The following is a 115,343-nucleotide window of genomic DNA, read 5'->3' as shown; positions in this document are numbered from 1 at the left end:
GCATTAAAAAAATGTCCTTGTTAATCAATTTGTCAGAAGACAAATTAAATGATTGATTATAATGATAAATAGGATTTTTTTCAATGACAAACGAGTAATTTGAGTTTAAATTAAAATGAAAAGCTGTATTGCCAGAAAGCTGACTTAAAGGTATTTGTAAAAGAAATGTTGTTCGGAAAACAACGTTGTTGTCTTTTGACGAAATGTGATGGCAAGAAAAAAGATTATAAAAAGATTTATTTTACAGAAGGCTTTATTTGTTTAAATTTAAAGAAAAGTACCTCATGCCGAGTTCTGCTATTGTGAAGATTTTGAATAAAATTTTTAAAATTAGTAGAACGTCGGGAGCAGCTTCGGCTTCTGTTGGGATGGTTAAAGTTTAATTATCATTAACGGAAATGATTACAAAAGACACCCCTTTAAAAGACATAATTTCTCAAAACAGACTTCTGCAAAGTGTAGTGGAGAGATTCAATTTTAAGCTGCCTTCATGGAATGTGAGTGTACAACAAGCTTGTCTTTTAAATGGAGAGAATCCGGACTTTGTAATTGGGATTCTGAAAGCTTTTGATGAGAATACAGATTTTCCTACTCAGGAACTGATGTCATTTAGTCTCACATCTATACTCAATTATCTGAAAAAGACCCATGAGTATTATCTGAGTAAAAAACTTCCTGAAATTGAGCTTTCTATAGAAAACCTCATCAGAGAATATGCCCCTGGCTATCCTTCTCTGGTGCATTCGGGTTCGCTTTTTCTTACTTATAAAGAAGACCTTATCAAGCATATCTGGGAAGAAGAGCTTGAACTTTTCCCTTATATAGAATATCTGCAATCCATTAAACTTCACGGGTTTAAATTTGACGTGCATAGCAAGCTGAGCAAATACTCTATTTCAACCTTCATTCATAGTCATGATGACCATGAAAAAGGTCTTGAAAGTATAAAAGAAATCATACTTGCAGCAGCAGACCAACGAGAGCCGGTAATGGCGTATAGAATATTTTTGATTCAACTTGAGATTTTTTCAAAAGATCTTCAGAAACACTCAATGGTTGAAGATGAGATCCTTATTCCGCTTGCTTTGAAACTGGAGAAAGAGCTGAATAATATTTTAAGAAATTGATTTAATTAGAATTTTAGTAAAACTTTCCATTCCTAGCATTTTTAGATGTTACCAATTTCACCTAAACTCTTATTAAGGAGTTAAAATACTCCTAATAAATGGTTCGTTTGATAATAATGAAATCAAAACACCTGATTTTTTTTGTGATTCTTCATTTTGCTGTTGTAGCCCTTGCAAGTGAAGGTCAACCAACTTATTCTTTTAAATTCAAGGTTAACGGCCTTTCCAATACCTCTTGCTTCCTTGCATACCACTATGGTGACAAGAAATACCTTAAAGACACAGCTAAGGTCGATGCAGAGGGCAACTTTACTTTTGAAGGCAATAATCCTCTAGATGGTGGAGCCTATCTTGTAGTGCTTCCCGACAAAAGCTATTTTGAAATAATTGTAAATGAACAGAATTTTAAGATGGAAACTGATACTGCAGACTACGTGAAAAACATGAAGATCACTGGATCAGAAGAGAATACCATTTTTTATAATTACCTTAATTTTCTCATTTCCAAAAACAATGAATTCGTCAAACAACAAGAAAATTTTGCGTATGAAAGTAGTAAAGAAGGAGAATTGAAGGATATAAATGATTATAGATTGAATGTAATTAAAAACCATCCCAACACTTTTGTAGCGAAAATATTTCAGGCAATGATACCAATACAGGTTCTGCCATCAGAAAAAGCAATAAGCGACTCTATTTTCAGAAAGCAATTCCAAAGAGATCACTATTTCGACCAAATTGATTTTTCAGATGGAAGGATCGTAAGGACTCCCCTATATCATAAGAAACTAAAAGAATATTTTGAAACCATTGTCAGCAAAAATGCTGATTCAATCATTGCCTCCAGTGACAAGCTTTTAAAAAAGACGGAGCCCAACAAAGAAATTTTCAAATATACAGTCTGGTACATTACAACAAAGTACGAAACTTCTCCAACGCCTGGGGCTGAACTAGTATTTATACATATGGTAAAAAAATACTACGAAACAGGAAAAGCCTTTTGGGTTGACCCGCAAATTCTTGAGAAGATTATAAACAGGGCGAATTCACTTGTTTTAAAATCAAAAAAAACTTTTGATTTGGCAATAAAGGATTCAACAGGTACGTGCAGAAAGCTACAAGACCAAAAATCCAGATTTACATTTGTTTATTTCTGGTACCCTGATTCCCCCCAAAGCCAGCAAATGACTCTGGCGCTTAATAAAGTTTATCAAAAACATAAAGAAAACGACTTATCCGTATTTGCAATAAATATGGGCAACAATTCTTCTGACTGGCTAAATTTTATTCAAAAATATGACCTTACCTGGACCAATGTTTATGATTACAACCAAATATCTGCCCTGAGAATTAAATATGATATTTCTGCTACATCTGTTCTTTATATTCTGGATATAAATCAGAATATTATAGCCAAAAGAGTTACCCCTCAACAAGCAGATGAAATATTATCAAAACTGATCAAACAAAAAGAGAAAAATGCGAAAGCAGGCCCCAATAGGCCAAATAAATTTTAATAAAGAAAAAAATATTTCATAGAATTAAAATGTATTTATAATTACTCTCATCTGGCATAAAAAATGTCATTTCAAATCCAAAACAATTCATAAAGATAGCGTTTAGGGAATAAACCCTTTTTTCATAAAGCACTATTATTAATTTTGCGTTCATAAATACTGATTTATATTAACTATGCGAGTTAGAAACACACTACTTTTATTGTTCTCCCTGTTCGTAGTCAATGCGTTTGCAGGCGGAACTCCTCCGGCTTATTCTATTAAGGTAAAAGTGAAGGGCATTAAAGATACCACATGCCTCCTTGCTTACCATTTTGGTGACAAACAATATTTGAAAGACACGGCAAAAGTCGATTCAAAAGGAAATTTTACTTTTGAAGGTAAAACTCCCCTTGAGGGCGGTATTTACCTGGTGGTACTTCCTGATAAAAGATATTTTGAAGTGCTTATCAACGAGCAGAAATTCGGTATGGAAACGGATACCGCTGATTATGTAAAAAACATGAAAGTTATCGGCTCAGCGGAAAATACCCTCTTTTACGATTATCTGAAATTTCTTAACCCGAAAGGAGAAGAGATGAACAAGCTTCAGAAAAGCCTTGCGGATGCAAAATCTAAAAAAGATTCTACAGACGTCAAAGATAAAATGAAAGCTGTTAGCAAAGAGATAAATGATTACAGACTTAGCGTCATTAATAATAACCCTAAAACTTTTGTAGCAAAACTATTCAAAGCAATGATGCCGGTTGAGGTTCCTCCTGCAGATGAAGCAGCGGCAAAAGCAAAGGGCGATTCTCTCTTCACCTATAGATTTTATAAAGACCATTATTTTGATAACATTGATTTCTCTGATGATAGAATCACAAGAACCCCGGTTTATCATGAAAAACTAAAAGAATACTTCGAGAATCTTGTTTATCCAAATGTAGATTCTATCAATGCCGCAGCAGATAATCTTATTAAAAAGTCAGAAGCAAACAAAGAGGTATTCAAATACACTGTTTGGTATATCACGACCAAACATGAAACTTCTCAGCTAATGGGAGCCGATGCTGTATTTGTGCATATGGTAAAAAAATACTACAAAACAGGTAAAGCATACTGGGTAGACAAAGAAACACTGGCGAAAATTGTACAAAGAGCAGACATTTTAGAGCCTCTTCTATTAGGCAAAAAAGCACCTGATCTGATGCTTAAAGATTCTACAGGTACTTACCACAGACTCCGTGATCAGAAATCAAAATATACTTTTGTATACTTCTGGGATCCAAATTGTGGTCACTGTCAGAAGACCACTCCAAAACTTTATGAAGTTTATCTGAAATATAAGGACAAAGGTTTGTCAGTATTTGCAGTGGATATTGATAGAAAATACAAAGACTGGGTAAATTTCATCCAGAAAAATGATCTCACCTGGACCAACGTTTATGATCCGGATCATACTATAAGCTTTAGAGATAAATATGATATCTATGCAACGCCTGTTCTTTATATTCTTAACGACAAGCAGGAGATTATTGCGAAAAGAGTTTCTTATGAGCAGGCAGAGGAGATCATTGCCAACTCTATAAAGCATGATCAGGAGAAAAAGAAATAATTAAAAATAAATTTAACTCCAAAAAAGGGCTGCATTTGTGGCCCTTTTTTATTTTGAATTGCCCAAAATTTCAGGGAAACAACTTGTGCAAGGCATTTACCATAAACTGCACAGCAAGTGCTGCTTGAAGAATTGCAAAGATCCATCCTATTATTGAAAAAGCAGGGACACTTACCACTTTCATAATTTTCCTTGCGAAAAGCATTGAAAGAACATTTAAAAATACAATCAATAGTAAAGCTCCTACTACTGTCAGATCCGCCTCTATCCCGTTTTCTAATGCCAGACTTGCACCAGCAATAATAGCTGCAACGCCTATTGGAGAAATAATCAAAGGAATGGCGAGCGGAGAAAGAGCCATCATAGATAACTCCTTAGGCGAAAGACTGTGAGGTTTGTTTTCATCACTTTCTGCAGCATGTTTAGCACCAGCTCCGGGAGGTTTAAAGGCCAGAATCATCTTTAATGAAGAAATAAATAATAAGATACTTCCGGCAACAGTCACAGAAGGGATAGAAATTCTCCATGCTTTCAACATATGTGTGACGACAAGAGCCAGCAGAAGAATAATTATCAGCGAGAACCATGTACCTTTCATTGCCAGCTTCTTAAGGGATTTTTCATCAAGCTCTATTGTCATTCCATAGAATAAAGGAATGATTTTAAGAGGCCCAATCGTGATAAAAAAAATCGTAAATATATAGGAAAACTGCTCCATTGAAATTTCTATTTCACGGTAAAACAGGCCGTGAAAGAAAATGTTACCCTTCTGTCCCAATTCATTGACAGGTACAAAGCGAAATTCTACATAGCTGTTATTACTCTATAAAACATGAAAAACAAAATGGCAGAGCACACGAACAACCATCCTTATTAAAGGAACCCAAAGCTACACTTTTGATGAAAGTCAAAACCATGAAACTCCTTCCTCTTAAATAATCGCACAGTTATAAGGGAATTTCAATCTACTCTACCCTTACTTCTTTTACAATTTTTTTAAGTTGAGCATCAACATGGGTTTCTAACTCCTCAAAAGTCATCTGGCCCATTTCGTGTAATAGAATAGCATTCTCTAGGCTAAATGCACACGCTTCAATATAAAGTATTTTTGTATGCAACCTTCTTATAAAAAGCTCATTCGTTTGATTGCGTTTTAAATCCATAGCAAAAAGATTTAGAAAAAAGTTAAACAACAATTAAAAACACTAGACAACTTCCAGTAACCTATAATGTTAACGAAAAATTAAGTTTATTTATTTACCTGGAAATTGAAAATAATTTTCCACACTTTTGATTGTAAAAAATTCGATTAAAAATTTGTGCCTGAGTTTGATTCAAGCATGCGCAGTCGTTCTTCCAAGACTCTGATCCGATCCTGGAGTATTACCATTTCAGCTGAAAGTGAATCTGCCAAAATCATTAAATTTTCCCCATGATCCAAGTTGTCCATCTGGACATAAATCTTCCCGTCAACTTTTATAATCTCGACATTTTTTCTTGTAACAGCCTCCCCGTTATCACAAGTTTTAATATTAATTTCCATAGCTGTAACCATTTTTATAAAAATCTACTAGCCGTCCTTTTCCTTTTCTATTAACTTCTGATAAAAATCAAGTAATTCTTTAAGATCTTCATTGGTAGAAACCGCCATTTCCAAGGACTTCTTATAAACATTAAGAGTGAGCTCCTGGTAACTGATGAGGGACTTCAAATTTTCAATTTCCATTTTCAGATACTCGGGTTTATCTTTAATGTCCGAAGCCACATGGTCATTTTTGTACATTTCCCCTTCCTCAAACAATAACCAATAAAGATTAAGATCCGGCACCTCCCGCACGACACTGATAAATTTGTCAACTCCGTATTTCTTTCCCTTTATAATGTTATAAATTTGGGTTCCGGCTGTATCACTGGCTTTCCCTAACTCATTAATTTTCATCCTTTTCGTATCTAGAAATTGCTTTAGGCGTTTCCCAACGAGAGATAAATCAATCATTTTTTACTGGCGGTTAAATTATGATTAAAATATTTATTTACAACATGTTAAATCTATAAAAATAAAAGATATGAGTAAAGTTATATGTAAAAACTATTTTCTCCCTTAGAAAACAATAAAAACCTATGAAAAATATAAATCCATACTGACTGTCAAGTATTTGTGCGAAAAAATCTAAAAAATCTGAGCTACATCTTCTTTTTCAAAGCTTCAATCAAATCTTTTTGAAGGTTCATGATTTCTTTATCCTTTTCTTCAATTAGCTTTTTACAAATATTAGGAACAGCCGAAGAGCTGGAACCATACAAAAGAACTTCTACTACATCCATCCCATAAAAAGCAGCAAGTTTTTCAAGCTTGGAAAGTGTTATGTCTCCTAACCCCCTTTCCAATTTTGAATAGGTGGAAAGTGAAATCTCTATTTCAAAAGCTAGAGCGTCCTGGCTTATTCCCTTAGAGATTCTGAGTGATTTTAAAATGTTACCAAGATCTTTCATGATACAGGGTAAATCTAAAGGTAAAAATAACCACATGTAAAGTATATTTTAACACTATTTGTGTATTATAATACTTGAATTGTGTAATATTATACCTATATTTAAACTTTTTAAACTCAAACGCTATGGAAACAAACAAAGAAACAAACTACATCTATGTACGAAGACTACATACAAAAATCTTATATCTTGAGGCCTGCACTTTTAGTCTTGAAAATGCTATTTTATTATATGAAATGAATCAAATAGATTTTGATGAACTCAAACAGATAACGACTAGCCAATTTGAAAAAATAAAAAGGGAAATTGCTGATTTATAATAGATAGCTTTAAAAACCATAATTATTTATCGTTCAAAAAGTACTAAGTTAAAACGCTTACCCATTCGCAATTTTCCTTGAAATTTCTTATTTTTATATAGGATCTTTTTTAACTAACAATTAAAAATGGGAGAGTTTTCAACCAACACAGCATTATTATTTAGTGTTGTTATTATGTTTCTCACGGTATATTTCTCTTATCGTGGGTTTAAAGACAAAGTCTTTTTTGAAAAATACCTTTTTAGGGTAGACAATATTTTAGCTTCCAAGGACTATAAAAGATTACTTACTTCAGGTTTCCTTCATGCAAACTGGTTTCACCTGATTTTTAACCTTTACGCTTTCTTTTCTTTTTCAGAAGCACTAGAAAGTCAAATGGGGTCAGGACAATTCCTGATGATTTACTTTTTGAGTCTTTTGGGAGGAAGTTTGTTCGCACTATATATTCATAGAAATCATGGAAACTATAGTGCCATTGGTGCTTCTGGAGCAATTTGCGGGTTAATATTTGCCTCTGTTGCCCTATTTCCTGGAATCTCAATAGGTTTAATCTTAATTCCCGCACAAATCCCAGGTTGGTTATTTGCTTTGATATTTGTTGCAATTTCCATTTATGGAATAAAATCTAATGCAGGAAATATCGGGCATGATGCACATCTCGGAGGTGCTCTTACAGGTACGCTAGTGGCAATAGCAATGAACCCTGAAATAATTTTCTACAATTATATACCTATTCTTTGCCTTCTTACACCGACTATTATATTCCTATATTTTATCCTGGCAATGCCTGAAATTCTCTTGATTAATAATTCTTTTAGTTCAAGGAATGACTATATGAGTAAGGACGAAGAATATAATCTCAGGAAATTCAACAAGCAGAAAGATATAGACAGGATACTTGACAAAATCAATGAAAAAGGCTTAGATAGTCTCACCAGCAAAGAAAAGGAATTACTTGATGAATTTTAAACCTTTCATTTCATATCAATCTGTGTTTTTAACTTATTTCTTTATTCAATCTTGCCCAAACGTCCAAATTGGTTCTTTTATCAAAAACAGGTATTTTTAAAGAATTAAACCATAATCCATGAAAAAAAATATTTCATATTTATCCGTTTCCGCAATGGCATTTTTACTATGCTTTGCTTCTTGTAAGAAGGATAAAGATTCTGCTGTTGCTCCAGTTAACCCTTGCAAAGTAGCAGAGGTCAAAGGAGCTAATGATCAGGTATTGTCAACAAGTGAATATTCGTCAGATGGAAAAATCACTAAGGTAACTGACAATGCATCTGGTGAATATACTACATATGATTATGACAGCGCTTATGTCAGAACTTATACTAAAGGATTTGACGGAAAATTAAAAAGCACATCTAAAATCGAAGTAAATAAATACGGATTTGCAGCGAAGAGCTTTAATAAAACAATAGGTAGTGATTCTATTACTTATGACTCCGTCTATTACCAATATAATGGGGATGGCTACCTGACCAGAAAAATCATTTATACTTATATCTTTAATACATCTGGAGAGGTTCTTTCCAAAAATGCTTATATAACTACTTACGAGGTGAGTGGAGGAAATGTATTACAAAGCACTTATTATAAAATGGGAGAAGAAATGATGTTTCTTATAACGAAATACGAATATGATACAAGTGTAGAAAACAAATCTGGCATCTCTCTTACAGGATCTAATACAGATCCTATCCCAACAGGCAAAAGCACTAAAAATCCTATTACCAAAGTTACCTATCCATTTGGTTTAACCACAGATGAAATAAGCTATAGTTATGATGATAAAGGAAACGTAACAGAAGTCAAGACCAAACATAATACAGTTTCCGGATCTACTGAAACCGCTTCTAAAGTTTCTTATATCTGTCAATAAATACACAACGTTAATAACAAAAAAAAGAGGCTGTCCTTATGAGACGGCCTCTTTTTTTGCCCAAATTTTAGAAGGGTTTATCTTTTTATAAACCTCTTAGTTATTAAACCTTCTGCTGTGCTTAGTTTTAACAAGTACTGCCCACTGCTTAGATTTTCAATGTTAATCTCGATCGTCTCCTGATTTGAATACGTTGTGTAAACAATTTGTCCAAGAACATCAAGGACTTCGACCATTCTTGTTTCTGAAGCGGCATTTTCCAAATGAACAGTTATCTGATTATCCGCAGGTACTGGAAATACTTGCACAAGGGCTAAAGATAGCTTAGAACTTATTCCAGTAATTAGCACATCTGCAAGAACAGACATCTCTCCCTCACAGCCCTCAATTACTGTTTTAACACCATAAAAACCTGTCTTTGTAGCCAATAAGCTTTTGCTCACTTCTCCTTCAATTGGTTGATTATTAAAATACCATTGATTTCCTTCCTCATCACTAGAGTTTAACAATATTGTTCCGTCTTCAAATGCAGCTTGGGTTATTTCCGGTTGACCTGGCGCTACACAAAACGAACGTATTACAGGTATTGCAGGAGCAAATTCATCATTACCTTCCTGTTTGGCTTTAATTTTTGCCATTCCCGGCCCAATAATCTGCACTTTGTCTCCCTCTACTATAACATTAGATGATAAAGCTTCGAATGTTACTGGCAATTGCGCATTTGAATTTGCCACTATTGTAAAATCAGTACTGGTAATTGATTTATCAGGTATAGGATCAAATGTGATATATTGAATTTCCCTGTCTACATATACCTTAAATTCCTCCAAAGAATAGGCACCGTCAGTGTCCGTAGCTTTAATAAAAACATCTGCACTTCCTGAACCAAGACAGATTAAAGTTATAATGCTGCCATCAACTGATACATCGACAACACTTCTATCTGACGACTCGACATCAACCAAAAGCTCATTCAGAGGATCAACATCGTCAGTTAAAACTGTATCAAGATTAATTCGGTAAACAGTTCCGAATTTTCCCGAAAGTGCTTCAATAGCATTAAAGTCAGGTCTCAGGTTTGTTCTTTGAATTACAAAAAGCCCGAACGGATTTACCAAGCCATCATTTACTGATATTGTCGACTTTGTTCCATTTGCATTATATTGGAATAAACTTTTATTCCCCTGACTCACAACATAAAGTAGCTCCTGCTTTTGCTGAAAATCTATTCCGGCAGGCCAGTTAAGGTCACCTGCATCGGCAATCTGTTCTTTGGTTCCATCGGTAAGGTTTAGCTTATAAACGGCGTCAGTTCCTGAAGCAAGGCTACCCCCGTCGGCAACATAGATATTATTTTGATCCTTTAATGCGATATCAAGTGGAAGTAAAACATCATTACCACTGCTTATTGTCACAACAGAACTGTTAGGTGAAATTTTCAGTATTGAACTTGGCGCTCCAAAAAATACACCTCCGTTTCCTACAATCAAGTCTCCATTTCTTAATTGCAATATTCCACTAGCAAATTGGAGATCGCCACCTTGATAGACAGACTCAACGAATCCGGTTGCTGTATCTATTCTGACCACTCCATTCATGCCATCAGCCATAACCAGGTTACCATCTCTGTCCATAATCATGGCTGGGGCCAAAGGATCCGATGGAAGCATGCTAAAGCGAGTTACTTCAACCAACAGTGTCTGTAATCCTGTTTCAGGATTTATTTTTATTAGACCTGATTCTGCATCTAATACAAATAAACTTGTTCCATTTTTATAATAAATGTTCCTCGCATCTTTAATGTATTCTCCAGAAGCTATAATGCTGTCTTGAGATGTAACAGCATCTATAATTCTAATTTTATCAACATCTGCTATGAGCACATCTCCTTCGTCCAAAGATGGTTTTATGTGAACATAATAAGCAGTTGCTGGCGACTCATTTCCTGCATCATCAATTGCTTTGAAGAAAAATACATCTGTCCCAAACAGGTTGCCATCGGGCTTATAGATAAAATCTCCCTCGTCTGTGATTTCAACTTTGCCTTTATTGCCTTCAGCAACAATGCTAAAAGTTATATTGCCATTTTCTGCATCAGAAGCTGTAAGCTTACCTGATACATCAACATTTTCTTTGGTAGTAATATGTTCAGATTTAGCATACGGTGCGGCATTGATAAGATTCACAATAACACTTGCAAGATTACTAAATCCGAAACCATCATTAACTCTGAATGTGAAAAAGTCTGTTCCAGAACTTCCCGAATTCGAGGTGTATATAAAGCTGCCATCTTCCTTTACACTAACTGAGGCATGCAAAGGCTGATCAACAATCTCAAAAGTCAGGTTGTTTTCCTCAGGATCACTAGCTTTAAGCTGTCCGGAATAACTTCCTTTATAAGAAGCATAGATGGTATCAGACTTGGCCACAGGCAGATCATTTACAGGATCAATCTCAATTTTAAAAGTAAATAGTGAAGAACCAATTTCCGGGGAAATCGCATCCTTTCCATCTTTAACACTAAAGGCAAACTCGTCTTGAAAAAAAGCATCTCCTCCATTATGAACAAAACTTAAATTGCCGTCTTCAAGATCTTTAAGTGTAAACGAATCCGACTTCTTAAGAGTATCACCTTTCAGCACTAAATATCCTGTTTCATTTTTAACAGGATTGTCGCCTGTCAGAGTTGGGTCAAAATAAAAAGTTATGGATTCCGAAGAGCTTTCATCATAGATATTCAAAAGCTCAGAATTTATGATTTCTTTACCACCTTCATTTACCACGAGCCCAACATTATTTTCAACTGCTGGAGAAAGATTGTACCAATAGAAACCCTGCTTACCTATAAAGTAAGCCGAAGTCGGGTCTGCAGGAATTGCTTTTGTCTCATAAAATTCTTGATATGGCATGTAATCAGTATCCGGAGAGAATGAAGCTTCTACAAGAAGATTTGCTTCGAGCTTTTCACTGTCTGAAGAAAATTTTATCAAACCACCAATTTGAGCAGGCAAACCCAAAATAGCCGGACTTACTAAAGGAAAGGCTGCTCCACCACCTTTCGAAGTTCTCAATGTCGCTCTTGTATAAACTATAGGAGAGGTTCCATCAATGGCGTCAATTAGTATCGATTTTCCTTTCCAGACCAGAATGCCATTGTCCAAACTGCTTTCTTCTGGTGAAAATTTCATCACTTCATCATCAGATACCGCGAAGCCATCATAAGTAAGGCTCAGTGATAGTCGACCATCTGAATCTACAACCGGCCCCCAATAAGTGCCTGTCTTTCCAGAAATTTTTACATTTTCTATATTAACTGAAACACCTCCTGAATAACCTGCATCTCCAAAAGATTGTAGGTCCACTGTGCCAGGCCATTGATTCAACGAGGTATAAAGTAAACTACCAGGCCCTGCCAGATTCATAATAAAGGTTTCATTGTCCGGATCATTGGAAGAAATGAATATTCTGGCTGTATTCACATCACCCGAAGATGGGAAATAAGAAATTGAAAATACGGAAGAATCTCCCGGTTTTATTACTGAGGCAGATGGGTCTTCTGTTAGAAAGAAATCTATGACTTTGTTCAATCTTACCAAAGGCTCTCCGGTTAACTGAAGGTCTGAATCTCCTGCATTCTTAATTATAAAGCTCAGTGAAGGGGTTGTTTCGGCAGCAGGAGGAAAAGCTACTGTGCTGTTATAGGGTTGTTTAACTGCTCCTTGCCAAACTTCAATTTTCTGAGCCTGTGCATTGCCGGAAGAGAAGAAAAACGTTGTAGCAAAAAATATTCCGGAAGAAATTTTTGAGAGCAATGAATTTAAAGGGTAGTTATAGTGCATACCTCTATGATTTAACTTTACAAGACTAAATGTTCAATTGATTTTTTACAGAAATGCGTAATTGCAGTGTCCTGAACCGTCAGTGAAAACTTGTACTATTTTTACATTTTACGGAACAAAACAAAGTATGGTTTTGATAAACAGGTCGTAACAGCATTTTAACTTATTGATTAAATTAGACATGAAAACAATATCGTGCAAAGCCAATTTTACAAAAAGGCATAAAATACCTTACGAATCGTCTAATTTAAGCGATTTTTCAAAATAACTTTGAATATCGTTCCAAACTTCCGAGAACTTTCAGCTATAATCTCTCCCTGCAGCTTCTCAACAATAAGTTTAAGTATATACAATCCAAGCCCTGTTCCTGACGCGTCTGGATGGAATCTTTTAAAAGGTTTAAACAGGTCATCCCCATAAGTATCCAGATCCATTCCAGAGCCATTATCACGAACCTCCACAACAATATTATTTCCTTGTCTGTAAGTCCTGACAGATATTTCCAATTGATGATCTGGTTTTCTGAACTGAATTGCATTTGTTACCAACTCATTCAGCAAATAATAGATCTTTTCCTGCACTGAGTATATTTCCGGAGCATCCTTAAAGTCATCGGAAATCTTCACATTAAAATCTCTGATCCGAGGTCTTAGATGATTCATGACCTTTTCAAACTCTTCCCTAAAATACACGAGGTCTCTGGCTTGGTAGCTTTCCTGCTGAATATCTGCAATATTATTGAGATCATAAATAATATTATCCAGAGCAAGAACAGATTGTTCAAGCTTTTTAAGATACTCTTTGATATCAGAAGGAGATCTTGTTATTTCAATCAGATTTAGAAGACCGAGCACGCTTGCAACAGGACCACGAATCTTATGCGAAAGTGTATATGAGTACTCTAATAATTCCTGATTGTACCTAAAAAGTTCTTCTGTAACCTTTGAAAGATCTTTATCTCTTTCACTTATTAGCTTTTCAAGAATAAAGTTTTTGCTTTCAAGATCCACCTTCTGAGCTTGTACAGTTTCTGTTTTTCTCTTTAACGAATGGACCAGAAGCAGATTCTTTTTTTCAAATGATTCTATATTTTTCTTAAAAAAACCGAAGCTGCCAATCAGGAAGGAATAATAAAGAAAGAATACAACATTGGCGAAATAATACTTGTCATCCTGAAAACCCATCTGATAATAATCCACTCCAAATAAATAGTGAAAGGGGTCAAACAACACAAGTGTCAATAACCCAAAAAGCATACTGCTGAGTAATGCAACCTTTTCTTCTAACTGATAAACAGCAAGAGGAATAATACACAAAAGCAGCAAAGCAGTGCGGGGAAGGAAAAAATAAGCATCGTGAATAGCTATGCCTGATTTTTTATCGACTATAGTCATGATAAGCATACCAGAACAATTGGCAACAGTAAGTAAAAATTTGGAAGTCCTGATGTATCCATACTTTGACAAGAAAAGAGTGGAAACATTTAGCATAACTATTGAGACAAAAATTGCCACAACAGTTGGGCTAGACCTATACATAAAATAATCAAGTATTATGAAAATGCTCAAAAGTACAGCAATACACAAAGCTATATTATTTGCAATGATAATATTTCTGTTTTCCCAGGTCTTATAGCCAGGCGATGTTCCGTAAATACTTAACCTTTTAAAAAATTTAAACATAGTTATTATCGAGTAGCCTTTTATCCATATAAAACTTATTTACATTCTATGGTCAATCTTTCAATTACTATGGCTCAATAGCCACATATTCTGCCTTCCATCCAGAAGCGTGGTTTACATTATCAGTTACAAACCAGACAAGCATTTTATTTCCTGTAGAAGACACTTCTGGCGGCATCAACGGACCGCTGAAGACTCCAATAATTCTTGCCTGAGTTCCATCACCATCAAATATATAAACTTTATCTATATGCGCTTCAGTATTAAATTCAGGAAAGGCAATTCTGATACGCGAGCCTTCCTTTGCAGAGATAAGCCATTTGCAATCCTGACCACCGCAATAATTCTGGTCACCACTTCCGTCGGAAAATGTTCCGAAAGGCAAATTTAAAATTCTCTCAGAAGAGCAATATAACTTTGAAGAATCAACTGTCTCAACACTATAATAAAACAATAAGTCTTTATTTTCTTTAGCCGCAGGGAATTCCAGCCTTAGTGAATTTGCTGGAACAAAAACGGAATCTGGAAAATCATTTACACTAAACTTCTCAGTATATTTATTTGATGAATCAGAAATTATAATTTCACAACTTTTGCTATACATTTGAGAAGAAACTTTTTTAATCACTATACCCTTATACTTTCCCTCCGGCTTTACCATATAGAATACTGAGCTTTTCTTATTAAATTTGCCATTTATATATCCTTTGGCATTAGAAAATAATTTCTTCTCTTCTTTAGAACTTATACTCTGTATTGTGCGAATTATATCGGGCATACCTGCTCCTAGTTTTCCAGTGTATACTTTGTTAACACCTTCGAGAGGATTGGCGTATATTTGTAGATACATTAACAGCTGTTCAGAATTCAGGAGTGGATAATAAGCCAGAAGTAAAGCAGCCTTCCCAGACACTCGCGCTACAGCCACAGACGTGCCAGAAATGACAGTATCTTTGTCGTCTCCATACACACTAGCCGCTAATTCATTTTCCCCAACATCAGCCAGATCAACAGTTCTTCCATAATTAGAAACAGGAAGTTTAGTATTGTCTCTGCTCAGGGCAGCTACTGAAACCACCGAGTGATAAGAGGCCGGAAACTGTGAGAGCTCTGAATAAAAATTACCTGCAGAAGCAATGATCAAAATACCTCTCTTTTGCGCTTCGTCCATTAAATCCCGTTCATACTGAGAAAATGTACCGCCTCCCCATGAACAATTAATAATATCCGCACCAGCTTTAATTGCATACTCGATACCTTTATAACAATCTTTCAGATATGTGCTAGTAGCCTCATCAGACAAACACTTTACCGGGATGATTTCAATTCTGCATTGAGGTTTGGAATGATTTACAGAATCAGAGAACGTATTAAATGAAGTAATTATGGAAGCGATGTGAGTACCATGATAAAAATCTTTCAACCTACTCGCTGGTGGGTTTACATTGTTATCATGGTCTGAAACATCCCAACCATGAATGTCATCCACAAAGCCATTTCCATCATCATCAATTCTATTTCCTTTTATTTCTTTCTTATTGGTATAAATGAAAGGCTTAATGGCATCATGAGTCAGCCTGAACCCATCGTCCACTATTGCGACCTTTACAACTTTTCTATTTCCTGATCTGGGTGATTGGCTATTATGTGACAGACACTGATTTACTTTGTTTCTAAAAGCTCCCTGGAAAGTATAGCCATTCAGTTCAGCACATTCAATAAGCTTGTGAGAATAGAGATCGCCTCCAATTCTATGAGCAATATCTGCATGTTCAATTTCTGCAATAAACCATTTATTTATTTCACAATTTGCTTCAGGAAAACTATGACAGATTTTGAAGTCCACATTGTAATGCTTACAAATTTTCTCGAACTCACCAGACCTCTCTGTCAATGAAAAATCCTGACATACCTTTACCCTGAGATGCTGTAATTCCCTTGCGTGACAATGAAATCCTGTAAGGATAAGAATAAGCAAAAAAAATTGTCTTTTGTAATTAGGCATAGATACATTTAAATACAAATGCGGCAACTGGTTATCAATTGCCGCATTTATAGTAAATTCTAAATTAAACTTTAATCAAAAGAGCCTTGTGGCTATTATCTTACAATAGTTTCTGAACCTCCTGTCTGTCCTTCTGTATAGGTGCTTAGTCCAGGACCAGTTCCTGCAGAAATAGGTACTCTGCCTCTTAAATCAGGTAACGCGAAAGTAGTCTTGCCATCGCCACCATAGTTTGTCCCTAATAATGAAAAGAGGGCCTGATTCTGAGCAATAGACAGCAATCTTCCGTCGCATAAAGCAAAACCTTTAGGAGGAAAATTTCCAGCAAATAAAATTATTTCGGCTAAAAAAGGCTCGGAAGCATTACGACTTGGAAATATACCTGCAAGTGCAATACAATAATTGATTACTGTATATGGCTGCATGTTATTGAGTGTTTTAGTTTCTGGCTCTTTAGAAACCCAGTTAACACCATCCCAGGTCATCAGATCTCCAGGTTTAGTACCAGAATTTAGACCAATTACTTTGTTAGAGAAATTCAAAGGTGCTTTTGCTGAAATATTCGTGGAACCAGCATTTGCAGCATAAAGAGCATAAGGCACGCTAAGTAGCTGAGTCACTCCAAGAACTGTAAATTCTTTTGAATTAACATTCATTTCTATTTTAAGAAATCTATCACCATCACCCCATCCAATTTTGGTAAATACACCGGATAAAATAGCTCCCTTGCCTAAAGCCAGATTAAATAAGCCAGTCGGTGAAGTTGTAACAGAGTGCTGCTCAGAATACTCAACACTTTCTCCAACTGCGTCTTTGGTAATTGAAGCTCTGATAACTATAGCCTTGCTAAGTAATGGCTGGCCATCTGCACTGCGTGCAACTCCTTGATAGTTGATTGCTGAAGGCTGAGCAAAAGCAGCAAAGCAGATGCAAAACATCAATGAGAAAAGTAAAAAACATTTAGATTTCATATTGCTATTTAACAAGTTTAAAATAATTGATTGATTCCTTATGATCTTTGTAGAATACCAAATAAAGACCGTCGCTAAGCTGACGAAGGTTAATAAAAGTTGTATTAGCTGTACCGCAAACCTTATTTCCTTTAATATCAAACACTTCAATTGAGCTTATTTCTTCTGAAGAGATAATATACAGCTCTGAATTAGGTCTGTCAAAAATGTACTTTGGTCCAACGGCATCCAATTTAACTGGATTTGAGCTAACCACTGCGAACTCCGGCTGAAGGACACCTTCAGTTACAATGAAATTTCCATTACCAATTGTAGACACAGCAACCTCCCCTACAGAATACTCCAATGAAAAACCTCCTCCAGAAATGATATTTCCTGTGGAGTTTATAACAGAAGGAGAAATTGATTGACCATAACCAATGTAAGATATCAACGATAATGCTAATGCAGGTATAAATTTCATATTATAAATAAGTCTTTTCTTATTATAAATCAAACGTTCAATTAGCTGATAGAAAAGCATTTAAGCTGCAGGGCCCGGAAAATGCAACTTACAACAAAAACAATTAAGTAACTGACAATGATACAAATATAAAGCCCGAAAATTTAAAAACCAAAATATGGGTTACGTTGTAGCTCCAAAATCAACCAGCGGCAGCCGCTGTGAGATAATATAGAAATTCGATTCCCAATATAAAAACACAAATAATCAGAGGTAATTTTATAATAAAAATAGATACAATTTTAGCCTATTCAATAAGTTCGATCTTCAACATATTACCTAAATTGTGAATTATCTAAATTAAAGCATAAGCGAATGAAAACTTTTGTAGCTATATCCGGAAGCTTGAAATCAACCTCAACAAACACTTCCATTCTCAAGTTTATAATAAAGCTGGCAAGCCATACTGCCAACATTGAATTATATTTAGGACTAGATGATCTGCCTCATTTCAGTCCGGAAAGAGATTCTGAAAATCCTTCTGAGGCTGTAGAGAATCTTCGCAAAAAGATAAAAAATGCAGACGGAGTAATCTTCTGCACACCAGAATATGCATTCAATCTTCCAGGAGTTCTTAAAAATGCGTTGGATTGGTGTGTCTCATCTGGTGAATTCAATGAAAAACCAGTATTGGTTTTAAGTGCTTCACCATTAAATACGGGAGGTGAAAAGGCTTTGGCATCTCTCCAAATGACTCTAACTGCATTGGGAACCAAACAGGTCGCGGCATATAGCATAGCCAATGTAAATTCAAAAATGAACTCCCATAAGGAACTCACTGATTCGGAGACGATAGCTGTTCTGGAAGGTTTATTATCAAAGCTGGATAAATTTATTGAAAATTATACACCAGAATATTAAAAATCATTTGAGGAAGATTTTGAAGGTTGTACCCTCATCGATCTTGCTTTCAAGTTCTATTCTTCCTCCCGCATTTGTAACAATTCTTTTTACGATATATAACCCAACACCGGAACCTTCTACATGGTCATGAAGGCGCTTAAACATAGAAAACACCTTTTCCTTATTTGCATCGGAAATCCCAAGTCCATTATCTTTTACCGTTATTATTATTTCATCATCATATTTTTCCGTCTTAAGATCGATAACAGGATTTCTTTCAGGGTGTCTGTATTTTAAGCCATTGCTTATAAGATTATAAAAAATACTTCTCATACTCTTTTTCGAAAAGCTTATTGAAGGAACAGAAAAATCAAGGTTAAAACTTGCATGCGTTGCACTAACAAGATCATCTATAGAAGTTACTACATCTTCGAAAACTTTTACGAACTCCACATGCTCTTCATCCTCCTCCGCGCTCTTTTGAGCCCTTGTTATTTCAGTAAGATCATGAATGGTTCTTTTGAATCTGAGAATAGACTTATCCATCATCTCAAAGAGTTGAGTAATCTCTTGTCCTTTACAATACTCCGGATCAAGCGTATCATTAATTGTGTATAATAAGCCTTCTATATTTGAGATAGGAGCTTTAAGATCATGGGAAGCTGTGTATATGAAATTATCAAGGTCCAGATTAATCTTTAATAATTCCTCGTTTTTTATCCGAAGATTTTCCTCTATAAGCTTACGTTCATTGATATCTGTAAATGTTCCAAACCATTTCTTTATTTCACCATCATCTTTCAGAGGTAAAGCCCTGGCAAGATACCATTCATAGTTTCCATTATGTTTTCGAAGCCTGCATTCTATTTCAAACATCTCTCCAGACTTAACACAATCATTGAGTTTCGAAATACTAGGTTCTTTATCTTTATCAAACACTGCATTAATCCAGCTCCATTTTTGGTTCTTATCAAATCGCAAACCAGTGTAATTATACCAGTTTTGATTATAGTACTCCACATGTCCCTCATTATCTGCAGCCCAGAATAACTGGGGCACTGTTTCAGCAAGAAAGCGGTATTGTTCTTCGCTCGCTCTCATTTCCTTTTCAGCGATTTTTGCATTTGTTATGTCAATCTGAGTAGACCAAACCCTGACGAGCTTTCCTTTCTCAATAATTCCAAGTACATTACTTGAGTAATATTTTATATTGCCATTTGGATCCTTCCAACGCGTCAAAAGGTTTTCAAGCTTATAACCGGAATCAACAAATTTTCTGAAAATCTTAGTTACTCTCTCATCGCTTAAGTCGAATAGATCCTTAATATTATATCCCATTAGCTCTGAAGAAGAAGCATAACCATACATATTAGCCATCTTATCATTGCATTCTGCCACATAGCCATAATCAAAGATTTTCTGTACTTGTTCTTCCCCTGGGATTGAAATATCAATATCGTTGATAACATGAAGTTCATATCTCCATATTCCCTCCTGACTCTGGGCAACAAATGCTTTGTATTTTTCTTCACTTTCTTCCAGCTCTGCAGTTCTTTCTTTTACCCTCTCCTCTAATTCGCTATTGATATTTCTGAGTTTACTCTGAGCTCTTTCAAGCTTCTCATAAGCTGTTGTCAGCTCTTCATTTTTTACCTTCAACTCCTGCTCGGTTTCCTTTATCTTAGTCACATCCAGAACCGTCCCAACAATTCTACCACTCTCACCATTACCACCCTTATAAATTTTTGCCCTGGAAATAAGGTTTCTAAACCCATCATTTACTTTAATTCTGAAATCAACATCAATCATCTCATTATTGAGAATTGCCACTTCTAGCAGCTTAAATATTTTTTCAGCATCATCAGGGTGTATTATAGCTCGAATATCCTCCAGACTAACTGTACCATCATTTTCCTTTATTCCGAATATTTTAAAAAATTCCTGTGTCCCATGAACGATACTTGTTTTCATATCCCAGTCAAAGCTCCCAACATGCCCAATCTTTTGGGCTTCCACAAGTTGTGCTTCACTATACTTCAATGCATCTTCCGCTTCAATTCTGTCTGTGATATCCTGAGTCACTCCTAAAATTTGATACGGAACCCCTTCCTCATCCCTGGCAAAAACAGTATCCTGACTAATGAACCAACTCCACTTTCCTCTGGCATCTTTCATCCTATAGACTAGCTTTCTTATTTCACCCTCTTTAGCATCTACAAAACCATTGAAGTGATTGATTATTCTGGGTAGATCGTCCGGATGTAAAAAAGTAGCAAGTAAATTCGAGCCAAGATTCTTTAATTCTTCCGGAGAGTAACCCAATACATCTGCCACAGTCCTGTTCGCATAGGCATTCCTTTGTTCACGTATATCATAGATATAAAGGATATTTGGAGTAGTTTCAGCAATTTTTTGAATGAAGTTACTATTTTGCTTCAGCGTCTCTTCCGCACTCTTAAGGTCATCAATGTCTGAAGCAGTAAATAAAATTTGCGTAACATCTCCCTTTTCATTCTTTTTAAACACTATTGATCTTGAATAATACCAACGCCAGGTTCCTGTCTTATCCAATATTCTGAATTCCAATATACTTTCTTCATTGTCCTTAAGAGAAGTATAGCTTTTATTTCTATTAATAACTGCATTAAGATCATCAGGATGAACTATTTGTTTTATAAGCCCATAACCTTTCTTCTTTAAATCTTCCTCTTCTATAGCAACGTTTTCAAAAATATTCTCATTGTAATAAATAATGTCGTTCTGCGGCACTCCAATAACAAGAATTATTATTGGCGCCACCTTTGTTATCTGCGATACAAGTTCCTGACTTTGCCAAAGAAGCCTTTCCGTTTCTTTAAGTTGTGTAACATCTTGAGTAATTCCTTTCAGCAATGTTACTTTGCCTTCCTGATCTAGTTCCGGTACGCCATATGTGCGGATAATTTTACGTTGTCCATCTGGACGTGTAATTTCATACTCATGAGTATATGGAATTCCTAAGTCGATCGCATTATAAATATTTTTTAAAACTCTCTCTGAAGTTTCCTTTGTCATCAAAGCGCTGATATCATCTAACTTCATTGGGCTCTTATATGGCAACCCAAATATTCTGTATAGTTCCTCAGACCAAATATTGTTTCCGTTTTTAGGTTCCATTTCCCAATTGCCAAGGTCTGCCATTCTCTGCGACTCTTTAAGTCGCTTTTCATTTTCCAGCAGCTTTTGTTCTGTCTCCTTTTGAGATTTAATAATTCTTTCTGCTTCTTCCTTTTGGATATCAGTATATGCTTCGATTGCTTTTTTTTCTCTTACCGTATAATAGTCAACAATCTCATTAATAATTTTTAAAGCAAGATCAAGATCATCTGTGTAATTGGGAAGAAATTTTAATAAGGCTTTTTTTCTCGCGCCATAGTCAATAGCAATATCGGTAGCAGTTACATGCAATCTGGAAAGCTCAAGAAGTTGATCTGACTTCCAATCGGCAATCCCTTTTTCAATGTCTTCATTTCCCTTACCTTCCATCAAATGATTAAGGAACTCTACAAGACGTCTTTCTAAGATTTTCAAAAATTCCTCATCTGTCAGATGAGTCACATATTTTAACAATGGCTGTTCCAACTCCCTCTTACTGACCAATTCCTGTTTGGCAAGGTCGGTGAGATGATTCTGAAATAAAAAATGAGCGTAATCTTTAAGATAAAGAATTTCTACACCTGCCTTGTTCATTAAATCAATAATAATCAGTCCGGTTGAAAAGATTTATTCCCTCAAAAACCGGTTAATTTTGATTATGTTTAAAATAGATTAAAAGGTCATAACAAAGGAAAAATTCGTATAAAGGACAAGTATTCAGGTGTTCGATTTGTTATATATACTTTGACAAATCCTTCAAACCTCCTTTGGAGGATTGACTTGAAATTTTCATTTTTACTTCAAGATTTTATTCTTTTGATTAAAACGACCCCAGCCAGAATAATTCAGGTAATACTATCTGCGATAGTATTATTTACCGTATGGTTAATGTTTAAAATTACCATACCATATTTCTCTTTTCGTTATGATATAGGGTTTCTGCTGACCAAACAAGCTATTTTACACAAAGCTATCTGGAGATGGTCATTTTATATTCACATCGCTTCAAGCATTTTTGTTTTGCTTTTTGGTATATTTCAATTTATAAAACCTCTACTTGAGTCATTTCCCAAACTTCATAAGCTATTAGGAAAAGCTTATGTATTCATCATATTATTTCTGAGCGCTCCCAGTGGTCTTGTAATGGCTTTCTATGCAAATGGAGGCATCTATGCTAAAATCTCTTTTGTGTTAATCTCTTTATTGTGGTGGTTGTTTACTTTTGTGGCCTTTCTGAAAATAAGGGATAGAAAAATAAAAGGGCATATTGACTTCATGGTTAGAAGTTATGCCCTTACATTATCTGCAATTACTTTGCGTACTTATGTATTAATTCTGCCCATTTTCATCCACCTACATGCTAAAGAGATGTATACACTTGTTGCATGGCTAAGCTGGGTGCCTAACCTTATTATTGCAGAAGTAATTATTCATTTTAAAGTATTTAAATAGCCGAATCTGCTGCAACAGGAACTTGTTCTGCGACAGGAGTGCGATTATCCGGACCACTGGTGAAATTTTCAATTTTACCATCTGACCTCACTTTAAACTGACTCTCAGAAATCATTTCAGTTTTTATTACCTCATTATCAAAATCACTTTTATCATACGCTTTTCTCCACGAGCGTTTAAACTCCTTAATGTTGAATTTATCCTTTTCATACTTAAGAGTTTTTAACATCTCACCTGATTGAACGGCTACAATTTTTGAATCTATAATCTGTCTGTCTTTTCCATAAGTGGCAAGCCTGAAAGAGATATGTCTCATATCTTTGGGACAAGCCAATTCTGACGTATCGATTGAATATAACACCGCCCTTACAGAATCATTAATTTTAAATGTCTTAAGCAAATTGAAGTCAAACCAACTGTCTGGCTGTTCGATTTTTTCTTTAAGAAACAAAGAATAAAAAGAGGAGAAATGAACCCTTTCTTCATAGTTCTCATCTGAGCTATAGGAAAATTTTCGGACACCTTTCTCATCTATATCAAAAACATCCGCTGAATCCTTGATACTTGAGATGAAATCATTAAATACTTCATCGCTGTTTTTAAATGCTTCTATCTCATCATCATTCATAAAGGCCAGCATCATATCTTTGAAATCATGAGAATTATGGTCAAGGGTAACTCTTGTATCTTTAAGAAAACGATCTTTAATGTTATCTATATTAATACCATTTTCCCTACCTTCATAGATAATATATTCATTTAGGAATTTATTGTCTAAGTAACTTGAGATAAAATATGAATAAAACACTTCTTCATCAGGAGCTTCAAAAATGAAATCATTTATTGAACCTGCTGGCGTTGAAATGTATTTCTTCTGACATAGCATTCCAAGCGCTTCAGAGGCTTCGTGATACTGCTCCCTTTCCAAAAGGTACATTCCCAATCTTCTATATGCATCAGCTGTTGGGTATAAAGAAATAGCTCGCATGTAGTAGTGAATTGCTTTCTTTTCATTCACATCTCTCATGCTTTCTGCCTTTGCATAAAAAGAATTTGAAATCTCGCTATAATTATCCTTATACTTATTGATATAACTGAAAACAGAATCTTCATTAAAAATTTCGCTGGCCCTTAAAGACGGTACTTCTATTACTTCTGTTTCTACCTCTTTACTACATGACATTAAAAAAATACTGAGTAAAGCAATTGTATATATAAAATTTTTCATGTTCGTTATTTTGTCCCTTTAGCAAGAATGGTTGAATCGTTATAATTAGCAGGTATCTCATCTACCACTATCTTACCATCCTCAGTTATCTTATATTTTGCTTCGGCAACTAACTCAAAAGATTTAATTTTATTTTTATCAAATGATACTTCATCCACAGGGTATTGCCATTTCCTTTTGAAATCCTTCATTACAATCTTATTTCCTTCAACAGCCGCCTCTCTAACATTCTCTGCGCTGCATTGACATGAAATGAGCTTTCGGGAAATAATTTCACCTTCCTTATCATAGGTAGCTAAAACCGTATGGACAGGCTGCATATCCTCTCCATAGAAGCTTTCGGATGTATATATGAAGGCCGAATAGTTTTCATTTCCACCCATATTAGCAACGTAGTAAAAATCATGAGAAACATCACGACCAAAAGAGACATTTTCCATTTCCGGAACAAACTGTACAAAGTCATAACTCACTGACTCTTTATAGTCTTTCATTTCAACATCATTAGCTGATATAAAAAATTTATCCGTTTGCGCAGGGAAAGCTTTTTTAAACAAATCAAAAGAAGACGCAGCTATAGTTGTGCTTGATAACCGCTGAATCATTTCTTTATATTCACTTGTTGATGTGATAGAATTGATGAGAGGATCTTTCTTTATTGCATTTGTATCCATTAAGCCCTTTTCAATGACTTCTCTCAAATGAAAAACCATTGAAGATTCGTATGAACTTTCTGATGTTGAAAAATTGGAACGAAGAGCATTATAAACACAGGCAATCTTATAACTAATCTTTGCCTTAGGCTCAAAGTTCAGATTTTCAGCCAGGCGAAAGGCTTTGATTGACTCTTCTAGCATCTCTTTATCTGCCCTGAAATCCAACAATACATTTCCAAGTTCATAATAGGTTTTGGCGTCGGGCAATATCAGGATAGATGTTTTGAAATGCCTTACAGCAGATGCAAACTCCTTTTTATTCCTATAATAATCAACGCCTTTTAAGAACAAGTCCCTGCTTTTGTCCTTTAAAGAATCCAAACCAACTTCTTCTGCATCAAACAGCACATCCCGAACAACATTATATTCGTAGATTTCTGATTTCTTTAATGTAAGAGGTTTGATTTTAAGTTTATATTCTTTTTGTGGGGAGCATGAAACGGCTAAAGCCAAAAAACATGCTGCAGCAATATTTAACTTTTTCATTATTTCTGTTAAAAAATATATACATAAATATACAAATCATTTTGCTAAAAAATGAATCTTTCCTAAGCCGCCACTGTCATTCAGCACTTTATAAAACAATTGTCTTTCAACATTTCATAACACTTAGAGAAAAACTTGTTAATAACTCTGGCATTTTCAATGAAATCACTTTTCAAATTTTTAGTATCTTTAAGATCCTGAAATTTTAATCTAGCAAAATTGAAAGTCTGCATAGCCGAAAAACCAAGTGTTGCGAGAGAAATTGCCGATCTTCTGGGAGCCAAAAACAGAAAAGACGGTTATTTTGAAGGTAATGGCTATCAGGTAACCTGGACTATAGGTCACCTTTGCACGCTGAAAGAGCCGCAAGACTACGATGCTCAGTTAAAATGGTGGAACATTCAACACCTTCCTATTCTTCCTCCTAAGTTCGGCATTAAGGGTATTAACAACCCCGGAATCGAAAAACAGCTCAAAACGATAACAAAGTTGGTAAATGAAGCCACTGAAGTCATTAATTGCGGTGACGCCGGCCAAGAAGGGGAGCTTATTCAGCGATGGGTACTTACAAAAGCTAACTGTACTAAACCGGTTAAGAGACTCTGGATCTCATCGCTTACTGAAGAGGCTATGAAAGAAGGATTCAGGAATCTGAAAGACAGCAAAGAATATGATCTGCTTTATGCGGCGGGTAGCTCAAGAGCTATCGGCGATTGGCTGTTAGGGATCAATGCTACCAGGCTTTACACGCTAAAATACGCACAGGGCAAACAACTGCTCTCTATCGGAAGGGTTCAGACGCCAACATTAGCACTGATCGTCAACAGATACCTGGAAATAGAAAATTTTAAACCTCAGACATACTGGGAGTTAAAAACTATTTATAGAGATGTTGTCTTCTCTGCAAAAAACGGGAAGTTCAATGTAAAAGAAGATGCAGAACAGATCCTGCAGGACATACAGAATGAGCTTTTCACCATTATCTCTTTTACTAAGAAAAAAGGTAAGGAAAGCGCGCCCAAACTGTTTGATCTTACTTCATTACAAGTAGAATGTAATAAGAAATTCGGCTATTCTGCAGATCTTACGCTAAATACCGTTCAGAACCTTTACGAGAAAAAGCTTGTCACTTATCCTAGGGTAGATACCATGTACCTACCTGATGATATCTATCCGAAAATAAAAGGGATACTTTCATCCATGAGCGGTTACGCGGCGCTCACCCAACCTTTGTTGGGAAGCGCTATTAAAAAGTCAAAGAATGTGTTCGATGACAAAAAGGTAACGGACCACCATGCTATTATTCCTACCAACATAAAAGCCGGAAGCCTTGGCGGATATGAAGGCAATGTGTATGATTTGATTGCAAGACGTTTCATTGCTGCTTTTTATCCAGACTGCCAGGTTTCAAAAACAGAAGTTATAGGCAAGGTTAAGGACACTGAGTTCAAAGCGACAGGAAAACAGATTCTGGAGGAAGGCTGGAGAGCGGTATACAAGGAGGAGAAAAAAGAAGAAGAGGTGGAGCAGGATGACGACCAGATACTTCCTGAGTTTAAAGAAGGCGAATCTGGCCCTCATAAACCCACGCTTGCCGAAAAGCAAACCAAGCCTCCAAAGCATTATACTGAAGCGACATTGCTAAGGGCAATGGAAACAGCAGGCAAACAGGTTGCTGATGAAGAACTAAGAGAAGCAATGAAGGAAAATGGTATTGGAAGGCCTTCTACAAGAGCCAATATCATTGAGACTTTATTTAAGAGAAACTATATTAAGAAAGAAAAGAAGAATCTGATTCCAACCATTACCGGAGTTCAGCTCATACAAACCATTGATTATGAATTGCTGAAATCTGCAGAACTGACAGGAAAATGGGAAAAGAAACTTCGTGATATCGAAAAGGGATCTTTTGATGCACGTGTATTTCTGAGTGAAATGAAGCACATGGTAATGCAGATCGTTCATCATGTTAAAAACTCTAATGCAAGAAAGATTGCCATAGAAGTAAAGTCTGCAGAACCAGAACAAAAGAAAAAATCTGAAGACAAAGAGCCAAAAGCCAAAAGTAAAAAAGCCGAGGCAGGCCAGGATGCTGACGTAAAACTTAGTTGTCCGAAATGCAAGAAGGGGCAGATGATGAAAGGTAAAAAAGCTTTCGGTTGCTCTGAATACAAGAACGGTTGTAGCTTCCTTGTACCATTCGAACTATTTGGTAAAACCCTTTCAGATAAGCAACTCCAGGCACTTATCAAATCCGGCAAGACTCCCAATATCAAAGGCCTTAAAAAAGAAAGCGGAGAAGAAACAGAAGGAATCATAAAACTTGATGATCAGTTAAATCCTGTCATCGAGGAAAAACAGGCCGAAGCGCTCATTTGCCCTAAATGCAAAAAGGGTGCTATTCTTGAAGGCAAAGCTGCATATGGCTGCGCTGAATGGAAATCAGGATGTAACTTCAGAATTCCACTCTTATTTATGCAGAAAGAGATCAGTAAAAATCATCTTAAGGCTTTGATCTCCGGAAAAGAAACACCTGTCATTAAAGGCTTGACGGATGAATCAGGAGCAAAGACAAACGCAAAACTTAAACTTAACAGCTCTTTCTCAATTGAAATAAACCATTCGTAAATTTCCATAGATTTTTTAAAAACGTAATTCATACATTTCAGTAAATAAATTTGCTTCTATTAAAGACTTAGATTTTTAATTATGATACCCAGAAAACGGGAAATAAACTTTTAAACAAAGTCTTGAAGAGAAATGAATCTGATAAAGTCTTCAGAGTCAAGCAACACAACGAGTTTATTCTATTTGATTTTTAACTGATTTATATGAAAAAAGTAGCTATTAAATTTTTACTGCTTATTGGAGCTTTCCCTACATTTGCACAAATTGAAAATGGTGGATTTGAAAACTGGGAGACCCTTTCTAATGGAGCTGAAAAACCGATAGGATGGTCAAGTAACAACATTCTTTCTACAACAATTGATCTCCCTCTAAGTCAACTCTCTTTCATAAAAGACCCAACTCCATATTCGGGTTCATACGCAGTCACGCTAAAAAATACTTTAGAAGAAAAACAAAATGAGGATATCGTCACATACTATGCAACCTATGGGAATCTTTTTCTAGGAAATTTTGAAGTCAAGGAATACAAATTGCCCGGTCAAGCAATAAATGAGGTACCTACAACTATTACAGGTTACTATAAATTTTCACAAGGCGCTCCTCTAAAATCCGATATTTATGATACTGCAACAGTAGAAGTTGTGTTAGCAAAATGGAATCCTACCACGGAAATCTTTGATAGACTTGTTACACGCAAACTTCAGATATTCGAAGCCAATACAGAGTATGCTAAATTTACTATCGATCTTGATTATTCTGGCGATGCAATGCCAGACAAGCTCTCTATTTTTCTTTCAACTGCACCCCACAGTCATAGTGGCTTCAATGGAACTTCATTAACCATAGATGAGCTTTCTTACAATACTGTAACAAGTTTAAGCCTTCCAATTTCAAATCTTTATTCAAGCAAAGCATATCCTAACCCGGCAACAACTGAGATTAACTTTAAAGATCTTCCTGAAGAGTCGCGTTCAATAATCGTAAAAGATCTTTCAGGAAGAGTTGTTAAGACCCTGCTTTTAATATCTGATAATATCAATATTGGAACGTCAGATCTTAATTCTGGAATGTATCTATATACCGTTATGGGTAGTGAACAAAACGTTCTTTATACAGGCAAGTTTGATATAAAAAAATAAGCAATTTAATTCTTTCTATTCTCCGACCGTACAGAGAACGTTTAGATTCAGGCAAGACGGAGAATAGAAATATTACTCAAAAACTAATGCGATCCCTATAAATCATAGACAATACCACCTCTTACAACAGGCATTTTATTAGGGGCGCTTTTATCCTGTAATACATCATAAAGAACAGATGCCTGAAACCTTGCCTTATCACTAATTCTATATTCATAACCTGCACCTACGGGTAGACCTACTGTCCACACTCTGTTGACATTTTTAGTGCCATCAGCATTCGTAGATGATGTTTGAGTATTAAGTGTCTGAAACTCTCCATGCAAAAATGCATTTTCAAGAAAATAATACTGGGCAAATATTCTCCCCCCACCTGAAAGGATTGTTTCTGTAGAATTTAAAGGTTTTTTATATGAAAAAATCGGAGAAAGTCCGAGATTAAGTTTGAGGTCTTCTATTTTATAACCTATGATTGGCGCGACATCAAGATATACACCATTATCATAGCTTACACTTACATTTCCCCCTGTATTGAGCTGAGCTGATGCATTTTTACTCAGAAACAAAGCTGCTGCCATTGCAGCCATGAGGACAAATTTGTTCAGTTTCATTCAAGTGTTTTTATCAAGTTTACAACATTTGAATATTTTTTCCAAAAGTCTCAATTATAGCGTCTATTGATTATCATATAAAAAGAAAAGGGCCGCATGGCCCTTTAAAATTTTTTAACATTTTACTTTCCAAGATCAACTCTAATAAGAACGTCTTGTTTCTTTTTCTTATAGACCTCGACAACAAAACTATTGTCATCTATAGGCAAAATACGGCTGGTCTGAAATTGATATACTGGCAACCCTAAAACATCTCTTGTGCTAGTTATGGATACTTTGTCAACATTTCCACTTGCATCAGAAACTTTATATGCTGTCAGGAAGCCTTCTGCTCCATCATTGTAAACTGCAGGAAATCTATCCGGAGTCAATTCGAGATTTCTTTCATTATCAAGGAAAAGAAAATAATGGGACCCATCAGAAGACATATGCTTATATGACATGCTCCCTCTTCCTGCCGTACCTGTCTGTCTTTTAGGAAGCTTCTTCATCCATTCCAATTGCCCGGAGCCATTTATTTTAGTTACAAGAAGATCATTGTAGTGATATGTATAATAAGTACGCATGGTACCATTGGAATAATAGTAAGTATGCGTCTGAATATAATGCTGCTCACCAATTAGAAGGATTCCCCCATTATCATCCACAAAAAGTTCTCTTAATTCAAGTTCTTCAAATTCAGCTTTGTCTTTCTCCTCTTTTTTCTCGTTTCTTCTCTGAGCTCTTTCACTGACATACATATTCAACACTTCCAATGGAATTTCATAGCTTCTTGAATCTATTAAGTCTCCTTCTTTCGTAAGCTTAAAAGTAAAGATACCATCGACAGCATTCCGGTTATCTACATTGTTATAAAAGCCTGCACAGATCATATAAGAATCTGATACTTCAAAGAGATTTACTTTATTGATAAATTTATTCCCGAGAGTAACTGGAGTGATTACAATTTTATTAGCCCTGCCGGACATTCTTAACAGTTCAATATGATAGTTTGCATTATTCTCATTTCTCTTTTTATCATCTGTAGTTTCATCGTTATAAACTGTCGTGAGAATATAAGCATTACCCTGACCATCCACTGAATAATCAAGATTATTCATTTTCTTTTCAGTATAAGGCATCGTAACTTCTTCATTCCAGACAGATTCCAGATTTTTGCCGAATACATGCATCCCAATTATATCATAACTTTTGTTGTCATTTTTGATCTGAGGTTTCAGCCTGTAATGAATAAGCATTTTGTCATCGTTTCTTGAGAATTGGAAATCAAACTTATTTACAACACTGAAGTTGTACCAGCCTTTCGAAATTAAATCGCCCGAAACTTTTCCATGAACCTGAACCAATATATTCTCGCCAGGTTTCAGAGTTCCTTTATCAAAATCTATTTCTCTGTAACAGAGTTGTTCCATCTCTGCCTGCCTGTCCCATAAAGAATAAAAGATAAAATATCTGTCGTTATACTCGATTACATTTTCAATATTGAAGCCATCCGGAAAATCCCTGGCAACGCTGATCTTCTCAAAAGCAAGCTTTTCGGAATTAAGCTTTTGAATAATAATTTCTCTTTTTTTAATCTTAACAGTGAGAATTTCCGGTCCTCTGTTAAAATAATATTTGTAATCTGCATCAATTACGCCATAAGGCTGACCTACTGTAATCTTTACCTGCGCATTAGCTATAAAGGACAGGAAAAGAAAAAAAAGAATGATTCTGGATTTCATAGATTGAAAATCAATAATTATCTGTGAATGGATGAATAGAACTTGTGCCGGATTTGACTAATAATAAACGCATCAGAATTAAAATCATATGTAAAGGTAAAGCAGAAAAATTACCTTTAATTATTGATTTAAAAAATTCATAAACTATTGGCTCAAAAAAGTATATAAATACTTATTACTCAAATTTTTTCAAGCTGAAGCTAAAAACACTTCCCTTGCCAAGAACGCTTTTAATCTCTAGGCGTCCTCCGTTTTTCTCAATAAAGTCTTTACATATAAGTAAGCCAAGGCCGGTTCCTTCTTCTTTTGCAGTTCCTCTGGTTGAGGTCCGTGTTTCAATTCTTAAAATCTGGTCTATCATTTCTCTAGACATTCCAACCCCAGTATCTTTTACGCTTAACAAAACTTCTTTTGAAAAGCTCTCTGAAGTCAGGCTGATTACTCCGCCTTCTCTTGTAAATTTAATTGCATTCGAAATAAGATTTCGGAAAATCGTCTCCAACATATTCTTATCTGCATAAGCAATAGTGCCTTTTTCAATTTTATTATGAAGAATGATATTTTTCCTTTGAGCAGTGTGTTCCATTATTTCACATATGGTAGTCGCCACTATTGAAACGTCACAGTATTCTTTGTTTATAATAACTTTATTCATCTGAGAAAGTGACCACTCCAATAAGTTGGCCAATAGTTCACTTGCTCTGGATGAAGCAAGACTCAACATCTCTATTACCTCATCAGCTTCCTTCCATGACTTTTTAGCTTTGGCCTCGGATAAAATCTGGGTAAGCCCTTTAATTGAATTCAGAGGTGATCGGAGGTCATGACTGATAATAGAAAAAAATTTATTCTTATTATCATTGAGTATTGTAAGATTCCTTTCAATTTTTCTTCTCCTTTGGATATCTTTATTAATAGCAAAAATGCCGATTAAGCCCATCAAAATGGAAACTATACCCGCAATAATAATGATCCTGTCGGTATCCTTTAAATTTTTATAAGCGGCATGCTTCCTGGTATTTAGAATGACCTTTTCTTCTTCCGTCATTTTCTTCTTTAAAAACCTTATTGCCACAAATTTCTCGCTGACATTTTTCAATAGCGCTTTGTGCCTGTCCAGATGTTCCGCCGATTGCTTAAAGTTGATAATATTTTCCAGCAGGCGCTCCTTCTCTTCAACCAGGTCGTTCAACTCTTCAAACCTTCTTCTTTGTACACCGATATCAGGAATCAGCAGATCAAGCTCCTCAAGCTCTCTTTCTACGAAGTCACTGTTTTGGCGAAATTTTAACATGATAGTTGAATCTCCTTGAAAAACAAAGCTCTTGACATCATTTTCGGTTTCCCTGCATTTAATTTCAATTGCATCCAGGTGACCGATTACTTCATAAGTATGTTCAACCAAAGAAAAGTTACTTGTCAGATTTGTTGAAGATCTGTAATACATAACTAGGATTACAATAATCAATACAATAGAGAGAGCAAAACCCGAAAAAAGTCTAGGAGAATAGTCTGATTTAAAAGGAGAACCCATCGTCTAATTAATTTCCACAATCCAACTAATAATTCACAATTAAAACTAAAGCTTAAACATAAAAATTTAGCATTTAATCTTTACACGCACAACACCTTCTTTTATACGTACAAGAAAACACTTTTCTAAACATATTGTTAATCTGGAAGTTAAGACAAAAAATTGTTGACAGACATGAAGAACCGCACAATCATTTGTCTACTTAGCTTTGCCTTTTTAGCAACTATTGCTTGTAAAAAAAACAAAGAAGATGAAGCAAGCCCTTCTACAACCTATGTATACAACAGAGATGTTGTAGGCGTCTATGAAGGTCAAACCCATGAACAGACTTCAGATGCGGGAAACAACTCTGACTACGTCAATGTAGATTCTACATATAATGACAAAATCGAAGTTTCACTTATCAACCAGGATAGTCTCAAATTCGTCTGTCGAAATCATCAATACAAATTCAAGCTGGATACAATTGACATTTATATGAAGTGGCTCGGGAAAAACACAGTCCTTTCATTTAAATTTATAGAAAATAGAGAATTACATTATTCCTTTGAAACCAAGGGGTGGTTTAAAGATTCATTACATAGTCAGACAATTTCTTTTAAAGGATACAGAAAATAATGAAATTTTGGAAAAATATATGAAGCCCTTTGCACCTCCTGCAAAGGGCTTTTTCGTTCTGAACTTCTCTTGCTTACCTTTGCTTGACTTTAAAAGTTTATCAATAAGCACAGAAGTATAAAATGCTGAGAAAACCATCACAAGGGAAAAACAACCCTACCCTCACAGAGCGGTATGGAGCATTGAAAAACCTCCTCCCCTTTTTTAAGATAATCTGGAAGGCAAGTCCTTCAATGGCTGTTTCAAATGGGGTTCTGAGAATCGTTAAAGGTATCATTCCTCTTATGATGCTTTTAATTGCACGTAAAATCATTGATGAAATCGTTATGATTTCAGGACACCAGACAGAAGTTACCTCCAGGCTTTGGATTCTTGTAGGAAGTGAGTTTGCATTGGCTATCCTCTCGGATTTACTTTCAAGAGCAATTGCGCTGTTGGACAGCCTACTAGGCGACCTGGTTGCAAATAGTACTTCCCTGAAACTAATGGACCATGCCGCTCAGCTTGATATGAATCACTTTGAAGATTCTGAATTTTATGACAAGCTGGAGCGTGCAAGGAGACAAACCCTGGGCCGTACTGTGCTGATGTCTCAAGTGCTAAGCCAGATGCAGGATGCCATATCCTTAGCTGGTCTTTCTGCCGGTCTTATCCTTTTTAATCCTTGGCTTATATTATTATTGTTGATTGCTGTCATCCCAGCATTTCTAGGGGAAGCACATTTTAACGAAAAGACTTACTCTCTAGTGCACGGACAAACTCCTGAAAGGCGCGAATTGGATTATATCCGCTACATTGGAGCAAGCGATGAAACAGCAAAAGAAGTCAAAATCTTTAATTTGTCAGACTTTCTAAAATCGAGATTTGCTGAGCTCTCTTCAAAATTCTATAAGGCCAATAAAGCTTTGGCGTCCAAAAGGGCAATGTGGGGAGGTGCACTGGCCGCAATAGGTAGCGCAGGATATTATGGGGCATATGTATTTATCATCATCAAAACAGTTAATGGTAATCTATCGCTGGGTGACCTCACCTTCCTTGCAGGCTCCTTCAATCAATTAAGGTCATTGCTTCAATCAATGCTTACAAGATTTTCCACAATTGCAGAAGGTTCCTTATATCTGAAAGACCTTTTTGACTTTTTTGAATTAAAACCGGAAATCATTAGCCCAATAACTCCAAGACCTTTTCCAAACCCAATACAGCAAGGTTTTCTTTTTGAAAACATCGGCTTTAAATATAAACATGCCGAAAAATGGGCTATCAGAAATTTAAATTTTACTTTAAATGCTGGTGAAAAACTGGCGCTAGTAGGAGAAAACGGCGCTGGTAAAACAACGCTGGTAAAACTCCTTGCCAGATTGTATGACCCCACGGAAGGGAGAATTCTACTTGACGGTTATGATATAAAAGAATATGATGTTTTGGAATTGCGTTCAGGTATCGGGGTTATATTTCAGGATTTTGTCAGGTTCCAAATGACTGCAGGAAATAACATTGCTGTAGGAAGAATAGAGCAGAAAGAAAATACCTCCAGGATAGAACATGCAGCATCTAAAAGCCTTGCAGACTCTGTTATTCTCAAATTACCAAAAGGATACGAGCAAGTTATAGGTCGTCGCTTTGCAGAAGGGGTAGACCTTTCCGGAGGTGAATGGCAGAAAATTGCTCTTGGCAGGGCCTATATGCGGGATGCACAGGTTCTTATCCTTGATGAGCCCACAGCCGCTTTGGATGCAAGAGCCGAGCATGAAGTTTTTGTCAGATTTTCTGAACTGACCAAAGGCAAAACAGCAGTATTAATAAGCCACCGATTCTCCACAGTACGCATGGCAGACAGAATTCTTGTAATAGAAAATGGTCAACTTCTGGAAATAGGATCTCATGAAGAACTGCTCAAAAAAGAAGGTCGTTACGCCGAACTCTTTAATCTACAGGCCCGGGGATATTTGTAATAAAGTTTAAAGCTTAAGGTTGAAAGTATATATTTACGAACGCTTATTGTGGTGTCGGGTCTTTCGACCATAGCCGTCAACTTAGTGATGAGACAAGTAAAAAATAGTTTTCCCTGCTATATAAAAGAGAAGTAATAATGGAAAAGAGAGCAACAGCAACAAAATATTCCAGAAATAGTCTTGCTGTTGCTCAAACTGTTGCTAATTTTCTTTAATTAAGAATTATGTAATTCTAAACTTGCTTAAGTTGACGGCCATGGTCTTTCGATCCGACAATTTTAACAAATTGTGTGTCAGGTCGAAAGACCTGACACCACGGTAAATATCAGAAACAATACCCTGAATTTAAAACATGAAAGATAAAATTATGTCGATGGATTATTATGACTGTATTATAGTTGGAGGCAGCTATTCGGGCCTATCCGCAGCTATGGCCCTGGGAAGGTCTTTACGGAAAGTACTTGTAATAGATGATGGCAAACCATGTAATGCTACAACACCGCATTCTCAAAATTTCATTACGCACGATGGTAAAAAACCAGCTGAAATTGCAGCAATTGCAAAGCAACAGGTTGAGCAATATAAATCCATAAGTTTTTATAAAGGCTTGGCAACAAAGGGTAGAAAACTGGATGAAGGATTTGAAATAGAGACAAAATCCGGAGAAAAATTAAGAAGTAAAAAACTGATTTTTGCTACAGGCATCAGAGACATAATGCCTGCAATACCAGGTTTTTCAGTTTGCTGGGGTATTTCTGTAATCCATTGTCCATATTGCCATGGTTATGAATACCGTGAAAAAAAGACAGCCGTCATGGCCAATGGTGACCTCGCTTTTCATTTCACTCCTTTGATTTACAATCTTACAAAAGATCTGGTATTGATAACCGGCGGAAAGTCTACTTTAACAAATGAACAAACTGTAAAATTAAAAGAACATAATATTACAATTGTTGAAAAAGAAATTGCTGAAGTAAAGCACAAGGAAGGTTATCTTGAAGAAGTAATCTTCAATGATGGATCTAAAATTCCTCTGCAAGCATTGTATGCCAAGCCACTTTTTGAACAGCATTCCGATATACCTGTTGCTCTTGGATGCGAAATTACGGAGCAAGGCTATATTAAAATTGATAATATGCAGAAGACGACAGTTCCGGGAATCTTTGCCTGCGGGGACAACAGCAGTTTTATGCGCTCCGTTGCCAATGCTGTTTCTTCAGGAAACATGGCTGGCGCCGCTACCAATAAGGAACTTAGTGAAATGGAATTTTAAGCGAAAAGCTAAAAGTTGAGTAATCGGTAGCTAAATATACTTACTGTTTGCACAGACTGGAAATAATCAGAGAAGAATAGAGCAAGACTATTTCTGGAATATTTTGTTGCTGTTGCTCAAACTGTTGCTAATTTAAGTTCAATAAAAAAGGCCCTCCTCGAGGGCCTTTTTATAAACACTTTAGTGTATTACGAAAATATAAGGTGCAAGATGAGTTTTAAAGATTAAAAGCTAAGAAAGTCTGCGCATTCTGCTTTTAATTCTTCTTTTGTTTTCGGCAATTCTCCTGTAATTCCTGTAGCGAGTTTTCTTACTAGTACTCCTACAATTGCTTTTCTGAAACCTAGTTTTTCCGCAATCTCAATACATGCAGAAATTTCATTTTCATTATCGCCTCCTTCTACTATTGCCATTTCAACTAAATCATATACTCTGTCAAATCTCTCAGAATCCGTTTTAGGTACTTTAAATTTGATAGTTTTATCTGATTTAATTATTGTCTTTAATTTGTCGTTACTTAATCCGTTTCTTTTTCCGATTTCAAAAATAAGTCTCTTTTCTGCTATTGAAAAATTACCGTCTGATTTAGCAATTGCCACAAGGTTGTTTATGTGACTTTTAACTCCCTTAGTCTTTTTGCTCTCAAAAATATCTAGTGTGAGTTCCATATTTTTTACAATTTTTATCTGAGACAAATGTAACAGCTTAGTAGTGAAAAATGCAAAAACCAAACCAAAAAAATTAGACAAAAACTAGAAAAATGGGCTATATTCTTTCAATCTTAACACTTATATTAAGAAAAGTACAATTTTAGATGTTTAACCAATAATTAGAAAAATACAAATTTGAAAAAGTAATTTGCTAATTAAGCAAATAGTAAAATCTATTACTGAATAAATACAATTGCCTTCTCTTTGTATATCTTTTTCCCAATGAAAGATGACCTTCAGGGTCAATCAATGATTTAATAAAATTATAACGGACAAAAAAATGGCCGGTCATAAATTATGGACCGGCCGATTTTCCCAAACTAAAAAAACAAAAAAAATTACTTTAAAAATGTCGCCAGGCGGGAAGTATAAGTGTCATTGATTTTTATGATATATAAGCCACTTTCAAGATTACTGATATCTATACCTTCATTTCCTTCACGTCTGCCAGTTGCAACAATAGTTCCTGTGGAATTAATGATTTCAAATGTGAATGAATCCGATATGTTTATATTCACATAGTCTTCAGCAGGGTTTGGATAAACTACAACTTTGCTACTTTCACTTGTTTGCAAACCTGCAATTACTGGTGGTGCACATGAATTCACATCCCACAGTGGATCTGTAAATTCAACATTTACACTTGACCCAAGAACTGCTGTATTGTTGTTAATGGAATAATCTTTACAGACTTGTCCTGCTCCTTCATTAAGTTTCCAATAAGCAGCAAGACCGGTCTCATTTCCAACAAGCTCTGTATCATGATATTTTTTTAGATCTGCAGATGTTCTGGAAACGTTCCATAACCTTACCTCTCTTATAAATCCTTCGAAGCCATGCGAATAGCTACCTGCAGCATCATTTCCAATAACAACATTTGTGTAATTGACGATATCACCTTTATTATACATTTTAAGGTTCTGAACTACCATGTCGTCAACATAAAAGAACAAGCTATCTCCTTGTCTTTTTAAAGCAATAAAGTGGCACTTGTTGTCTCGGATTTCAGGATTCGAATTTGTTTCATAGTTCGCCCCTTCAATTTGCGCGATAAGCCTTCCATCCGAAGTCAGGCTTAGGAAAAATCCATCTGTGATGCTTGTTCTTGTAGAAACAATCATTGAATATCCTGTTGCTTTTTCATTGGTGTTGATTGTCGCTTCTATTGTGAAATTGCCTGTACGAAAATCCAGTTTATCATTTTGAGGTGCGATTGCTCTTGTTTTGTCTGCCTTTACAAACTTAAGTCCATTGCCAATTTGCGGCTCTTCTACTTCAGTAATTTCACAACCGTTTGCAGAAAAAGAAGGGTCAAAATTTGTATCAACAGATGAACTTCCCAGGTACGACATATGATCTGACTTTGATAAATCTTTTACCGACTGACCAGAAGTTTCATTTAATCTCCAGTAACCTACCAAGCTTTCAGAATCTACCTCTGTCTGGCTCAATTGGCGGTCCTTTCTATCCAAAAAGTCTTTTACATTTAATGCTACATTCCATACTCTCACTTCTTTAATTACACCTTCAAATCCATGTTCAAATGAATCAGCTTCATCGTTCCCAATGTGTGCTGAGGCATTGTGGGTAACATTATGTGCATTATATAATTTTTCTTTCTCCAGCAAAATCCCATCAACATAAACCAATATACTATCTGACGTCTTTCTCAATCCAATATGGTGACATTGATAATCTTTTAAATTTCTTACCCCTCCAAAATAATTCGCGCCATCTAATTGCACAGTTGGAGAGCCGTTGCCATCAAGGCTTAGAAAAAATCCATCTGTACGTGAGTTTCCTCTCTTTGACAAGATCATATAATAGCCACTTCCAGGAACTGCCTTGAATACTGCTTCAATAGAAAAAGCACCTGTACCAAAATCCATCTTCCCAGCTTCTTCAATTTTTATTCTTGATTTAGCTGTCTTTGAAAAGCTGATACTTTGAGCATTTACTATCTGGGCCGTAGTCACCATAAAAATGCCAATCAAAAAATGAGTGTAAAGTTTTTTCATCCTTAATGTGTTAGTTTTAGAGAATATGGCGGCTATTTTCTCCGCATTTTATACATAGGGCGCAGGAAGGAAAAAAATGTTACAAACTACTTTTAAAAAAATAAGCTGAAAGAGAAACTATAGAATTTCTCTTTCAGCTTATTGAATTTTTTGTATTAACTATCTAAAGACGGTCAAATTATTGACTAGCCTTTGAATTCAGCTTAATCCCTGACCAATAGGAAAGTGCTGTTACTCCAAAGGCGATAAGTGGAGCAATGAATGGCGTCTGTGTGGCAACATGCACCCATACTGCACCAATAAGTACAAAACTGGTACCCGCATAAGCCCAGTCCTTTGCACGATTCCACACTGGCACAATGAATGCAATCGCTGCAAGCAATTTTGCAGTTCCTAGTATCATAATGAAAGATTCAGGAAACCCTATCTTTTTGAAATTTTCCACTAGTTCCGCATTTTTGGTTAAATACATAAAACTGCTGAAAGCAAACATTAATGCCAATAACACAGATGTCACCCAATAAATGATCTTCTCTTTTTTCATTGTAATTATTTTTTATGATTGAACTCAAATCTACTTCATATTGCTATATATTTGTAATCAGTTACCGATTGTATACCGGTTACAAAAAGTATATCGCATGGAAATAATCCACACAAAAGAATCCTGCGCAGGCAGCAGAAGAGCTATTCAGGACACACTTGAGGTAATCAATGGAAAATGGAAGTTGCTGATTTTGGTGACTTTACTTGAAAAACCACTCAGATTTAAAGAATTGGTCAGAGAGATTGGTGTGACCCCAAGAATGCTTTCTAAGGAGCTCCAGGATATGGAAATGAATAAGCTGATCAGCAGAACGGTTTATCAAACCAAACCCATCGCGGTGGAATATGCAATTACTGAGCATGGTAAAACTTTAAACAAGGTTTTGGAAGAAATGAAGAATTGGGGAGAGTTTCATAGGAAAAAGATTATGTCGGCTGGGTAAATTATAATAGCATACTGCAATCCAATCAATTATTAAAAGGTAGTACAACTGTAAAGATGCTACGCACATTTTGAGATTTAATCTTTCCTGGAGAAAATCTGATTTTTTTTAAATCTATATAATTATGCACTTCTAAAAAATTGCGCTCACAGCCATTGTCCAAGTATCCACCTCCCAACATAACATTCCCTTCTTCATCTACCAAAAAAGTCAATATTAACCTGGGAGTAGTTTGGTTATAGCAAATTTGGTTGGCTTTGCCTTTAAAATATTCCGCTATTCTATCAAGCTCTTCTTGCTCTAATGTAGCCGTCCTATTTAAATAGTATCTGGCACCATCAAAAATAAAGTAATCTCCTGCTTTATCTTTTGATATTAAATAAGGTTGAGAATAATGGTCATGATTTCTTCCATTGAAGAAGCTTAATATTATTTTTCCCTTCTCAATTGAATAACTGTCCACATATAAACTATCATCAATCTGAAAGAACAGACAACTCAAAAATAAAGTCAATTGAACGAACATAACATTAATTTTTCCCCTTTATCCAAACCTCCCTTTCTTCAAAGGAACTGGCTTTTATTAATTTTCTTAGTTCATTTTTGGTTGGCTTCATTTGACAGCTGACCACTTCACCGCTGTCATTCTTTATTATAACTTTTTCCTCAACAGGAAGAAGATGAAATAGACTGTCATGTGGCATAATCATACTGATGGATAATCTGTTTTTATTCAAATCTAGCCTTTTAACCTTCCAGCCGGTCTCTCCATATCGATAATTCAAAAAATATGATCCCTTTAAGGAACGACAGACCTGGGTGGGGGAGACATTGAAGATCGTGTCCCGTGCAAGGTAATTAGCAGAAACACTGTCATCTGAAATCTTTAGAACTTTGAAGTTTAAATTTTCCAGATAGTTTTTAATATCCTCATCATTGTTTCGGTCCCCCGTAATGCTATCCAGAGCACTCCTATGAAAAAGAATATTGTAAGGAGTAATCTTAATGATTTTGTTTTCAAGAATTAATAGCTGAGCTCCATGCTCACTATTGTAAGTACCCCAGTATTTTCTATTAAATCCGCTTAGGTTTTTGGTTTCTCCAGGCTGAGGTTCTAAAAATTCAACTACAACTTCCTCTTTCTTTTCACCACAACCTAATACAACTAAAACCAATAGTAAAAAAATCTTCTTCATATTATAAAGCATAAAAGTTATGGCTAATAACGATTAGTCCATTATTTATTTTAAACCAATTCACTATTTATTTTTCACCGGAATTGCATCATAGCAAGTATTTCCAGCTACCTTTTTAATATTTACATCCACAGGATCATATGTTTTTACTTTCACCAGATTGACATCTATTGAAGAAGTGGAAGATTTAATATTTACATCAATTGTTCCGTCTGCATTTGTTTTGATTAAACGATAGTTCGGATCGTAAACAGCATTATCAGAATTTGCGGCGTGGGCATTAGGGATAATATCTATTTGCTTAACAACAATAATCACAAGGCAAACAGCAATGATGGTCAGGATAGTTTTTGTGTAAAGGTCGGTTTTCATAGATATGTAGGTTAAAAATTATTTTAAGGAATATGGCAAAATTTTCAAAAAAATACTACTTATGCCGTCACTCACTCTTAAATCCTTTATGCTTGTGCCTGTGAAACAATATCAGTTACATTGAGAAACAGAGAGAAACGCGTAGGATACACAGAGATTTAAGTACAGAAATAAAATTCAACTCCACTTATAAATCTTCCTCGCTATCCAATAAAAAGCTATTCCCTCCAAAAGCAATATAAGCGACGGTAATAAGATTTCTTTTATACCTGCACCTTCTACAAATATGCTCCTGAACGCATCTGCCAGCATGGTTAGTGGTAAAACTTTTATTATCGGGATTAACCATTCGGGAAAGTTCTGATAACTGAAAAATATCCCCGATAAGATCATCATTGGCAAAGTTACAGCGTTGATAAGTCCATTTGCAACCTCAGTATTGGCTGTTTTGCTAGAAACAAGAATGGCCAGTCCTGAGAAGGAAATTACGCCACATAAAAAAACCATGATTAGAGCCAATATACTTCCGGTGATCTGAACTTTAAAGAAAATCGCTGCGAAAAGAAATAGAATAACCGCTTCTGCAATGGTAATAAAAATCCTCGCACTGAATTGCGCCAGAAAGAAATAAGATTTTTTCATTGGTGTGGCGATCATTCTTCGCAATAGCTTTTTAATTCTGTAATTGATCAGAGTCCAGCTAATGCCCCAGACACAAGAGTTAAGAATGCCCAGTGCAATAAGTCCGGGTATCAGAAAATCGATGTAACGCGTACCTTGAGAAGTAAGTGGCTGCACTACTATCTTCTTAGTTACTTTGTTGTCACGGCGAAATTCTCTTTCCAATACCAGGTATGTGTTTTGAGCTTCCGTATTTGTCGGGTCTAGAAAAAATGTTATTCGATCTGAAGACGGTAAAAAATACAATTGAATTTCTCCTCTTTTTATGCCAAGCTCTGCCTGTCTTTTCGTTCCATAAATAAATGTGAAACGAGAAGGCATCCCTATATCTGCACCAAGTACCTTCTCAAAGGATGCACTATCTGTGCTTCCAAGGATCATTACTTTTCGTTTTATTTCTTTGTTGCTAAATGCAATACCCAGCACACCCGCCATGATAATTGGGAAACCTATTGCCCAGAAAAGGATAGCAGGCTCTCTATAAAAAGAGCGGAATTGCAAAAATACAAGTTGTAGAAATGAATTATTCATTAAGCGCCTTTCCGGTTAATGATATAAAAAGATCTTCGAGTGTTACCTTTCTGCTTTCAAGTTCAAGTAACTTCAGCTTTTCCTGGGCGATCAGAGCAAGTAAGTGAGGTAAGGTATCGGTAATATCAGTTACAACCAGCTTACCTTTTGTTCCTTTATCCTCCCAGAATACATTTCTGACAGAGGGCAATGATTTCAGGCTTTCCTTAAACGGTTTATTTACTGTAAAATGAATGATTTCTCCATCACCATAACTTTTAATAAGTTGGGGCAATGTTCCTTCAGCCAGAAAACTTCCCTTGTTCATAATAATAATTCTATCACAGAGATATTCAGCCTCCTCCATGTAATGGGTCGTGAGAATCATTGCTGTTTTAGAAGTTTGCTTAAGCTTTTCGAGCAAATTCCAAATTTCACGTCTCGCATTAGGATCAAGGCCTGTAGTAGGCTCATCCAAAAGAAGTACCCGTGGATTGTTTAATAAAGCGATTCCCAAAGCCAGCTTCTGCCTTTGTCCTCCGGAAAGATGGTTGACATACGTCTTCCTTTTTGCTTCTAATCCGACAACTTCAAGGATTTCCTGAGAGCGAGACTGAGGCAGTCCATAAAAGCTTGAGAAGAGATTTAAGGTTTCTTCAACAGAATTTCGGTCTATAAAGTGGGTTTCCTGTAATGAAATGCCCATAACCCGATGTAGCTTTTCTGCATTTCCTTTCCAGGACTTACCCTGAATAAGAATATCCCCGCTATCCTGCTTCTGAATACCCTCGATCATTTCTATCAAGGTCGTTTTGCCCGCACCATTGGGACCAAGTAAAGCAAGGTATTCACCTGCGTTGACCTTGAAGGAAACGTCATTGACGGCGACCAGACTTTTGAAAGTCTTTTTCACCTTATTTACCTCTATTAATACTTCTTTATCCAATAGAAAAACTTAGTAGAAATTAATGCCAGCCTCCTAATACAAGGCCCATTACCGTGAAGCCGGCAAGATGGTACCCTATGTCTATTAAAAATAATTGTCTGGGTTTTCCTTCATAAAGGTATGTAGTTCCCATAGCCGTTCCCACCAAGCCGGCACCGGCTATGAGTCCGAGAAAAAATCCTTTTCCCGGCGTGTTGGTTGCACTCAACTCAACAATATAATCAAGAAAGATCGCAGCAAACAAAAGCAATATAAAAGTGCCTGCTGTCATGCGAGTAAACTTTTTCTCACTTTCTTTGGGAAGCCGCACATTTCTGAACCAGGCAGCCTCAAAAAGTCCTGGAGAATACCAGAATGCACCAAGGATAAAATACATACCTGCGGCGGTGATAATCGCCCAATAGTTCATCTGATTAAAAGCTGTTTCCATTTTATCTGCTTTAGCAATCTTCGCAAGTAATTACCAACTCGGCAATTGAGGACTGCATTAAGGCATTGCGATTAAAAGATTTTCCGAAAATTCTTTTCACATCTTTTTCCCTAGGCCTAGCTGCCACACCTTCCCTTGCAAAATAGATTAACTTATTTTCTCGCAAAATGATTAGAGAATCTGCAATCTCGGAAAATGACAGACCTACATGGTAGCCACTTTTCGATTTAATATCAGGACTATTTGTTCTCAAAAGATTAATAATTCCCACGCTGCCAGAAGTTTCAGCAATAATCCAATAACTATCAGTAAGTGAAATTTTAAGTGCAGGAGACTGGTCCCAAAGCAAATAACTTTCCGAAAGAGTGTACATAGACTGAACGCTGTCCAGCTTACTTCCCAGTATTATCTTCCCGATGCCAGCGCTGGTAATCATTGAATCAGATAGAGGGAGATCAGGAGTACCTGAAGGTTTTTTCCAGGGAGTTTTAACAATTATGGAATCTCCAGCAGGTTTTTCCAGCTTTGCTTCCTTTACAGAATTCTGACAGGAGAAAGTAATAAAAGAAAGAAGAGCGCAAACAACAACGCTTTTGTTCATATTCTAAAATTTAAATTAAAGGGAAAAATAAATTCCCGATTTAAAAATAATGAAGCCTAAAGGATATTAAAGAAATAATCAGAATAAATTAATAGAAAATAGGCTGGCAGATGATCTGCTATGTCAACAACATTTCTGAGCTTTATTTTTCCGAATACTAGTTTATTAAAAATTCGGGAACAAATTCCTCTCAAGAAGTCTACATATATAGCTAAGCCATTTTTCAAGTATCTGCTAGCAATTTTAGTGATAAATTTTATTAGTCCATTTTTAACTTTTTAAAATGAAAAAAAACAAATTTTCAACAATTCTTTTCGCTGCATTTATAGCATTTGCCTCCTGCAATCAAAAAGAACAAGTGCCTGGTCCACAAGGGCCTGCAGGAAAAGATGCATTAAGCCTCCTTCTTAGAAAAGACGGTTTCATAAGAGGGAATATTTATATTACAAATCAGCTAGGGGAAGACTCCCTTATATCTGATTTTAATTATGAATACACATCTGCACTGGCTAATAATCAATCCTTTTATACCAAAGGAGAAAATGCAAGCTTTTTTATAGCCAGATCTGACAGCACGGTAAGCAAACGTTATTTTAAATTTCAAGGTAGAACAGACCTATCTCAGGGCAGCCCGTCCTCACAGGACTTGCAAGCTTCTTTTTATTTTGAAAAAGATTTGGGAAATGGAAAATATCTGAGGTTTGGACAAAACAGCGATGTTTTTGTGATTCCCAAAATGGAATTTTCAAATTATACTTTTAACATATCTACCGGACGTCTTAAAAGCGATTTTACCATCATTTATGAAGGACGCTTGCCAAATATTAGAAGAAGCAAAGTTATTGGCAATATTGACATAAATCTCCAGGAACCCGTGCCGCTCAGAAAAGGAATTGTTTCCTATTAAGTCATTAGTAAAACTTCATAAGCTCAAGCGCTGAAAGAGAGCATTCTTTTTTAAATTTTTTAACCAAACACAAATGAAAAGAAATCAAATATTAATCATACTGTTAACTATTGTCTCATCCTTATACTCCTGCAAAGACAAAGATCCGATACCAGGACCACAGGGGCCTGCAGGGAAAGACATCAATATGTATCCATATACAAAAGATGGATCTGTAAAAGGTAAACTCTATTCTACCGGAAAAGATGGTAAAGACACTTTGCTTGGAGAATTTAACTACCAATACATTTTTGAAAGTAATGCGTCCCTATATGAAAGAGGTAGAAATCCTAACGTTACCATAATCAGACGAGACAGTGTAAAAGGTGGTAACATCTTTATACTAAGCAGTTACATAGATATTATGACTGATACCATAAAGCCTGGCATAATGCCTGGAATGACTAATATCTATTTTGGTTATGTCAAGGATTTAGGCAATGGAAAATATTTAAGGTTCGGAGAAACGTCTCGTCCTCACAATAATGTCAGAACTGATGTAAGCCCCTGGACTGAATCTTCATTTTCAATAAGCAATTACAGCTTTGATAAAAACTCGAGAAATCTGAAGTTTGATTTTGAAATACTTTATGTTGGCAATGAAACACTCTCTGGAAAAAACTCAAAAGTAATCGGATCGGTGGATGTAACGCTCAAAGAAATAGTTACTTTAAGATCAGGTAATGTCAACAATTAATTCACTTTTTTTAAATACTGATGAAAATGAAAAGATCTAAATTATATATTTTGGCATTAGCTTCATTGTTAACTTTTTTCGGTTGTAAAAAAGAAAAAGTTCCTGGACCTACAGGCCCTGCCGGGCCAGATGGAAAATCACTTGAAGAGCATATCAGAAAAAACGGATTTGTGAAAATGGATGTATATACAAAGTCCTCACATGGTGATGATTCTTTGATCCTTTCCACTGAATACCTCCATGAAGATGACTTCACAAACTCACAATATTCGGAAGGTGAATTGTCCAGATTTTACATCTGGAGATTAAATACAAAAAATTTAACATCCATATCCATATCATCAAATCAGGCTCCTTCAGAACCATTAGAGAATCTCATCTTTAACTTAGATTACACTCTTCACGATACACTTGGAAATGGCAAATTACTTTCTCTGACAGCATCAGCTACGACGATCAATGAAAGTATGGAAATATCTGATTATTCATTTGATAAGGCTACGGGAAAAATTAAGTTTAACTATAAGGCAAAATACCAGAGTTCGGTTCAAGGTGGTATGGATCTTACATTAAAAGGCTCTGTTGAGGCTGCACTTAATGAAGAGATATATCTCCGAAAAGGATCCATTATTGAGTAAGAGCCATTATTCAATTTGAATTTTTTAAAGCTTCTGTTCCACAGAAGCTTTTTTTATGTCCATCATTTATCGAATAAAATAAAAGCTAACTATAATAACTGTAACCTTATAGATCAAAATCAGGTAAAATTCAAGGTTTTAAAAAAATGTATACAATGAAAAAAATCAATTACCTATCAGTAGTTTTTGCAACACTTTTACTAATTAGTTCTGCCTGTAGTAAAAAAGATCCCGTTCCTGGCCCTGCCGGTCAAGATGCCTTGAGAAAAGAAGGAAATATTTCTGGTAAAATTTACAAGCTTAACTCTGCAGGAACAGCAGATACACTTTTGGGAACGTTTACCTATGAAAATTTTGAATCCCTCGATGATGCATCTTATACTCTGTATTCTGAGTCTAGAGGTATAAACCTTTTTAGACGTAGTGCAAAAGAATCTGAAGACTACTTCGAACTCTTTTCAAATTACATTGAAACTCTTGAAGAGAAACCTGATGAAACAAGACTTACTATCAATTTTTCCTACAACAAAGCCTTGGGCAATGGAAAATATCTGAAATTCATGACTTTTGATAACACAAACTTTAGAAGCGACATATACTTTGGATACTCTTCTTCTACCCTTTCTATAAGTAATTACTCATTTAACAAATCAACAGGTAGACTGAAGTTTGACTATACAATGAATATAGTTTCGTATGAAAACTCAACCTATAGTCCAGCCAAAGTTATTGGTTCTGTAAATGTTACACTCTTGGAAAAGGATTTTGCAGATAATGGTCCAATTATGGTTGATTAAATTTTTTTATTCTATTCTATAAAAAAGAAGGCCAATGGCCTTCTTTTTTTGTTTATAAAGGACTTAAAGCCAACATTCATGACCTGAACTTTTTTTGATATTACCAATTAATACCCCATCTTTAATATTCGCATTTTCAAAGACATCATTCTGATGAACCAACTAAACGACAAAGAAAAAGAACTGATAAAGCTCACCAATCATTTCAGAAAAAAGGCTGAACTCATGATTGAAGAAGGCACCCTGTCTGATGAGTTTAAAAGTGTTGTAGAAGCTTGTGAGCGCTTATCAGGTATCATCTTCGAACACGCAGAAACCAGGAAAAGTGTACTTGAAAAAAGAGATGTTCTTAAGAACATCGTTAAGGATAACGCCTCATGTCCACATTGCTCCAGCAATGAGCACCTTAAGTATGTTTCGCTTGATGTGAATGAAAAAGGTTGGAAATTTAATAAGTATAAGTGCAGAAGATGTAATATTTCTTTCGTCTGGAACCGCCCTAACAATCCATGGGACATGCTTTTATTCATAGATCAGCTGAAGGCAGATTTTATGCTTAAAGTAATGAACAATGAAGTAGAAGAAGATGAAAAAATGCATTCACTCGAAATGATCAAACAACTGGATGAAAGCCTGGCCACACTGAAGCCTGTCATTGAACAATCCGATCTTGAGACAAGCGAAATGGAACGCAAAGACCAACAGGTCTCCACAATGATTGCGGAATTTACCAAATACCTTCAGATACAAAAGATCTTAATCTCCTAATCAAAGATTAAAGTGCCCAGCTGCTTCCGGCTGATAAATTATTTCTTCTATTAATATTTTCGTAGCTCCACCAGGGACAATCCATTCAACCTCATCTCCAACCCTATAGCCTAATAAGGCCGTAGCTACAGGTGAAAAGATCGATATTTTGTTTTCCTTCAAATCAGCTTCGTCAGGATAAACGATTTTAAATTGAAGCACTTTACCGGAATTACTGAACGAAATTCTAACGATTGAATTCATCGTAACAACATCAACCGGCACTTTTTCAGGATCTACAATTTGTGCAGCATTTAACTCTCCGTTAAGTTTTTCCAGCTCTTCAGGACTAATTGCTCTGGATTGCTTTAAATCAATTATGCTCTTCTTAATACGCGCATAATCAAGTCTGTTCATTACCAAGTTTCCCATAATCCGTGATATAGTTTATAAGATTTACTTCACCTATAAATTATACAAATGTCAAGGGATTGTAGTTCGCAATGCAAAGCTTAAGGTCTCTCTTTACTCATATATGACATATATTTGGAATATTATATTTTCCCGGAAAGTTCCTTTTAATTATCAACTTTGAGCTTTGCTGACTTATAAGCCTGATCCTTTGATTCGGACATCTATTTCCAGACTTTTTTAATTTCAGTAAGTTTCTTCAGGTTGTTTCCGTATTTATTACCAACCAAATACTTTCAACGCCTGACTCTTTTAATAAGAATAAAGCTGTTTAAAGAGGCCTTGATGGAATTTACTTGTTATTAGAATGACGAAAAAGTACTACTGATTTAGGGTGTTATCTATTTTAGAAAAATTGTGTTAAAATAAGTTATGAACCAAAATACTAGTATACAACTTATTAGGCACAACGCGACTAATACAGTAAGTTCTTAGGCTAAAAATTATTTTCATTTTTTCATAAATTTATAATAAATTAAAGAAAATACAGCCTTAAACTAAGGCAACCTTCCTGTCACAACACAGGTATATACAAATTACACTTCCTTAACTATTCCAGTGTTTTATGAAAAAAAGACTACTCTCACTGGCCCTACTTGCCAATATCTACTTTGCTCAGGGACAAAACTTTATCAAAAGAAACGGAACTGAACTTGTTCTTTCAGAAAGCGGCGAAAAAATCATGCTAAGAGGGCTTGCATTCGGAAACCGTGTTTGGATTAATGACCCTGTTCCATCTGAACATCATACAGAAGCAGACATTGAGCGTGTTTCCAAAATCGGAATGAATTGCATTCGCTTTTATATGAATTATCAAACATTTGAAAGTGATGCAGCTCCATACACATATAAAGACGCTGGCTGGAATTGGATAGACCAGAACATCGCCTGGGCCAAAAAACATAATGTATACTTGATTCTCAACATCCATGTACCTCAGGGAGGCTTCCAATCTCAGTGTAAAGGAGACGCTCTATGGACAAATCAGACGAATCAAGATAGACTTGTAGCACTCTGGAAAGCAATTGCAGAGAAGTACAAAAACGAGCCTCAGATTGCCGGATATGATTTGCTTAATGAACCTACGCCAAGTGGCACTATTCAAAACTGGGATAACCTTGCAACACGTATCACTGATGCAATCAGAGAGGTAGACAACAACCACCTTATCATACTTGCAAATGCAATAGCCTTAGGTTGCAATTATTCCTTCAATGATGGGAAAAATAACTTTCCTCGAACCGAAGATGAAAATGTGATGTACACACTTCATTCTTATGATCCATACGAATATACACATCAGAATCAGGCCTGGGCAGGCACAGGTGAAGGTGGAAAATATCCTGATCCAAATGTTCTTACACCCCCAAATGATCTTGAATTTGCAACTGGTCAGTATAACAATAAAAAATTACCAACAGGAAATTCTGACTGGACCTATTTCAAAGGACTACCATTTAAAATAACAAATGAAGATTATATACTTGGAAGACCCGTACTTTATGGACAAATGCTTGGTACAGGCAGTGCTTTCTATGATGATGTTACCATTAACGAGGTGGATGCAAACGGCAATGTGATAAGGGAAGTGCTTAAAAGTGATTTTGATGCGAATACCAAATTCTATTTCTGGAAACCTGATGCAAAATCAGGAGAGGCAAGTACTGCGACAGTGGGACATACTGATAATTTTTCAATAAAGGTAACTGGTACTGATGATTATTCAACCACTATTCTGAATACCCTTCAGTTTAAGCCAGAGATGAATAAATATTATGCCATTAGCGGGTGGATGAAAGGAGAAGCTATACCCACCGGGTCAAATGCTGCAATATCCATGGAGTTTTATACTTCCAAGTCTGGGGCTCCTGTATTGACTCGCGATTACGAATATGTAAAAACCAATATTCTTCATCTTTCAAACATATTAAGAGAATGGGGATATCCTGTTTATTATGGAGAATTTGGAGCAGTGAGAGAATGCTTCGGAGAAAAAGGTGGTCAGATATGGGTAAAGGATGTCTTGCATGTGCTGGATAGCCTCGGATTCCACTTTACTTATCATGACTACAGAGAAGATGCTTTTGGCTTGTATAAAGGCGATAATGGTATTGTGGATGAAAGTACTGTCAACCAACCACTGTATGATGCTTTTATTACTTATTTTGAGGAAAAAGCTACATCCATAACACCACTGACAGAATCTTCAATTGCCCAGGTTTATCCAAACCCAAGCAAAGATGATTTTAATCTGAGTTTTAAAACTCCCGTATCAGGAAGCTTACAGGTATATGATGAAACAGGCAGAAATATTTTATCAAAAAATATTAATAGTGCGACCTTGATCTCATTCGGAGAGTTGTTACCTAAAGGTTTTTACTTTGGTCGTTTGGTAATCAATGATAAGCCTTTGGCTTTCAAAATTTCGAAACAATAATAATTTTAATTAGATATAATGAAAACAGCCAGTCAGAGGTATCTGACTGGCTGTTTTCATTAAAACCTGCTTAAATCTTTATCTTGCAACACTAAATTTCCTAACTTCTTTGAAGCTGTTTGTTTTTATGACAAACATATAGAAACCACTTGGAATATTTGAAATATCCAGCTCAATGGGATAATCTGTATCATTTACAACAAACTCCTCGCTTAGCCACTGGGAACCATTCATATCGAGGATTTCCAGTTTAACCTCTCCGGCCTCTGAGCCAGGAGCCCAGATATTTAATTTGTAATCAGCAGGGTTAGGATATACCACGATATTTTTCGCATTCAAAGGCAGATCAAATGACGCAATTTTACTATCTGTTTCAGATGGCGTCAATCTCGCTGAAGGTATAATCTGCTTGGCTTGGCTTCTGCTAGACCATGAAAGGGATATAACTGCAGAGCCAACATTTTCAAAGTACTCCAAATCAATGTCATACTTCTGACCAGCAACTAAACTGATGGTGCCACTATTCTCCGTTGCCGGATGCTCTGTAAAATTATTGATGATCTGTTCCCCGTTCACCATTAATCGGACGCCATCATTAGAGGTAGTATAAAATCTGTACGTCTCTGAATACACGGCCTCCACCTTCCCTGTCCATCTTATCGAAAATTTATCTGGGCTAATATTTGGAGCAGGACTATTTGTTCCAAAATTAAAATTGACAACTGAATCTACCCTTGAATATCCTATCTGATCAAAATTCATATCCCTAAAATAGGTACCTAACAGACCATGTTGCACTTGCGGATCCTGAGGCGTCCCAAACGGAGAAAGCCGACTGCCAGGAATAGGCCGTTCCAATGTACCATCTGGTAATTGCCAACCTACTGCAAGGTTATCTGTATTAGCACCTTGCTTGTGAAGTGCTTCTATATAATAAGTTTTTCCTCCAACAAGTGGAATAGAAGCCGATCTTTGCGATGGATATTTTGTCCATTCTCTTACACCAGTGTAACCGGCAATACTTGCAATTCTTACTTTATTGGCTGGTGAACTATCTGTGCTGAGCCAAAGTTCACTATTGTCATTGCTTGAAATCCAGAAAATATAATTTCCGGATAAAGGAGCGCAGATGGTACCACGAATCCTTTGTCCATAATTAACCCCAAAATTTGTTGGGGCCTCGAAAATTGTTAACGAGCTTATCTGATTAGGAGTAGTGTTTACCGGAATATTTGAAACAACACTTCCGGGGATAGAGGTCCAAACCTCTCGGGTGATCGTACCCGAAGCATTACACAAACCCTGTACTTCAACTGCAGATTTGTTTATTGCATAAGCTCTTTCACTTATGATCCCTGATGCCGTTTTGGCCCTCACACTCATCCATACTTCATTTTCATTGCCCAGCGGTCTATTCTGAAATACATAAGATGTTGCGGTTGTCGTTGCCTCAAATTCAATAACCTTATCCTGCGGCTCCAGCAAATAAACATCATAAGAACTTGCTCCCGGCACAGCATTCCATTCAAATTTAATTGCACCAGTAGATGGATTAGACGCTACGAGGTTTGAAGGAACGGTCATTACAGAAAAATTTCTTACGCTCTGGCTGGAATATGAACCACTGCTTACACGGACAAGCATTGCTGCTGGACCGGAAGGAACAAACCAATCTGCATAATGCTGAGATGACGGAACATCAGATACGATATTAATCCATGAACCTCCATTGTTCGTTGAGTATTCAACTGTGTAATTTCCAGTACCAAAAGCATCCCATCGAATTTGAGTATATTCATTTGGAATAAGAGATTCATTTCCATAAGGAAATGTCAGCGCAATAAAAGGTTTTACAAATTCATAAGCAACAACATACCTCTGCGGGCCGAAGGGAATTGCTGTTCCTTTAATGTTAACCGTATAACTTCCCGCATCCGGATAATCTACCGTTATCTGCTCAATGTTATTAATATTATCTATTCCCCTTACAGCTACATTACTAGGATTCTCGGAAGAGAGAACCCACGGCAGATAAGTGTTTGGAGACTTTGTAATCTGAATGTCAAGATTATTAACAAGATTCACCGAACTAAACTCGGCACCTTCTTTATCTTTCCAATACAATAATACTCTAAGCTGACCGGTGCCACTTGGAACATTAATTGTATGTGTCAGATTCTGCCCTTGGCTTATAGTATTTTCAAAATATAGATTGGCTTCCAGTGCTTCAACGGCTCTTTTGGAATTTATTCTTCCAAAGCCATAAGAATAATCCGGTCCCGCATTTCCAAGATCATCCGCAGTATTACAAACCAGAGCTTTGATTATATCAGCATTGGCTCTTGTACCTTTTAGCTGGTTGTATCTTTCATATAACAATGTAACACTACCAGTCACACCGGGACAAGCCATGCTTGTTCCCGAAAAATAAGTGTAGCTGTTCCCTGGTAATGTTGAGTATACGCTTTCTCCAAGTCCGACTACTTCAGGCTTAAGTCTGCCATCATTGACAGGGCCTTTCCCGGAAAACCCGGAAATTACATCATGTTCATTTACCGATCCCACAGACAAAACATTCTTTGCAGTAGCCCAGCCAGAACTTACAGTATAGTATCCCGCTGCACCACCATTATGGGTAGCCACTACATGCAGTAATCCTGGACTTACCACATTGTCTTGAGTCTTATCTGTATAATTACTTGAGTTATCATAAACTCCCCAATAAGAAAGGTAACCATAGGAGTTATTTGTCACAGTCATTCCATAAGTATTGTAATAAGAAGGACCATTATTGATTAGGCCTGGGAAACTTTGTGCAACCAAGTATGCATTAAAGGCAGCCCCCCTGGCTCTGGGATCAATATTTCCTGATCCTCCTGTAGTACCTGCTACGTGTGTAGCATGATTATTAATAGCAGGAGGAGAAAGGTTGGTAATTCTCATAGGTTTAAGATCCTGGTGTATCCCAATAGCGCCTTCATCATCAATGCCCACAGTCAGTCCATTTCCTGATAACCCTCTTTGCCCTGCAAAATCAGATTGCAGCACATTGTTTCTATGCTGATTTACTGAAATAAAATTACTATGCTCAGGTTTTGGAGGTGCAGGCATGATGTATGAAATCTGAGGGACAGATGCAAGCGCCTGAATTCTGCCTGGTGAAATCCTCACTATCAAACTATTCTGTAATGGTGAACTTTTTACAATTACAGCTCCTAGGTTAGCTAATGAATGCTTTAAACGTACTGTATCTGCATCCTGAAAATAGGTTACTTCGATGTCTGTAAACGTCCTCTTTTCCTTTTTAACTGCTTCATTCAGTTTTTCATCAATTTTATGAGCTGGTAAAATTTTTTCAATGCTTCTTATTTTAAATTTTTCTATTTCATCATCTGTAAGGGCTCTTTGAAATGAAGCCCAGTATGCAAAATTGGGAACGTACTTCAGAAGAGTTGTACCAGCACTTTTTAATTGCGCCCGTGTTGTTTCATTTGGCAATTCAAAGAACTGTACAAGTATATATTCCTGATGTTCACTTCTTAGATTTTTTGTTTTTTGAGAAAGGTTAGTACCCTCTTCAGGACAATACTGACCGGACTTATAAACTATACAATATTTATCTTCAGTCTGGGAAAATGCATCAACAAAAACGAATTGAATAAATATCATGACCAAAGTCATGATTGATAACCGGTAAGAAATTATCATAGCTAGTGTTGTTGGATAAAAAATTAACAGCCCAGCTCAAATGATTGTTTTTGCAAGCAAAAGACAGTGATAATAAGATGCAAATATTCCTTTATAGGTTCCCTTTAACGTATAGATAATTATTGGATTTTCGCAGGTTAAAATTTTTGATGAAAAAAGCTATAGCCTTCTTTTACTGAACAGGCTTCGGCTTATTAAAAAATATCTTAAACTCTGTTCCTTTATCGACTGCGCTTTCTACTGATATGTATCCGTTGTATCTCTCAACTGCTTTTTTTACTATGAACAAGCCTATGCCACTGCCTTCTACATGGCTATAGACTCTTTTAAAAATTGAAAACAGCTTTTGCTGTTGATCTTCAGGTATCCCCAGTCCGTTATCCGAAACCTTTATCACAAAATGTTCATCCGTTTCATACATCTTCACCTGCACTTCCGGGATACGTTTCGGTGAACGATATTTTATTGCGTTCGACATCAGGTTATAGATTATACTTCGAAAGTCAGATTTGGTAAGTTTTAACTCGTCACACCTCTGAATGTCAGTAATAATTATTGCTGCAGCCTCCTCAATAAGTTCTTTAATACTGAATTTAATTTCTTCAATGACTTCCTTACAATCAAAGTTATCAGGCTCTTCCAACCTTTCTTTTTGCACCTGAATTACTTTTAAAAGATCCTGAACAGTCTCTTTTAACTGTGTTACAGAATGACCAAGCATGCTCAATACATTCTCCACCTGATCTGAATCTTCTGCAATTTCTTCCTTTAATGTTTTTATCAATCCTTCCAGATTTGCAATTGGTAGTTTAAGATCATGCGAAGCCGTATAAACAAAGTTGTCAAGTTCTTTATTCTTTTCTATTAGCATCTCATTGTAAATTCTCAGATGCTCTTCTGCATAGGCCCTGCGATCAACTTCGTACTTAAGCTCTTTATTGGTTTTTGAGATTTCTGCAGTTCTGTCTTGTACCTTCTTTTCAAGTTCCGCATTGGCGGAAGCTAGTTTATCTTCCGACTCCTTTCTCGCTGTGATATTTCTTCCTACTGCATACCACTTGCCTTTGTTAAGTGTGAAAGACCAGCTTATCCAGCAATTTCCATTATGTTGCTGCTCATAATTTTGTATGACTTGTTTCGAGTCTTTAGGGTTTTTAAATAGCTCCATCAACTCCCCATCAATTATAGAATTCTGATGGTTGTCAGAATTAAGTTCTTCAAGAGTTCTACCTGTAAATCTTTCAACAGCAGGGTTAATATGGATAAAGGTTTCCTTCTGCGGTTCATAGATATACATCAGATCAGTGGTTAGATTAACCAGTAAGCCCAGATGCTCCAGCTCATCGTTTTTATATTCAAGCTCTTTTTGTTGAATATAAATCTGAAGGAATGAAACAACCTTAGCTCTTGTAATCTGCGGATCAAGCGGTTTAAAGAGATAGTCAATAGCTCCAAACTCATATCCTTTTACAACATAGGAAGTTTCATAGTTAATAGCAGTGACAAAAATGACCGGAATATTTCTGGTCTTACTGCTTTCCTTAAGAATTTTAGCAACCTCATAGCCATCCATGCCAGGCATCTGCACATCCAGCATAATGAGGGCAAGCTCCTCTTTGAGGGCGATCTTTAGTGCTTCCGTTCCTGATTCTGCCTTAAAAAATTTAAGGTTCAGACGTTCATCTTCCAGTACTTTTTCAAGGCTGAAGAGATTTTCCGGCCGGTCATCCACTAAAAGAATATTCAGTTCTTGATTTGAATTTATTGCCATATAAATTCTTTCCCTGATGAAATTAATTCAGTGATAGAATGAACACTCCCAAGGAAATCAGGCTTTATCAATCTAAGCGCGGCCGAAGGCATAATTCCTGAAGCGGCGGTAGAAGGGTCCTGTACAATAGTAAAACCACCTTTTCCTGCAATAGTTTTCATTCCGTTTCCTCCGTCTTTATTTGCACCAGTAAGGAGAATCCCTGCCAGGAACTTCCCGTATACCTCCGCTGCACTCTCAAACAGGACGTCTATTGAGGGTCTGAAATAATTTACTGGTTCGGAAACATCTAATGAGAAGATTTTATTTTTCTCAATAAGAAGATGATAATTAGACGGAGCCAAGTAAACATGATTCAACTTTATTTCCTCCTTATCATAAGGCTCAGAAAATGGCACTTTAGAATATTTTTTTAAAATACCTTCAAGCGAATTAACCACATTCTTTGGCCTGTGCAGTGCTATAACCATAGTAGGTTTAAAATCTGAAGGGAGAGCAGATAGTATTTTTATCACAGCATCTATTCCGCCCCACGAACCACCTATTACTATTGCTTCTATCTTGCCAAGCATATCTATCAATTTATCCTTCTGTATATCTTTTGCGCTTTGTCTATTTCTTCGAAATGATCTCTGAATATAGAAAACGAAAGCGTTTCTTTATTACCTAAAGCAAGGAACCCAAAAACCGGTAGACTTTTTAAAAACAACTCAATAACTCTCTCCTGAAGATCTCTGTTGAAATATATAAGTACATTGCGGCATACGATGAGATTAAATTCATTGAAAGACTCATCTACAGCGAGGTTGTGAGCAGAAAACATTACATTTTTCTTTAGTCTGCCACGAAATATTGCATTGCCATACATAGCTGTATAATATTCTGAAAAAGACCGCTTACCGCCTGCATGAATATAATTTCCCGTGTACTCCTTCATCATGTCTATAGGATAAATACCATCCATTGCCTTGTCGAGAACACGCTGACTAATGTCAGTTGCATAGATTCTTGATTTTCCATAAAGCCCCTCTTCGTCAAGGAAAATGGCAAGAGAATATAATTCCTCACCGGAAGAACAGCCTGCATCCCATATCTTTATAAAAGGGTAGGTATTTAACAGGGGAAAAACATTTTTTTTAAGACTTGCGAAAAACAAAGGGTCACGGAACATTTCCGTTACATTGACTGTAATCTCATCCAAAAAATATTTGAAAAACGCTTCATCTCTCAGCAATTGATTTTTGAGGAGATCTACTGACTCCATTTCAATGGTATCTATAAACTTCTGAACTCTGCGTTTTATTGAAGCTTTTGCATAACCTGTAAAATCATATCCATACCTTTGTCTAAGTGACACGAACAGATCCTCTAATTGATCATCTTCTAATAATACTATTTTATTATCTTTTCCTTCTTTCATACAACCACACTCGCATAAGAGATAACAATCTTTCAACATCCATTGGTTTGCTCACATAGTCAGAAGCTCCTGCTTTTATGCACTTTTCCTTGTCGCCCTTCATGGCTTTGGCAGTGAGCGCTATAATTGGAATGTCCTTATATTCATCTATTTCCCTGATTCGCCTCATTGCTTCATATCCATCCATTTCAGGCATCATGATATCCATAAGAACCAAATCAATGTCTTTATGTTCAGTTATTTGCTGTAGTGCCTCTCTACCATCACCCGCTGAAATGACTTTCACTCCTTCGGATTCCAGAACATTTATCAAAGCATAGACATTCCTGATGTCATCGTCAGCGATCAATACTTTTTTGTTCCTCAATGCATTATCTGAACTAATAAACTTTCCTTTTAGAGCATTATCTTTTGATCTGCTTCCTTTAACATGATACAAAAACAGATTTATCTCATCGGCAAGTCGTTCTCCTGATTGAGGAGCTTTTATGATGATTGACTCCGTAAACTTTTTTATCCTCCTTTCATCTTCTTCAGAAAAACTTTCTTCAGTATAAATAATAACAGGGGTGTTAAAATTTTTTTCATCTCTTCTGATGATTTGCAATACCTGGAAATCATTATCAGAAAGATGGAACTCCATAATAATGCAATCAAACTTTTTTAATGGTATCAGTTTCTCGGACTCTTCAACTACTTGGGAATGCGCGATTTTCACAGAATCCTGATTAACAACTCTCTTGATTTTCTCTTCCAACTCATTTGCTGCTTCAATAATCAAAATTTGTTTGAGTGCTTTATTGTTATGTCTTTCTATCTCAAAAAATGTCTTTTCAAGGACTTCTTTACCAACAGGCTTTTGTTCAAACCAAACATTGGAAAAGTCTTTAACTAGGCCTGCATCTTTCTCTCCTGAAAGAATATGAACCGGAACATCTTTCAAAATGTCATGCTTCCGAATCTTTTCAAGTACTTCCCATCCGGTTATATCGGGCAAACCAATGTCCAGTATTATAACTCCAGGAGCATTTTCAAATGCCATTTTTATAGCATCATGGCCCGTATGTGCAACAATGGTCCTGTATCCTTTGGATTGCGCAATATCAGATATGACTTTAGAAAAATTGACGTCATCTTCAATAATCAGCAAAACAGATTCATTTCGTTGTATATCTATATTTTCTTGCTGCTCCTTTTCTGAATTTTCTTTTTCTTCTGCATGTGAAACCAAAGGACTTGACTGCTCATAATCATCTGATAACTCAGGCAGATATAGGGTAAAAATACTTCCCTTATCCTTTTCACTTTTAAGATGAATTTCCCCTCCTAATAAAGTTGCCAATTCCTTACTAATAGAAAGTCCCAAGCCAGTGCCTCCGAATTTCCTTGTGGTTGATGAATCTTCCTGCTGGAAGGCATCAAAAATAAGTTTCTGCTTTTTTTCAGAAATACCAATACCACTATCAGTTACTGAAAATGCTATAACTCTTTTTGAGGTTTTTAAGGTATCATTTTGAAATGTTACTTGATCATCAGTATAATAAACTGATACAGAAATTTGGCCCCCGGATGGCGTAAATTTGAATGCATTGGAAAGAAGGTTTTTTAAAATTTGCTGCACTCTGAATTTATCAGTATAAATTTTCTCAGGCAGACCGGGTTTTATGGACGTTTTAAATTCAATATTTCTTTCCTTTGCAATATGGATGAACTGGTCTTTCATTAACAAATCATCCAAAGGTGTACTGACTATTTCTGTATTAATTCTTCCGGCCTCTATTTTTGAAAGATCAAGTACATCATTAATAAGCTTTAATAGATCTGCACCAGAATGATTTATAATTTTAACATAGTCTTTATGCTTATCTTCAATGCCATCTTTGCTGTCTAATAATAGTTTTGATAGAATCAATATGCTGTTCAAAGGTGTTCTTAGCTCATGAGACATATTTGCAAGAAACTCTGATTTATAACGGGATGTAACCTCGAGTTGAAGCAAATTATTTTCAATTGATTTTCTAGCCTCCTCCAACTGGCTATTCTTTACCCTCAGCTCTTGATACTGCTCTTCTAGCTGACTAGCCTTTTCTTCTAGCTCCACGTTTTTCTCCTGCAGCTCTTCCTGACTGGACTTTAGTTCTTCTTCGGATGCCTGTAGCTTATTTTTCTGTAAAAGCAATTCTTCATAAACCTCCTTCAGTGTTTCTTGCTGAGCAGATAATATTTCTGCCTGGCTCTGAGATTCGGAGAGTAATTCGTTTGTTCGCTCAACCGCTCTCAGACCTAGAAGTACCATTGAAATCTTTTCGCATTCGGCCATAAAGAAATCTATGTTTTCCCTTGATATCTCTTCAATAGAAGCAAGTTCAAAAACCCCTATTTTAAACTCTTCAAACACCAGCGGCACCCAGATAATATTGGATGGTAGTCCTTTTATAAGCCCTGAATAAATCTTGAAATAAGATTCCGGTATATCTTTTAACTTTACCACCCTTTCATACTTCAGTGCGAGACCCGGCCTTGAATCTTCAAAAGAAAATTCTTTATCGCTTACTTTATCAATATCGATACCCCATGCAGCCTTAACGTTAAGCACCTCAGATTCAGACAAAAGGTATATCAGACCAACTTGTACATTTAATTTTTCAGAAATAAAATCTATAATCTTTTTGAGCAGCAAATCAATACTTCTTTGGCCGCGCATCAGGTCATTAAGCTCCCTGTCAAAGTCGAGTTCCCAGGTTCTCCTTTTTTCTCTTATAGAAAAATTGCGGAGGTTATTGTTCATTTTTTTTAATGAGTTACCAAGAAGATCATGTTCACTCTTTACCTCAATGTTAACATCATAATTGCCCTTACCGATTTCAGAAGCAACATTTGCCTGACGCTTCATTGTTTCACTCATTAATGTAAAAGATTTGGCAAGGGCTCCGATCTCATCATTAGATTTTATCTTAAGTACAACATTGGTATCACCATTTGAGATTTGCTCTGATGCATCTTTTAATTTTATAACAGACATGGAAATGTTTCTTATAAAATAAATCGCAAGAAATACAGAAATTAAAACCAATAGCGTGATAGAAGCTGTGAAGACTATCATTTTCCTTCGTCCTACATGAAGAAGGTCATCCATCTCCTTTTTAAGGAGGTTTATATCATACATGGCAACACTATTCAGCTGCCCCATACAAATTGTTGTTTTTGTCAACCATGCTTCAGGAGTCTGGACGACATTTTCGATATCTGCTCGTTCATATATCAAAGCGATTGTACTCAGAACTTCCTTAAACGCTTTGTCCTTAATAACCTGAGAATAGTAATTATAGACATCTGTGGATGATTCCGTTAAAAAGTCCTGAATATCTCTTTCATAGGAGGCTTTTCGAATACAGAAAGCTCCGTAGTCTTTAATTGAAAAATTTCCTGTGGTGATTCCTCGCATCACTAGCGTCCGCAATTGGCCTAATGATTCTTTTGCATTAAGAAGATAAAGAAATGTATAAACTTCATTTTGAAGAGCCGGCTCTTTGATAACAAAGGCTGTATGCTCAATATCATCAAGCAAATGGTAAATAATATCACTATACAGGATATTGTCGGATAAAGAGTCTATTTTCAGATGATCTATTTCGTTTCTATACTCTCCAATCCGTTGAGTCAGGTAAAAACCATGTGAAATCTCTTCGTCAGACTCATTCAGGAAACGTTTAAAAATAACGACTTCCTTGTCCGTCCCCTTTCTGGCAATTATAAGCTCCCTTTCAAATTGCTTTCCCTCATTGCCCAGGAATGCTTGACTAAGTATCCTTTCATTCTGAATAGCATTTATAAGGTTGGATGTAAGTTCCGTCTTTTTGATTTTATCAAAAATAGATACTAGCCTTTTTTGATCATTAACTTGGTTTATTAAATTGATTGTACTGAAGTAAAGCAGAGGGAAGAGCAAGACTCCTATAAGCAAAAGGAGCTTATTTCTAATACTCAAGCTTTTTAGTATTTTCATAAAAAAATCCCTGATTATTGCTAACCCGGGAAATTCATTCTTGTTCAATAAATAAAACAGCTCCATGGAAATTTAGCAAGACTTAAAAAAGACCTTCTTTTAAAGCCTGCCACGAAAGCCGTCAACTAATCAAAAATTAAAAGAAGTACATATTATCATTTCAACGATTTCAGTAGAGACGCCATGCATGGCGTCTCTACATGCTACATTGTTTTTCAATAATTAATGTTCGCTTCTTGTTTTATTTTCTCGGCAGCTTTAGCTTTTGCCATTTCCATAGGCTTCACACCAACTCCCTCCCGATAAACAAGCTTACTTCCCAATACGGCCTGATAAATAACTGAAACTCCTCCTATAGTAAGAAATACGACCCAAGAAGAGTATTCAACTGTTTTCATCACCCTCTTTCTTAATACCAGCCATGAAGTAAGAAGAAGGAACAGTATAGTAATAATGTAAGAATTTTTCTTATGTACAGTCATTAGCTCATCTACAGGTAAAGAACCAATGATTCTTTCCTCATCACTATAACCACTTAAAATCGCAAGAAACAGGAAGAATAAAGAAACTACACATTGCCATAAAACAATCTCTTTAAACAAACCTCTTCTGTAAAATATACCAACCAACCCCATAAAGCTCGCTGTAATGAGCAATGCCAGAGGGAAATGAACTACAAATGGATGAACATGTTCCATACTTTATAAAAATCATACTTTAAATAATCTCGTCAGGTATTAATTGCTTGTAATATTGAAACTTGCTTATAATATTGCTCACATAGTTAAATGTCTCAGAGCCTCTGCAGTATCCGAATTTGACAACCGGATCTGAGTAGTACTTCACCTGGGCCTTTTGTAGCAAGAAGTAAGCTACGTTATCATCCCATACCAATGGATCCTTTTCATATTTTATTGCCAGACGCTGGGCGTCAGCAACATGCTCCTGACCGGCATTATAGGAAGCCAGCACAAACTTGAGCCGTTCATCCTGATCAGGTACCTTTTCTTTCCAGTACTTATCCAACCATTTAAGATATTTGATGCCTGCTTTCATATTTTCATATGGATCTTCTGGGTTTTCCAAACCGAAGAGTGCTCCTGTAGATGGCATCAACTGCATCAGTCCGCAAGCTCCTGCCCAAGACTTTGCAAGTGGATTAAACTTAGACTCATGATATACCAGAGCTGCCAAAAGCCTCCAGTCCCATCCGATCTCCTTTGCCGATTTTTTTATAAGACAATCGTATTGTGACAAATTTTTCCCTTTGCCTCTAGCGCATTGGACATGGCCTTGTTGGCCCGATCGGAAATACTTGTTGTAGGTCTTCGTAAATGTTTTTCCTTCTACATACTTAGTCATCCAACTATTAATTTCCATTAACAAATCGGGAGTGTTTTCTCCCACTGCCCAGGAAATTTTCTGAGGATAACTTATAGCCAATTGAATATCAAGGTTTGGATAATACGCTCGGGTAAGGCGAGCAATATTTTCTTCCGCAACTGTATAATCAATTTTTCCTCTGGCAACCTGCAATATCAAATCTTCCTCTCCGACGAGTTTAGTTCTTTCTTGAATATGAATGTCTTCACCAATTTCTTCTTCAAGATGTTCCAATCTCGTCCTAAAAGGAGACCCTTTGGGGATGTGAACTGTTTTACCAGCCAGATCTGAAGGGGCCTTCAGAAGAGAAGATGAACTTCTCTGCACAATTACCTGCCTCATGTGGTTATAGGGTACGGTATAACTAACGTCATCATCCCTCTCCCTGCTTGGCACCAAATGATATGCAATAAGGTCAGCTTCTCCTCTTTTAAGCATATCATACATAGACTCCACACTTTCAGCAACTACAATTTCAAGTTTAATGTTGAGATGTTTTGCTAAAGCTTGTAACATTTCATATTCGAATCCGCCAGGAGCTCCATTGTTATTTATATGGTAGCTAGTTCTGCCCAGTCCTGTTATGGCTTTCAGAACACCCCTTTGACGAATTTTATGAAGGTCAGTAGATGAATGGGAAGTATTGTTATTGACAAACTTTATTAGGTGTTGAAATTGTTTATCCGAATGATCTTCTTTCACTACTCCTATGTTTCCCTCACACCTTTCTTCTGACTCCTGCTCTGCAAAACTGCAGGAAAGGCACATAACCGAAATAATAAAATATAAAAAGACAAAGTCTTTTTGTTGTTGTAGGATTCTTCTCATAAGTAAAGGCTTTTAGATTCAAACTCTGAGAGAAGCTGTACTTGAAGAACTGTAAAGAATTAAAAATTGTTAAGGTCATCTAACATGCTCACTGAAATACAGGAGCTTATAATTGCTTTTTTAATAGAAAAATTTCCTGTGTAACCTTTTGAAGAAAAATTATAATTAATCCACTGCCCTTAATACATCTTTGTAGAATTAAGAATTAATTCTCCTTAATCATAAGGAAAGCTAAGGAGGAATGTAATAATAAGATAGGGAGCAACAGTTTGAGAAAGAGCAACAAAGTTTCCGATAAGACCTTGCTGTTGCGCACACTGTTGCTATTTTCTTTATTTAAGAATTATTTATAAAATGATTAAGTTGGAGTTTATGTCTTCAGGAGAAAGGTTAGGGATGAAGTCCATTTACTTTGGATAAGCGAGAGCTAAATATACTTACTTCTACTTCTTTTTAAACGGCCAGACTCTTTTGTAGAAAGGTTCTTTGTCTTCATCCTTATCAGTTGGAGGTTCTCCAAGGATAAATCCATAAGGCTTAAGCGGGTCAATGGCATCAAAGATAACTTTTAGAATAGCAGTGAAGGGGACAAAGAGAATCATTCCCAAAGGACCCCAGATTGCACCGCCAATCAATAGAGCAAGTATGGAAGCAAAAGGATTCAAACTTACTTTACCTCCGACTATGTTTGGTGTTATAAAATTTGATTCAAGCAATTGAACAACCCACAAGGCTGCACCGGCACCAACGCATTGAATCAATGAACCTCCTTTGAGGGCGGTGTATACGATAGGAAGAGTAGAGCCTAAAAACACTCCGATATAGGGTATTATATTCAGCATACCTGCAAACAATCCGAAGAATATTGCATATTCCACTCCTACTATATAGAGGCCTATTACGTTCAGAATTGAAATTATTGAAATGACAATAAGCAATCCGGAAAGATATGATTGAGCTACCATTTCTATTTTTTCAATTGTCTTTAACACATCTCCATGACTTTCTTCCTTAAATAAGAGAAGTAAAAAATCCTTGAAAAAAGCCCTGTAGTAAAGCATGAAAAATATAAATACCGGAACAAGACCTACTGCTGTAAATATCCCGGTAGTAACAGAAAGAGTTGTCGAAAATATCGCTGTACTTTGATGAAGTAAATTAATTAGCTCTTCTTTCAGATAAGTTATGGTCTGCCCTCTTTTTACGCCTAAGTACTTTTCAAAGAAAGGATTCCCTTGCTCTACAAGTTTGGTGAGCCTTTGAGTAATATCAGGAAGTGATTCCATCAAATCTACCAATTGGGAATACACGAAAATGCCAACTAGGCCCAGGACAATAATAATCAGGACGAGGCCTATAAGAATTGCATAAGTAGAAGGTATTTTTCGCTCAAGTCTGCGGACCAGAGGGAGCAATAAAAGAGAAATAAGTCCGGCAAGAGCCAGTAATATTAAAATGTTCTGTGCCTCTATTAGGACATAAACCAATAGGATTAGTCCAAGAAGAATTGTTGTAAACTTAAAATATATTGGAAAACGAACTTCCATTGGAAACTGAAAAGTTATAAGTAAAACTCCATAAAGCAATCTGGGCATAGAAAAGTTTAGTTGTACTTAACAGGCAGTTACAACGATGGCTTTTCCCGTTTAAAAAGCTTTATTACATTTGCATAAAAATTTCTGTAGATTTAAACAGAATTTTTATTGATCTGCAAATTAACATCTTATTGACTAAAAAATCATCATGAAAACCTCGCTTTTAAAAAGATTCGCTGCTCTGATCGTTCTTATAATACTTGTAACGGCTTGTGCTAAAGAAAAAAAGGAAATGATTGCCAAAGAATGGAAGGCAACAGAATTGGTCCTTGGAGGAACGACAGTTTCACCAGATGCGATTGGAGGCGTTTATTATTCGTTTACCAATGATGGCAAATTTGAATATACTGAAGCGGGCCAAACTCAGGATGGAACCTGGGAAGTAAATGACAATACAATTACTTTACACTACAGCGAAGGTGGCAAAACTGTTGAAAAACAAATCAAAGATATCAGCGAAGAGAAGCTTTCTTTTGAAGGTGAAGAGCATGGCATGATGAGAGCTGTGACACTTGTACCGAAAAAGTAATAAGTTCGAAGTATTAAGTTTTAAGCACAAATCTTAAAGTTGAAAGTTAAGAAGAGGCTGACCATAATATGGACAGCCTTTTTTAATGGCTTATTATAAATATTAAAGGCTTCTGACTTTTCTGCATTTAATTAAATAGAACGGATAGTTCTCATCAATTTCTGTGATTTCGAACAGCCCTGCCCCGCTAAACTCTGAGGCGATAGACTCTCTGTCATAAAAATACATTTTAACCCCGCCAAACATTTCATACCGATCTTTGCTGATTAATTGTCCCTGACCATAGGTAGATGCTTCTTTGGTAATGGTTGTAAAAATCATGTAGCCATTTTCCGCCAGTTGATTGTAGCATTCACTGATTAACTTCTCTCTTTCATATCTATCCAATAAATGGATTAGGGCATAGCAAAAAATTCCATCATACTGACAGTTATCAAAGGGCATATTAGTTACAGAGCCATGATAGATTTTCATCTCATTGCCGTAATGTTTCTCTGCCATTGCTATAGCCGTTTTTGATATTTCAATCCCAGTTACATTTATTCCGTTTTCTCTGAAAACCTGTGCATTTCTTCCATATCCAATCCCAGGAATTAGGATGTTTTTTACTGCATTCTTAACAAAAAAATCCTTTGTTAATATTGCAGCATTTGCTGGCTCAAAGCCCCACATCTCCTGCTTTTCAATAAAGTTAATTTCCCAGAACTCTGGTTTTTCATTTTCCATTTCTGATTTGTGGCACATTAGTGCTATGTTAAAGTAATTCCTATGGTTTATAGATGCACGTGTCCTTGTCGTTAAATTAAGGAAATAAACCTAATTAATCTTTTCTAACAAAAGGTTGATCATATCCTGAATCTAACGACAATGAAGATGTGCAAGCATACATCTTTTTTAAAACTGAATTTTGAAATTATTGTCTAAGGCAAGCATGACAATCGTAAGTATGCACACTATCAATGAATTATAATAGTGCTGATATTCCTGATGCGCCATATGTGCTGTGAATGCGCCAACCGAAAAAGGGACCAGCAATAAAATTCCTAGATTTCTAAACTGAGGTTTAATCAATCCTACCACAATTAAGATAACTCCTATCAGTTCACCAATTCCAATGAGAATAGTCCAGATTTTATTAAACCCAAGAGATAGCATACTGTCCATCATTGATTTTTTTTGAAATACCTTGAAAAGAGATGCATATCCAAACACATAGAGATAATAAGCATAACTTGTCCAGTAAAATACTACTTTGATCGTTTCCATTTTTAGTTCTTTTTAAATCTTACTTTGCAAATATTTTGATTTATTTAGAGTGAAGAAAGTACATACTAAATTGTATGGTACTAACAAAAAAGTGAGTATGAAATCAAGAAAGGAACATTCTACCAATAGCATCAATGAGAAATACTGGAAAGAGCATTGTGGTATTACCCAGATTTTATCTTTAATCGGTGGAAGATGGAAAATCAATATCCTTGTTTATCTCCTGAATGAAAAAAAACTCCGCTACAATGAATTGAAAAAAAGGCTGGTTGGTGTTTCTGAAAGGATGCTTATTGCAAAGTTAAAAGAACTTGAAAGCGATGGATTGATCAATCGTATTGTTTATCAGGAAGTCCCTCCAAAAGTAGAATATGAACTGACAGAACGAGGTAAGTCTCTTGAAGATATCCTAAATAGAATGGAAAAATGGGGAGAGGCTAATCTTCCGGTAAAGTGATTTATTGAACGGAGAACAATTGAAGGTTCTGACGCTTCTTATGCATGAGGAAAATTTTTTACCATCTCTAAACCAGATTGTAACAGAAGAAATAGAATTAAAAAATGGTAAAATTAACAGGAAATTGTTTCCGAATAATTCTAAATTATTGATCTGCAATACAACACTTTGATTTTTCAAGACTGTTTTTTACGAAGAGCCAGATAACCATATGTTATAATAGTGAATAAACAATTGGTTGTCGCTTTATAGTCTTATGGCATTCAATTGAGGATTATTAAAAGAAAAGTTGAAGGATCTAATTATAGGGGAAATTAGTAGATAAAGATTTTGCATTTTTCTTAACTAAAAGGGAAAAATCTTTATGAGAAAATTTTTACCGCTGATTGTAATTTTATTAAATTTTTAATTTGTTAAATCTCAGAATAAGTTAGTTGCTTATTATCCATTCACTTCTAATATTCAAGATGCTTCAGGAAATGATAATAATGGAACGTCTTTCGGAGCCACTTTAACCACCGACAGATGTGGTAAAGAAAACAGCGCCTATCATTTTGATGGATCTTCTTATATTTCTCTACCTACTAAAGATTTGATCAATTCGAATTATAGCTATGCAATGTGGGTGTATTTTGATAATGTCAATTCGATAATGACATTTTTTAGAAACAATTACTATTAAAGAACAATTTATTGCCTGTTAAATCATAAACTTGTGTAAGAATGCTTGTTTTTAAATTTTTCATGTTAATATCTTTTTATTCTTATTTATCACATGCTATTTCAAAGCATAGAAAAGCCGTTAACTATATTATCTCTAAAGCTCTGTAGATAAGCACTATACTTGCTAAAAACTATTTTCTCAATAGTATATATTTTTTAATATTTTTACCGCCTGGATTGATCATAAATCATCTCTTATAATGACAAAATTAAATTGCCCGGTTTGCCAATCTGAAACTTTCATTTTGTATAAAAACCAAAAGGATATCAATTTTAAAGCCGTAGAGGGAAGTTACAACTGGTATCAATGCAAAGGATGTAATTCTTTGTCCATCTTACCGCAGGTTGATAATAATGAATTAGCACGCTATTATGGTGATTCTTATACGCCATTCACTAATAAATTCAGCACAGTTGATTTAAATGATAAGAACAACGCTATAAGCATAAGAATTAAACTATTACAATCATATTTTCCGGATGGTAAATTCAGGTTTATAGATGTTGGCTGTGGAAATGGACAAATGCTATTAATACTAAGACAATACTTTCCTCAAAGCGAGCTATACGGAATTGATTTTAATATCAAATTTGCAGAACAGAATCTTAAAAATTTAAATATACATTTAATAGAAGGCGATTATGGAGCGGTTCCTGAAGGATTAAGATTTGATGTATTCTCTTCCTCTCAGTTCATTGAACATATTCAAGATCCACAGGCTTATGTTGACTTGATAAAAAATGCTTCTAAGGAGATCTGCTATTCTATTAATGACTTCCCCAATATATACTCCAGTTCATTTAAATTATTCGGAAGAAAATGGGTGCATCTGGATACACCGAGGCATAGAATTCTATATTCTAAAAAAGGTATTGATATTTTATTTAATGGTTTTGAAACGGTTCAAAGATTACCTTTGGGTTTCTCTGGAGCGTTCCTCTCCTCTCTTATTTTAGTTTTTAACGCAAACATTCAAAAAATACTTCAAAAGAAACTTCTAAGAAAGTTATACTTTGTCCTTTCTAAAACCCTGGATAAGGTGTTACCTAAAAATGACAAAGTATTATATATTCATAAGTTAAAAAAATAACTATTTTAAAATTCTTTTGATAATTCCCTTATACACTGCTGCAAATATGCCTTTCGTTGTATTTAAATAAAAGTTAAAGCTTCCGTATCTTTTTATAAGGTTTTCTTTTAATGCTTTTCTTTCACTGGTCTTGTAATACAACCAATCATAAACAAAAGCCATATATGCTTTTGAATCAATTTCACGCTTCACTTCATGATATACATCTGTCCCTTTTTGAAACGATCTGTATTTATCCAGGATATAATAATGATCGGCATAATATTTCCACTTGGCTCTTGACTTCACTTTAACATCTCGGATTACTCCTTGAGAAGGAGCAATAAAAGTATCAAAGCCATCCAACGCTATTCGCATATATAAATCAATTTCGGGTGCATATATGAAATCTTTATCATTGTAATAATAAGGATTTCCTTGCTTATTTAACCTTAAGAATATAGCTTCAGATGGAGGGGGAACTTCTTTGAGTGTATAGAGGTATTCAAAATAATCCTGGCTTTTAAATAGTCCTTGTTTTTTGCGCGCTCCATTTTGATTACCTGTTGCAAAAATCCCAATTTTAGGAGCCTCCACTAATGTTTTATAAACTTTTTCTAGGTGGTCTGGCAAGAATTGATCGTCTCCTTCCAACATTGCAATGTATTTCCCACTAGCAAGTTTAACTGGTTCATTCCAGTCTTCAACGGTTTGGGGCTCATAATCCCTTTGTACAAACTGATATGTAAATGGATGCTTTTTAAAAAAATCAGAGTTAAAAAAATGCTGGATCTTTTCAACTGTATTATCTGTACTGGAGCAATCTACTATTATCACTTCAAAATCCTTAAACTCCTGAAGGGATAAAGATTTAAGCGTAGTTTCAATCGTTTCACTCCTGTCAAAGCTGGAAATACATACACTAAAAAAAGGCATATCAATCAATATAAGATTCTAACTCTTTGAATGACTCAAAAACAATAATGTTTTCCAACTCCGCTTTACCTACTTTTCTGCTTTTTTCATACAAAAAAGTAGTAATTCCATTACGCGCAAAAAAGTCGGCATATTCTATCTCGTCCTCAATATGATACGATACACCTTCAACTTCTTTCAAAAACGCGTCTGTTCTTTCCTTGTAAATTAATGATGAAAAGGGAACGTCATTTTTCTTTAACCAATTATATGTCAAATCATATAATCCCGGATATTTCGGACTTTTCAAAGGTCTTGATGTAGCTATAATTATCTCATAACCTTTGTTGGTTAAATGATCGCAGAAAGATCTGGCTTCATCTGAAACTTCAAGATTTGCTTTGTACTCTGAGGTCCTATACAAACTTTTAAGTCGTTCATATTCCTGTTCGCCCAAAGAATTCCTTGCGTCCTCTTTTGCCTGGAAATTTGCTCCAATGGCCAGATTAATGAATCTTACCCAACAATGGGGATAATCATTAAAAATTCCATCGATATCTATAGATATTTTCTTAACCATTTTATTAACTAATTACTATCTCCCGGCAATCTTTTCATACAACTTAACATTCTCTACCTGCTCTTCAATTGTACAAAATCTATCCAATTGGCCAGACAAGAAGTTTTCTACTTGCTTATAAATTCCGGGTTTAAATTTTTTATCAATTTCATCATCAATAGATACTGGATTTACCTGAACAGAATCTATTTCCTGAATCTGTAAACTTTCCATGGGTTTAAAATAAAGACGATGCTTTTTAGTCAATACCTCTACAACCCATCTGCCAGGCGCCGTCCAATTAGCCTGATAAGAAAATAAGGCTCCCATTTCACTTATCCCTGCACCTGAAAATATTGCCTTGTCGTGCCACTCCAAACTTCCGCCTGAATATGTTGACATCTCTTTAGGCTTGCCACCAAGAAAAAAAGCCAGGTCTATTACGTGTGTAGAATTCGCTAATAGCCAGTTTTCTTTTACTCCCGGAGCCTTCTCTATATTCTTGATTTTATTACTCCACTCTGTAAATTCAAAATTAAAAGATGCAACGCCTCCGTCTTCCTTTATAATTTCAATTGCCTTTTCAACAGAAGAATAAAACCTTCTATTGTAGGCAACTAAAACCTTCGCTGTCTTCTCCTTTGCTTTAACAGCAACCTTCTGTATTTCTTCAAAATTTAATCCGGCAGGCTTTTCAACTAATATGTTCTTTATACCCATTTCCAACAACGCAATGGTGATATCTGCCAGTTTCTCAACCCCAACAGAAACAATGGCGAATTCAAAGCCTTGTTTATTGTTGTTTACAAATTTTTCAAGACCACCAACATGTACTTTCTTCTTTGTCGACTCTTCAAACTTCATTGAAGATTCAGCTCCCCGACCAATGACTTCAAAAGAACAATCCAAATGCATCAATACCTTTGCATATTCCACCGCCATAGGTCCGGCACCAACCAATAATATATCTTTATTTATGTAATTAGACATTCTGTCGTTTTTTTACCTTGTGTTCTTTCTATAAATGATAAAATATTTTTCAAAAAAGAATGGTGCAAATACGCTGACTCCTCGTATGCAGTAAGTCCGCAAGTCCCTGTCGCAACCAACTCTTCAACCACAAGATTTGTCAATTGACTTTGAAACTTTATAGTAAATTTCTTTTGCTCCCATGCCCAACCATTAGAAACAGAAGAGTAAAAATAAGTTCCGGAACCTTCTTCAATAAGTATTCTGAAATTCTCATTAAACATTGAAATAACCAAAGGGCTATTTCCTGATGGATAAGAAGTAATTAGAAACTTGCTTCCATTGTTTGTTCCTGTAATTGTACCGGAAAATTCAACATAGCCAGCCCTTTTACTTGGTATTACTTCTTCGTCAAGCCAATCATTATTTAATCTTAATTCCTTTGTCTCAGTAAAAAAGCAAAATAGGTCTAGCAAATGTATCCCATTACAACCCAAGCCCCAATTAGATCCTACGGCATTAAAAATAAAATTCTTCTGATCCTTCAATAGATCTTTAATTTCAATATAATCCGGATATAATCTTCTCGGACAGTTTACAAATGCTTTAATCTGCTTCTCATTTATAAGATTTTGAATCACCTCATAATCTCTGATATCCGAAAACAAGAATTTTTCCAAAAGCAGATATTTAATGCTTCTACCCTGGACCAGCTCTTCTATTGCCGTTCTTCTCACTTTTGAACTGGTGGCAACAATCGCAACATTAACATCATTCACAACCTCATTGAAATTACTTATAAATTCAATTGAGATGTTATTCTTATCCTTGGCTATTTCGTAGAAACGATCTCTAGCTATCCGCAAGGAGTCTTCTGAAGGATCAAGTACTTGTATCCTTATATTGTCTTCTTTAAGCAATGCCAATCCCTGCAAATGCCTGCTTCCTATCTGACCAGCACCAACTAACACTATATTCATAATGAACCGAATTTTTCACTAACAAAAACTCTCAAAAATTCCAATCAGGGTAGAGCTTCTGACCTCTACAATCAGGGGTCTCCACCAACAAATATATAATAATGTTACATAACTTATGATTTTTTTGAGGCAAGTTCTCCAAAGGCTAGTTGTTTACCCATTTAACTCCATTTTTTCGCAATTAAAATGTAGATATTCAGTAGGTTATTGTTTCTTGACAAGGAAAAATCCGGTACTTAAAGCAATCGATATCATTATGCAAGTATTGCTTTATGTTATATTATTCCCCTTCTATAAGTCCAATGATAATTATAAACCAAAGAATCGCTCCAATTACTATTAAAGCAATTTGTCTTCCATTAAACGAATCTTGCTCCTTAACTTGAAAGTCATTAGAATTTAGTTTTGCAAAATTAAATGCGGTAAAAGCTGGTATTAAGAATAGAAAGCTTAAAATCGAAATAACCCAGAATGGATCTGGTAAACTTGAAAGTAAATTGATTACAATAAAGCCAGTTGCAAGGCCTGCTGAAGAATAATTTTCACTGTAGCCCTTTTCTTTGGCGAAGGAAAGTATTTTTCCCAATAAAGAATTAATAAAAAAAATACTAAAAATAGCCCTTGCTACAGGATTTATATCGGATTTATCCTTTTGCTGATAAAACCGCCAGGCTTTATACATCCACCAAATCTCATAAGCTCCCAAGCTTATAACAGACAAAAATATGAACCTCCAAAGACTAATTATTTTTTGTTCTTCAATATCGTTGTCAATTATGGTCCCCTCCTGATTTAAAATAGTCGTTTGATTTTCCATTATTAGTGTAAATTTTATTTTGTTTATACCGTTTAGCAGTTTTACGAAGGTTGGAAACTAAGGATTATGGTCTATTAACTTTGATTCATATTATTGCTCTGTTGTATCTGAAAGTCAAATAGCTCCATTATTTGCATCTTTATGACACATGGAGACAAACTAAAGCTTCCTAATTTTTAGAATATTACTTTAAGCCAAACATCAGATATTAGGATTTTATTTTTCCGGAAAGTATATACATCCTTTAGCTTTTTCCACTTGGCGTTATCCAAAATTACTAATCCCATTGAATCATATAACCTTTCTTCATTATTTAAAGCAACAGGTATGTACAAATCATCAACATTATCACTAAACTTAATCCAAATATCTAATCTAATAGACTCTTTATCCTTGGGTTTAAGTTTCTTAGAAACTGGAGTTACGAAGAAAGCATTCTTTGAATTAGGATCTTCTTTAATGCTTGCATGGTTTCCTGCTTCTCGTAATGTATATTTAATTTTACCTAACCTTGAATCTTCCTCTAAAGCCAAAATCTTTACAAAAATTCCATTAGAACTATCCGCTTTCATCGACGAAATCGAGTACCTTGAATCAGGCCATCTCTGTACATTAAGAATTATTTTATTCTTAATCTTGATAGAATCTTGGGAATATGAAGGATTAAAAAAGGAAATAAAAATAATAAAAGAGGATAATACTTTCATTCAAAATTTATACTTGGAATTTTTAAATATATGTTTGACTAGCTGAAGATATAAAGCATTTACCTCAATGAGCGATTATAATTGGCTAATTTAAGGTGCAGATTTATAGGTCATTGATTCAATGCATGTCTCCCCGCTAAATTAAATCAGCCCCTTTAAATAAATATAAACAAAAAGCTCAGTGTTTAAAGCAGCACACTTAGAAATTTCCACATCATCCTGCAATTGTTAGACTCTGGTGTTTTATCCAATAAACTATCTGAATATTAAATTCCAAGAATCAACACTATCTATATACCATTGATTTTTTATTTTTATTAATCCGACCTTGTTTTCTCCATAAAAAAACTTGTTACTATCCTTATCATTTATATCATAGTAGTCAACTGTGACAAGGGCCTTCTCCGTATTTATATATTGAATTTCTTTAATTCTTATCCCTCCAATTGGCTCCTGTCCACCTATCCACCTGTAATAATTCCCGAAGTCACATTGAGCACGTTCGAATTCATCTAAGTCATTAAATTTTATTTCGAAATCAGAATACTTTACAAACTTTAAATTTTCTTTACACGCTTGATAACTTTTTATCTCTTTAATTATTAATGAATCCGAGATATAATATTTCTTAAGATTCTTAATATAATTAGAATAATCAATGGTGGTCATTCCTGATTCGTTCGCAATAAACCTTGGCATGTATTCATTGTGCTTCTCATTGTTGATTGCATTTAAATACCATGTATAAAAATCAGAAACGATACGAGATATCTTTAATGAGTCTGTGTTTTGTTCATCAGAGGCTCTCAATGGATCTGAGAGTATAAAAATGAAAAATAAAATAAAGAGTAATTTGACGGATGATTTCATGGTTTCTTTCATTAACAGTTATTCATGTAATAGCAACGAGCTAAATTTATTAGGAATCCTCCTTATTGGACCAAATGCAAATCAATAATATTATACCCAGTAATATTCTCCTTACTTTCATTTTCACAGTCTCGTGGCTAGTTTTTATAAACAATAAAGTATCTATATGCTTCTATTTTAATATTCCATTTATGTCTCATCGACAACTCTAGATTAAGAATTACTCTCCAATCCAGCTTTTAATATATTTTGCAATCTCCTTCCAATTATCTTCTTCCATCATCCAATGAGCATTATTTTCAAACACCTTCAATTCTGTTGGTGATTTATATTTTTTAAATAATTTCTCAGAAATCCTGACGGGTGAAGCATTATCAATACCTCCGGAAACAAATAATACAGGATTGCAGATTTTTGAATATTCTATTTTGTTTGGTTGTTTTCCAAATAGGTTTTTTATCCAGATCATCTCTTTCATTACCAATCCTGACTCAGAGGTCATTTTATAATAAACTTCTTTCTGCTTTTCTTCCGATAAATTATGCAACATTCCAATGACAGCCTGCTCAAATGTGGGTTTTGCTACATTATCTTTTAAATGTTTCACCTTATTAACCCATTTAACTGACTTAATACTTTTCGAGGGTGGCATCATTCCATAATTGGTAGGTGGTGCAATAAGAATCATTTTTCCAATCAATCCTTCCACTGCCAACCTTTGAGCAATTATACAACCCATCGAATGAGCAACAATAGTCGGTGGATTTTCAAAGGTTAGTAATACTTTTCGGATTTGATTTACATAATCTTCCATGCTCACACCTATCAATGAGTCGTTCGGTTCTACACTATGGTAATGAAATGTGGGACTGATTGTATTGTATCCCTGTTCCGTAAAGTAATGCTTGTAGTTATTCCAAACCTCTCCTGTTGACCAGGCTCCGTGTATAAAAACTACATTTTTGTCAGATGCCTTTTCTTGTGCAAAAGCTAGTACACTTGTTAAACAGATACTTAAAAGTAAAATTACTGTCTTCATAATTTTGTGTTTTAAATGCTTGTAAAAAATTTATGAAGCAAAAGTAATCCCGACAGAATCCGACTTTCATTGACCTATGGTAAGAAAGATTATTGGCTGATTTTTTTCCTGATTCTGCTTAGTGATTCAGGCGTAACGTTTAGATATGAGGCGATTAAGTATTGAGGTACTCTCTGAGGCAATGTTGGTCTGTTTTTAATTAGCTTCTTGTATCTTGTTTCAGCATCATCCAGCATTAACGAAACTGCTTTCTGGTGCCAATTTTTAAATAATGACTCGGCAATGATTCTTCCAACCCTTTCAAACGAGTGCTTTTGATTATACAGGTCATTCAAGTCGCTTGCTTTAACAACCAGCAATTCCGTATCTTCAAGACACTTTACATCTTTTTCAGCTGGCTTATTGTCTAACAAGCTTGGGTAGTCGGATATAAACTCATTCTCCATACAAAACTCATCTATAAACTCGACCCCCTCTTTGTTATATACGCAGACTAAGCATCCTTTTAATATAAATCCGATTTCAGAGGACAAATTCCCTTCTTTTATAAAATACTCGCCTTTCTTAAAGTGTTTGGACGTAAATTTCCCGGCGAACATCTCTAAGTCACTGTTTTCGAGTGGAAGAAAATTACTGAAATATAGTTTTATAGTTTCCTTCATTTTGTTGTATTCTGGTTGTCCCTGCAACAGACTTATATTTTAATTATGCAAGACATCTTTAAGCCGTTCGACCCTATCGTGCTTTGAAAGAGAAAGTCGTACAATTGTATTCTCTTTAGCAGTTAAATCGTGAGGAACATCGCCGTCCAATGCTATAATATCGCCACTCCTCATTATATGAGCTGTACCTTTAACACCTAACATAATTTCCCCCTCTAAAATGTGGATTAAAATTGGGAAAGGAGTTTTGTGCTCTTTCATAATTTGCCCTTTGCTTAAAAGGATTCGTATCTCTTTTGAAAAAGAAGTTTCTATCACAACTTTTGTCTTGACTCGACTTGCGTCAAATTCTAATTCGTTATTGAATGATTCTGTGGTCATAGGTTTGTTTTTTGCTGCGGCTCTCCAGTTTTTGACCCAGAAGAAAGCATTAATATTAAACGATTGGCTGAAATAAAAACCCAGCTTCCCTCGTCAAACAAGGAATTCTCAAACAATTTTGTCTGTCTTTTGTGCACCTCCTTTAAAAAGGCTCCATTCAATGAGACAAGAAAGGAAGTTGAGTCTTATTCAATCCATTCAAATAAATATTCGTCCTTATGTTCAATCTGAAATTTGGTCAAAAAACCTTTGTATTCATCTTTAAATGATTGCCTTTTATGATGTTCTTTTTGATTGTTAATATATGCAATTACACTATCCAATGCAGAATGGCTATATGAAAATGCGCCATAACCTTCCTGCCATTGAAATTTAAATTTTGAAAATTTCTTCTCCTTAATAAAATCATTGGATGATTTCTTAATTTCTCTAACCAAATCTGAAAGACAACAGCTTGGTCTTGTAAGCTTCCCCAAAATAGGGCCATTTAAAAATAGAGTTTCAACAAACTCATTGAGGCTTTGTCCGAAATGAGTGCGTTAGAACTTAAAAATTATTAAATTTAAATAAGCCCTATGAAAAAGACCAAATTTACAGAAACCCAGATTATTGCTATCCTCAAAAAACAGGAAGCCGGAATGAAAGTATCCGAAATATCCAGAGAACATGGTATTAGTGATGCTACTTTTTATAATTGGAAGGCGAAGTATGGAGGAATGGAAGCCAGTGATATTAAAAAGATGAAGGATCTTGAGGAGGAAAATGCAAAGCTAAAGAAAATGTATGCAGAACTAAGTCTTGTCCATCATGCCTACAAAGATGCTGTTGAAAAAAAGCTTTAAAGCCTGACGAAAAGAAAATACTTATAACCCATATGATTACTGAGCATTCAGTAAGTATTCGTCGGGCCTGTAAGGAGTTTGGATTATCCAGAAGCACATTTGAATATAAAGCAGTTGTAAAGAACGATGAACCCATAATAGAGGTCTTGACTTCACTTACTGAGCAGATTCGTACTATAGGCTTTTGGAATAGCTTTTATCGGATAAGAAGAATGAAGCATACTTGGAATCATAAACGTGTGTATAGAGTTTACACCAAAATGGGGCTAAATATCAGAAGACGTCCCAAGAAAAGATTACCTGCAAGAGCAAAGCAGGAATTATTCCAACCGAGTAAAATTAACCAGGTATGGTCAATAGATTTTATGTCAGATAGTTTATGGAATGGTCAACGCTTCAGACTGTTAAACATAATGGATGATTACAATAGAGAAATGTTATCGGTCGAAGTTGACACATCTCTACCAACATTAAGATTACTTAGAGTTCTTGAACAATTAAAAGAAAGCAGAGGTCTTCCAGAAATGATAAGAGTGGACAATGGACCTGAGTTTATTTCTTCAAAGTTGGATGCATAGTGTAAAGAGAATAAAATAGTATTGGCATTTATACAACCAGGAAAGCCAACTCAGAATGCCTTTATCGAAAGATGTAACGGAACAATAAGAAGAGATCTTTTAAACGCTTATGTTTTTAAGACTATCACTGAAGTGAGAACAATGGCTGAAGAATGGAGGATTGATTACAATACTCAAAAGCCTCATAAATCATTAGGGTATAAAACACCTGCAGATCTTTTATGCGAAGTTTTGGATTAAAAACTCTATTTTTGAATGGCCCAAATTTAAGGGGAGCCTACAGTCTGATTCCGATTAAAAAATGAATATGGTCCGGCATACCATTAATGGCTATCAACTTTTGATCTTTATTTCTAACTATACCTGTGCTATATTTATACAATTCCACCTCCCAAAAAGGGCTGTATTAAGCTTTCTCTGCCTTTAACTGCACAGACCACCTGAATGTATATCTGAGAATATGTTCCTGCCATATTTGTTTTTAATCCTGAAGGGATTTAATATTTATAGTTTAGTGTCAGGGAGTGGTGCGACCCCAAAGGGGTCGGATGGATAGTTTTTGTCCACTATAAACATTTGACCTCTTCGAGGTCTATTTCCCTTACTATTCCTGATTAAACATAGTTCTTTAGATCGTTTTCAACTTCCAATTCTATTACTCGCTAAATAATGTTCGCAAAACTAAAAAGTGATATGGAAAAAATATCATACTTAAAATTCGATTCACCTCAACAAAGCAATGGCAACGGCCACCTTATTTCTTACTAAACCCTATCTCTCACTTCCATCAGAGCAAATCCTAATAGATTCAAGCCATTCCAATCTTCCGGATTCTCTATCCGTGCATTATCCTTTGCTAATCCTACACCCCAGATGTTGTCAATAGGACTAGCTTCGACTAGTATTCTATCTTGTGTATTCAAGAGAAATTCTCTCAAATCCGGATATTGGGTAAACTTGTGGTAATTCCCTTCGACTACAATTTCAAATCGTGATGCTTCCCACTTCTCCTTATTAAATCCTGATATCCTGCGTCCCAGGTCCTTTGCCTCTCCTGGCGATTTAGAATTTATGATCTTTTCGTATATTTCTTTATCTCCAAATAATTCTGCCTTCTTTGCCATCATCCAGTGTTCGGCAGTCTTATATGTAATTCCATCAACTTTAAAATCCGCAATCCACCATTGACTGAAACATGAGTTGGTGATTGTCCCGTCCTTACTCGGCTGATGTCCCCAGAAATAAATATACTTCAGCCTCTCGCCGTTATTGATTCTGTTTAATAGGTGTTGTATTGAATAATTCATTTTGTTTTTAGTACCGATGTGTCAAGTAAGCAGATCACTCTAATATTTTATGTCGAAGTATCAGTTTCGTCCCAAAGTTCTCCAGTAACTTCACCCCCTTCTTCATAATACGTTCTCAGCCAATTTAAAACTTTGTGCCTTTCATAACTTACCGATCTATTTATTCTAGTTGTGTCCTTTTTTCCGTTAAACAGTAAATCCCTGAAATAGGTAGTTGCTAATTCATTTAATAAATTCTCTTCATAAATTTCTTCAAAATTTCGAAATTCTGATTGAGACAAGAACAGAATTAACGAATCGCCAAGTTCTGGCAAATTTTGTTGGAACTCCTCAACTACATTATTTTCATCATCCAATCTAGGCAAAACGTCTACCTTTTTTAAACACCAAGCCAAGGTTATAGCACCTTCGATACACCAAGACAAATCCATAAGCATCCTCTCTTCTGGAGATGGATTCATTAAAAACTCCATTTCTTTTGGTGATACTTTTTCCCAAATCTTTTCAGTCTTGAACCAATCAATAAAAGAGGGCCTCTCATCCAAGTTATGTACTAAATATGCAATTGCATAAAGAATTATCATTCTGCAACCGGCATCATACGCTGTTTGGAACTTTTCCTTTGAATGATCCAGATACTCCAAATGACTTACTCTGTAATTCTTTATCCCATAATCAATGAGTCTTGATTCAAGAGACTTCTTTTTTCTCCTTAATACAAGGTCTCCTGTGGTTTCAATTTTTTCAACCTCCTCTTTAGTTTTGTACCAATCTTTATGAGGCGTAGACTTCCCACAACCGGGACACCATGTATTCTCCCATTGCTTTTTACAACTAGGACACTTCCCTTTCGTTTTAAAAGTATTCCACCTATGTCCACAGCTACAGGCCCAATGTATTTCACCATCTGGTTGCCACTCACAATTCGAACATTGGATTATTAGATTTTCTTTTTTCCTATTCCAGAATAACATTGATTTAATCTAACCTATTTATATTTTTAAACTTTCCCAAAAGGTATCCTATCAAGAATAAAGAGACCAGAAGAAAGAATTGAATTATTGTTATTGTATTTAAAATGAATGTGTACGAACCGCTATCATTTTCCGATGCTATTGCTTCAGGAAGCGCACTCAGAGGAGGATATATTGTACGATCACTACCGAATAATTCAAGTTGAGAGATAATTCTTGAAATTACTATAAGGAAAATAATTAGAGCAAAATTGGAACATCCCAGTAATATATATCGGGTTAAAGTAGCCTCATTTATTATAGATATCCCTGCATAAGTCAAGTACACAATAAAGGTATAAAATATTGAATACAACAGGAGAGGGGGTATAAAAATATGGCTATCATTAAATTGAATATCTAATCGAGTTTCACCTAGAGATTTAATACCGAATGTCAATAAGAAGATTGTGAGGGTTATTATAAGTATTATAATGACAAGATATAATTCTTTAAGTTTCATTTTTACTATTTAAAATTTAGGGGTTAACTGTTTCTCCTCTCGGCTTGTATCAATCCCTGTCAAAGGAGGAAAAGAATTTCACTTTATTCAATAAACACACTTTTAGGTATATTAATTAGTTCAGCTCTCATGGAAAGGTCTCATAGGGTGCCTCCTGGGAATTGGAGGGAACCAGGGCTATTTAATAAAGTCATTCAAACTCTTCGCAAATATCATTTCGTGAGAGGTATTTTCAAGTAGAGTATTAAAAATATTAATTTCCTCCAAAGATAATTCGAAAACGTTACAAGTATTTCTCTGAGAAACTGTTACTGGAATACCTAAATTTGGAGTTAATATACCTAACCAATATGGTGTTATAGGGCAAATAATTTTATAATTGGGGTTAGCAAGCACATCCATATTTCGGATTAATGATTTTATATTGGTATACAATTTTCCTTCTACTATCCAATGAGTCGCAGGGTTATCTGTTGTTATAAACCTTTTTCCTAAGTTTGCTTTATAGAGCTCAATCGTACAATTGTTAATCAAATCTGTATACCCTTGTATTGCAAGGTATGCGTAAGAAAGAGTGAAATCAATATTCTTTAATTCATCAGAAGCAATTTTATTGATTAAAGCCTGTGAGTCATTTTTAAATTTTAGAGATCGCATAGACTGAACAATTATAAAGGCCATTATATCACCTAGTTCCTCATTTCTTGGAATAAGTCCTTTGTCCAAAGTTTTAGCTAATACGACTTGCCATCTATCTTCCCAGATTTTATACAAGAATTTTTCTGATATCTTATTTTCGTCTAATCCATATGAAGATGGAATGGTATAGAGATTCTTTTTTTTGCATACTTCATTTGTGGGTTGAGACCGAATTAATTTGTTTTTTAAATTTAGGCTATATATTAATTTTTTTCCTTTTCGTTGGAAAGACCATCGCTTTAAATAAACTTTAGGAACATAATGATTATGCTTTTGATGCATCGATACTTATGGTGTTTTGTAAAATATTATTAAATAATACACTGATTTTCCATTTTTAATTGGCTCTAATCTCTATTAAACTCACCTCCCCATCTCCCTCTCCACCAACTCCTCTATCTTCTTCCAAACCTCCTTTTTCTCAGACAATTCCTCCACATCTTCAAGCTTCATAATCTCTTCCATCAACCTGTCCTGCTTTTTCCCTTTATCCAAAGCTTCATGATATGGAAGATCGCTGAAGGTCACCATGCTGTAAAGCGGAAGATAACCTGGAATTTTGTGATGTATCTTAGCTTCAATCTTTTTCCTCAACAGAAATTTCTTGTCGCCAACAAGATCTCTCATTTCGATAAAGTTCTGAAGTGCCAATTGTCCGACTGCATCTCCCGCCGGCTTCCTCAGCACCTGATATTCCTGAAGACTTGCTTTCAAACTTCCATTTTTAGTAATCAGATCATACAACACCCGGCAGTCTTCAAAGCCCGCATTCATGCCTTGTCCATAAAAAGGCACAATAGCATGCGCAGCATCACCAATCAATGCGATCCGATTTTCATATACCCATGGATAGCATTTTACAGTCACTAACGCTGAAGTAGGATGCTCGGCAAACTGCTTGCTCAGCTCTGGTATAAGACCGGCGGCATCTGCAAAGTACTGATTAAAAAATGTCTCAATCTGAGAATCGGTCTTTAATGACGTAAAAGAAATCTCTCCTTCAAATGGTAAAAAAAGCGTTGCCGTAAAAGTCCCATCAAGATTAGGCAGCGCTATCAGCATGAACTTCTCTCTCGGCCAGATATGCAATGCATTCTTCTCCATTCTGTGCGCTCCTGCGTTGGAAGGAATCGTTAATTCTTTGTATCCATATTCAAGATACTCCTGAGAATAATTAAATCTACTCGTCGGCAGGAGCGCACTTCGTACTTGTGAAAAAGCTCCGTCCGCTCCAAACAGCACTGAAAACTCTTTGTTCTTAACCGTTCCATCCTGCTTGTTTTCAAATTCAATACTGAACTCTTCAATATTTACCTTAACACATCTTTCATTAAAGAACAGGTTTACATTGTGCGCTTCTCTTGCTTTATTCAGAAGCGTCTTGTTCAGATCACTTCTGGAGACTGCATAAATAACCTGACCTTCATCACCATATGGCTGAAAAGAATTGGAGCCGTCTTCATGATGAATGTATCTGCCTTTCATTGGAATGGCAATATTCAGCATTTCCTTTTCTACCCCCGCTGCCTGTAAAGCTCTGATTCCGCGATGACTTAATGCAAGATTGATGGATCTTCCAGTTTCAGGAGCAGTCATTTGTGGGTCCGGCCGCTTTTCATAAACATCCACTTCATAACCTGCTTTGCCTAACAACAAAGCAAGTAAACTTCCCACTAGTCCTCCGCCGGCTAAAACAACTTTTTTATCCTCCATCATTTTTTAATTTGTATACTCGCAGAATTCTGCAAACTTTTCAACAAAGGTATATACCTCTGTATATGAATTGTAAAGCGGTGCCGGTGAAACCCTGAGAACATTAGGCGATCTCCAGTCAAGTATAATACCTTCTTTGGCAAATTGCTGTACCAGCTTTTTACCATCGCCTCTCTCAAAGAATATTGAAAGCTGAGCTCCGCGTCGAACAGGCTCTGTCGGAGTTATGATTCTTATTTTGTAAGGCTTTGGCTTTTGAGCTGGAGTACATTTGATTTTTATCAAAAACTCCAGATATGCTGTCAGCTGCTCGCTCTTTTTAAAAATCTTTTTCAATCCTGCTTTCTGAAAAATATCCAAAGAAGCTTTTAATACTGCCATCGGCAAAACAGGCGCATTGCTCAACTGCCAGCCTTCCGCACCAATGGACGGTTCATATTCCGGCTTCATCAGAAATCTTTCCTTTTCATCATTGCCCCACCATCCGGCAAATCTTGGCAAATGAAAATTTTCACTGTGCACAAACAACCCAGCCGTAGCTCCTGGGCCTGCATTCAGATATTTATAAGAACACCAGGTTGCAAAATCTACTTGCCACTCATGGAGATTTAAAGGAATATTTCCAATAGCATGCGCAAGATCAAAACCAACGTAGGCACCTGCAGTATGAGCTGCTTCTGCAATTGCTTCCATATCAAATGCCTGACCGGTATAGTAGTTCACACCACTCATCATTACCAATGCCAGCTCATCTCCCAACTCCTCAATTTTCTTAATGATATCTTCATCGCGAATGGCAAACTCTCCTTCTCGGGGACCCACTTCTACCAGACATTCTGCCGGATCAAAACCTCTGATCTCAATTTGAGAAGTAAGCGCATATATGTCAGATGAAAAGCCTCCTGCTTCCGTAAGAATTTTTACTCTTTTCTCACGAGGCCAGTAAAAACTCACAAGCAAAAGGTGAAGATTAGCTGTAAGACTGTTCATTGCCACCACCTCCTCCGGCAATGCTCCGCAAAGTGCCGCCAAAGGTTTTCTGAAAAGCTTGTGATAATCTGCCCAAGGATTGGTTCCTTTAAAGTGCCCTTCCACAGCCAGCTCTGCCCAGTCATTCAGTTCTGTTTCAACATATTTTTTAGCCGTCACAGGCTGAAGTCCCAGAGAGTTACCACAAAAGTAAATCTGGCTGTTTTTACCTTTTCCCGGAGTTAAAAACTGTTTTTTGAAATCTTTTAGAGGATCTTTTACATCCAGACTTTTTGCAAATTTTTTATCCGTGGAAAATTTCATATTTCTCATTGCCATTAAGCAGAAGGTGAAAATTTTTATACTTTATTTTTCTGTGTTAGGTATTAGTTCTTTGTGCCACTTCAAAGAATCGCCGTAATTCTAAACTATTTTGTCATTCTGAGCTTGCGAAGGATCTGATAGTCCAAAAATAATTTCAAATTCAAATTACAACCTGCCAGATAGGTAAATTTTCATCCTTTTGAAAACTCAGATGTTTCACAAGCTCAACATGACAAGGTGCGCTTCAGGAGAAGAGTTAGGAATGAGATCCTTCTTTTTTGACACGTTACGCTAACTAAATACCTAAACTAATTTTTGAAATCAAGCCTTAGGTTTAGCCGGTGGCTCCATCACAGTTCCACAAACCTTGCAGGTTCTAAGCTCTTTTGAAGAATAAAACCTTTCCATGATTGGAGGAAGCTGTTTTACTATGTCTGAAATATATTCATACTCTTCATAAAGCTTATTGCCGCAGTTTTCACAAACCCAGATAAAACCATCTTTTTCTCCAGGTTTTCTGTAGCGCTCCATAACCAGGCCAATAGTATTGGCTGGCCTTTGCGGACAATGAGGTACTTTTCCTGGTAAAAGAAAAATCTCCCCCTCCTTTATTGGAATGTCTACTGGTTTGCCATCTTCAAGAATTTTCAGATTGATATCGCCTTCCAGCTGATAGAAAAACTCCTCTCCTTCGTTAAAGTGATAATCTTTTCTGGAATTAGGTCCGCCGACTACCATTACTATAAAATCATCATTGCCTTTGAACACTTGCTGGTTTCCCACAGGAGGTTTCAGCAAATGCCTGTTTTCATCTATCCACTTTTTAAAACTGAATGGTCTTTGAACTGCCATAATTTTTCTCCTTTAAATATTGAACAAGCTCCTTTTATTTAACTCAAACTAATCATTAGCCATTAAAAATCGTGTTAACCATTTAATCAATCACTTTACTATTATGCTCCAAAATCTGATATACTTTAAAACATATATTTTTAATGCTTAATCCCGGTTTAAGTCCACAATTTAGCAATCAATATGGTATTTTTTAATGATCAAAAACTATTTGCCTGAAGATCCTTGTCACATAGACCGTTATCGGTTGCTTTGAATTTTCGAGGATATCCCTGACAATTTTTACCTGTTAAAAAACTTAACAAACTACATGTTTATATAACAATTTATTAACCAGTTCTTTAAACACTATTTAAGGTTCAGGGTTAATATAGCCTTGAATTAAATGACCTTTTATGGCTAAATATTTAGTGTCTGTTGTTGTTCCCCTTTTCAACGAGGAAGAAAATGTATTTGAGCTTGTACACGAGCTTGTGTCTGTAATGAATGCTACTGATTACAGCTATCAGATTTTACTGGTAAATGACGGAAGCAGAGACAATACCTGGAGTAAAATACAGGCTCTTGCAAAAGGGTTTAAGCAAATAGAAGCAATAAATCTCGCTGGAAACTATGGCCAGACCATGGCATTGAGAGCCGGATTTGAACAGGCTTCCGGGGAAATCATTGTAGCAATGGATGGGGATTTGCAACATGACCCGCAATATATTCCTGTTTTTATAGAGGAAATGCAAAAAGGAAACTACGACATGGTCGGTGGTGCAAAAATCCGAAGACCAGAGTCTGCCTTTAAAAATTTCCTTGCAGAAACAGGACATAAAATCATCAAAAGCATCTCTGGCGTTAATCTCAGATATTTTGGCGCTACCTTTAAAGCTTATAGAAGTTATCTGTTGCAAGGCAGTAACATGTTGGGAGACAGCCACAGATTTCTCGGCGCCATTGTAGCCCGCAAAGGAACCCGATATACTGAGCTGCCTATTGAAATCAGAGAAAGAAAAAGAGGAAAAAGCAATTATAAAATCAGCAAGGTATTTTTGGTAATACTTGATCTCTTGTTTTTAAAATTCTTTATCTCATACATCAACAAGCCATTCAGAATTTTCGGCCTCATCGGACTGATCAATTTTCTGATAGGAATTGCGCTTACCACTGGCTTTACAGTCGGATCATTGTTTTTTCACATGAACATAAAAGAGCATTACCTGGCAGAATTTCTTTTCAGCGTATTTCTCATGCTCATAGGTACCATGTTCCTATCAATTGGAATAATAGCCGAAATCGGTGTTTACAATTATTTCCAGAAATCATTTGCTCCTCCTTACAGAGTAAGGGAAGTTATTACTGACGAAAAAATTATTATCCCTTTAAAATTAGAGAATCAAAGCTCTGGTCAATTGATGAATGGATAAACGTTTGATCATAAACGCAGATGACTTTGGGTGGGATACTTTCGCCACAGAGGGAATATTGGATCTCGCAAAGAGAAATGCCATTTCCAGCACTACTGTTTTGGCTACCCATGTTACTGCCCGGGACATAAAGGAACTGATTGCTTTAGGCAATATCTCTGTAGGATTTCACCTAAACCTCATTGATGGTGATCCGGTATCCAGGCATTCTCATGTGAAGTCTCTCTTAGATAAAGATGGAAAATTTCTTTCCGCTCAGAACATCTATAGGAAATTTCTACTCAACAAACTGAGTAAAACTGAAATTAAAACTGAAATTTTAAATCAGATTCATCGCCTGAAAAAAATGGGGGTTGAGATCTCTCATGCAGACAGCCATCGACATATTCATCAATACCCTGTATTAGGAGATTTCATTCTGAAGGTTTTAAATGAAGCCGGAATAAAAAAAATAAGAAAACTTAATACAAACAGATTTTCCGATAAAAGGCGAATGATCCTAAAAGCCATGAGCCTATATCCTCACAGGCAAATAAAAAAATTTATCAGTCCGCAGGTTCTTCTTTCCGATTTTTCTGCTGATAAAAAAGCAGATATGGAGGTATTTTCAAAGTCTTTAACCAGCGCTTTTGAAAAGTATCAGACTGCAGAAATGATGACACATCCCGGTACTATGGACCGGCCTGGTTCTTATCTGAAAAGAAAAGAAGAATATGAATTTTTAAAATCCTGTGAATGGAAATCTTTTATGAAAAAAAATTCGGTCAAATTAATCTCTTTTAAGGAGTTACATTAAATACATCTTAATGTTGGAAAAAATAGAAAGCAACAAATATCTTGTTGCTCTTATTTGTATTCTGGCAGTTCCCGCACTGCTGATCAATCTGGATGTCATGCCAACACTCGGCGATGAAGCAACAAGAGCATTGGTCGCACTTGAATTTATGCTTCGCAAAAATTACATTTTTTCTACAATCAATGGCGAAGCATATTATAACAAACCTCCTTTATATAACTGGCTGCTCGTCTTACTTTTTAATACCTCCGGGCGAGCAGACGAATGGATACTGAGATTACCTGCAGTTGTTTCTCTTCTGGCTTTTTCTGTTACAATCTATTTTACCATGAAAAAGCATGTCGAATCTAAAATTGCATTGCTTTCTGCTTTTGCATTTTTAACATTCGGGAGAATGTTATTTTATGACTCCATGCTTGGTCATATAGATATACTATTCTCATTGATCCTTTATCTTGCTATTTATTCGATATTCTATTTCATTGTAAAAGAGCGCTATTATCTACTCTTTCCTTCTTCATACTTTCTCACCGCTCTTGCCTTTTTGATGAAAGGACTCCCGGCCTTGGTGTTTCTGGGATTATCACTAGGTGTTACATTTTTAATCTTTAAAAAATTGAAAGCTTTATTTCACCCCGCTCATTTTTTAGGGATAGCTATTTTCATGTTAATAATCGGGAGCTATTTTCTGATTTACAATAAATACAACTCTTCTGACGATTTCCTTAAAACCCTTTGGAGTGAGTCAAGCAAAAGAACAGCATTCGAAAATAACTGGAAATCCTCTTTATCCTTCTTGTTCATCTTTCCTTTCGAATATCTATTTCATCTGATGCCCTGGTCGTTACTGATTGTTACCTGCTTCAGGAAAGATTTTTTCACGATTGCTAAAAACAATCCGTTTATCTTTTTTTGCCTGATTATTGTTGCTGTAAACATTCCAATCTATTGGATTTCTCCGGAGACAAGACCTAGGTATTTATTTCTGCTTTTCCCCTTCATCTTTTCTATATTGATATACTTTTATTTCAAAGAAGGTGCAGAAAAGCAAAAGTTAATAACTTCCATTTTATTGTCAGTAGCATTTGTTGTATTTGTCGTAATGGCTTGCTTCCCATTTTTTGCGGAGATTCATGCGCAGATTTCTTTAAAAAACTTAAAGGCATCTTTACTACTCATTACGCTGATTACTATTACATATTTTTTCTTCAAAAGCGGAAGAAAAAATCTGTTCTATCTGCCTCTTGCTCTGATCATCGCCAGAATCGGATTTGACCTATTTGTGTTGCCGGAAAGGGCAACTGTTTCTCCGGAAGTGCAGTGGAAACAGGATGTAGTCGCTTCTGCAAAGATTTGTAAAGATCTTCCGTTATATATTTATAAAAACAGTTTCATCAAGCACAATCTGACATATTATCTTACCACTCAAAATAAAAGAATTTTGCAAAGAGATTATGTGGGAGAAAAAAAGGATGTGTATTATATCATGGAAAATTTTTACTTTCAGGAGCATTCATTCAAAAAGCTGTTTGAGTTTCAGTATGATGGCAGATATTATTTCATAGTAAAAAGTGAGTAAAGAAAACACCATTAAAGTATTAAAGCTTCTCTTAAAAATCTCGGTTTCTTCGGTTGCCTTATTCTTTGTATTCAGATCGGTAAATATCAGAGATGTTTTTAACCTCCTAAAGAACTCTGACTACTGGCTGCTTTTTCCAACTCTTCTTTTATACCTAGTATCAAAATACATTACTGCTATCCGGTTCAAGCATTTTCTGAAAGTTATAAATATCAATATTCCGGATGCAGTAAATTTCAGGCTTTACCTTTTGGGAATGTATTATAATCTGCTACTGCCTGGTGGTGTTGGAGGCGATGGGTATAAGGTGTATTATCTGCACAAACTATTTAAAAGTCCCCTGAAAAATCTGCTATCCCTCAGTATTATTGATCGGGTAAGTGGCATGGTAGCTATTCTATTTTTAGGTGAAATTTGTGCGGTTTTTCTTTTTTACAACCATCCTGTTTTCTTTTATCTTTCCCTCTTTTCATTACCAGCCACACTTGCCGTTTATTGGGGTGCACTTTATCTTTTCTACAAAAAATATCTGACAGTATTTAATAAAACAAACCTTCAAAGTCTTGCAGGACAGATACTCCAGGTAATATGTATTCTGCTCCTTCTTATGTTGGTTGGTGTCAAGCAGCAATACCTTCCTTATGTGTTTATATTTCTGGTATCTTCTATAGTGGCAGCTTTTCCTTTTACTATTGGGGGCATTGGAGCTAGAGAACTGACATTTCTTTATGGTGCAGAACACTTTAACCTTGACATGAGCGCTTCTGTGACAGTTAGTATGCTCTTTTACCTGATCTCTGCATTTTCTTCTCTGTGCGGGATTTACTTTGGAATCTTTCCTGAAAAAGTGTCTGCACAGGAGTCTTCTGAAGTTAGTCCTTAAAGATGCTTGCCTTTAATGACGTCGGACTTTTGCCTGTCTTTTTCTTCACTGCCCTGCTGAAACTCTGGGCACTTTCAAAACCAAGAATAAACGCTACCTCCTGAATCTGCACTCCAGGTTTAGCTAACAGTGTTGTAGCGCTATCGACGAGATGTTCGTCCAAAATGCTTTGATAAGTGTATCCTTCTTCCTTCAGATTTCTTTGTAATGTCCTTGTGCTTGTGTTAAGCATTGCTGCCACCTCCTCAATTTTCAGATTGTAATAGCTCTCCTTATTAAAAAGTATTCGTTTTACTTTTGAATAATATCCGGCAGAACGCTGAACGCCGCTAAGCTTTTCCGAACAAAGCTTTAGCATAAACTCATAAGTGAGCTGATTTCCGGAAACTGTTTTTGTTTCTGATGTTTCTTTTGAAAAATGTAGGCTGTTTTCATTTTCCCCAAAAGAAACATTTCCAAAAATATCCTGATAAAAACTCCTGTCGCTTGGCTTTACACCATAAGTGAAATTCGCTTTCAAAGGGGTGATTTTCTGGCCAACGAGGAACCCTGAAATCGCCAGTGTCAGACTCATTGCATGCTCTACTGCCATTGCAGCTGTAACAGAGCTTTTCTCCACCCAAGTTGCTGATGGCTTATATACTATTTTAACAGAGCCATCTGATAATTCGAGCAAATGATACTCAAACATATCTCCCATTAATGGAAAAAAATTTACAATGCTTTTCCATGCGGTAAGCAAATCCGAACTGCTTGACACCAGTGGAGAAATCCACCCGAGAACAGAGAAGGTGATTCTTTTTCCGAAATTCAGACTAATCTGTCTGTAATTTGACCTTTGCAATATAGATTCCCAGACCTTTATACCAGCACTCCAATCCTGCATGCCCTCCGCCTCGTTTAAAGTACCGGCATTAAGTCCGGTGTCTTTATAAATCTCCATTTCGTCAATTCCAAAATGGGAAGCATTATTAATTAGCGTTTTTAAAATTTCATTGTGTACACGCATGGCGTATTTATGCTAATAGATTGGCGTAAAGAGCAACAAGCTTTTTTTGAAGATACGCTTATTTTGTCAGCAGGACAACAAACTACATTTATGAACAGATTTATAAATTACTCGGGAACGTTCATCATCTGCCTGACAGCTTTAGGTATTCTGATGGTAAGTGTGATGGCATTTTCTGATCCTCAGTCAGTAATGGACTTAGTACAGGTTAAGCTTCCCAATACTGATGCTTATAGCTCAATCCGAGGAGTTTATGGAGGGGCAGGGATGACCATTTTCATCACTTTAATTTATCTACTTTTTAAAAACAAGCTTCAGGGTCTGGCATTTGTCGCACTACTTTGCGGTTTTTATTCTGTTTCAAGAATTCTTACAATGGTTAAAGACGGAGCTCTTGGAAGCTTCGGAACAAATTGGATGTTTATCGAAGGGGTAATGTGTGCAGCAGCATTGGCTCTGTTACTTGCAAATAGAAAGCTTTCCAGAGTCTAATGTGAATTTTTTAAGATTGTTCATTTTTAAAATAACCCCTGAAAGTTCGAAGACTCAAAATGATTTTTTGAGTCTAAGAACTCGGGGGTTTGAGTTACAAGCTTGAATTTTTAACCTCAAAGCTCGGAGATTAGAGTTAAAAGCTCTAATTCTTAACCTTAGTGCTCGGAGATTGAGGTTAAAAGCTCGAAATTTTGACCGCCAAACTCGGGGATTCGAGCTAAAAAGCTCGGAGTTTTGACCTCAGAGCTCGAGAGTTGGGGTTAAACGCTCGGATTTTTGGGCACAAAGCACGGAAATTGGAACTAAAAGCTCTGATTTTTGAACTTTGAACGAGGAGCTCGAAGATTTTGGAGTGAAAAACCAATTTTAACCTTTAACCCACAAGCATATTTTGTAGGATTTTAATTTTTTGTCGAAGAAAATCCTGTCTATCCCTTAATCCCAAAAATCCCTGTCAAAAAATATGTATCTTAGATATCAGAAATCTTAATCATGAGTTTTTTTAGCCGCAAAAATCCAGTATTTGTATTCCTTGCAACAGTCATTTTGTTATACATCATCTGGGAAACTTTTTATGCTTCCTATCTTAGCACATCGCCCTTTTCTTATAAAATTTCATCATTTCTGGGTTGGTCGAGCAGCTATTTTTTTTCATTGACAGGATTGAATCTTAACTGGGTTGAAGAAACTTATTGCATTTCTCTCGATGGTCGTCCTACCCTCTATATCGGAACGCCTTGTAATGGCCTTGCTTTTTTTGGTTTATTTACCTGCTTTGTTCTTGCTTTTCCTGCATCGTGGAAATCCAAGATCTGGTTCTTACCACTGGGAATTTTTGCGATTCATGTATTAAACATGTTAAGAGTAATCCTTCTGATTCTTAATTTTTACTTTTATAATACGAGTTTTGACTTTAACCACAAATACACCTTTAACTTTGTAGTCTATGGTTTTATGCTTATAGTCTGGCTTTATTGGGCAAAAAAACAACTAACTCATGTCGCAAAAACTGCTCAGTAAAAGAATTTTAGTCTGTCTTGCGCTGTATTTATATCAAAGCCTCCTCGATTTAAACAGAACATCAATTCTGGATTTATATAAAACCAATTCACCAATTATAGGTCCCCAGGTAGCTAAATTCCCTATTTTCTTTCTTCTGACTTTTATTATGCATAGGGCATTTATTCACGGACTCATAGTGAAAGTTTTTACCGGAGAGAAAAAAATTCTTTACTATTATATGGTAACAGACCTCATCATATTCAGTGCAGCTGCCCTGATTGTGCTCAGCAGAAGAATACTTCCTCAGTTTAATGACATTACAGAGCCGCTCACATTTGCCTTCATGAAGTTGCTGGATACTCCGATTTTACTTCTCTTTTTCCTTCCCTCATTCTATTTGTATAAAAAAATGGAGCAATCCACTTCTGATTATACCAGAAATTAAGTGATTGATTGACATTATTCATACATCCGTCGAATGACTTTTAAAAATACCTATCGGTAGGTATTGCGCTAAGTATTTTAAATATAGAGTATTGTGTTGGGACTAATTTTCTCATACAAAAATCACACATACTCTATGCAATTTTTAAAATTACGAAAACCATTGACAGCATTACTGTTGTCAGCTGCAATCGGTAGTGCCAATGCACAAAATTTTGATCCACCGGAAGATTTTAAGAATGATGTCCCGGAAAAGGAAACAAAGACAGGGCATATCTTATATTTGAAAACCTATTATTCAGGCTGCGTTACGAAAGACATTGATAATAAAGATGTCATAAATCCGAATTGTGCCAAATTCAAGGATGTAAAGTCATTAACTATTGACTATAAAAATCCGATGAATGATATCAGCTGGGTTAAATACTTCACCAAGCTGGAGAACCTTTCTGTCAGATGGAACTACGTTAAAATCCTTCCTGATACTTTTCCTGCTACTTTAAAAAAGATAGATTTATATAGCAACTCTATTTCAGTAAATGCACCTGGTGCATTAAAACATTTGCCTGCCGGTTTAGAATCACTGTCACTAGGAAATCAATCAGAAGTTGAAACGGTAACAGTAATTCCGACATTACCGTCTAATCTGAAATATCTGGAGTTAACCGCTAGCAATATTGCTGCTCTACCAGATAGCTTACCTTCTAATCTGACAACATTGTGGTTGAGATCGAACAAAATTCAGTCTACAAATGCTGCTTTGGCAAATAGTCAAGTAAAGACTCTGGATTTAAGTTACAATAAACTAACAGACATAACTTTACCTTCAAGCATAACTAATTTATATCTTAATAATAATGCTCTGGAGAACATTCAAGTTAATACCTCAATTGATAGTCTTAAAGAGTTTAATGTATCAAATAATAAGCTGACAAATCTACCTGCACTTCCCTCCTCTCTTAATTACCTAAATGCAGAGAATAATTTAATTTCTAATTTGGGAACGTTACCATCAGGTCTGGAAAACTTATCCATATCAAAAAACAAACTGACTAGTTTGCCAACTTTACCTGTTGGTCTTAAAAATTTATCCGTATCTAAAAATCTACTTACAAGTGTTCCATCAATCCCTTCAACTCTGGAGTATTTGTATCTAGATTCCAATAAGATAACAGCTGTTCCAGTACTACCGGCAAATCTTGTGTATCTTGATGTTAGCTCTAATAATCTTAGCGGAACGCTTTCTTCACTTCCTGCGACTCTTTATTACCTAAATTTATCAAATACAAACATCACTTCTTTTGCCGCACCTGCAGGCTTGCAAATTTTAAACTTTTCGAAAACTAAAGTTACTTCGTTTACTGGCACAATTCCAGCAGCATTAACAGAGCTGTATTGTGAAAATAATAATCTGCCAAGTATCCCAACATTACCAGAGTCTTTGTATAGAATTAAAGCTAAAGGAAATCAATTTACATGTTTACCAAACTTTCCTGAAAATTTAGCTGATAGTGACATCCAATTGGTTTGCAATAAAAACTGCTGGAAAGTATCATCAGGTAACTGGACTAGCAGTTCAAGCTGGTCTCAGGGAACCGTTCCGACACAAAATGACGATGTTTTAATTATAAACGGATATCCAAACATCAATGCTTCGGATCTATCTGTTAAAAATCTGGATATAAGAAACTCAATAGTTTCTGGCCCATATTCATTATCGGTAAAAGGTGACATAACAAATAGTGGATCATCTTTTAACTATCCGGTTATTATGGACGGAAGCACAGCAAATCAGACTATAAAAGGAAAATTTACAAGCGTCTATAACCCTACATTAAATGAGTATCAAAATAATGGTGATTTTTTCAAACATCTAATCATAAAAAATCCGAATGGAGTAGTTTACAAAGGATCTGATTATAGTCTTGATACATTATCCATCCTTAGTGGTTTTATTGATGCTAACAATGACACTTTATGGATACAGGCACTGGACAAATGCACAACTCCGGTAACTGATTTTGTTAGAAATGGACTGATTGGAAATGCTCAATATGTAGTAAGTGGCTGGTCATTTGTTGGTAACCCAATGGTTAATCAGACACTAAAAACTCTTGATGCATCTATTACATTGGGCTTCGGAGGAAAAAACCAAAGCATTTATGCATATGACGGCACCAAGACAAGTTTAAATCACTGGGTGGCCCCAAGCGGCCTAACTAGTCCATATGCACCAGGTACAGGATTCAGAGTTTATAGTTTCCAATCGGACAGGATAGTTTTTGCAGGTATCCCTTTCAAAGGAACAAAGGATTTGAATATTACTTTTGATGCTGCCGGATATGATAATGGTGGCTGGAACCTAATTGCCAATCCGTATCTTTCTCCAATTGATTGGACAAATGCAGATGGCTGGACAAAAACTAACATCACAAGTGGAATTTATATCTGGAATCCGGCTAAATCTGGTTACGCATCTTATGTAAACGGAGCTTCGACAAATGATGGAGGCCCGACTATTGCGATTGGACAAGCTTTCTTTATCAAGGCAACCGGAGCAAATCCTAAACTGATTATTAATGAGTCCGCGAAATCAAAGCAGTTTACAAGTTTCTTAAGAACCGCTTTTGTTGAGTCTTCTTTGAAAGTTATACTAAACGATAAAATTGAAGACCTGTCTGATGAGCTGCTATTCCGAGAAGTGGATGGCTCAAGCAAAAATTTTGATGATGAATTTGATGCATACAAACTTCCTGGAACAGTCATCAACATTTCTACGAAATCCTCAGATGGTGAAGACCTTTCTATCAATTCAATTCCTCTCCTTTCAGGATCTTACCCGTTACAGATTTCTGCTGCAAGAACAGGGAAATTCTCTTTTTCATTTAAAAATGTAGAAACTCTGCAAGGCACAAGCGCTTATCTGACAGATAAATTACTTGGTAAGGAAGTAGAAATCTCGAATGAAACTGAATATGAATTCACCACTAATTCAACAGACATTTCTGACAGATTCAGAGTTTCCTTCACTTCTATAATAACAGGCAATAATACTTCAATTACTGAATCTGCACCGATAGTGTACCCTAATCCAGCAAAAGATCAGGTAACACTTACACTCGGAAGAGCAAAAAATGCTGATGTTGTACTTATTAATCCTATGGGTGCAGAAATAGCTCAATGGTCTAACGTCCAGGAAGGTCCTCTTCAAATGCCCCTTTCCGAAGGAAGCGGAATTTACATATTGAAAGTGAAGAGTAATGAAGAATTATTTGTATACAAAATTGTAAAGTTATAATTGATATGAAAATTTATTATACCGTCATATTGACCATATTATTTAGTTTAAATGCATTTGCACAAGCTCCATCTTTTGATACTGGTGCTCCTGAGCCGGTTCCCGCGGGCGATGCAGCAGCTATTCCTTTGGAAGGCGGCTCATATATTTTCCTTGCAGGAGGATTAATTAGTGGCGGCATTTTGCTCCTTCAGTTGAGAAAGAGAAAAAAGACTATATAGGAGATATTTTTTTATTTTTTTACCTGTGGACCTGGGGCTGCTCTCTTAATGAGGCAGCCCTGATTTTTTTTTATTAGGACGATTATTACTTTTATCTTTTAATAATTGTATTTCATTCGAATAAGTGTTTATGAAAAAAATTATTGCGCTCTACATACTTGTACTTCTTTCAGTTTTTTTTTCTTCTGATTCATTCGCTCAATACTCGGGAGATGAAATCATAGGAATCTGGGAAACGCCTGGAAATGACAATGGCCGAATTGAAATATTTAAATCCGGTAATAAATATTATGGTAAAATAATATGGTTGAAAAGAAAAGGTGAGAACGGACAAGTGCTCACTGACAAGAATAACCCCGACAAATCTTTGCAAAATCGACCTATTGTTGGTCTTGAAATCTTGAAAGGATTTGTATTTAATAAGGAAGACATGTGGGAAGATGGCGAAATATACGACCCCAAAAGTGGCAATACTTATAGTTGTCAAATTTCCCTTCAAGATAAGAACATTATGAAAGTCAGAGGATACATTGGCTTTTCACTTATTGGAAGAACCGAATATTGGAATCGGGTTAAGTAATTTATGTAGTTAAAATTATATCATTTTTTAATATTTAAACCCTATTTTTGTCTTTTAATACATAAATCTTTAATTTTTATGAAGCTCGAAAAGCTTTCCATTATCATTCCTGCCTATAATGAAGAAAAAACATTACATAAAATTCTTGATAAGGTAAGAGAAGTCCAATTAATAAATGGTATCAAAAAAGAAGTAATCATTATCAATGATGCTTCTTCTGACAACACAGAAGGCGCAATTCTTAATTACCAGAAAAGTCATCCGGAATTTCCTATGATCTATCATAAACATGATGTCAATCAGGGTAAAGGTGCTGCGATACATACTGGAATAAAAGAAGCGACCGGCGACTTTCTGATTGTCCAGGATGCTGACCTGGAATATGATCCGGAAGAATTTAATGATCTCCTAAAACCTGTAATCAGAGGAATGGCAGATGTAGTATTCGGCTCAAGGTTTATGGGAAGTAAACCGCATAGGATATTATTCTTTTGGCACACAATAGGAAATAAATTCCTAACCTTTCTGTCAAACATGTTTACAAATCTGAATTTGACAGATATGGAAACATGTTACAAGATGTTCAATACTAAGTTTGTTCAAAGCCTTGACCTAAAAGAAAAACGATTTGGGTTTGAGCCGGAAGTAACTTCCAAAATTGCCAGAATACCAAATATAAGGATCTATGAAGTTGGTATCTCTTACTATGGAAGAACTTATGCTGAAGGAAAAAAAATAAACTGGAAAGACGGGTTCAGAGCAATATATTGTATTATCAGATATAACGTTTTTAAATAATGGAAAATAAACTATCAAAGAATTCCTTAATCATTAGCTGTGTTATATTATTTTTTGCAAGTTTCTTCTATTATCCAAAATGGGAAAAACCGCAATCCGAAGCAACAATCAGTTGGGATGTTAATGGTTATTACTACTATTTACCAGCTATTTTTATTTACAAGGATATCAGGGAGCTAAAGTTTACTGATTCAATTTTAAATAAATACCATCAGACTTCCGGAATTGATCATATTGCAATGCCATCAGACAATGGTAAGTATGTTCTGAAATATTCCATAGGTCAATCACTACTATACTTTCCATTTTTTTTAATTGGCCATTTTTATGCCCTTTCCTCAAATTATCCGGCAGATGGATTTTCTTTTCCTTATCAGATTGCAATAGGATTGGGGAGTTTGATTGTTGCATTTATTGGTTTATACTATTTAAGAAAAGTATTACTGAATTTCTTTAGTGATAAAATTACCGCAATCACACTTTTCTTGATTTCCATTGGTACAAATTATCTCAATTACTCGTCTATCGACGGCGCAATGACTCATAACAATTTGTTTACCGTCTATTGCATACTTATATATTCCACAATTTCTTTTTATAAAAATCCTGATAACAAAAAGGCCCTTATAATCGGAGCTTGTATTGGACTTGCTGCTTTAATCAGGCCAACTGAAATCATCTCTATATTGATTCCAATTTTATGGGGATTAGATTTTGGCGGAGATTCAATTCAAACTAGAATTAATTTTTTCAGAGAAAACTCCTCAAAACTAAGGATATCTGCAATAATCTGTATTGCATTAGGTTCTATACAATTAATATACTGGAAATATTCATCCGGCCATTGGCTCTTTTACAGTTATGGAGAGCAATCATTTAGCTGGACTAAACCCCATCTATACAATGGAATCTTCAGCTATAGAACAGGATGGCTAGTATATTCACCAATAATGGTTTTTTCAATAATAGGATTTCTTTTTCTATTAAAAGATCAAAGAAAGCTCTTTATTCCTACAGCAGCATTTGCCTCTCTATTTATTTACATATGCTTCGCATGGGACATTTGGTGGTATGGAGGAAGTCTTGGCCAAAGAGCTATGATTCAATCTTATCCAATACTTGCTTTTCCTCTGGCAATATTCATTGAAAGAATTCAAAACCTCAAACTATTAAATTATGCCTTTCTTGCGATCGCTACTCTTTTTGTATATTTCAATATATGGCTCACTCATCAGGCTCATTTAGGCGGCTTGTTATATGTAGGTCAAATGACAAAAAGTTATTTCTGGAAAGTAGTAGGAAGGTATGAAGTTTCTGAAGATGTTTTCAAATTACTTGACACAGACGAAGAGTTTACTGCAGAAAGGACAAATGTTAAAGTTCTATATAAAAATGATTTTGAATCAGACACTTTAGTTAAAGCAGGAGAATTAGAACCAATTGCAGGTTCTAAATCACTGATGTTGGATGCTTCCAATCAGTATAGCCCTATTTACAAATGCCCAATAAATCCTGAGGCAAAAGGAGAGGCAAAATGGGTAAGAGTAAAATGTAATTTCCGTTGCAAAAATAAAGAATGGGATACATGGAAAATGGCTCAATTTATTGTTCGCTACTGCGATAGAGATAATGTTGTGAAGGAAAAATCGATCAGAGTATTTAGAATGTTAACAGACGGACAAACAAAAGATATTTATATTGACACTAAAATGCCAGAACAATGGTTTGACAATGTTCAGGTGCTTTTCTGGAATAGTGGAAGCTCTCTTCCACTTGCTGTTGACAATATTGAAATTGAAAGTTATAAATAATATTAGCCACCTAACGGAGAGAGGCTGCCAAGAAATTGGCAGCCTCTTTTTTTTGAAATTCAATACATTCCACAATATATGGTTAATTCCATTTCTTTGTTCTCAATTCCATTAATGCATTGCTAGCTATCCATTTTGCCGATTTACTATCCATACCTTTTATCCTTTCTGCTACTACAATTGCTTCGTTGCATAGTTCCTCGTTTCTTTTTCCAATCTGTCTCAGTGCCCAATTCACCGCTTTCTTCACAAAGTTCCTTTCATCGTTAGAATGCTTTTCTATCAAAGGGAATAATGCTGTAAATATTTCATTATCTACCTTTTTATTATGAACAGCCAATGTGGCGATCAGTACAAAACCTGCTCTCTTTACAAATTCATCCTGTGCTTCAGTCCAGACCTTTGCCTTTTCAAAAGCAAAAGGTGATTTTCTGAAAAGATTTAAACACACCTGATCACACAAATCCCAGGAGTTAAAATCTTTTACCCATAAATCCATTTGTTTTTCCTGGAGCTGTGAAGGATCATCAATCATGGAAGCCAATATCCGCGCCTCATGTATTTCTGTTTTCCAGAGTTCTATGGCAAGCAAGTGATCTTTCTTGTGGTCTTTAGCAATATTTCTCAATACCGGTATGGATATACCTAGAGCTTTTTCTGTATTGACTCCAAATTTAAACAGAGAGGAAAGTATTTCGGGTCGAGCCTGGGACTTTAGCTGAATGAGCACCTTTTCCAATTTTGATTCAGCTTTTTCCATAAAATTTGTTAAAAAAATAAGGGAGATGTGTTATAAACATCTCCCCTTCAAAAATTTATTTTTTTACAACTGATCTCACAATTTTTACCAGTTGGGAATTTCCTTCCTCTTTAGTTACACTGGCTGGTAAAGATCTTAGGTACCATTTCACCTGCCAGGTCAGTTTTGCGCCTGGTGCAAGTGTTTTGTAGGCTCCCTGCTGTTCCATTTCAATAAATGGATTCTGAGTATCTGCAAAAATCTCAATCTCCCCTTCTCCTGGTGCACGCTCACTTGCTTTTGTATCTTCGAATTTTTTAATTAATAAAAGACCTTCGTCTGTATTAGCTATCCAACCTTCGCTTCCATCAGCATATAGCTTCGCCATATTGCCATCTGTCACTCTATCAGGTGAATAAGCAAACCATCTTATCCCATCAATGTCTTTCATTTTAAGAACGCTCATTACAGGGCTGCTTTGCTCAAATTCTTTTTCTCCTCTTGGATAGAAAGTTATTGATGATTTTTTTGTTCTGGTGTTTTCCCAAGGTGCCACCTTCAGCTCTTTTCCACTTTCGTTAGTGATTGTATAAGTCACCACAAAACTAGAATCGGCGGGATTTGCAGTAATATTTTTCTTTAAAACTACACCTAACTTAGAATCCTTTTCACTGGTAAATTCAACAGAATTTTTTGTCGCTGTTACTTTGTAAGGTTTGTCATGGTGCTCTGGAACGGGAGGCCATCCCCATGGATCCTGAGGACTAGTCCAGAATGTAGATCCGCCAGGTCCGATAATCTCTTTTCCTCCAAGAGTAAAGGAAGTTATTCTTGCACCCTGTCCTGCATCAATCGCCATAACTGTATTGCCCAATGATACTTTGTAAGTCTGTTGACCAGCAGCTGGGCTTTCAATTTTTACAATCTGAGCAGCTTGCTTTTTTTGTGCAAAAGTGGTGGCAGCAGCCATGAACGCTGCACTAAAAAAAATGGCTTTAATAAAATTTCTTCTCATGAAATATATTTTAGTCTTGTTAAGGTTCTGTATACATCCTTTCAATCACATCTTTAAAGTTTGCAAGAATTACTTTTCTTTTAAGCTTTAAAGTAGGTGTCAGTTCTCCTGACTCTATCGTCCATAGATCTTTTACCAGCTGAAATTTCTTTATTTTTTCGAACTGAGCAAAATTTTCATTATAAGCCTCTACTTCTTTTTCAAACTTTTCTATTACCGCCGGATCTTTCAAAAGAGAAGATTCATCTGAAAATTGAATCCCTTTTATGGAGCACCAGGCCCTAAGACCTGTAAATGACGGCACAATCAAAGCTGAAGCAAATTTTCTTCCATCTCCTACCACCATTATCTGCTCAATAAGCCTTGACTCCTTGAATTTATTCTCAATAGCTTGAGGTGCAATGTATTTACCTCCAGAAGTTTTGAACATTTCTTTTTTCCGATCTGTGATCTTAAGAAATCTTCCATCAATAAATTCACCTATATCACCGGTATGGAACCAGCCTTCGCCGTCTATTACATCTGCTGTTAGGTCAGGTTTATTGTAGTAGCCTCTCATTACATGTGGACCTTTTGTTAAAATTTCTCCATCTGGAGCAATTTTAACTTCTACATTGGGCAAAACCAAACCTACTGTCCCCACCATACTATCCCCTTCTTCCGGTCTGTTAACTGCTATAACCGGAGAGGTTTCGGTGAGGCCGTATCCTTCCATTACTTTTACCTGAGCAGCCCAGAATACTTTTGCCAGTCTTGGCTGCAAAGCCGCACCTCCCGAAATGATCACAATAATATTTCCCCCGAGAGCTGCTCTCCATTGGTTAAATATAATTTTGTTCGCCAACCAAAGTTGAAAGTTATAAAAAATACCTTGATTTACATTATTTTCAAATTGGTGGCCCAAATCAAGTGCCCAATAAAATAATTTCTTTTTTAATCCGCTGAGAGAGGCTCCTTTTTCGACAATCTTGTCATATACCTTTTCCAAAAGTCGTGGTACAGTGACAAAAATGTGCGGCTGCACTTCCTTCAGATTCTCTGCAACTGTATTAATATTTTCTGCATAATAAATAGAAATCCCAAGGCGAGTGTACAGATAATTAAGCATCCTTTCATAAACATGACTGAGTGGTAAGAAACTTAAAGCCTTATGATGATGATTAACCGGCAGCAAGGGTGCACAAGCTTCCACATTACTCAGAATATTTGAATGGGTTAGCATTACTCCTTTAGGATTTCCAGTTGTCCCAGAAGTATAAATCAAAGTGACAAGATCTTCAGATTTAATTGATGCCTTTATCTTTTGAAGTTCCGTGGTATTAATTTCTTCTCCCAGATTTTTAATCTCGCTCCAGTGTTTTACCCCCGCAATGTTATCAAAAGAGTAAATTTCTTTGATCGATGCTATGCCTTTCGAAGCTTCTTTTGATTTATCATAGAGCTCCTGGTCAGCTGCAAAAATCAATTTTACATCTGCATCCTGAAAGATAAAATTATAGTTTTCTACAGTATTCGTCGGATAAACAGGTACACCCACTGCCCCTATCTGCTGTAATGCTATATCAACAAAATTCCATTCTGGCCGATTGGGAGAAACGATAGCAACTTTGTCGTCCTTTTTGATTCCGAGTTTGATAAGGCCGGTGCTTAGTTTATCTGCTATGATTGCATATTCAAGTGAACTGAATTTTTTCCAGCTACCATTTATTTTACACGCAAGAGCATCATCTTTTGGAAAACTTTTTACCTGATACTCAAGCAAATCAAATAGTCTTTTAAATTCCATAGCTTTAAAGAATTTTGTGGAAATAATTGTCGGGAAAGGCAAGTATACGGATATTATAATCCGCGAAGCGGGAAAATTTTTTTAATGCCCGACCAAATCAAATTTTATCGCCACGTAGCTTTCTAAATCGTTTTCTGGCCTCAACATTAAAGATACTTCCAGGATATTTAATCATAAAATCCTGATAAATCTGCATCGCTTTCTGATTATCCTTTTTATTTTCTTCATAAATGATGCCAGTTAAAAACAAAGCATCATCACCAAGGATATCAGTAGAGAAAGAAGTATTTATTTTTTCTAGTGCAATAAGACTTTTATCGAAGTCACCTAATTTTCTGTAGATCTTTGCTTCCAGTAAAAGCACTTCATCAGCCAAAGAATGCTTCGGATATTTTTTTAGAATTTCTTCTGCCATTTCAATAGCCTCAAGATTTTTATTTCTGAACAGAAGAAAATCTATCTTGGCATATTCCTTCATTGCTTCATTAGTTGTATCTGTATCCAGAATAGTATTGTCTTGAATCAGAAGGCTAAGATTCATAGCATCATTTGAAATTTCTCTTGAGGTAGCCATTTTAAGGATATCAAGATGTTCCTGAGCCAGCTCAAATTCTCCTTTGTAATAATTTAATTTGGCATTCTTTAACTTCGCTTCATGACCAATCGGATCCTCCTTCATCGCTTTTTCTGCTTGGGAATACAATAGTGTCGCCTCCCAAGGTTCCTCTTTTAAGAGATAAATATCCCCAAGGTCAATCTTGATTTTTGCTGTTAAACGATCATCATTTCTGGAGTAATTCAGAGCATCGTTTAATATTATAATTGCTGTATCTTTTTTGTCCAGATAAAATGCTTCTAGTAAAGCCATGTTTTTCATAGCCTCCGTCGTATAAGGAGATTTTCCCAGCTCTTTAATAAGATTCGAATAATCTGTTATTAACAACCTGATCTGACTTTCATTAATAGGAAATGTATTTTTAATCAGTTCTTCTCTGGAATTAATTAACATTCTTTTCGCCTGACCATAATAAACACCATTCCGGTATTCATCCACAACAAATTGGAAAAATTTTGAAGCTGCTTCATAGTCTTTATTTTCCATCGCAATTCTCCCTACCTCAATCATTTTCATTCCCTGCATCTTATATCTTTTATCAAGAGCCTTCGATTGCATAAAGGCTTTAGTGAAATTTTTCTGCTGAATATTCATCCAGAGAAGCATTTCATTAAAAGCAGCATCATTAGGGTCTTTTTGTATTTTATCATACAAAGTGGTTTCCAGTAGGTCAAAATCTTCTTTTTCTGTAAGAATATTCTGAAACTGGTTTTTCACATTTTCCAATTCATTTGGATCATTTTTCAGATAATTCAGCATTTCTTCAATCATTAATGCATTATTATTCTGAATTTTAAACAGTTCAGCAAGTTTAAAACTATATAAATTTCTGTCATTCAGTGCCTTCCTGGAGTTTATATACAATTCTGCAGCTTTATCCACATTTCCGGATTTCACTAAATAATCAGCAATTTTTTCAGTTAGAGAAGGATTTTCACCAACAGCTTCAGAAAGGTTTGAAAATTCCTTCTGAGCTTTGTCCTGTGAAGAGAATTTTTGTAAATGAAGATAGAGGTCAGCTTTATAATAAGATTCGTTAGGACTGCTCTTAATCATTTTTTTGATGAGCTTCTCTCCCTCAGTAATATTTTTTTCGTGGATTAATGAATTATAGTAATTAGAATATATCAGGGGAAGATTTTCAGACTTTTTACTAATTTTTTCGTATTCAGAAAGAGCTTTACTGAATTCCTGATTGTTAAAATATTCATTGGCAATTTTTATTTCAGGTGAGACTTGTGCATATAAAAAGTTAGAGGTTGCCAAAAACAAAAATGCAACAAGAGTGGTTAAGGAAATATAAAGCTTCTTCACATTCATATTTTTCAAACTGACTTATTAATCCCTTATTTTATTAATTAAATATTTAAATAATTATTATTTATAATATATCCCTGTGAATAAGTTGAAAACTTTAATTATTCACGTCTTGATTTTTTGTGAAGTTTATAATTCTTGATTTATATCTTTTTTATCCACAGGTTATATAACGATTTAATGATTGATTATTAGATATATTTGGTTTTTATTAACGAAACAAAATTTTTTAATGTGTATTTATCCTTAAACATTGTGGATTGAGGATTGTTATAAATAATCCACCATTTTTGACCATGTTATTTTTGTGGAATTTTGATTCGTTGATAAAAGTCTCATCTCAGATTGTTTTCAGATTTTGAAAATTAATTTCTTAATGATTTAGTCACATTGAATGTTGAAAATGTTGATTTGTTAAGTCTTTAATATCAATATTTTATATTTTTATTAATAAATATTAAAATTCTATGTTGATATCTCTGACTTCCCAGTTAGCTCTTAGCGCTATTTTCTCTTTATAGTGGATTACTGGTTCTGCTTGAATCATTTTTTCAAGGTCTGCATTATCCCATTTACCATTGTTATTAACATCTACGAGAATTCTTATATAATACGTTCCTGGATTAAGAAAATTCAGTTCGTATTTTTTAGGGTTCTTTAATGTCAGAATTGGGTTGTACTTATCATCTAATAACTCAAAAAAATAGTTTTTAGCTTCTGTAGTAATAGTCCCTGAAAGGATTGCATAGTCTTCTTCCTTTTTTACAGTAAACTTCTCCTTTAAGCCCCTATTATAGTTATTTAAGAAATCCTTTATTGTACTGTCAGGCATAATCAGGAATAAGGAATCTTTATTCTCTGGATAATAGATATCCACCTCTGCCTGTAATTTCTGTTTGTTAAGAGTAAAGTTTTTCTTTTCGAATGGTTTGACTATTGAGTCTTCCTTTATCTGGAATTGGCTGAAATCTATTTCTGTAACTGGACTTGAGAAGTTTAATTTGATCTTGTTTCCTTTTGGATTTAGTTTTCCATTATCTGGATTGATGGTAATAAGTAAAGGTGTCTTTGTTTCTGTTTTCTTCTTTGTCTTGGATTCATAGATAATTCTAATGTTTCCTCTTCCTATATTACCTGATGAATCTTCTAATACAAGTTTGAGTGGAATGCTATCTTCCATTATTTTCCATGTATTGAATATTTTTATTGTATTGCCTTGATTTTCAATTAGATAACTTACATTAAATGACGTATCTTTTTGATAATCAATGTGTTGTGATTTAACCCCTTCCTTTAGTTTGATAGTAAATTCATTTTCATTAATAATGGATGTAGATATTATCTCAGGAGCTGTAGTATCTATTTTAGTTAGATATATATCTGAATTAGTAATGTTACTATCAATTGGAATTTTTGTTTTGAATCCTATTTTTTCCTTAGAGTCATATTTTAGGTTATTACTTAAGTCTTCCAAGGCATATAGATCATAAGTTCCTTTTTTAATGTTGGTGATTTTGTATTTGTCGTTCTCTGATTTAGCAAAGTACAATGGTTTGGAATTCGATATGTTTAAAGTATCGTCACTTTTGTATAGAGCTACAGATATATTTGATAATGGTTTATTGGTAAGTAAATCCGTAACTTTTCCGGAAATGGTAAGTGTATCCAGTATTGCTCCTGTACTGAAAGCAACTGAAAGATTTTTTGGCGGATTGTTTTCGGTAATATCTTGGATTGCGTTTCTAAAGTTTAGTGTATAAGTAGTATTTTCTTCAAATGGTTTGTTGAATGTTATTGTTAGTTTTTTACCTCTAATCTTGTAAGTATATTCTGAATTGATAGTAGGAGATATTATTAATTGCTCCATGAAATTGTTTTCTTTTATTTCTTCATCAAATTCAAAGATCATTGTGTTTGATTTGAATTCTAAGGAATTTGGCTTTGGATATGATTTGACTAGTTTAGGAGGTTTTAGATCTTTGGGACCTCCTTGAGGAGCCTGAATATTTGCACAGGCTTTCAAAAATATGATTATAAAAATTGCTGTTATTGTTGTAAAAATGTTTCTTATCATTTTTTTATTCTTGCGATGTAGATGATACTAGAATAGTTTCCTGATTCTTTTTTAGCTTTTAAATTCGATTTATATCCTGTGATGAAAGCATTTAGAATGTTATTTGTTCCTTTATATTTTTCACTTAACATGCTTACATAGTAACTGTCGAATTTCATTGGTTTTGTTTCGATCAGCTGAAAACCTGTTTGATCAAGTAAATTGTTAAGTGCTGTCTTTGAAAAATGGTATAGATGTCTAGGAACATCGTATGCTGCCCAAGTTTCTTGATAGTATTTTGAATCATTAGATTCTAAATTTGGTACTGCAATGATTAATGTCCCTTCATCTTTCAATAATTCTTTTATTCTAGCTAGTACCTTAACTGGATCATGAATATGTTCGAGGACATGCCAAAGAGTGATTACATTAAACTCTTTTATAGCTTTTATTTCATTTATGTTTCCATAAATTTCTTTTCCAGTTAAATCTTGAGCTTTTTGCCTTGCCCCCCTATCAGGTTCTGTACCTGTAATCCTCCATCCGTTTTCCTGACACTTCTTAAGAAAGTATCCTGTTCCACATCCTATATCCAATAGGTTTCCCGGTTTTGAATACTTGTTTATTAACTCAAGTTTAGCATTAAGAGTTATTTTTCTTATTCTATGATAGATTGCGTTGATGATACCTTTCTTAGAATCTGTATGTGATACATATTTTTCAGATTGGTAATATCTTCCTATGCTCTCTTCATCTGGTTGAGGTGAAGTAATGTTTAGTTTGCATTTAGGGCATTCTAATAGATTGAATTTCTCCTGTGTAATGGAGTAATCTTTAATATTTAATTTAAGGCCTAATCCTGTGGAATGGCAAACAGGACATGAGGTTATTTCTTTCATTTTATTTTCCTAGATAAATCATTAGAACAGATATATCAGATGGTGTTATTCCACTTATTCTTGATGCTTGTCCTAGTGTTTTTGGTTTGATTCGTTTTAACTTTTCTCTTGCTTCAGCTGATAGAGCGACTAAACTATCATAATTCATAGATTCATTTATTTGAAAGTTTTCCATGTTTGTCATTTTCTTAGCCAATGCCTCTTCTTTCTGGATATAGCTTTCATATTTTACTTCTATTGAAGTTTGCTCAACTATATCGTCGCTATAATTAGAGATTAGTTTATTTGTGTCTTCGTTAATATTTGCCAGATCTTTTATATCTAGATCTGGTCGTTTTATTAAATTAAGGTATGTTGCCTTTTCCCTAATCTGAGCACTTCCAAGTTCTTCTAATCTTGAATTGATTTGATCTGGTTGAAATTTGAATGCTTTTAATTGCTCGGTCAGATCTGATACTCCTTTTTTCTTTTCCTCCATTTTCTCAAATCTTTCTCTGCTGGCGAGTCCTAATGCATAGCCTTTCCCAGTTAATCTTAGATCTGCATTATCTTGGCGAAGAAGTATTCTGTATTCAGCTCTTGAAGTGAACATTCTATAGGGTTCTTCTGTACCTTTATTTACTAAGTCATCTATTAGTACCCCTATATAGGCTTCTGATCTTCCAAGAATGAACTCTTCCTTTTCATGGACTTTATTGTGAGCATTTATTCCTGCAATGAGCCCTTGGCACGCTGCTTCTTCGTACCCTGTAGTTCCATTAATTTGTCCTGCAAAGTATAGATTGTCCAGGATTTTTGTTTCAAGGGTAAGCTTTAATTGGGTTGGAGGGAAGTAATCGTATTCTATGGCGTATCCAGGTCTGAACATTTTAACATTTTCGAACCCTGGAATTAGTTTTAGCGCATTGTATTGTACATCTTCTGGTAAGGATGTAGAGAAGCCATTAACATATATTTCTACAGTATTCCAACCTTCTGGTTCTACAAATATCTGGTGCCTTTCTTTATCTGCAAATCTGTTTATTTTATCCTCTACGGAAGGGCAATATCTTGGACCTAATCCTTTAATTCTCCCGGTATACATTGGAGATTTGTCAAATCCTGTCTTGAGTACTTCATGTACATCTTTATTTGTGTAAGTGATATAACAACTTCTCTGTTCTTTTGGCGCAGATGTTTCTTCTGAATAGGAAAATTTACCAGGATTCTCATCACCTTTTTGTTCTTCCATTCTTTGGTAGTTTAATGATCTACCATCTATTCTTGGCGGAGTGCCAGTCTTCATTCTCCCGGCTTCAAATCCTAATTCAACTAATTGTTCTGTTATTCCTGTTGCTGCTTTTTCTGCCGTTCTTCCTCCCCCAAATCTTTTTTCTCCGATATGTATTATACCATTTAGGAATGTTCCGTTGGTTAGAACAACTGATTTAGCTTTTATTTCAATACCCATTCCTGTTCTTACCCCAACTACTTTTCCGTCCTTTACAAGAAGTCCGCTAATCATTTCTTGCCAGAAGTCTACATTAGGTGTTCTTTCGAGAGTCAGTCTCCATTCTTCTGCAAACTTCATTCTATCATTTTGACTTCTTGGACTCCACATTGCAGGACCTTTGGATCTATTCAACATCCTAAATTGAATCATTGATTTGTCTGATATGATACCGGATTGTCCACCTAAAGCATCTATTTCTCTAACTATTTGTCCTTTTGCTACACCTCCCATTGCCGGGTTACAAGACATTTGAGCAATAGTTTGCATGTTCATTGTTGCAAGTAGTACTGTTGAGCCCATATTGGCAGCAGCAGCAGCAGCCTCACAACCTGCATGGCCTGCACCTACAACAATTACATCGTATTCTTTAAACATTTTATGAAAGTGATTTTGTGTTCCACGTGGAACAAAGAAGATGTCTTCTTTAATTTCTCTTTTTAATAGAGAATGTCCCGTATGGATTTGTTAATTGAATTATAGTATTATGTTCCACGTGAAACATCTTTTATTTAAATCATTATTAGATTTTTTATTAGTATAGATGTTCCACGTGGAACTTGTAAATGCTTATATTATTTTGTTCCACGTGGAACATTGTATTTTGTGTTAAGGAGGGTGATGTATTTGTTTTCTTTCTCCCTCATTAGGTTTTTCTCTTCTTCCTTTTTGTCTTTGTATCCGCAGAGATGTAATACTCCGTGAATCAAAACCCTGTAAAACTCTAATTGGAATGTCGTTTCGAATCTTGCTGCATTTTCTCTTACTCTTTCGATACTAATGAATATATCCGATTCAATTAAAGTTCCATCAGAATTATCAAATGTAATAATGTCTGTTAGAGTTTTATGGTTAAGGTAATCCTTGTTGAGTTCTAAAAGGTAATTATCAGAACAGAAAACATAGTTGATGTATCCAATTGATTTCTTCTCCTTTTTTGCCACCTCCTTTATCCATTGGATAATTTGTTCTTTGTGTAAAAAGCGAAAGGATATATCTTCTTTATGGAAAAAAATTTCAGATGTACTTGACATTAATTAAAGTAAAATGAAAGTTCAACAGTTCTTCCTTCATTTTTGAATTCGACCTGATCAGATAAATGCTTCATAAGGAATATTCCTCTTCCTCCTATTTTGTCCAGGTTTTCTGGTGCTGTTGGGTCAGGTAATGAATCATAGTTAAAGCCTGGACCTTCGTCTTCAATAATAAATTTCAAGTGATTATCCTGGCATTCTGCAGCTAGGATAACATTCTTTGTTCTGTCTCCTTTATTTCCGTGAACAATAGCATTATTTACTGACTCTGTAACAGCAACCATGATGTTTCCATAGATGTCATCGTCAATCTGAAATTTGTCTTTTACATTGTCGATAAAGCTCTCAACAATTCTAATGTTTTCCGGTAAGGAAGGGATCTGTATCCTAAGCGAATTCATCATTCTTTAACTTTATAATACGGTTTTTATCTTAATTGTCTATTTTCTGAAAATATTCATTTACCTCTTGCTTATAATAAGGTGTTAAAGCAGGAGAAATGGATTTTAAAAGGTCGATTTGTCTTTCTTTTGCTTTAAGATATTTCTCAAATGAAGGAGGTATATCTTGTTTTGGTTCTTTAGCTGATTCAGCTTCTCTTTTCTCATCAAGATCTCTTTCCCTAACAGCCTTTTCTGCTTCCAATAATCTGGTTAATATCTCTTGCTGTCTCATGATCATTTCCTGAGTCAGTTTCTTATTTACCAGATCATTTTCTGTTTCTTCCATTTTTTGAGAAAGCTGATTCAAATTGCTTCCAGGAGCTTGACCTCCATTTTTATTCATCATTTTCTCCAACTCCTTCATTGCATTCCTGATAGTTTCTTGTTCGGCAGCAAGTTTTGCCAGTTCTTCAGAAAGCTCCTTTCCTGTTTTTCCTCCCTGCTTTAATTGCTGGATTTTCTGATTTAGCTGTTTCTGTAGCTCTCCTAGACCTGGTTTAGGGTTTTTTCCAGGTTTCTTGCACATAGAAGACCCACTTTTCATTGACTGTGCCATTTGCTCTTGCATCTGCTTAAGAACGTCATTAAGCATTAAGGCAAGATTGTTTATGGATGTCATTGCAAATTGTTGTTTGCCTGCAGCTATGTCAGGTCTTCTTTCTTTTATTGCTTTAGCACTTTCATCCATGAAATCTTTCATTTGGCCAACTTCACGTGTAACAAAAGATTCTATTTGGTAGACCCTTTTTGCTAAAGCCAATAGACTATCTTCAATAATTTTACTGTCGTCCTTTAGCTTTAACTGTTTTTGTGATAGTGCAATGAATCTTGGATCAGTTTGATTTACTTTTTTGAATTCCTTCATTACATCTTCTTGATCAAAAGAAAGCCTTACAAGGTTTTCTAGTATCATTCTAAGATCTTCCATGTTTTCTTCAGCTTGTTGCTGTTCATTGGATTTTTGCATGGAAGACATTTTATCAGCCATTTCTTTCATCTTATCGGCTGCATTTTTCTGGGAATTTCCAGCTTTTTTATTCTGATTGTTCTTTAGCTGCTCAGAACTATTTTGTTGTTCTTTAGAAATTTCATTCTCCTTTGAATCTGTATTTTCAAGATCATTCTTATTTTGTAATGACTCATTAATCTTTTCAAGGTCATTTAATTTCTCCTGAATATTTTTAAAGTCTTCATTTAACTTCTCTTGTTGTTCTTGAAGAGATTTCTGATCTTCCTGCTTTTGATTTGTTTTTTCAGCCAGTTCTTCCTGCTCTTTTGCCGTTTCTTTAAGGTCATTAATGATTTCTTCTGACTTTTGATCAAATTTAAGTTGCTTAAACATCTCTAAAGCTCTGTCTAGCTCCTTATCCATGTTGCTTTCCTTCTTCTGAATGGCATCCAATACTTTTTGAAGATCTTGCTTAGGAGCATTTTTTTCCATTAGTTTTTGAAGCTCATCATAAAGTCTCTTTGTCTCTTCATCCAGTAATTCATTCATGAGCTTTTGCAATTGCTCCATTTTTTTAGCCATTTCCTCACTGGATGGACTAAATTTATCCTGTTGCTGATTCAGTTTCTCATTCGCTTTTTTAAGCTCCTCTATTTCTTTTCGAAGTTCTTCATGTTTATCAAGAAGTTCCTCAATGCTTTTTTTATCTTGCCAATTCAGATTATTTTTTCCTTTTAGCTTTTCTTCAATTTTATTCAGGTCCTTTTGGATTTGCTGAGATTTACTCAAAG

Annotated in this window: 101 protein-coding genes and 1 pseudogene (1 of these 102 only partly in view); 36 read left to right on the top strand and 66 right to left on the bottom strand. The window is 35.6% G+C overall.

Features of this window, described 5'->3' with window-relative positions:
- The first annotated feature begins 398 nt into the window (after positions 1–398).
- The 3 genes from J7604_RS00755 to J7604_RS00745 all read left to right on the top strand — a co-directional run bounded on the left by J7604_RS00755 (position 399) and on the right by J7604_RS00745 (position 4,241).
- Complete coding sequence (locus tag J7604_RS00755; RefSeq protein WP_293889884.1) at positions 399–1,127, top strand: hypothetical protein; 729 nt, start codon at positions 399–401, stop codon at positions 1,125–1,127.
- Positions 1,128–1,243: 116 nt separating this feature from the next.
- The gene (locus J7604_RS00750) at positions 1,244–2,644 is read left to right on the top strand and encodes a TlpA family protein disulfide reductase (protein WP_293889882.1); all 1,401 of its coding nucleotides are present in this window, start codon (positions 1,244–1,246) and stop codon (positions 2,642–2,644) included.
- Between the two features lie 175 nt (positions 2,645–2,819).
- Complete coding sequence (locus J7604_RS00745) at positions 2,820–4,241, top strand: redoxin domain-containing protein (RefSeq protein ID WP_293889880.1); 1,422 nt, start codon at positions 2,820–2,822, stop codon at positions 4,239–4,241.
- A 70-nt stretch (positions 4,242–4,311) separates the two neighbouring features.
- Here the strand turns inward: J7604_RS00745 and J7604_RS00740 are convergent, their stop codons facing one another.
- The 5 genes from J7604_RS00740 to J7604_RS00720 form a co-directional block, all read right to left on the bottom strand.
- Complete coding sequence (locus tag J7604_RS00740; protein ID WP_293889878.1) at positions 4,312–4,959, bottom strand: MarC family protein; 648 nt, start codon at positions 4,957–4,959, stop codon at positions 4,312–4,314.
- A gap of 247 nt (positions 4,960–5,206) precedes the next feature.
- Positions 5,207–5,404 (bottom strand): hypothetical protein, encoded by a 198-nt coding sequence (locus tag J7604_RS00735; RefSeq protein ID WP_293889876.1) that lies wholly within the window; start codon positions 5,402–5,404, stop codon positions 5,207–5,209.
- Between the two features lie 146 nt (positions 5,405–5,550).
- The gene (locus J7604_RS00730) at positions 5,551–5,784 is read right to left on the bottom strand and encodes a hypothetical protein (RefSeq protein WP_293889874.1); all 234 of its coding nucleotides are present in this window, start codon (positions 5,782–5,784) and stop codon (positions 5,551–5,553) included.
- A 27-nt stretch (positions 5,785–5,811) separates the two neighbouring features.
- Positions 5,812–6,237, bottom strand: a complete 426-nt coding sequence (locus J7604_RS00725; protein ID WP_293889872.1) for a hypothetical protein — start codon at positions 6,235–6,237, stop codon at positions 5,812–5,814.
- A gap of 188 nt (positions 6,238–6,425) precedes the next feature.
- Positions 6,426–6,770: a helix-turn-helix transcriptional regulator gene (locus J7604_RS00720; RefSeq protein WP_293889870.1), complete on the bottom strand. Its 345-nt coding sequence runs from the start codon at positions 6,768–6,770 to the stop codon at positions 6,426–6,428.
- Between the two features lie 89 nt (positions 6,771–6,859).
- Here J7604_RS00720 and J7604_RS00715 point away from each other — a divergent pair, with 89 nt between their 5' ends.
- The 3 genes from J7604_RS00715 to J7604_RS00705 all read left to right on the top strand — a co-directional run bounded on the left by J7604_RS00715 (position 6,860) and on the right by J7604_RS00705 (position 8,945).
- Positions 6,860–7,054, top strand: coding sequence for a hypothetical protein (locus J7604_RS00715; RefSeq protein WP_293889868.1), 195 nt, complete (start codon positions 6,860–6,862; stop codon positions 7,052–7,054).
- 126 nt (positions 7,055–7,180) lie between these two features.
- Positions 7,181–8,023, top strand: a complete 843-nt coding sequence (locus J7604_RS00710; RefSeq protein ID WP_293889866.1) for a rhomboid family intramembrane serine protease — start codon at positions 7,181–7,183, stop codon at positions 8,021–8,023.
- Between the two features lie 118 nt (positions 8,024–8,141).
- On the top strand, positions 8,142–8,945 hold the full coding sequence (locus tag J7604_RS00705) for a hypothetical protein (protein WP_293889864.1): 804 nt from the start codon (positions 8,142–8,144) through the stop codon (positions 8,943–8,945).
- A 77-nt stretch (positions 8,946–9,022) separates the two neighbouring features.
- On the opposite strand, the gene J7604_RS00700 is transcribed toward J7604_RS00705, so the two are convergent.
- The 5 genes from J7604_RS00700 to J7604_RS00680 form a co-directional block, all read right to left on the bottom strand.
- Positions 9,023–12,784 carry an Ig-like domain-containing protein gene (locus tag J7604_RS00700; protein WP_293889862.1) on the bottom strand — a complete coding sequence of 1,254 codons (3,762 nt, stop codon included), beginning with the start codon at positions 12,782–12,784 and terminating at the stop codon, positions 9,023–9,025.
- Positions 12,785–13,026: 242 nt separating this feature from the next.
- A complete protein-coding gene (locus J7604_RS00695; protein WP_293889860.1) occupies positions 13,027–14,466 on the bottom strand; it encodes a HAMP domain-containing sensor histidine kinase in 1,440 nt (479 codons plus the stop codon).
- Positions 14,467–14,533: 67 nt separating this feature from the next.
- Positions 14,534–16,444: a S8 family serine peptidase gene (locus J7604_RS00690; RefSeq protein WP_293889858.1), complete on the bottom strand. Its 1,911-nt coding sequence runs from the start codon at positions 16,442–16,444 to the stop codon at positions 14,534–14,536.
- A gap of 122 nt (positions 16,445–16,566) precedes the next feature.
- Positions 16,567–17,442 (bottom strand): tail fiber protein, encoded by an 876-nt coding sequence (locus tag J7604_RS27010; RefSeq protein ID WP_367113536.1) that lies wholly within the window; start codon positions 17,440–17,442, stop codon positions 16,567–16,569.
- A gap of 4 nt (positions 17,443–17,446) precedes the next feature.
- Positions 17,447–17,905: a T9SS type A sorting domain-containing protein gene (locus tag J7604_RS00680; RefSeq protein WP_293889856.1), complete on the bottom strand. Its 459-nt coding sequence runs from the start codon at positions 17,903–17,905 to the stop codon at positions 17,447–17,449.
- Positions 17,906–18,259: 354 nt separating this feature from the next.
- Between J7604_RS00680 and J7604_RS00675 the strand changes: the two genes are divergently transcribed.
- On the top strand, positions 18,260–18,805 hold the full coding sequence (locus tag J7604_RS00675) for an NADPH-dependent FMN reductase (RefSeq protein ID WP_293889854.1): 546 nt from the start codon (positions 18,260–18,262) through the stop codon (positions 18,803–18,805).
- 3 nt (positions 18,806–18,808) lie between these two features.
- Here J7604_RS00675 and J7604_RS00670 read toward each other — a convergent pair whose 3' ends face one another.
- The gene (locus J7604_RS00670) at positions 18,809–22,516 is read right to left on the bottom strand and encodes a PAS domain-containing protein (RefSeq protein WP_293889852.1); all 3,708 of its coding nucleotides are present in this window, start codon (positions 22,514–22,516) and stop codon (positions 18,809–18,811) included.
- A 222-nt stretch (positions 22,517–22,738) separates the two neighbouring features.
- Here J7604_RS00670 and J7604_RS00665 point away from each other — a divergent pair, with 222 nt between their 5' ends.
- On the top strand, positions 22,739–23,374 hold the full coding sequence (locus J7604_RS00665; protein WP_293889850.1) for a DUF2306 domain-containing protein: 636 nt from the start codon (positions 22,739–22,741) through the stop codon (positions 23,372–23,374).
- Here the strand turns inward: J7604_RS00665 and J7604_RS00660 are convergent.
- Complete coding sequence (locus J7604_RS00660) at positions 23,367–24,602, bottom strand: hypothetical protein (RefSeq protein ID WP_293889848.1); 1,236 nt, start codon at positions 24,600–24,602, stop codon at positions 23,367–23,369. The genes J7604_RS00665 and J7604_RS00660 overlap by 8 nt on opposite strands.
- Positions 24,603–24,607: 5 nt before the next feature.
- Positions 24,608–25,804 carry a hypothetical protein gene (locus tag J7604_RS00655; RefSeq protein WP_293889847.1) on the bottom strand — a complete coding sequence of 399 codons (1,197 nt, stop codon included), beginning with the start codon at positions 25,802–25,804 and terminating at the stop codon, positions 24,608–24,610.
- Between the two features lie 219 nt (positions 25,805–26,023).
- On the opposite strand from J7604_RS00655, the gene J7604_RS00650 reads away from it, so the two are divergent.
- On the top strand, positions 26,024–28,432 hold the full coding sequence (locus J7604_RS00650) for a type IA DNA topoisomerase (RefSeq protein ID WP_293889845.1): 2,409 nt from the start codon (positions 26,024–26,026) through the stop codon (positions 28,430–28,432).
- Between the two features lie 203 nt (positions 28,433–28,635).
- Positions 28,636–29,571: a T9SS type A sorting domain-containing protein gene (locus tag J7604_RS00645; RefSeq protein ID WP_293889843.1), complete on the top strand. Its 936-nt coding sequence runs from the start codon at positions 28,636–28,638 to the stop codon at positions 29,569–29,571.
- A 95-nt stretch (positions 29,572–29,666) separates the two neighbouring features.
- Here the strand turns inward: J7604_RS00645 and J7604_RS00640 are convergent, their stop codons facing one another.
- The 3 genes from J7604_RS00640 to J7604_RS00630 form a co-directional block, all read right to left on the bottom strand.
- A complete protein-coding gene (locus J7604_RS00640; RefSeq protein ID WP_293889841.1) occupies positions 29,667–30,182 on the bottom strand; it encodes an outer membrane beta-barrel protein in 516 nt (171 codons plus the stop codon).
- A gap of 122 nt (positions 30,183–30,304) precedes the next feature.
- The gene (locus J7604_RS00635) at positions 30,305–31,906 is read right to left on the bottom strand and encodes a hypothetical protein (protein ID WP_293889839.1); all 1,602 of its coding nucleotides are present in this window, start codon (positions 31,904–31,906) and stop codon (positions 30,305–30,307) included.
- 175 nt (positions 31,907–32,081) lie between these two features.
- Entirely contained in the window at positions 32,082–33,440 is a 1,359-nt protein-coding gene (locus J7604_RS00630; RefSeq protein WP_293889837.1) for an ATP-binding protein, read from the bottom strand.
- A gap of 174 nt (positions 33,441–33,614) precedes the next feature.
- Here J7604_RS00630 and J7604_RS00625 point away from each other — a divergent pair, with 174 nt between their 5' ends.
- From J7604_RS00625 to J7604_RS00615, 3 genes are all read left to right on the top strand, one after another.
- Positions 33,615–34,058: a hypothetical protein gene (locus tag J7604_RS00625; protein WP_293889835.1), complete on the top strand. Its 444-nt coding sequence runs from the start codon at positions 33,615–33,617 to the stop codon at positions 34,056–34,058.
- Between the two features lie 122 nt (positions 34,059–34,180).
- Entirely contained in the window at positions 34,181–36,010 is a 1,830-nt protein-coding gene (locus J7604_RS00620) for an ABC transporter ATP-binding protein (protein WP_293889833.1), read from the top strand.
- A 352-nt stretch (positions 36,011–36,362) separates the two neighbouring features.
- Complete coding sequence (locus J7604_RS00615) at positions 36,363–37,283, top strand: NAD(P)/FAD-dependent oxidoreductase (RefSeq protein WP_293889831.1); 921 nt, start codon at positions 36,363–36,365, stop codon at positions 37,281–37,283.
- Positions 37,284–37,507: 224 nt separating this feature from the next.
- Here J7604_RS00615 and J7604_RS00610 read toward each other — a convergent pair whose 3' ends face one another.
- The 3 genes from J7604_RS00610 to J7604_RS00600 all read right to left on the bottom strand — a co-directional run bounded on the left by J7604_RS00610 (position 37,508) and on the right by J7604_RS00600 (position 40,555).
- Positions 37,508–37,978 (bottom strand): hypothetical protein, encoded by a 471-nt coding sequence (locus J7604_RS00610; protein ID WP_293889829.1) that lies wholly within the window; start codon positions 37,976–37,978, stop codon positions 37,508–37,510.
- Positions 37,979–38,331: 353 nt separating this feature from the next.
- Positions 38,332–40,011: a LamG-like jellyroll fold domain-containing protein gene (locus J7604_RS00605; RefSeq protein WP_293889827.1), complete on the bottom strand. Its 1,680-nt coding sequence runs from the start codon at positions 40,009–40,011 to the stop codon at positions 38,332–38,334.
- Between the two features lie 178 nt (positions 40,012–40,189).
- The gene (locus tag J7604_RS00600; protein ID WP_293889825.1) at positions 40,190–40,555 is read right to left on the bottom strand and encodes a DoxX family protein; all 366 of its coding nucleotides are present in this window, start codon (positions 40,553–40,555) and stop codon (positions 40,190–40,192) included.
- Positions 40,556–40,652: 97 nt separating this feature from the next.
- Here J7604_RS00600 and J7604_RS00595 point away from each other — a divergent pair, with 97 nt between their 5' ends.
- Complete coding sequence (locus J7604_RS00595) at positions 40,653–41,000, top strand: helix-turn-helix domain-containing protein (protein ID WP_293889823.1); 348 nt, start codon at positions 40,653–40,655, stop codon at positions 40,998–41,000.
- A gap of 25 nt (positions 41,001–41,025) precedes the next feature.
- Here the strand turns inward: J7604_RS00595 and J7604_RS00590 are convergent, their stop codons facing one another.
- The 7 genes from J7604_RS00590 to J7604_RS00560 form a co-directional block, all read right to left on the bottom strand.
- Entirely contained in the window at positions 41,026–41,526 is a 501-nt protein-coding gene (locus tag J7604_RS00590; RefSeq protein ID WP_293889821.1) for a hypothetical protein, read from the bottom strand.
- A gap of 4 nt (positions 41,527–41,530) precedes the next feature.
- Positions 41,531–42,196 (bottom strand): hypothetical protein, encoded by a 666-nt coding sequence (locus J7604_RS00585; RefSeq protein ID WP_293889819.1) that lies wholly within the window; start codon positions 42,194–42,196, stop codon positions 41,531–41,533.
- A 63-nt stretch (positions 42,197–42,259) separates the two neighbouring features.
- On the bottom strand, positions 42,260–42,568 hold the full coding sequence (locus tag J7604_RS00580) for a hypothetical protein (protein ID WP_293889817.1): 309 nt from the start codon (positions 42,566–42,568) through the stop codon (positions 42,260–42,262).
- Positions 42,569–42,745: 177 nt separating this feature from the next.
- Complete coding sequence (locus J7604_RS00575; RefSeq protein ID WP_293889815.1) at positions 42,746–43,780, bottom strand: ABC transporter permease; 1,035 nt, start codon at positions 43,778–43,780, stop codon at positions 42,746–42,748.
- Entirely contained in the window at positions 43,773–44,672 is a 900-nt protein-coding gene (locus J7604_RS00570) for an ABC transporter ATP-binding protein (protein ID WP_293889813.1), read from the bottom strand. The genes J7604_RS00575 and J7604_RS00570 overlap by 8 nt, the downstream gene beginning before the upstream one ends.
- Before the next feature lie 52 nt (positions 44,673–44,724).
- The gene (locus J7604_RS00565) at positions 44,725–45,135 is read right to left on the bottom strand and encodes a DUF1761 domain-containing protein (protein ID WP_293889811.1); all 411 of its coding nucleotides are present in this window, start codon (positions 45,133–45,135) and stop codon (positions 44,725–44,727) included.
- Positions 45,136–45,145: 10 nt separating this feature from the next.
- Positions 45,146–45,736 (bottom strand): hypothetical protein, encoded by a 591-nt coding sequence (locus tag J7604_RS00560; RefSeq protein ID WP_293889809.1) that lies wholly within the window; start codon positions 45,734–45,736, stop codon positions 45,146–45,148.
- Between the two features lie 283 nt (positions 45,737–46,019).
- Between J7604_RS00560 and J7604_RS00555 the strand changes: the two genes are divergently transcribed.
- From J7604_RS00555 to J7604_RS00535, 5 genes are all read left to right on the top strand, one after another.
- A complete protein-coding gene (locus tag J7604_RS00555) occupies positions 46,020–46,643 on the top strand; it encodes a hypothetical protein (protein ID WP_293889807.1) in 624 nt (207 codons plus the stop codon).
- 73 nt (positions 46,644–46,716) lie between these two features.
- Positions 46,717–47,379, top strand: coding sequence for a hypothetical protein (locus tag J7604_RS00550; protein WP_293889805.1), 663 nt, complete (start codon positions 46,717–46,719; stop codon positions 47,377–47,379).
- A 26-nt stretch (positions 47,380–47,405) separates the two neighbouring features.
- The gene (locus J7604_RS00545) at positions 47,406–48,017 is read left to right on the top strand and encodes a hypothetical protein (RefSeq protein WP_293889803.1); all 612 of its coding nucleotides are present in this window, start codon (positions 47,406–47,408) and stop codon (positions 48,015–48,017) included.
- A gap of 155 nt (positions 48,018–48,172) precedes the next feature.
- Entirely contained in the window at positions 48,173–48,814 is a 642-nt protein-coding gene (locus J7604_RS00540; RefSeq protein WP_293889801.1) for a hypothetical protein, read from the top strand.
- Positions 48,815–48,967: 153 nt separating this feature from the next.
- Positions 48,968–49,582, top strand: coding sequence for a hypothetical protein (locus J7604_RS00535; RefSeq protein ID WP_293889799.1), 615 nt, complete (start codon positions 48,968–48,970; stop codon positions 49,580–49,582).
- On the opposite strand, the gene rnk is transcribed toward J7604_RS00535, so the two are convergent.
- Positions 49,583–49,993, bottom strand: coding sequence for a nucleoside diphosphate kinase regulator (gene rnk, locus J7604_RS00530; protein ID WP_293889797.1), 411 nt, complete (start codon positions 49,991–49,993; stop codon positions 49,583–49,585). It abuts the gene before it with no gap.
- Positions 49,994–50,597: 604 nt separating this feature from the next.
- Here rnk and J7604_RS00525 point away from each other — a divergent pair.
- Positions 50,598–52,469 (top strand): cellulase family glycosylhydrolase, encoded by a 1,872-nt coding sequence (locus J7604_RS00525; RefSeq protein ID WP_293889795.1) that lies wholly within the window; start codon positions 50,598–50,600, stop codon positions 52,467–52,469.
- A gap of 78 nt (positions 52,470–52,547) precedes the next feature.
- On the opposite strand, the gene J7604_RS00520 is transcribed toward J7604_RS00525, so the two are convergent.
- The 8 genes from J7604_RS00520 to J7604_RS00485 all read right to left on the bottom strand — a co-directional run bounded on the left by J7604_RS00520 (position 52,548) and on the right by J7604_RS00485 (position 67,132).
- The gene (locus J7604_RS00520; protein WP_293889793.1) at positions 52,548–56,177 is read right to left on the bottom strand and encodes a PA14 domain-containing protein; all 3,630 of its coding nucleotides are present in this window, start codon (positions 56,175–56,177) and stop codon (positions 52,548–52,550) included.
- Positions 56,178–56,349: 172 nt separating this feature from the next.
- The gene (locus J7604_RS00515) at positions 56,350–57,948 is read right to left on the bottom strand and encodes a hybrid sensor histidine kinase/response regulator (protein WP_293889791.1); all 1,599 of its coding nucleotides are present in this window, start codon (positions 57,946–57,948) and stop codon (positions 56,350–56,352) included.
- Positions 57,939–58,520, bottom strand: coding sequence for a chemotaxis protein CheB (locus J7604_RS00510; protein WP_293889789.1), 582 nt, complete (start codon positions 58,518–58,520; stop codon positions 57,939–57,941). The genes J7604_RS00515 and J7604_RS00510 overlap by 10 nt, the downstream gene beginning before the upstream one ends.
- A gap of 5 nt (positions 58,521–58,525) precedes the next feature.
- A complete protein-coding gene (locus J7604_RS00505; protein WP_293889787.1) occupies positions 58,526–59,368 on the bottom strand; it encodes a protein-glutamate O-methyltransferase CheR in 843 nt (280 codons plus the stop codon).
- The gene (locus tag J7604_RS00500; RefSeq protein ID WP_293889785.1) at positions 59,349–63,374 is read right to left on the bottom strand and encodes a response regulator; all 4,026 of its coding nucleotides are present in this window, start codon (positions 63,372–63,374) and stop codon (positions 59,349–59,351) included. Before J7604_RS00500 ends, J7604_RS00505 begins: the two co-directional genes overlap by 20 nt.
- Positions 63,375–63,589: 215 nt before the next feature.
- Complete coding sequence (locus J7604_RS00495; RefSeq protein ID WP_293889783.1) at positions 63,590–64,072, bottom strand: DUF2231 domain-containing protein; 483 nt, start codon at positions 64,070–64,072, stop codon at positions 63,590–63,592.
- A gap of 19 nt (positions 64,073–64,091) precedes the next feature.
- Positions 64,092–65,585, bottom strand: coding sequence for a transporter substrate-binding domain-containing protein (locus J7604_RS00490; protein ID WP_293889781.1), 1,494 nt, complete (start codon positions 65,583–65,585; stop codon positions 64,092–64,094).
- 443 nt (positions 65,586–66,028) lie between these two features.
- Positions 66,029–67,132, bottom strand: coding sequence for an AI-2E family transporter (locus J7604_RS00485; RefSeq protein WP_293889779.1), 1,104 nt, complete (start codon positions 67,130–67,132; stop codon positions 66,029–66,031).
- 196 nt (positions 67,133–67,328) lie between these two features.
- On the opposite strand from J7604_RS00485, the gene J7604_RS00480 reads away from it, so the two are divergent.
- Positions 67,329–67,709 carry a lipocalin family protein gene (locus J7604_RS00480; protein WP_293889777.1) on the top strand — a complete coding sequence of 127 codons (381 nt, stop codon included), beginning with the start codon at positions 67,329–67,331 and terminating at the stop codon, positions 67,707–67,709.
- A gap of 102 nt (positions 67,710–67,811) precedes the next feature.
- Here J7604_RS00480 and J7604_RS00475 read toward each other — a convergent pair whose 3' ends face one another.
- Positions 67,812–68,453: a bifunctional 2-polyprenyl-6-hydroxyphenol methylase/3-demethylubiquinol 3-O-methyltransferase UbiG gene (locus J7604_RS00475; protein ID WP_293889775.1), complete on the bottom strand. Its 642-nt coding sequence runs from the start codon at positions 68,451–68,453 to the stop codon at positions 67,812–67,814.
- Between the two features lie 150 nt (positions 68,454–68,603).
- The gene (locus J7604_RS00470; RefSeq protein WP_293889773.1) at positions 68,604–68,975 is read right to left on the bottom strand and encodes a DoxX family protein; all 372 of its coding nucleotides are present in this window, start codon (positions 68,973–68,975) and stop codon (positions 68,604–68,606) included.
- A 97-nt stretch (positions 68,976–69,072) separates the two neighbouring features.
- On the opposite strand from J7604_RS00470, the gene J7604_RS00465 reads away from it, so the two are divergent.
- The gene (locus J7604_RS00465; RefSeq protein ID WP_293889771.1) at positions 69,073–69,432 is read left to right on the top strand and encodes a helix-turn-helix domain-containing protein; all 360 of its coding nucleotides are present in this window, start codon (positions 69,073–69,075) and stop codon (positions 69,430–69,432) included.
- Between the two features lie 923 nt (positions 69,433–70,355).
- Entirely contained in the window at positions 70,356–71,246 is an 891-nt protein-coding gene (locus tag J7604_RS00460; protein ID WP_293889769.1) for a bifunctional 2-polyprenyl-6-hydroxyphenol methylase/3-demethylubiquinol 3-O-methyltransferase UbiG, read from the top strand.
- Here the strand turns inward: J7604_RS00460 and J7604_RS00455 are convergent, their stop codons facing one another.
- The 11 genes from J7604_RS00455 to J7604_RS00405 form a co-directional block, all read right to left on the bottom strand.
- Positions 71,247–72,161, bottom strand: a complete 915-nt coding sequence (locus J7604_RS00455) for a glycosyltransferase family A protein (RefSeq protein ID WP_293889767.1) — start codon at positions 72,159–72,161, stop codon at positions 71,247–71,249.
- 1 nt (position 72,162) lies between these two features.
- A complete protein-coding gene (locus tag J7604_RS00450) occupies positions 72,163–72,720 on the bottom strand; it encodes a hypothetical protein (RefSeq protein WP_293889765.1) in 558 nt (185 codons plus the stop codon).
- A gap of 15 nt (positions 72,721–72,735) precedes the next feature.
- Positions 72,736–73,689: a Gfo/Idh/MocA family oxidoreductase gene (locus J7604_RS00445; protein WP_293889763.1), complete on the bottom strand. Its 954-nt coding sequence runs from the start codon at positions 73,687–73,689 to the stop codon at positions 72,736–72,738.
- On the bottom strand, positions 73,674–74,648 hold the full coding sequence (locus J7604_RS00440) for a Gfo/Idh/MocA family oxidoreductase (protein ID WP_293889762.1): 975 nt from the start codon (positions 74,646–74,648) through the stop codon (positions 73,674–73,676). Before J7604_RS00440 ends, J7604_RS00445 begins: the two co-directional genes overlap by 16 nt.
- Positions 74,649–74,928: 280 nt before the next feature.
- Entirely contained in the window at positions 74,929–75,465 is a 537-nt protein-coding gene (locus tag J7604_RS00435) for a hypothetical protein (protein WP_293889760.1), read from the bottom strand.
- 176 nt (positions 75,466–75,641) lie between these two features.
- Complete coding sequence (locus tag J7604_RS00430; RefSeq protein ID WP_293889758.1) at positions 75,642–76,037, bottom strand: hypothetical protein; 396 nt, start codon at positions 76,035–76,037, stop codon at positions 75,642–75,644.
- 390 nt (positions 76,038–76,427) lie between these two features.
- On the bottom strand, positions 76,428–77,042 hold the full coding sequence (locus J7604_RS00425; protein WP_293889756.1) for a hypothetical protein: 615 nt from the start codon (positions 77,040–77,042) through the stop codon (positions 76,428–76,430).
- Between the two features lie 220 nt (positions 77,043–77,262).
- A complete protein-coding gene (locus J7604_RS00420) occupies positions 77,263–78,081 on the bottom strand; it encodes an alpha/beta hydrolase (RefSeq protein ID WP_293889754.1) in 819 nt (272 codons plus the stop codon).
- An 89-nt stretch (positions 78,082–78,170) separates the two neighbouring features.
- Positions 78,171–78,743: a Crp/Fnr family transcriptional regulator gene (locus tag J7604_RS00415; protein WP_293889752.1), complete on the bottom strand. Its 573-nt coding sequence runs from the start codon at positions 78,741–78,743 to the stop codon at positions 78,171–78,173.
- A gap of 39 nt (positions 78,744–78,782) precedes the next feature.
- Positions 78,783–79,124 carry a cupin domain-containing protein gene (locus tag J7604_RS00410; protein ID WP_293889750.1) on the bottom strand — a complete coding sequence of 114 codons (342 nt, stop codon included), beginning with the start codon at positions 79,122–79,124 and terminating at the stop codon, positions 78,783–78,785.
- Between the two features lie 185 nt (positions 79,125–79,309).
- Positions 79,310–79,600 carry a transposase gene (locus J7604_RS00405; RefSeq protein ID WP_293889748.1) on the bottom strand — a complete coding sequence of 97 codons (291 nt, stop codon included), beginning with the start codon at positions 79,598–79,600 and terminating at the stop codon, positions 79,310–79,312.
- 99 nt (positions 79,601–79,699) lie between these two features.
- On the opposite strand from J7604_RS00405, the pseudogene J7604_RS00400 reads away from it, so the two are divergent.
- A pseudogene (locus J7604_RS00400) lies at positions 79,700–80,784 on the top strand (IS3 family transposase).
- Positions 80,785–80,821: 37 nt separating this feature from the next.
- On the opposite strand, the gene J7604_RS27005 reads toward J7604_RS00400, so the two are convergent.
- From J7604_RS27005 to J7604_RS00365, 7 genes are all read right to left on the bottom strand, one after another.
- The gene (locus tag J7604_RS27005) at positions 80,822–80,932 is read right to left on the bottom strand and encodes a transposase (RefSeq protein WP_367113535.1); all 111 of its coding nucleotides are present in this window, start codon (positions 80,930–80,932) and stop codon (positions 80,822–80,824) included.
- 376 nt (positions 80,933–81,308) lie between these two features.
- Positions 81,309–81,851: an NADAR family protein gene (locus J7604_RS00390; protein WP_293889746.1), complete on the bottom strand. Its 543-nt coding sequence runs from the start codon at positions 81,849–81,851 to the stop codon at positions 81,309–81,311.
- A 47-nt stretch (positions 81,852–81,898) separates the two neighbouring features.
- Positions 81,899–82,825, bottom strand: coding sequence for a DUF4272 domain-containing protein (locus J7604_RS00385; protein ID WP_293889744.1), 927 nt, complete (start codon positions 82,823–82,825; stop codon positions 81,899–81,901).
- Positions 82,826–83,504: 679 nt separating this feature from the next.
- Positions 83,505–84,308 (bottom strand): DUF4238 domain-containing protein, encoded by an 804-nt coding sequence (locus tag J7604_RS00380; RefSeq protein WP_293889742.1) that lies wholly within the window; start codon positions 84,306–84,308, stop codon positions 83,505–83,507.
- A gap of 81 nt (positions 84,309–84,389) precedes the next feature.
- Complete coding sequence (locus tag J7604_RS00375; RefSeq protein WP_293889740.1) at positions 84,390–85,742, bottom strand: NAD(P)/FAD-dependent oxidoreductase; 1,353 nt, start codon at positions 85,740–85,742, stop codon at positions 84,390–84,392.
- Positions 85,743–85,745: 3 nt separating this feature from the next.
- Positions 85,746–87,032 carry a kynureninase gene (kynU, locus tag J7604_RS00370; protein ID WP_293889738.1) on the bottom strand — a complete coding sequence of 429 codons (1,287 nt, stop codon included), beginning with the start codon at positions 87,030–87,032 and terminating at the stop codon, positions 85,746–85,748.
- A gap of 321 nt (positions 87,033–87,353) precedes the next feature.
- Positions 87,354–87,884: a 3-hydroxyanthranilate 3,4-dioxygenase gene (locus J7604_RS00365; protein WP_293889736.1), complete on the bottom strand. Its 531-nt coding sequence runs from the start codon at positions 87,882–87,884 to the stop codon at positions 87,354–87,356.
- 395 nt (positions 87,885–88,279) lie between these two features.
- Between J7604_RS00365 and J7604_RS00360 the strand changes: the two genes are divergently transcribed.
- The 4 genes from J7604_RS00360 to J7604_RS00345 are packed head-to-tail and all read left to right on the top strand — an operon-like array spanning position 88,280 to position 92,554.
- Positions 88,280–89,296 (top strand): glycosyltransferase family 2 protein, encoded by a 1,017-nt coding sequence (locus J7604_RS00360; protein WP_293889734.1) that lies wholly within the window; start codon positions 88,280–88,282, stop codon positions 89,294–89,296.
- Positions 89,289–90,092, top strand: a complete 804-nt coding sequence (locus J7604_RS00355; RefSeq protein ID WP_293889732.1) for a ChbG/HpnK family deacetylase — start codon at positions 89,289–89,291, stop codon at positions 90,090–90,092. The genes J7604_RS00360 and J7604_RS00355 overlap by 8 nt, the downstream gene beginning before the upstream one ends.
- Positions 90,093–90,102: 10 nt before the next feature.
- Complete coding sequence (locus J7604_RS00350) at positions 90,103–91,671, top strand: glycosyltransferase family 39 protein (protein ID WP_293889730.1); 1,569 nt, start codon at positions 90,103–90,105, stop codon at positions 91,669–91,671.
- The gene (locus J7604_RS00345) at positions 91,664–92,554 is read left to right on the top strand and encodes a lysylphosphatidylglycerol synthase transmembrane domain-containing protein (protein ID WP_293889728.1); all 891 of its coding nucleotides are present in this window, start codon (positions 91,664–91,666) and stop codon (positions 92,552–92,554) included. The genes J7604_RS00350 and J7604_RS00345 overlap by 8 nt, the downstream gene beginning before the upstream one ends.
- Here the strand turns inward: J7604_RS00345 and J7604_RS00340 are convergent.
- Positions 92,544–93,497 (bottom strand): AraC family transcriptional regulator, encoded by a 954-nt coding sequence (locus J7604_RS00340; protein ID WP_293889726.1) that lies wholly within the window; start codon positions 93,495–93,497, stop codon positions 92,544–92,546. The two genes, J7604_RS00345 and J7604_RS00340, sit on opposite strands and share 11 nt — an antisense overlap.
- A gap of 75 nt (positions 93,498–93,572) precedes the next feature.
- On the opposite strand from J7604_RS00340, the gene J7604_RS00335 reads away from it, so the two are divergent.
- From J7604_RS00335 to J7604_RS00300, 8 genes are all read left to right on the top strand, one after another.
- A complete protein-coding gene (locus tag J7604_RS00335; RefSeq protein WP_293889724.1) occupies positions 93,573–94,055 on the top strand; it encodes a DUF4345 domain-containing protein in 483 nt (160 codons plus the stop codon).
- Positions 94,056–94,550: 495 nt separating this feature from the next.
- Entirely contained in the window at positions 94,551–95,078 is a 528-nt protein-coding gene (locus tag J7604_RS00330) for an archaeosortase/exosortase family protein (protein WP_293889722.1), read from the top strand.
- Positions 95,056–95,505, top strand: coding sequence for a hypothetical protein (locus J7604_RS00325; protein WP_293889720.1), 450 nt, complete (start codon positions 95,056–95,058; stop codon positions 95,503–95,505). Before J7604_RS00330 ends, J7604_RS00325 begins: the two co-directional genes overlap by 23 nt.
- 135 nt (positions 95,506–95,640) lie before the next feature.
- Positions 95,641–98,802, top strand: a complete 3,162-nt coding sequence (locus J7604_RS00320; protein ID WP_293889718.1) for a T9SS type A sorting domain-containing protein — start codon at positions 95,641–95,643, stop codon at positions 98,800–98,802.
- Between the two features lie 5 nt (positions 98,803–98,807).
- The gene (locus J7604_RS00315; protein ID WP_293889716.1) at positions 98,808–99,023 is read left to right on the top strand and encodes an LPXTG cell wall anchor domain-containing protein; all 216 of its coding nucleotides are present in this window, start codon (positions 98,808–98,810) and stop codon (positions 99,021–99,023) included.
- Between the two features lie 130 nt (positions 99,024–99,153).
- Complete coding sequence (locus tag J7604_RS00310) at positions 99,154–99,603, top strand: DUF2147 domain-containing protein (RefSeq protein ID WP_293889714.1); 450 nt, start codon at positions 99,154–99,156, stop codon at positions 99,601–99,603.
- 78 nt (positions 99,604–99,681) lie between these two features.
- Complete coding sequence (locus J7604_RS00305; protein WP_293889712.1) at positions 99,682–100,401, top strand: glycosyltransferase family 2 protein; 720 nt, start codon at positions 99,682–99,684, stop codon at positions 100,399–100,401.
- Positions 100,401–102,212, top strand: a complete 1,812-nt coding sequence (locus J7604_RS00300) for a hypothetical protein (protein WP_293889710.1) — start codon at positions 100,401–100,403, stop codon at positions 102,210–102,212. Before J7604_RS00305 ends, J7604_RS00300 begins: the two co-directional genes overlap by 1 nt.
- Positions 102,213–102,294: 82 nt before the next feature.
- Here the strand turns inward: J7604_RS00300 and J7604_RS00295 are convergent, their stop codons facing one another.
- The 10 genes from J7604_RS00295 to J7604_RS00250 all read right to left on the bottom strand — a co-directional run.
- The gene (locus J7604_RS00295; RefSeq protein WP_293889708.1) at positions 102,295–102,972 is read right to left on the bottom strand and encodes a DNA alkylation repair protein; all 678 of its coding nucleotides are present in this window, start codon (positions 102,970–102,972) and stop codon (positions 102,295–102,297) included.
- Positions 102,973–103,027: 55 nt separating this feature from the next.
- On the bottom strand, positions 103,028–103,966 hold the full coding sequence (locus J7604_RS00290; RefSeq protein ID WP_293889706.1) for a DUF4380 domain-containing protein: 939 nt from the start codon (positions 103,964–103,966) through the stop codon (positions 103,028–103,030).
- A gap of 19 nt (positions 103,967–103,985) precedes the next feature.
- A complete protein-coding gene (locus tag J7604_RS00285; RefSeq protein ID WP_293889704.1) occupies positions 103,986–105,752 on the bottom strand; it encodes a long-chain fatty acid--CoA ligase in 1,767 nt (588 codons plus the stop codon).
- A 97-nt stretch (positions 105,753–105,849) separates the two neighbouring features.
- Positions 105,850–107,682 (bottom strand): tetratricopeptide repeat protein, encoded by a 1,833-nt coding sequence (locus tag J7604_RS00280; protein ID WP_293889702.1) that lies wholly within the window; start codon positions 107,680–107,682, stop codon positions 105,850–105,852.
- Positions 107,683–108,142: 460 nt separating this feature from the next.
- Positions 108,143–109,759 carry an Ig-like domain-containing domain gene (locus J7604_RS00275; RefSeq protein ID WP_293889700.1) on the bottom strand — a complete coding sequence of 539 codons (1,617 nt, stop codon included), beginning with the start codon at positions 109,757–109,759 and terminating at the stop codon, positions 108,143–108,145.
- Entirely contained in the window at positions 109,756–110,637 is an 882-nt protein-coding gene (locus J7604_RS00270; protein WP_293889698.1) for a class I SAM-dependent methyltransferase, read from the bottom strand. Before J7604_RS00270 ends, J7604_RS00275 begins: the two co-directional genes overlap by 4 nt.
- A gap of 1 nt (position 110,638) precedes the next feature.
- Complete coding sequence (gene mnmG, locus J7604_RS00265) at positions 110,639–112,504, bottom strand: tRNA uridine-5-carboxymethylaminomethyl(34) synthesis enzyme MnmG (RefSeq protein ID WP_293889696.1); 1,866 nt, start codon at positions 112,502–112,504, stop codon at positions 110,639–110,641.
- Positions 112,505–112,701: 197 nt separating this feature from the next.
- Complete coding sequence (gene ybeY / locus J7604_RS00260; protein ID WP_293889694.1) at positions 112,702–113,160, bottom strand: rRNA maturation RNase YbeY; 459 nt, start codon at positions 113,158–113,160, stop codon at positions 112,702–112,704.
- Positions 113,160–113,561, bottom strand: a complete 402-nt coding sequence (locus tag J7604_RS00255) for an ATP-binding protein (RefSeq protein ID WP_293890622.1) — start codon at positions 113,559–113,561, stop codon at positions 113,160–113,162. Before J7604_RS00255 ends, ybeY begins: the two co-directional genes overlap by 1 nt.
- Before the next feature lie 31 nt (positions 113,562–113,592).
- Positions 113,593–115,343: the 3' portion of a DUF4175 family protein gene (locus tag J7604_RS00250; RefSeq protein WP_293889692.1), read on the bottom strand. The gene runs 1,561 nt beyond the window's last position; only the last 1,751 of its 3,312 coding nucleotides appear in the window; the start codon falls outside the window, past its right edge — the gene reads right to left on this strand; it ends in the stop codon at positions 113,593–113,595.

Origin of the sequence: Sporocytophaga sp., from assembly GCF_017745095.1 — a bacterium.
Classification (GTDB): Bacteria; Bacteroidota; Bacteroidia; order Cytophagales; family Cytophagaceae; genus Sporocytophaga.
The sequence above is the reverse complement of the archived record's forward strand: the minus strand, read 5'-3'. Positions and strand labels throughout refer to the sequence as shown.

Coding starts and splice junctions, on each gene's coding strand:
- J7604_RS00755 (WP_293889884.1), top strand. CDS start 399: ATGATTACAAAAGACACCCCTTTAAAAGACATAATTTCTCAAAACAGA.
- J7604_RS00750 (WP_293889882.1), top strand. CDS start 1,244: ATGAAATCAAAACACCTGATTTTTTTTGTGATTCTTCATTTTGCTGTT.
- J7604_RS00745 (WP_293889880.1), top strand. CDS start 2,820: ATGCGAGTTAGAAACACACTACTTTTATTGTTCTCCCTGTTCGTAGTC.
- J7604_RS00740 (WP_293889878.1), bottom strand. CDS start 4,959: ATGGAGCAGTTTTCCTATATATTTACGATTTTTTTTATCACGATTGGG.
- J7604_RS00735 (WP_293889876.1), bottom strand. CDS start 5,404: ATGGATTTAAAACGCAATCAAACGAATGAGCTTTTTATAAGAAGGTTG.
- J7604_RS00730 (WP_293889874.1), bottom strand. CDS start 5,784: ATGGAAATTAATATTAAAACTTGTGATAACGGGGAGGCTGTTACAAGA.
- J7604_RS00725 (WP_293889872.1), bottom strand. CDS start 6,237: ATGATTGATTTATCTCTCGTTGGGAAACGCCTAAAGCAATTTCTAGAT.
- J7604_RS00720 (WP_293889870.1), bottom strand. CDS start 6,770: ATGTGGTTATTTTTACCTTTAGATTTACCCTGTATCATGAAAGATCTT.
- J7604_RS00715 (WP_293889868.1), top strand. CDS start 6,860: ATGGAAACAAACAAAGAAACAAACTACATCTATGTACGAAGACTACAT.
- J7604_RS00710 (WP_293889866.1), top strand. CDS start 7,181: ATGGGAGAGTTTTCAACCAACACAGCATTATTATTTAGTGTTGTTATT.
- J7604_RS00705 (WP_293889864.1), top strand. CDS start 8,142: ATGAAAAAAAATATTTCATATTTATCCGTTTCCGCAATGGCATTTTTA.
- J7604_RS00700 (WP_293889862.1), bottom strand. CDS start 12,784: ATGCACTATAACTACCCTTTAAATTCATTGCTCTCAAAAATTTCTTCC.
- J7604_RS00695 (WP_293889860.1), bottom strand. CDS start 14,466: ATGTTTAAATTTTTTAAAAGGTTAAGTATTTACGGAACATCGCCTGGC.
- J7604_RS27010 (WP_367113536.1), bottom strand. CDS start 17,442: ATGAAATCTAAATGTTTTTTACTTTTCTCATTGATGTTTTGCATCTGC.
- J7604_RS00680 (WP_293889856.1), bottom strand. CDS start 17,905: ATGAAATTTATACCTGCATTAGCATTATCGTTGATATCTTACATTGGT.
- J7604_RS00675 (WP_293889854.1), top strand. CDS start 18,260: ATGAAAACTTTTGTAGCTATATCCGGAAGCTTGAAATCAACCTCAACA.
- J7604_RS00670 (WP_293889852.1), bottom strand. CDS start 22,516: ATGAACAAGGCAGGTGTAGAAATTCTTTATCTTAAAGATTACGCTCAT.
- J7604_RS00660 (WP_293889848.1), bottom strand. CDS start 24,602: ATGAAAAATTTTATATATACAATTGCTTTACTCAGTATTTTTTTAATG.
- J7604_RS00655 (WP_293889847.1), bottom strand. CDS start 25,804: ATGAAAAAGTTAAATATTGCTGCAGCATGTTTTTTGGCTTTAGCCGTT.
- J7604_RS00645 (WP_293889843.1), top strand. CDS start 28,636: ATGAAAAAAGTAGCTATTAAATTTTTACTGCTTATTGGAGCTTTCCCT.
- J7604_RS00640 (WP_293889841.1), bottom strand. CDS start 30,182: ATGAAACTGAACAAATTTGTCCTCATGGCTGCAATGGCAGCAGCTTTG.
- J7604_RS00635 (WP_293889839.1), bottom strand. CDS start 31,906: ATGAAATCCAGAATCATTCTTTTTTTTCTTTTCCTGTCCTTTATAGCT.
- J7604_RS00630 (WP_293889837.1), bottom strand. CDS start 33,440: ATGGGTTCTCCTTTTAAATCAGACTATTCTCCTAGACTTTTTTCGGGT.
- J7604_RS00625 (WP_293889835.1), top strand. CDS start 33,615: ATGAAGAACCGCACAATCATTTGTCTACTTAGCTTTGCCTTTTTAGCA.
- J7604_RS00620 (WP_293889833.1), top strand. CDS start 34,181: ATGCTGAGAAAACCATCACAAGGGAAAAACAACCCTACCCTCACAGAG.
- J7604_RS00615 (WP_293889831.1), top strand. CDS start 36,363: ATGAAAGATAAAATTATGTCGATGGATTATTATGACTGTATTATAGTT.
- J7604_RS00605 (WP_293889827.1), bottom strand. CDS start 40,011: ATGAAAAAACTTTACACTCATTTTTTGATTGGCATTTTTATGGTGACT.
- J7604_RS00600 (WP_293889825.1), bottom strand. CDS start 40,555: ATGAAAAAAGAGAAGATCATTTATTGGGTGACATCTGTGTTATTGGCA.
- J7604_RS00595 (WP_293889823.1), top strand. CDS start 40,653: ATGGAAATAATCCACACAAAAGAATCCTGCGCAGGCAGCAGAAGAGCT.
- J7604_RS00590 (WP_293889821.1), bottom strand. CDS start 41,526: ATGTTCGTTCAATTGACTTTATTTTTGAGTTGTCTGTTCTTTCAGATT.
- J7604_RS00585 (WP_293889819.1), bottom strand. CDS start 42,196: ATGAAGAAGATTTTTTTACTATTGGTTTTAGTTGTATTAGGTTGTGGT.
- J7604_RS00580 (WP_293889817.1), bottom strand. CDS start 42,568: ATGAAAACCGACCTTTACACAAAAACTATCCTGACCATCATTGCTGTT.
- J7604_RS00575 (WP_293889815.1), bottom strand. CDS start 43,780: ATGAATAATTCATTTCTACAACTTGTATTTTTGCAATTCCGCTCTTTT.
- J7604_RS00565 (WP_293889811.1), bottom strand. CDS start 45,135: ATGGAAACAGCTTTTAATCAGATGAACTATTGGGCGATTATCACCGCC.
- J7604_RS00560 (WP_293889809.1), bottom strand. CDS start 45,736: ATGAACAAAAGCGTTGTTGTTTGCGCTCTTCTTTCTTTTATTACTTTC.
- J7604_RS00555 (WP_293889807.1), top strand. CDS start 46,020: ATGAAAAAAAACAAATTTTCAACAATTCTTTTCGCTGCATTTATAGCA.
- J7604_RS00550 (WP_293889805.1), top strand. CDS start 46,717: ATGAAAAGAAATCAAATATTAATCATACTGTTAACTATTGTCTCATCC.
- J7604_RS00545 (WP_293889803.1), top strand. CDS start 47,406: ATGAAAAGATCTAAATTATATATTTTGGCATTAGCTTCATTGTTAACT.
- J7604_RS00540 (WP_293889801.1), top strand. CDS start 48,173: ATGAAAAAAATCAATTACCTATCAGTAGTTTTTGCAACACTTTTACTA.
- J7604_RS00535 (WP_293889799.1), top strand. CDS start 48,968: ATGAACCAACTAAACGACAAAGAAAAAGAACTGATAAAGCTCACCAAT.
- rnk (WP_293889797.1), bottom strand. CDS start 49,993: ATGGGAAACTTGGTAATGAACAGACTTGATTATGCGCGTATTAAGAAG.
- J7604_RS00525 (WP_293889795.1), top strand. CDS start 50,598: ATGAAAAAAAGACTACTCTCACTGGCCCTACTTGCCAATATCTACTTT.
- J7604_RS00520 (WP_293889793.1), bottom strand. CDS start 56,177: ATGATAATTTCTTACCGGTTATCAATCATGACTTTGGTCATGATATTT.
- J7604_RS00515 (WP_293889791.1), bottom strand. CDS start 57,948: ATGGCAATAAATTCAAATCAAGAACTGAATATTCTTTTAGTGGATGAC.
- J7604_RS00510 (WP_293889789.1), bottom strand. CDS start 58,520: ATGCTTGGCAAGATAGAAGCAATAGTAATAGGTGGTTCGTGGGGCGGA.
- J7604_RS00505 (WP_293889787.1), bottom strand. CDS start 59,368: ATGAAAGAAGGAAAAGATAATAAAATAGTATTATTAGAAGATGATCAA.
- J7604_RS00500 (WP_293889785.1), bottom strand. CDS start 63,374: ATGAAAATACTAAAAAGCTTGAGTATTAGAAATAAGCTCCTTTTGCTT.
- J7604_RS00495 (WP_293889783.1), bottom strand. CDS start 64,072: ATGGAACATGTTCATCCATTTGTAGTTCATTTCCCTCTGGCATTGCTC.
- J7604_RS00490 (WP_293889781.1), bottom strand. CDS start 65,585: ATGAGAAGAATCCTACAACAACAAAAAGACTTTGTCTTTTTATATTTT.
- J7604_RS00485 (WP_293889779.1), bottom strand. CDS start 67,132: ATGGAAGTTCGTTTTCCAATATATTTTAAGTTTACAACAATTCTTCTT.
- J7604_RS00480 (WP_293889777.1), top strand. CDS start 67,329: ATGAAAACCTCGCTTTTAAAAAGATTCGCTGCTCTGATCGTTCTTATA.
- J7604_RS00475 (WP_293889775.1), bottom strand. CDS start 68,453: ATGTGCCACAAATCAGAAATGGAAAATGAAAAACCAGAGTTCTGGGAA.
- J7604_RS00470 (WP_293889773.1), bottom strand. CDS start 68,975: ATGGAAACGATCAAAGTAGTATTTTACTGGACAAGTTATGCTTATTAT.
- J7604_RS00465 (WP_293889771.1), top strand. CDS start 69,073: ATGAAATCAAGAAAGGAACATTCTACCAATAGCATCAATGAGAAATAC.
- J7604_RS00460 (WP_293889769.1), top strand. CDS start 70,356: ATGACAAAATTAAATTGCCCGGTTTGCCAATCTGAAACTTTCATTTTG.
- J7604_RS00455 (WP_293889767.1), bottom strand. CDS start 72,161: ATGCCTTTTTTTAGTGTATGTATTTCCAGCTTTGACAGGAGTGAAACG.
- J7604_RS00450 (WP_293889765.1), bottom strand. CDS start 72,720: ATGGTTAAGAAAATATCTATAGATATCGATGGAATTTTTAATGATTAT.
- J7604_RS00445 (WP_293889763.1), bottom strand. CDS start 73,689: ATGTCTAATTACATAAATAAAGATATATTATTGGTTGGTGCCGGACCT.
- J7604_RS00440 (WP_293889762.1), bottom strand. CDS start 74,648: ATGAATATAGTGTTAGTTGGTGCTGGTCAGATAGGAAGCAGGCATTTG.
- J7604_RS00435 (WP_293889760.1), bottom strand. CDS start 75,465: ATGGAAAATCAAACGACTATTTTAAATCAGGAGGGGACCATAATTGAC.
- J7604_RS00430 (WP_293889758.1), bottom strand. CDS start 76,037: ATGAAAGCGGATAGTTCTAATGGAATTTTTGTAAAGATTTTGGCTTTA.
- J7604_RS00425 (WP_293889756.1), bottom strand. CDS start 77,042: ATGAAATCATCCGTCAAATTACTCTTTATTTTATTTTTCATTTTTATA.
- J7604_RS00420 (WP_293889754.1), bottom strand. CDS start 78,081: ATGAAGACAGTAATTTTACTTTTAAGTATCTGTTTAACAAGTGTACTA.
- J7604_RS00415 (WP_293889752.1), bottom strand. CDS start 78,743: ATGAAGGAAACTATAAAACTATATTTCAGTAATTTTCTTCCACTCGAA.
- J7604_RS00410 (WP_293889750.1), bottom strand. CDS start 79,124: ATGACCACAGAATCATTCAATAACGAATTAGAATTTGACGCAAGTCGA.
- J7604_RS00390 (WP_293889746.1), bottom strand. CDS start 81,851: ATGAATTATTCAATACAACACCTATTAAACAGAATCAATAACGGCGAG.
- J7604_RS00385 (WP_293889744.1), bottom strand. CDS start 82,825: ATGTTATTCTGGAATAGGAAAAAAGAAAATCTAATAATCCAATGTTCG.
- J7604_RS00380 (WP_293889742.1), bottom strand. CDS start 84,308: ATGCATCAAAAGCATAATCATTATGTTCCTAAAGTTTATTTAAAGCGA.
- J7604_RS00375 (WP_293889740.1), bottom strand. CDS start 85,742: ATGATGGAGGATAAAAAAGTTGTTTTAGCCGGCGGAGGACTAGTGGGA.
- kynU (WP_293889738.1), bottom strand. CDS start 87,032: ATGAAATTTTCCACGGATAAAAAATTTGCAAAAAGTCTGGATGTAAAA.
- J7604_RS00365 (WP_293889736.1), bottom strand. CDS start 87,884: ATGGCAGTTCAAAGACCATTCAGTTTTAAAAAGTGGATAGATGAAAAC.
- J7604_RS00360 (WP_293889734.1), top strand. CDS start 88,280: ATGGCTAAATATTTAGTGTCTGTTGTTGTTCCCCTTTTCAACGAGGAA.
- J7604_RS00355 (WP_293889732.1), top strand. CDS start 89,289: ATGGATAAACGTTTGATCATAAACGCAGATGACTTTGGGTGGGATACT.
- J7604_RS00350 (WP_293889730.1), top strand. CDS start 90,103: ATGTTGGAAAAAATAGAAAGCAACAAATATCTTGTTGCTCTTATTTGT.
- J7604_RS00340 (WP_293889726.1), bottom strand. CDS start 93,497: ATGGAGATTTATAAAGACACCGGACTTAATGCCGGTACTTTAAACGAG.
- J7604_RS00335 (WP_293889724.1), top strand. CDS start 93,573: ATGCTAATAGATTGGCGTAAAGAGCAACAAGCTTTTTTTGAAGATACG.
- J7604_RS00330 (WP_293889722.1), top strand. CDS start 94,551: ATGAGTTTTTTTAGCCGCAAAAATCCAGTATTTGTATTCCTTGCAACA.
- J7604_RS00325 (WP_293889720.1), top strand. CDS start 95,056: ATGTCGCAAAAACTGCTCAGTAAAAGAATTTTAGTCTGTCTTGCGCTG.
- J7604_RS00320 (WP_293889718.1), top strand. CDS start 95,641: ATGCAATTTTTAAAATTACGAAAACCATTGACAGCATTACTGTTGTCA.
- J7604_RS00315 (WP_293889716.1), top strand. CDS start 98,808: ATGAAAATTTATTATACCGTCATATTGACCATATTATTTAGTTTAAAT.
- J7604_RS00310 (WP_293889714.1), top strand. CDS start 99,154: ATGAAAAAAATTATTGCGCTCTACATACTTGTACTTCTTTCAGTTTTT.
- J7604_RS00305 (WP_293889712.1), top strand. CDS start 99,682: ATGAAGCTCGAAAAGCTTTCCATTATCATTCCTGCCTATAATGAAGAA.
- J7604_RS00300 (WP_293889710.1), top strand. CDS start 100,401: ATGGAAAATAAACTATCAAAGAATTCCTTAATCATTAGCTGTGTTATA.
- J7604_RS00295 (WP_293889708.1), bottom strand. CDS start 102,972: ATGGAAAAAGCTGAATCAAAATTGGAAAAGGTGCTCATTCAGCTAAAG.
- J7604_RS00290 (WP_293889706.1), bottom strand. CDS start 103,966: ATGAGAAGAAATTTTATTAAAGCCATTTTTTTTAGTGCAGCGTTCATG.
- J7604_RS00285 (WP_293889704.1), bottom strand. CDS start 105,752: ATGGAATTTAAAAGACTATTTGATTTGCTTGAGTATCAGGTAAAAAGT.
- J7604_RS00275 (WP_293889700.1), bottom strand. CDS start 109,759: ATGATAAGAAACATTTTTACAACAATAACAGCAATTTTTATAATCATA.
- J7604_RS00270 (WP_293889698.1), bottom strand. CDS start 110,637: ATGAAAGAAATAACCTCATGTCCTGTTTGCCATTCCACAGGATTAGGC.
- mnmG (WP_293889696.1), bottom strand. CDS start 112,504: ATGTTTAAAGAATACGATGTAATTGTTGTAGGTGCAGGCCATGCAGGT.
- ybeY (WP_293889694.1), bottom strand. CDS start 113,160: ATGTCAAGTACATCTGAAATTTTTTTCCATAAAGAAGATATATCCTTT.
- J7604_RS00255 (WP_293890622.1), bottom strand. CDS start 113,561: ATGAATTCGCTTAGGATACAGATCCCTTCCTTACCGGAAAACATTAGA.